At 52.6% G+C, this 115,343-nt stretch carries 96 protein-coding genes, 2 tRNA genes and 2 riboswitches (1 of these 100 running past the window's edge); of the genes, 18 read left to right on the top strand and 80 right to left on the bottom strand.

Going from position 1 to position 115,343, the window contains the following annotated elements; all coding sequences use genetic code 11:
- Positions 1 to 283, bottom strand: the start of a protein-coding gene (locus tag CHH75_RS16510; protein WP_176475596.1) for a cation diffusion facilitator family transporter. The gene continues 629 nt to the left of window position 1, outside the view; 283 of the gene's 912 nt are visible here — the first part of the coding sequence; it begins with the start codon at positions 281 to 283; the stop codon falls past the left edge of the window.
- A 218-nt stretch (positions 284 to 501) separates the two neighbouring features.
- Between CHH75_RS16510 and CHH75_RS16505 the strand changes: the two genes are divergently transcribed.
- Positions 502 to 687: a hypothetical protein gene (locus CHH75_RS16505; RefSeq protein WP_095266580.1), complete on the top strand. Its 186-nt coding sequence runs from the start codon at positions 502 to 504 to the stop codon at positions 685 to 687.
- Between the two features lie 252 nt (positions 688 to 939).
- Here the strand turns inward: CHH75_RS16505 and CHH75_RS16500 are convergent, their stop codons facing one another.
- The 4 genes from CHH75_RS16500 to CHH75_RS16485 all read right to left on the bottom strand — a co-directional run bounded on the left by CHH75_RS16500 (position 940) and on the right by CHH75_RS16485 (position 6,388).
- Positions 940 to 2,565 carry an ABC-F family ATP-binding cassette domain-containing protein gene (locus CHH75_RS16500; RefSeq protein WP_095266579.1) on the bottom strand — a complete coding sequence of 542 codons (1,626 nt, stop codon included), beginning with the start codon at positions 2,563 to 2,565 and terminating at the stop codon, positions 940 to 942.
- A 186-nt stretch (positions 2,566 to 2,751) separates the two neighbouring features.
- On the bottom strand, positions 2,752 to 3,795 hold the full coding sequence (locus tag CHH75_RS16495; RefSeq protein ID WP_095266578.1) for an MBL fold metallo-hydrolase: 1,044 nt from the start codon (positions 3,793 to 3,795) through the stop codon (positions 2,752 to 2,754).
- A 212-nt stretch (positions 3,796 to 4,007) separates the two neighbouring features.
- Entirely contained in the window at positions 4,008 to 5,039 is a 1,032-nt protein-coding gene (locus CHH75_RS16490) for a cytochrome d ubiquinol oxidase subunit II (RefSeq protein ID WP_095266577.1), read from the bottom strand.
- Positions 5,036 to 6,388 carry a cytochrome ubiquinol oxidase subunit I gene (locus CHH75_RS16485; RefSeq protein ID WP_095266576.1) on the bottom strand — a complete coding sequence of 451 codons (1,353 nt, stop codon included), beginning with the start codon at positions 6,386 to 6,388 and terminating at the stop codon, positions 5,036 to 5,038. The genes CHH75_RS16490 and CHH75_RS16485 overlap by 4 nt, the downstream gene beginning before the upstream one ends.
- 377 nt (positions 6,389 to 6,765) lie before the next feature.
- On the opposite strand from CHH75_RS16485, the gene CHH75_RS16480 reads away from it, so the two are divergent.
- Together CHH75_RS16480 and CHH75_RS16470 are read left to right on the top strand one after the other, a co-directional pair.
- A complete protein-coding gene (locus CHH75_RS16480) occupies positions 6,766 to 7,896 on the top strand; it encodes a virulence factor (RefSeq protein WP_095398696.1) in 1,131 nt (376 codons plus the stop codon).
- A gap of 250 nt (positions 7,897 to 8,146) precedes the next feature.
- Positions 8,147 to 8,365, top strand: a riboswitch (Lysine riboswitch).
- A 252-nt stretch (positions 8,366 to 8,617) separates the two neighbouring features.
- A complete protein-coding gene (locus tag CHH75_RS16470) occupies positions 8,618 to 10,012 on the top strand; it encodes an amino acid permease (RefSeq protein WP_176475598.1) in 1,395 nt (464 codons plus the stop codon).
- Positions 10,013 to 10,198: 186 nt separating this feature from the next.
- Here the strand turns inward: CHH75_RS16470 and CHH75_RS16465 are convergent, their stop codons facing one another.
- The 4 genes from CHH75_RS16465 to xylA all read right to left on the bottom strand — a co-directional run bounded on the left by CHH75_RS16465 (position 10,199) and on the right by xylA (position 17,078).
- On the bottom strand, positions 10,199 to 11,347 hold the full coding sequence (locus CHH75_RS16465; protein ID WP_095398693.1) for a transglutaminase domain-containing protein: 1,149 nt from the start codon (positions 11,345 to 11,347) through the stop codon (positions 10,199 to 10,201).
- 131 nt (positions 11,348 to 11,478) lie between these two features.
- On the bottom strand, positions 11,479 to 13,821 hold the full coding sequence (locus CHH75_RS16460; RefSeq protein ID WP_095398692.1) for a YcdB/YcdC domain-containing protein: 2,343 nt from the start codon (positions 13,819 to 13,821) through the stop codon (positions 11,479 to 11,481).
- A 266-nt stretch (positions 13,822 to 14,087) separates the two neighbouring features.
- The gene (xylB, locus tag CHH75_RS16455; protein ID WP_095398691.1) at positions 14,088 to 15,584 is read right to left on the bottom strand and encodes a xylulokinase; all 1,497 of its coding nucleotides are present in this window, start codon (positions 15,582 to 15,584) and stop codon (positions 14,088 to 14,090) included.
- Positions 15,585 to 15,764: 180 nt separating this feature from the next.
- The gene (gene xylA, locus CHH75_RS16450) at positions 15,765 to 17,078 is read right to left on the bottom strand and encodes a xylose isomerase (RefSeq protein ID WP_095266570.1); all 1,314 of its coding nucleotides are present in this window, start codon (positions 17,076 to 17,078) and stop codon (positions 15,765 to 15,767) included.
- Positions 17,079 to 17,318: 240 nt separating this feature from the next.
- Here xylA and CHH75_RS16445 point away from each other — a divergent pair, with 240 nt between their 5' ends.
- Positions 17,319 to 18,491 (top strand): ROK family protein, encoded by a 1,173-nt coding sequence (locus tag CHH75_RS16445; RefSeq protein WP_095398690.1) that lies wholly within the window; start codon positions 17,319 to 17,321, stop codon positions 18,489 to 18,491.
- A gap of 140 nt (positions 18,492 to 18,631) precedes the next feature.
- Positions 18,632 to 18,835 carry a hypothetical protein gene (locus CHH75_RS16440; RefSeq protein ID WP_095266568.1) on the top strand — a complete coding sequence of 68 codons (204 nt, stop codon included), beginning with the start codon at positions 18,632 to 18,634 and terminating at the stop codon, positions 18,833 to 18,835.
- 134 nt (positions 18,836 to 18,969) lie between these two features.
- Here the strand turns inward: CHH75_RS16440 and trxB are convergent, their stop codons facing one another.
- From trxB to CHH75_RS24680, 6 genes are all read right to left on the bottom strand, one after another.
- Complete coding sequence (gene trxB / locus CHH75_RS16435; RefSeq protein ID WP_095398689.1) at positions 18,970 to 19,911, bottom strand: thioredoxin-disulfide reductase; 942 nt, start codon at positions 19,909 to 19,911, stop codon at positions 18,970 to 18,972.
- 293 nt (positions 19,912 to 20,204) lie between these two features.
- Complete coding sequence (locus CHH75_RS16430; RefSeq protein ID WP_095398688.1) at positions 20,205 to 22,211, bottom strand: heavy metal translocating P-type ATPase; 2,007 nt, start codon at positions 22,209 to 22,211, stop codon at positions 20,205 to 20,207.
- A gap of 439 nt (positions 22,212 to 22,650) precedes the next feature.
- Entirely contained in the window at positions 22,651 to 23,763 is a 1,113-nt protein-coding gene (locus CHH75_RS16425; RefSeq protein WP_095398687.1) for a PEP-utilizing enzyme, TIM barrel domain protein, read from the bottom strand.
- 272 nt (positions 23,764 to 24,035) lie between these two features.
- Positions 24,036 to 25,328: a homocysteine synthase gene (locus tag CHH75_RS16420; protein WP_095266564.1), complete on the bottom strand. Its 1,293-nt coding sequence runs from the start codon at positions 25,326 to 25,328 to the stop codon at positions 24,036 to 24,038.
- Between the two features lie 139 nt (positions 25,329 to 25,467).
- On the bottom strand, positions 25,468 to 26,304 hold the full coding sequence (locus CHH75_RS16415) for an SDR family NAD(P)-dependent oxidoreductase (RefSeq protein WP_095266563.1): 837 nt from the start codon (positions 26,302 to 26,304) through the stop codon (positions 25,468 to 25,470).
- A 386-nt stretch (positions 26,305 to 26,690) separates the two neighbouring features.
- Positions 26,691 to 27,152 carry a hypothetical protein gene (locus CHH75_RS24680; protein ID WP_141235860.1) on the bottom strand — a complete coding sequence of 154 codons (462 nt, stop codon included), beginning with the start codon at positions 27,150 to 27,152 and terminating at the stop codon, positions 26,691 to 26,693.
- 153 nt (positions 27,153 to 27,305) lie between these two features.
- On the opposite strand from CHH75_RS24680, the gene CHH75_RS16410 reads away from it, so the two are divergent.
- The 4 genes from CHH75_RS16410 (at position 27,306) to CHH75_RS16395 (ending at position 30,328) form a co-directional block, all read left to right on the top strand.
- On the top strand, positions 27,306 to 28,112 hold the full coding sequence (locus CHH75_RS16410; RefSeq protein WP_095266562.1) for an ABC transporter permease: 807 nt from the start codon (positions 27,306 to 27,308) through the stop codon (positions 28,110 to 28,112).
- A gap of 242 nt (positions 28,113 to 28,354) precedes the next feature.
- Positions 28,355 to 28,885 carry a hypothetical protein gene (locus CHH75_RS16405; RefSeq protein ID WP_141235859.1) on the top strand — a complete coding sequence of 177 codons (531 nt, stop codon included), beginning with the start codon at positions 28,355 to 28,357 and terminating at the stop codon, positions 28,883 to 28,885.
- Between the two features lie 7 nt (positions 28,886 to 28,892).
- On the top strand, positions 28,893 to 29,624 hold the full coding sequence (locus CHH75_RS16400; RefSeq protein WP_095266560.1) for a hypothetical protein: 732 nt from the start codon (positions 28,893 to 28,895) through the stop codon (positions 29,622 to 29,624).
- Between the two features lie 50 nt (positions 29,625 to 29,674).
- Positions 29,675 to 30,328, top strand: coding sequence for an ATP-binding cassette domain-containing protein (locus CHH75_RS16395; RefSeq protein ID WP_095266559.1), 654 nt, complete (start codon positions 29,675 to 29,677; stop codon positions 30,326 to 30,328).
- Positions 30,329 to 30,492: 164 nt separating this feature from the next.
- On the opposite strand, the gene CHH75_RS16390 is transcribed toward CHH75_RS16395, so the two are convergent.
- From CHH75_RS16390 to CHH75_RS16355, 8 genes are all read right to left on the bottom strand, one after another.
- Positions 30,493 to 31,350 (bottom strand): ATP-binding cassette domain-containing protein, encoded by an 858-nt coding sequence (locus CHH75_RS16390; protein WP_095266558.1) that lies wholly within the window; start codon positions 31,348 to 31,350, stop codon positions 30,493 to 30,495.
- Complete coding sequence (locus CHH75_RS16385) at positions 31,343 to 32,185, bottom strand: hypothetical protein (protein ID WP_095266557.1); 843 nt, start codon at positions 32,183 to 32,185, stop codon at positions 31,343 to 31,345. The genes CHH75_RS16390 and CHH75_RS16385 overlap by 8 nt, the downstream gene beginning before the upstream one ends.
- A complete protein-coding gene (locus CHH75_RS16380; protein WP_095398686.1) occupies positions 32,166 to 32,855 on the bottom strand; it encodes an RNA polymerase sigma factor in 690 nt (229 codons plus the stop codon). The genes CHH75_RS16385 and CHH75_RS16380 overlap by 20 nt, the downstream gene beginning before the upstream one ends.
- 34 nt (positions 32,856 to 32,889) lie before the next feature.
- Positions 32,890 to 35,100, bottom strand: coding sequence for a hypothetical protein (locus CHH75_RS16375; RefSeq protein ID WP_095398685.1), 2,211 nt, complete (start codon positions 35,098 to 35,100; stop codon positions 32,890 to 32,892).
- Positions 35,093 to 35,965 (bottom strand): ABC transporter ATP-binding protein, encoded by an 873-nt coding sequence (locus tag CHH75_RS16370; RefSeq protein ID WP_095398711.1) that lies wholly within the window; start codon positions 35,963 to 35,965, stop codon positions 35,093 to 35,095. The genes CHH75_RS16375 and CHH75_RS16370 overlap by 8 nt, the downstream gene beginning before the upstream one ends.
- 344 nt (positions 35,966 to 36,309) lie before the next feature.
- A complete protein-coding gene (locus CHH75_RS16365) occupies positions 36,310 to 38,088 on the bottom strand; it encodes an ABC transporter ATP-binding protein (RefSeq protein WP_425320449.1) in 1,779 nt (592 codons plus the stop codon).
- A gap of 42 nt (positions 38,089 to 38,130) precedes the next feature.
- Entirely contained in the window at positions 38,131 to 39,039 is a 909-nt protein-coding gene (locus CHH75_RS16360; protein ID WP_095398684.1) for an aldo/keto reductase, read from the bottom strand.
- Between the two features lie 57 nt (positions 39,040 to 39,096).
- The gene (locus CHH75_RS16355) at positions 39,097 to 39,897 is read right to left on the bottom strand and encodes a sulfite exporter TauE/SafE family protein (protein WP_095266553.1); all 801 of its coding nucleotides are present in this window, start codon (positions 39,895 to 39,897) and stop codon (positions 39,097 to 39,099) included.
- A gap of 120 nt (positions 39,898 to 40,017) precedes the next feature.
- On the opposite strand from CHH75_RS16355, the gene CHH75_RS16350 reads away from it, so the two are divergent.
- Both CHH75_RS16350 and ymzB read left to right on the top strand, forming a co-directional pair.
- On the top strand, positions 40,018 to 40,200 hold the full coding sequence (locus tag CHH75_RS16350; protein ID WP_095266552.1) for a hypothetical protein: 183 nt from the start codon (positions 40,018 to 40,020) through the stop codon (positions 40,198 to 40,200).
- A 244-nt stretch (positions 40,201 to 40,444) separates the two neighbouring features.
- Positions 40,445 to 40,801 carry a protein YmzB gene (ymzB, locus tag CHH75_RS16345; protein ID WP_095266551.1) on the top strand — a complete coding sequence of 119 codons (357 nt, stop codon included), beginning with the start codon at positions 40,445 to 40,447 and terminating at the stop codon, positions 40,799 to 40,801.
- Between the two features lie 123 nt (positions 40,802 to 40,924).
- Here ymzB and CHH75_RS16340 read toward each other — a convergent pair whose 3' ends face one another.
- The 6 genes from CHH75_RS16340 to CHH75_RS16315 form a co-directional block, all read right to left on the bottom strand.
- Positions 40,925 to 43,120, bottom strand: a complete 2,196-nt coding sequence (locus tag CHH75_RS16340; protein ID WP_095398683.1) for an alpha-galactosidase — start codon at positions 43,118 to 43,120, stop codon at positions 40,925 to 40,927.
- Between the two features lie 91 nt (positions 43,121 to 43,211).
- Positions 43,212 to 45,239: a beta-galactosidase gene (locus tag CHH75_RS16335; protein ID WP_095266549.1), complete on the bottom strand. Its 2,028-nt coding sequence runs from the start codon at positions 45,237 to 45,239 to the stop codon at positions 43,212 to 43,214.
- Between the two features lie 75 nt (positions 45,240 to 45,314).
- The gene (locus tag CHH75_RS16330) at positions 45,315 to 46,667 is read right to left on the bottom strand and encodes a GH1 family beta-glucosidase (protein ID WP_095398682.1); all 1,353 of its coding nucleotides are present in this window, start codon (positions 46,665 to 46,667) and stop codon (positions 45,315 to 45,317) included.
- A gap of 245 nt (positions 46,668 to 46,912) precedes the next feature.
- Positions 46,913 to 48,196, bottom strand: coding sequence for an ABC transporter substrate-binding protein (locus CHH75_RS16325; protein ID WP_095398681.1), 1,284 nt, complete (start codon positions 48,194 to 48,196; stop codon positions 46,913 to 46,915).
- A 70-nt stretch (positions 48,197 to 48,266) separates the two neighbouring features.
- The gene (locus CHH75_RS16320) at positions 48,267 to 49,115 is read right to left on the bottom strand and encodes a carbohydrate ABC transporter permease (protein WP_095266546.1); all 849 of its coding nucleotides are present in this window, start codon (positions 49,113 to 49,115) and stop codon (positions 48,267 to 48,269) included.
- Complete coding sequence (locus CHH75_RS16315; RefSeq protein WP_095266545.1) at positions 49,115 to 49,996, bottom strand: carbohydrate ABC transporter permease; 882 nt, start codon at positions 49,994 to 49,996, stop codon at positions 49,115 to 49,117. Before CHH75_RS16315 ends, CHH75_RS16320 begins: the two co-directional genes overlap by 1 nt.
- A gap of 119 nt (positions 49,997 to 50,115) precedes the next feature.
- On the opposite strand from CHH75_RS16315, the gene CHH75_RS16310 reads away from it, so the two are divergent.
- Positions 50,116 to 51,969: a cache domain-containing sensor histidine kinase gene (locus CHH75_RS16310; protein WP_230875733.1), complete on the top strand. Its 1,854-nt coding sequence runs from the start codon at positions 50,116 to 50,118 to the stop codon at positions 51,967 to 51,969.
- Complete coding sequence (locus tag CHH75_RS16305; protein ID WP_095398680.1) at positions 51,947 to 53,575, top strand: response regulator transcription factor; 1,629 nt, start codon at positions 51,947 to 51,949, stop codon at positions 53,573 to 53,575. Before CHH75_RS16310 ends, CHH75_RS16305 begins: the two co-directional genes overlap by 23 nt.
- Before the next feature lie 405 nt (positions 53,576 to 53,980).
- On the opposite strand, the gene CHH75_RS16300 is transcribed toward CHH75_RS16305, so the two are convergent.
- The 7 genes from CHH75_RS16300 to yicI all read right to left on the bottom strand — a co-directional run bounded on the left by CHH75_RS16300 (position 53,981) and on the right by yicI (position 66,208).
- A complete protein-coding gene (locus CHH75_RS16300; protein WP_330163991.1) occupies positions 53,981 to 56,350 on the bottom strand; it encodes a glycoside hydrolase family 95 protein in 2,370 nt (789 codons plus the stop codon).
- Between the two features lie 57 nt (positions 56,351 to 56,407).
- Positions 56,408 to 58,102, bottom strand: a complete 1,695-nt coding sequence (locus CHH75_RS16295; protein WP_095266542.1) for an ABC transporter substrate-binding protein — start codon at positions 58,100 to 58,102, stop codon at positions 56,408 to 56,410.
- Between the two features lie 90 nt (positions 58,103 to 58,192).
- Positions 58,193 to 59,104, bottom strand: a complete 912-nt coding sequence (locus CHH75_RS16290) for a carbohydrate ABC transporter permease (protein WP_095398679.1) — start codon at positions 59,102 to 59,104, stop codon at positions 58,193 to 58,195.
- Positions 59,105 to 59,119: 15 nt separating this feature from the next.
- A complete protein-coding gene (locus tag CHH75_RS16285; RefSeq protein WP_095266540.1) occupies positions 59,120 to 60,085 on the bottom strand; it encodes an ABC transporter permease in 966 nt (321 codons plus the stop codon).
- Between the two features lie 254 nt (positions 60,086 to 60,339).
- Positions 60,340 to 61,890 carry a response regulator transcription factor gene (locus tag CHH75_RS16280; protein WP_095266539.1) on the bottom strand — a complete coding sequence of 517 codons (1,551 nt, stop codon included), beginning with the start codon at positions 61,888 to 61,890 and terminating at the stop codon, positions 60,340 to 60,342.
- Positions 61,883 to 63,667, bottom strand: coding sequence for a sensor histidine kinase (locus CHH75_RS16275; protein ID WP_095266538.1), 1,785 nt, complete (start codon positions 63,665 to 63,667; stop codon positions 61,883 to 61,885). The genes CHH75_RS16280 and CHH75_RS16275 overlap by 8 nt, the downstream gene beginning before the upstream one ends.
- Before the next feature lie 216 nt (positions 63,668 to 63,883).
- Positions 63,884 to 66,208, bottom strand: coding sequence for an alpha-xylosidase (gene yicI, locus CHH75_RS16270; RefSeq protein WP_095398678.1), 2,325 nt, complete (start codon positions 66,206 to 66,208; stop codon positions 63,884 to 63,886).
- Positions 66,209 to 66,373: 165 nt separating this feature from the next.
- Here yicI and CHH75_RS16265 point away from each other — a divergent pair, with 165 nt between their 5' ends.
- Both CHH75_RS16265 and rnjA read left to right on the top strand, forming a co-directional pair.
- Positions 66,374 to 67,255 carry an AraC family transcriptional regulator gene (locus CHH75_RS16265; RefSeq protein ID WP_095266536.1) on the top strand — a complete coding sequence of 294 codons (882 nt, stop codon included), beginning with the start codon at positions 66,374 to 66,376 and terminating at the stop codon, positions 67,253 to 67,255.
- 131 nt (positions 67,256 to 67,386) lie between these two features.
- Positions 67,387 to 69,105 (top strand): ribonuclease J1, encoded by a 1,719-nt coding sequence (gene rnjA, locus CHH75_RS16260; protein WP_095398677.1) that lies wholly within the window; start codon positions 67,387 to 67,389, stop codon positions 69,103 to 69,105.
- A 203-nt stretch (positions 69,106 to 69,308) separates the two neighbouring features.
- Here the strand turns inward: rnjA and CHH75_RS16255 are convergent, their stop codons facing one another.
- A complete protein-coding gene (locus CHH75_RS16255; protein WP_095266534.1) occupies positions 69,309 to 70,526 on the bottom strand; it encodes an MFS transporter in 1,218 nt (405 codons plus the stop codon).
- A 259-nt stretch (positions 70,527 to 70,785) separates the two neighbouring features.
- Here CHH75_RS16255 and CHH75_RS16250 point away from each other — a divergent pair, with 259 nt between their 5' ends.
- Positions 70,786 to 71,406: a hypothetical protein gene (locus CHH75_RS16250; RefSeq protein ID WP_095266533.1), complete on the top strand. Its 621-nt coding sequence runs from the start codon at positions 70,786 to 70,788 to the stop codon at positions 71,404 to 71,406.
- Positions 71,407 to 71,501: 95 nt separating this feature from the next.
- On the opposite strand, the gene CHH75_RS16245 is transcribed toward CHH75_RS16250, so the two are convergent.
- The 25 genes from CHH75_RS16245 to CHH75_RS16130 form a co-directional block, all read right to left on the bottom strand.
- Positions 71,502 to 72,182, bottom strand: a complete 681-nt coding sequence (locus CHH75_RS16245; RefSeq protein ID WP_095267952.1) for a YqaA family protein — start codon at positions 72,180 to 72,182, stop codon at positions 71,502 to 71,504.
- 240 nt (positions 72,183 to 72,422) lie between these two features.
- Positions 72,423 to 73,226, bottom strand: coding sequence for a bifunctional hydroxymethylpyrimidine kinase/phosphomethylpyrimidine kinase (locus CHH75_RS16240; RefSeq protein ID WP_095398676.1), 804 nt, complete (start codon positions 73,224 to 73,226; stop codon positions 72,423 to 72,425).
- A gap of 99 nt (positions 73,227 to 73,325) precedes the next feature.
- On the bottom strand, positions 73,326 to 74,072 hold the full coding sequence (gene map / locus CHH75_RS16235) for a type I methionyl aminopeptidase (protein WP_095398675.1): 747 nt from the start codon (positions 74,070 to 74,072) through the stop codon (positions 73,326 to 73,328).
- Between the two features lie 244 nt (positions 74,073 to 74,316).
- The gene (locus CHH75_RS16230) at positions 74,317 to 75,105 is read right to left on the bottom strand and encodes a TerC family protein (RefSeq protein ID WP_095398674.1); all 789 of its coding nucleotides are present in this window, start codon (positions 75,103 to 75,105) and stop codon (positions 74,317 to 74,319) included.
- Positions 75,106 to 75,590: 485 nt separating this feature from the next.
- The gene (locus CHH75_RS16225) at positions 75,591 to 76,247 is read right to left on the bottom strand and encodes a hypothetical protein (protein ID WP_095398673.1); all 657 of its coding nucleotides are present in this window, start codon (positions 76,245 to 76,247) and stop codon (positions 75,591 to 75,593) included.
- Positions 76,248 to 76,379: 132 nt separating this feature from the next.
- A complete protein-coding gene (locus tag CHH75_RS16220; RefSeq protein ID WP_095398708.1) occupies positions 76,380 to 77,243 on the bottom strand; it encodes an SDR family oxidoreductase in 864 nt (287 codons plus the stop codon).
- Between the two features lie 123 nt (positions 77,244 to 77,366).
- A complete protein-coding gene (locus CHH75_RS16215; protein WP_095267947.1) occupies positions 77,367 to 78,332 on the bottom strand; it encodes an MraY family glycosyltransferase in 966 nt (321 codons plus the stop codon).
- A 393-nt stretch (positions 78,333 to 78,725) separates the two neighbouring features.
- The gene (locus CHH75_RS16210; RefSeq protein ID WP_095398672.1) at positions 78,726 to 80,027 is read right to left on the bottom strand and encodes a pyrimidine-nucleoside phosphorylase; all 1,302 of its coding nucleotides are present in this window, start codon (positions 80,025 to 80,027) and stop codon (positions 78,726 to 78,728) included.
- A 58-nt stretch (positions 80,028 to 80,085) separates the two neighbouring features.
- Complete coding sequence (deoD, locus tag CHH75_RS16205; RefSeq protein ID WP_095398671.1) at positions 80,086 to 80,793, bottom strand: purine-nucleoside phosphorylase; 708 nt, start codon at positions 80,791 to 80,793, stop codon at positions 80,086 to 80,088.
- Between the two features lie 21 nt (positions 80,794 to 80,814).
- Positions 80,815 to 81,993: a phosphopentomutase gene (gene deoB, locus CHH75_RS16200; RefSeq protein WP_095398670.1), complete on the bottom strand. Its 1,179-nt coding sequence runs from the start codon at positions 81,991 to 81,993 to the stop codon at positions 80,815 to 80,817.
- Positions 81,994 to 82,040: 47 nt separating this feature from the next.
- On the bottom strand, positions 82,041 to 83,219 hold the full coding sequence (locus CHH75_RS16195) for a NupC/NupG family nucleoside CNT transporter (protein WP_095398669.1): 1,179 nt from the start codon (positions 83,217 to 83,219) through the stop codon (positions 82,041 to 82,043).
- A gap of 94 nt (positions 83,220 to 83,313) precedes the next feature.
- Positions 83,314 to 83,979, bottom strand: coding sequence for a deoxyribose-phosphate aldolase (deoC, locus tag CHH75_RS16190; RefSeq protein ID WP_095398668.1), 666 nt, complete (start codon positions 83,977 to 83,979; stop codon positions 83,314 to 83,316).
- Between the two features lie 291 nt (positions 83,980 to 84,270).
- Positions 84,271 to 85,215: a DNA-binding transcriptional repressor DeoR gene (locus CHH75_RS16185; RefSeq protein WP_095398667.1), complete on the bottom strand. Its 945-nt coding sequence runs from the start codon at positions 85,213 to 85,215 to the stop codon at positions 84,271 to 84,273.
- 120 nt (positions 85,216 to 85,335) lie between these two features.
- A complete protein-coding gene (gene rnhA, locus CHH75_RS16180; protein WP_095267940.1) occupies positions 85,336 to 86,028 on the bottom strand; it encodes a ribonuclease H in 693 nt (230 codons plus the stop codon).
- Between the two features lie 49 nt (positions 86,029 to 86,077).
- Positions 86,078 to 86,365, bottom strand: a complete 288-nt coding sequence (locus CHH75_RS24675; RefSeq protein WP_141235858.1) for a hypothetical protein — start codon at positions 86,363 to 86,365, stop codon at positions 86,078 to 86,080.
- A 59-nt stretch (positions 86,366 to 86,424) separates the two neighbouring features.
- Positions 86,425 to 86,955 (bottom strand): DUF2179 domain-containing protein, encoded by a 531-nt coding sequence (locus CHH75_RS16175; protein WP_095267939.1) that lies wholly within the window; start codon positions 86,953 to 86,955, stop codon positions 86,425 to 86,427.
- On the bottom strand, positions 86,952 to 87,863 hold the full coding sequence (gene thpD / locus CHH75_RS16170) for an ectoine hydroxylase (protein WP_095398666.1): 912 nt from the start codon (positions 87,861 to 87,863) through the stop codon (positions 86,952 to 86,954). Before thpD ends, CHH75_RS16175 begins: the two co-directional genes overlap by 4 nt.
- A gap of 136 nt (positions 87,864 to 87,999) precedes the next feature.
- The gene (locus CHH75_RS16165; protein WP_095267937.1) at positions 88,000 to 88,392 is read right to left on the bottom strand and encodes an ectoine synthase; all 393 of its coding nucleotides are present in this window, start codon (positions 88,390 to 88,392) and stop codon (positions 88,000 to 88,002) included.
- On the bottom strand, positions 88,389 to 89,681 hold the full coding sequence (gene ectB / locus CHH75_RS16160; RefSeq protein WP_095267936.1) for a diaminobutyrate--2-oxoglutarate transaminase: 1,293 nt from the start codon (positions 89,679 to 89,681) through the stop codon (positions 88,389 to 88,391). Before ectB ends, CHH75_RS16165 begins: the two co-directional genes overlap by 4 nt.
- A gap of 22 nt (positions 89,682 to 89,703) precedes the next feature.
- Entirely contained in the window at positions 89,704 to 90,216 is a 513-nt protein-coding gene (gene ectA, locus CHH75_RS16155) for a diaminobutyrate acetyltransferase (protein WP_095267935.1), read from the bottom strand.
- 25 nt (positions 90,217 to 90,241) lie between these two features.
- Positions 90,242 to 91,096, bottom strand: a complete 855-nt coding sequence (gene ehuA / locus CHH75_RS16150) for an ectoine/hydroxyectoine ABC transporter ATP-binding protein EhuA (protein ID WP_095267934.1) — start codon at positions 91,094 to 91,096, stop codon at positions 90,242 to 90,244.
- A 12-nt stretch (positions 91,097 to 91,108) separates the two neighbouring features.
- On the bottom strand, positions 91,109 to 91,771 hold the full coding sequence (gene ehuD / locus CHH75_RS16145) for an ectoine/hydroxyectoine ABC transporter permease subunit EhuD (RefSeq protein ID WP_095398665.1): 663 nt from the start codon (positions 91,769 to 91,771) through the stop codon (positions 91,109 to 91,111).
- Positions 91,772 to 91,773: 2 nt separating this feature from the next.
- Positions 91,774 to 92,427, bottom strand: a complete 654-nt coding sequence (gene ehuC / locus CHH75_RS16140) for an ectoine/hydroxyectoine ABC transporter permease subunit EhuC (RefSeq protein ID WP_095398664.1) — start codon at positions 92,425 to 92,427, stop codon at positions 91,774 to 91,776.
- A gap of 1 nt (position 92,428) precedes the next feature.
- Positions 92,429 to 93,283 (bottom strand): ectoine/hydroxyectoine ABC transporter substrate-binding protein EhuB, encoded by an 855-nt coding sequence (gene ehuB, locus CHH75_RS16135; protein WP_230875734.1) that lies wholly within the window; start codon positions 93,281 to 93,283, stop codon positions 92,429 to 92,431.
- A gap of 372 nt (positions 93,284 to 93,655) precedes the next feature.
- Positions 93,656 to 93,802, bottom strand: a riboswitch (cyclic di-AMP (ydaO/yuaA leader).
- 126 nt (positions 93,803 to 93,928) lie between these two features.
- Positions 93,929 to 95,008: an AI-2E family transporter gene (locus CHH75_RS16130; RefSeq protein WP_095398663.1), complete on the bottom strand. Its 1,080-nt coding sequence runs from the start codon at positions 95,006 to 95,008 to the stop codon at positions 93,929 to 93,931.
- 219 nt (positions 95,009 to 95,227) lie between these two features.
- Here CHH75_RS16130 and cls point away from each other — a divergent pair, with 219 nt between their 5' ends.
- A complete protein-coding gene (cls, locus tag CHH75_RS16125) occupies positions 95,228 to 96,676 on the top strand; it encodes a cardiolipin synthase (protein ID WP_095267929.1) in 1,449 nt (482 codons plus the stop codon).
- Between the two features lie 494 nt (positions 96,677 to 97,170).
- A complete protein-coding gene (locus CHH75_RS16120; RefSeq protein WP_483310954.1) occupies positions 97,171 to 98,025 on the top strand; it encodes a glycine betaine ABC transporter substrate-binding protein in 855 nt (284 codons plus the stop codon).
- Positions 98,026 to 98,169: 144 nt separating this feature from the next.
- Here the strand turns inward: CHH75_RS16120 and CHH75_RS16115 are convergent, their stop codons facing one another.
- The 18 genes from CHH75_RS16115 to CHH75_RS16025 all read right to left on the bottom strand — a co-directional run bounded on the left by CHH75_RS16115 (position 98,170) and on the right by CHH75_RS16025 (position 115,293).
- A complete protein-coding gene (locus CHH75_RS16115; protein ID WP_095267928.1) occupies positions 98,170 to 98,721 on the bottom strand; it encodes an NADPH-dependent FMN reductase in 552 nt (183 codons plus the stop codon).
- Positions 98,722 to 98,851: 130 nt separating this feature from the next.
- A complete protein-coding gene (locus tag CHH75_RS16110; protein WP_095267927.1) occupies positions 98,852 to 99,457 on the bottom strand; it encodes an ABC-2 transporter permease in 606 nt (201 codons plus the stop codon).
- On the bottom strand, positions 99,450 to 100,316 hold the full coding sequence (locus CHH75_RS16105) for an ABC transporter ATP-binding protein (RefSeq protein ID WP_095398662.1): 867 nt from the start codon (positions 100,314 to 100,316) through the stop codon (positions 99,450 to 99,452). The genes CHH75_RS16110 and CHH75_RS16105 overlap by 8 nt, the downstream gene beginning before the upstream one ends.
- A 6-nt stretch (positions 100,317 to 100,322) precedes the next feature.
- A complete protein-coding gene (locus CHH75_RS16100) occupies positions 100,323 to 100,694 on the bottom strand; it encodes a GntR family transcriptional regulator (RefSeq protein ID WP_095267925.1) in 372 nt (123 codons plus the stop codon).
- Between the two features lie 15 nt (positions 100,695 to 100,709).
- The gene (locus CHH75_RS16095; RefSeq protein WP_095267924.1) at positions 100,710 to 101,015 is read right to left on the bottom strand and encodes a YfzA family protein; all 306 of its coding nucleotides are present in this window, start codon (positions 101,013 to 101,015) and stop codon (positions 100,710 to 100,712) included.
- Between the two features lie 568 nt (positions 101,016 to 101,583).
- A complete protein-coding gene (locus tag CHH75_RS16085; protein WP_095398661.1) occupies positions 101,584 to 102,225 on the bottom strand; it encodes a hypothetical protein in 642 nt (213 codons plus the stop codon).
- 196 nt (positions 102,226 to 102,421) lie between these two features.
- On the bottom strand, positions 102,422 to 102,895 hold the full coding sequence (locus CHH75_RS16080) for a GbsR/MarR family transcriptional regulator (protein ID WP_095398660.1): 474 nt from the start codon (positions 102,893 to 102,895) through the stop codon (positions 102,422 to 102,424).
- A 30-nt stretch (positions 102,896 to 102,925) separates the two neighbouring features.
- The gene (locus CHH75_RS16075) at positions 102,926 to 103,729 is read right to left on the bottom strand and encodes an alpha/beta fold hydrolase (protein WP_095398659.1); all 804 of its coding nucleotides are present in this window, start codon (positions 103,727 to 103,729) and stop codon (positions 102,926 to 102,928) included.
- Positions 103,730 to 104,055: 326 nt separating this feature from the next.
- Positions 104,056 to 105,888 (bottom strand): glutamine--fructose-6-phosphate transaminase (isomerizing), encoded by a 1,833-nt coding sequence (gene glmS, locus CHH75_RS16070; protein WP_095398658.1) that lies wholly within the window; start codon positions 105,886 to 105,888, stop codon positions 104,056 to 104,058.
- A 211-nt stretch (positions 105,889 to 106,099) separates the two neighbouring features.
- On the bottom strand, positions 106,100 to 106,279 hold the full coding sequence (locus CHH75_RS24915; protein ID WP_095267919.1) for a hypothetical protein: 180 nt from the start codon (positions 106,277 to 106,279) through the stop codon (positions 106,100 to 106,102).
- A 363-nt stretch (positions 106,280 to 106,642) separates the two neighbouring features.
- Complete coding sequence (gene glmM, locus CHH75_RS16060; RefSeq protein ID WP_095398657.1) at positions 106,643 to 107,983, bottom strand: phosphoglucosamine mutase; 1,341 nt, start codon at positions 107,981 to 107,983, stop codon at positions 106,643 to 106,645.
- Between the two features lie 51 nt (positions 107,984 to 108,034).
- The gene (locus CHH75_RS16055) at positions 108,035 to 109,489 is read right to left on the bottom strand and encodes a CdaR family protein (protein ID WP_095398656.1); all 1,455 of its coding nucleotides are present in this window, start codon (positions 109,487 to 109,489) and stop codon (positions 108,035 to 108,037) included.
- Positions 109,482 to 110,315, bottom strand: coding sequence for a diadenylate cyclase CdaA (gene cdaA / locus CHH75_RS16050; protein WP_095267916.1), 834 nt, complete (start codon positions 110,313 to 110,315; stop codon positions 109,482 to 109,484). The genes CHH75_RS16055 and cdaA overlap by 8 nt, the downstream gene beginning before the upstream one ends.
- A gap of 202 nt (positions 110,316 to 110,517) precedes the next feature.
- Positions 110,518 to 111,132, bottom strand: a complete 615-nt coding sequence (locus CHH75_RS16045; RefSeq protein WP_095267915.1) for a zf-HC2 domain-containing protein — start codon at positions 111,130 to 111,132, stop codon at positions 110,518 to 110,520.
- A gap of 131 nt (positions 111,133 to 111,263) precedes the next feature.
- Positions 111,264 to 111,833: an RNA polymerase sigma factor SigW gene (sigW, locus tag CHH75_RS16040; RefSeq protein ID WP_095267914.1), complete on the bottom strand. Its 570-nt coding sequence runs from the start codon at positions 111,831 to 111,833 to the stop codon at positions 111,264 to 111,266.
- A 250-nt stretch (positions 111,834 to 112,083) separates the two neighbouring features.
- Positions 112,084 to 114,867 carry a phosphoenolpyruvate carboxylase gene (ppc, locus tag CHH75_RS16035; RefSeq protein WP_095267913.1) on the bottom strand — a complete coding sequence of 928 codons (2,784 nt, stop codon included), beginning with the start codon at positions 114,865 to 114,867 and terminating at the stop codon, positions 112,084 to 112,086.
- A 267-nt stretch (positions 114,868 to 115,134) separates the two neighbouring features.
- Positions 115,135 to 115,208 (bottom strand) — tRNA-Gly (locus CHH75_RS16030).
- A gap of 11 nt (positions 115,209 to 115,219) precedes the next feature.
- Positions 115,220 to 115,293, bottom strand: a tRNA-Pro gene (locus CHH75_RS16025).
- Positions 115,294 to 115,343 lie beyond the last annotated feature (50 nt).

The raw sequence follows: 115,343 nt of genomic DNA, 5'->3' as shown, positions 1-115,343 counted from the left end.
CCACCACCGCCATGATGAACGAAGCGATTAATGCCGCAACCGTCTCTGCTCTCATATGGCCATAAGCATGATCGGAGTCCGGCGGCTTCTGGGAGATGCGCAGTCCAATCAGCACGGCGGCTGACGCCACGATGTCAGTCAAGTTATTAAACCCGTCAGCCAGAAGTGCGCTTGAGGCGAACATGTACCCGCTGACGAGCTTGGAAACGGACAGAACCAGGTAGGCAGCAATGCTGACCCAAGCCCCTCGCTCCCCTTTTTTTATGTTGTCATATGCGTTCACCCTATGATCTCCTTTGCCCATTCGATGTGCGAGAACAAGAAACTGCAGCCTCACGATTATTCCAGCCGAAGCTCTTCATACGGCTGACAAACACACGCACGCTTGCTTGCGACAAAGATTCGTCGCGGCGTAATATTTAATATAAATTATTGTTACCCTTGTATGCATTTTTAAAAAGGAATAAAATGAGGACAATCCTACATAAGGAGGATGCTGTCATGACTGAAAATGAGCATTCCCGTAAAATTAACCTGGCTGATGCGATCCGCCAAAAGCTTGAGCAGAAAAAGCAGCAGAGCGCATCCCAAAAGCCCGGGCATTTCCAGCCCGGATCATCCTCGAAAATGAAAAGCCAAAACAACAAAAAACCGAACAACCAGCGGCGGCGCACTGGCGGATCGTAAGCCACATGTGATGCTCTTGCAGCTTCGTCCTCACGAGGCAGCAAGACAAGCCGCACCCCCGGTATCCCCTGCTGTCAAGGCAGATGAGCCGGACGAGAAGGTCGAAGACAGGCGTATGCTGATTCTTCGGCCTTTTTAATACCGTATACCGCGTCCCTTCCTCTTCCACAATACTTAGAAAGACACACAAAAGGCCTGCAAGATTCATACTCTTGCAGGCCTTTCATATCTCGGAGAACCAGGTTCGGCAGGTTAAGCCTCCACCGGATACATGCTTGCGCGCAGCGCCTTGATCTCTTCGCTTTCGAGATACTCGTCATAGCTCATCACGCGGTCGATCACACCGTTAGGCGTAATCTCGATGATGCGGTTGGCAATCGTTTGAATGAACTGATGGTCATGGGACGTGAACAGAATCGTGCCGTCAAAGTCGATCAGGCCGTTATTCAGCGCCGTAATGGATTCGAGATCCAAGTGGTTGGTCGGCTCGTCAAAGATAAGCACGTTGGCACCGTTCAGCATCATCTTGGCCAGCATGCAGCGCACCTTCTCGCCCCCGGACAGAACGCTTGCCTTCTTCAGGGCTTCCTCACCGGAGAAGAGCATCCGACCGAGGAACCCGCGCAGGAATGTCTCATCCTGATCATGGGAGTACTGGCGAAGCCATTCCACCAGGTTCAGGTCAACCCCGTCAAAGTATGCGGAGTTATCCTTCGGGAAATATGCCTGCGTTGTTGTGACACCCCAGCTGTATTCACCAGCGTCCGCTTCACTCTCGCCCATCACAATCTGGAACAGCGTCGTCTTCGGAATGCCGTTCGGACCGACAAATGCGATCTTATCGCCTTTGTTTACAACGAAGCTGACATTATTAAGAACCTTCTCGCCTTCGATCGTTTTGGTGATGCTGTCCACGGTCAGCAGCTGCTTGCCTGCCTCACGCTCCGGCTTAAAGTTAAGGAACGGGTATTTACGGTTTGAAGGGCGAATGTCCTCCAGCGTAATTTTGTCCAGCTGCTTCTTCCGGGAAGTCGCTTGCTTCGATTTCGAAGCATTCGCCGAGAAGCGTTGGATAAACGCCTGCAGTTCCTTGATCTTCTCTTCCTTCTTCTTGTTCGATTCCCGCTGCAGCTGAAGCGCCAGCTGGCTGGACTCGTACCAGAAGTCGTAGTTGCCGACGTACAGCTGGATTTTGCCGAAATCGATATCTGCGATATGGGTACATACCTTGTTCAGGAAGTGCCGATCATGAGATACCACAATAACGGTGCCTTCATAATCCATGAGGAAGTTCTCCAGCCACTGAATCGATTCCAGATCCAGGTGGTTGGTCGGCTCGTCAAGGAGCAGGTTATGCGGACGCCCGAAGAGCGCCTGGGCCAGGAGCACCCGCACCTTCTCGTTGCCGCTCAGCTCTGCCATCTTCTTGTCGTGCAGCTCGCGCGGAATGCCGAGACCAATCAGGAGTGCGGATGCGTCCGACTCGGCTTCCCATCCGTTCAGCTCCGCGAACTCGCCCTCCAGCTCACCGGCACGCATGCCGTCTTCCTCGGAGAAGTCCGGCTTCGCGTACAGCGCATCCTTCTCTTTCATGATCTCATAGAGACGCGCATGACCCATAATTACCGTCTCCAGAACCGGATAATCGTCATATTCATAATGGTTCTGCTTCAGAACAGCCATTCGCTCACCCGGCGTCATGTGCACCTCGCCCTGGTTCGGTTCAATCTCGCCGGACAGAATCTTCAGAAAAGTCGATTTCCCCGCACCGTTGGCTCCGATAAGTCCGTAGCAGTTGCCGGGAGTGAACTTTATATTTACGTCTTCAAACAGTGCTCGTTTTCCATAGCGGAGCGTTACGCCGCTTGTACTGATCATTAAGCATTACCATCCTTTTTAAACTATTGGTTTATTTGCACATTATAGCATAAGTGACACCGCGAACGAAGTATGTAAGATTCGACACCGAGGATGGAAGCACAATAAAACCTCCTGTACCAGGCGGCATATCACCAAAAAGGTACAGAAGGTTATCCATTTTTTTATATTGAAGGAAGCCGTTGTCTAGGATTGCACACTGCGTCTCTCCGGCTGAACCTTGAACGTCTCGCCGTATTTCAGCACCCGTACCCGTTCCTCTGCAATGCCGAGCCGCTTCCGCTCCGCCTCCAGCCGCTCCAGCGCCTCTTGCGCCGTATCGTCCGCCAGCTTGAACGTGCCGTAATGCATCGGGATCATCGTCTCGGCCCCTACGTCAAGAAAAGCCTGCAGCGCTTCCTCCGGATTCACATGCTGCGAGGTCATAAACCATTCCGGCTCATAAGCGCCGATCGGCATCAAGGCAAGGTGGATATTGAATCGTTCCCCAATCAGCTTAAAGCCCTGGAAATACCCGCTGTCACCGGCAAAATATATGTTCGGAGGCAGAATCCGGGTCTGCTGCTCCGCAGCTGGCTTCTCCCCGCCTTCGGCAGCCTCTGAAGCACTCTCGGGGCTTGAAGCGCCTGAATTGGCATCCTGCGCAATCGGCTCCAGCACGAATCCGCCCCAATGCGACGTATTCGTATCAAACGGTGTACGGCGGGTCCAGTGCTGTGTAGGAACAAACGAGATTTTGACACTGCCAATTTCCGCTGTTTCCCACCACTGCAGCTCCATTACGCGCCGAAAGCCTTTGCTCAGCATTTTGCGTTTCAATCCTACCGGCACGATAATTGTGGTACCTTCCCGGTACAGCTTGCGGATCGAAGCGATATGCATATGGTCGTAATGGGAGTGGGAGATCAGAATGATGTCCAGCGGCGGAATATCCTGAATCGGAATTCCCGGCTCGCCAAGACGCTTCGTAAACGCCATTCTTCGCGCCCATACAGGATCTGTAACGATATTCATCCCTTCATACTGAATGAAGAATGTAGCATGTCCGACCCAGGTAACGGAAGCTTCGTGCCGGTTGCTGTGCAAATACTGAAGATCAGGCGTCATGTTCGGTATGACATAGGAGTAATCCTTTTTCTTCTGGCGACGTTCTTCCCGCCACTGTCTGAATTGCTTCAGGGTTTTATCCGTACTAACATTGTCGATGTTGTTATAGCGGATTCTTGGCATGCTGCCCCTCCTTCCATTACCTGTATTTTACCCTTTTTACCCCTGGCGGCTCAACTTACATTATTTATGATTCTTCGTTATGACAGGCGGCAAGTCAGCTTGTTCCTAATCTGAAGGGTCCTTGTATTTCAGGGCGTATATAGCCATGAATATAACAGCTGCACACACGGTTACCAGCGGCAAAATAAAGATGTGAAAGTCTTCCACGCGCCTCATCCCTTCTTGGCGGATTTACCGCGAATGTAGTTGGCATCAAACAGAAACAGTCTCATCAGCAGCAAAAGCGACGGAATCAGCACGCATAACCCGAGCACAAATGCAGCGATCAGCGCAATGGCCATCGCATCGTTTGTAATGCTCTCATGAATGCTGATGTAATCGTAGAGCACATACGGCAGATGCGAGCGCCCGTAACCGTACCAGGCAAAGGCGAACTGCAGCATAACCATAATGAAGGCCAGGCCCAGCCTTATTTTCCTCCATACAAGATAAACCGCAATGGCGAAGCAAATAAAGGAAGCAATAAACATCCAAGCGATATCGACCATGTTCTGAAAATGCACCGGGTTCTGATGGTTAAGTTGAAAAAAGGCAAACACCGATGCCAAAATCGTCGGTCCGCTCCATGCCAGCGCATAAGCCCTCACGACGCCGAAGGCCGCTTCGTCCCCTGCCCGGTTCGCGTAATAGGTCAGAAACATCGCTGAAATATACAGCACGCTGACCAGCGCCAACAAAATGACGGACCAGGTATACGGGTTCGCAAAAAAACGGAGCCAATTCAGGGTGACGATGCCGTCATGCTCATGAATGATGCCGCCCTCGGAAATGGCGAGAATGGTAGACAGTGCCGCCGGAGTTAGCAGCCCGGTAGCTCCGTAGAGCGCCATGTGAACAATGTTGTTCTCGATCTGGGTGCCGTAGGTGTGGTAGGCGTAATAGGCCCCTCGAATGGCAAGGAGAACAAGCGCCAGACTGCCCGGAACGAGCAGCGCCGTGCCATAATAGTAGGCCGAGTCGGGAAAGAAGCCGACCAGTCCCACCACAAAAAAGATCAGAAACACGTTGGTCACTTCCCACACCGGGGACAGATAGCGCTGGATGATGTTGTGGATTTTATTCTGATGGCCTGTCAGAACGCTGTAAAAGCTGAAGAAGCCGGCGCCGAAATCAATGGAGCCAATCAGCAAATAACCGAACAGAAATGTCCACAGGACGGTAATCGCAACGATTTCGTAGCTCACTGGCCGTCGCCTCCTTCAATTTCAAGCCCCTGGGCCTCGATCTCTTCCTCTGCCTTCCGGTTGCGGAACAGCTGGCTCAGCACCCGCACGGCCGAGACGCAAAGCACCAGATAGAGCAATATGAACAGCACCAGCATCCAGCCGACGCTTGGCGACGTTGTAGCCGCTTCCTCCACCTTCATATATCCCCGCAATATCCAAGGCTGTCTGCCGATTTCGGCGAGGAACCATCCCAGCCAGATGGCGCTCATCGTAAGCGGCCCCAAAGCCAATATACTGAGCAGGAGCCATTTTGGATAAGGCTTTTTGCCAGGAAGTTTCTTGCGGAACATGTAAAGCAGCGGAATCAGCACAATCAGCATCCCGATGGTCACCTTCAGATCAAAGTAATAATGGATGGACAGCGGCGGTCGCTCATCTTCCGGAAAATCATTCAGCCCGATGACCTCGGTGGCCGGGTTGTTGCCGGCTAGAATGCTTAAAGCATATGGAATCTCCAGCCCGAATCGAACATTGTGATCCTCATCGAGCACCCCGCCATATATAAGCGGCGCGTACCGCATCGTCTCGAAGTGCCATTCCATGGCCGCCAGCTTCTCCGGCTGATATTTAGCCAGAAACTTGCCCGAGAAATCTCCAATCGTGACGGTGGCGATCGCAAATACGAAAGTGGCGATCACCGACAGCTTGAGCGCTTTTCTAAAATAGACATGGGTTCGTCCCCGAAGGAGGCTGAAAGCAGCGATGCTGGCCAGCGCCCCCGCGCTTGTGGTATAGGCGGAAGCCAGCACATGGCTGACCTTGGTCGGCGTGGCCGGATTGAACATCGCGACAAACGGGTTCACATTCGTAAATACCCCGTCCACCAATTCGAAACCCTGCGGCTGGTTCATAAACGCGTTCATGCTCGTAATGAAGAAGGCCGATGCCGAGGAGCCGATCGCCACCGGAATGAGGAGCAGCAGATGCATGGCTTTATTTTTGAAACGGTCCCATGTGTACAGGTAGATCCCAAGGAATATGGCCTCCACAAAAAAGGCAAAGGTCTCCATAAACAGCGGCAGCGCGATCGCTTTACCCGCAACCCGCATAAATGTCGGCCACAGCAGACTCAGCTGCAAACCGATGGCCGTGCCTGTCACTACACCGACGGCTACCGTAATGACATAACCCCGCGCCCACCTTCGGGCAAGCAGCGTATAATGGAAATCCCCCGTCCGTATCCCTCTCCACTCCGCCAGCGCCAGCATGATCGGAATCCCAACCCCGATGGTTGCAAACACGATATGTACAAACAAGGTCAAACCGAACAAAATCCGGCTCATTAATACTGGGTCCAGAAACGACATTCAGGTTCACTCCTCGATGATGGCTTTAATAGCTTCAGTAGCCTTTCTAGCTTTGATACGAATGTCATGCGAAAAACGGGTGGCGTCAGCCAAAATAATGCAGCATGCGCAAGCAGGCCTTTACGGTTGCGTACAGCATGATCGCCGCGGCTATAAAGCAAACGATCGCCAGCTTCTTCTCCTGTCCTTTGTGCATGAGTCACACAACCTCCCGATGGAAAATGAATGTACAACTGCAAAAGGTTAGCCAGTATCAGTTTTACAAGTGTTTCCTCTTTTTATCCAAAGTCGAGGGAAATTGTGTGCGAAAGCAGGCGGGATGTTTTTTCTGTCAATGAAAAAAGGTACAATAGAGCCAAAGGAGGCTGAAAAATGCAATGAAAATCACTTTTATCGAACCTACCCCGAGCCCGAACTCCATGAAGCTTCATCTTGATGAGACGCTGGAGCCCGGGATCCGAAAAACATATACACTAGACAATGAACGCTCCGCCCCGGCCTGGATTCGGCAGCTGCTGCATATCCCTGGCGTCAAGAGCATTTTCCATACCGCCGATTTTATCGCCCTCGACCGGAAAGGCAATGCGGAATGGCCATCCATCCTTGGTGCTGTGCAGGAGATGTTCGGCCAGGAGGGCTTGACCGAAGGGCTGAACAATGACGAAGAGGGCTTTGCCTTCGGTGAGGCGCAGGTGTTCGTTCAGTTCTTCCGCGGCATCCCGATGCAAATCCGGGTCAAGAGCGGCAACCGCGAGGAGCGGATCGCCCTCTCCTCCCGCTTTACGGAGGCGGTAACCGAGGTAGCGACCGCCACGCTCATCAAGGAACGGAAGCTGAAAGATTATGGCGTTCGCTATGGTGAGCTTTCGGAAATAGCCCGCGAGGTGGAGCAAGAGCTTGAGGCAGCGTTCCCGCAGGAGCGTCTGGACAAGGTTGTTGCCCAGGCTATCGCACACGGGGCCAGCGATGAGGAATTTGTGGAGCAGCGGCGGAAGCTGACCGATGCGGAAATGGAAGCCGCGCTGCAGGATGAAGACTGGCGGGTGCGTTATGCCGCGCTGGAGGTGCTGGAGCCGACCGAGCAGCATATCCCGCTGCTGCGCAAGGCGCTTCATGATCCGAAGATGCAGATCCGCAGGCTGGTAGTCGTCTATCTCGGGGATCTGCGCACGCCGGAAGCGATGGAGCTTCTGTATGAAGCGATGCGGGATGACTCGCCGGCCGTTCGGCGTACTGCTGGAGATACCCTCTCCGACATCGGCGATCCGGCAGCAACGCCGGTCATGACCGAGGCGCTGAAGGACAGCAGCAAAATTGTACGCTGGCGCGCAGCCCGCTTCCTGTACGAGGTTGGCACTGAAGAGGCCAGACCTGCCCTGGAGGAAGCGGCCGATGATCCGGAATTCGAGGTTAGCCTGCAGGCGAGAATGGCGCTGGAGCGCATTCAGTCCGGCGAAGAAGCCGCCGGCACCGTGTGGCAGCAGATGGCCAAGCGCTCCAAATCCTAAATGTCACAGAAACGCCTCACCTGATGGGGCGCAAGTAAATTTAACCATTGCATCTAACACTTCATGTGATATATACTAGGAATCTCTTGTGTACGGATGTGTCAATAACTCTAAGCATCCGCAGTCATCCAACACCATATATAGTACGGAATGATCCGATACATCTATATGTGGCGTCTACATCGGATACGAAGCGATTGTTGTTGGCAATCCTGGGAAAATCAAATATGAGATAGCCTCATCATTCCTACGATGAGGTAGAGGTTGCGGACGTGATCAGTAAGCGTGTGAAGGCGAAGAGGAGCCGATGAAGCACGGGTGAAAGGCGCGTCTGCCGAAGTGTGGGGGGAATCACTCTTGGCCCCCATGCTGGGGCCGTTGTCGAAAGAAACGGAACTGTCACGGAGCGCCTGCATGTTCATCTATAATGTGAACGGCCGGCGGGCAACCGTGTTGCGCTATCTTCTGGAAGGTTTGGTGCGGCGTCTATGGAACAGACCGCAGGTAACAACCTGCGGTCCTTTATGTTTTTCTACGCAAGAGATCATCCCGTATATGGGAAGCAGCGGGTCAGCATGGTCCATGCAGTTGAAGGATTGTGCCTTTGTCCGTCTCGCATGGCATCATGTGCCCTTAATTTCGTATAGAGGAGTGTTAGGTTTTGAATCGTAAGACATCTACACCGGCGACATCGCTGAAGCCGAGCTTCAAGACGCGGCATATGACGATGATCGCCCTTGGCGGCTCCATCGGCACCGGGCTGTTCCTGGCCAGCGGCGGAGCCATATCGTCGGCAGGACCGGGAGGCGCGCTCATCGCTTATGCGGCCGTCGGCCTTATGGTATATTTCCTGATGACCAGTCTCGGAGAACTGGCTACGTATTTGCCGGATTCAGGCTCGTTCAGTACGTATGCATCCCGCTATGTCAGCCCCGCCTTCGGCTTTGCCGTCGGCTGGAACTTCTGGTACAACTGGGCGGTTACCATCGCCGCAGAGCTGGCGGCAGCGACGGTCATCATCAAATTCTGGTTCCCGGACAGCCCCTCCTTCCTGTGGAGCCTGCTGTTCCTGGGCATTATGTTTGGACTGAATGTGTTGTCAGCCAAAGGCTACGGAGAGTCCGAATACTGGTTTGCCATGATTAAAGTCGTGACGGTGATCGTCTTTCTGATCGTGGGTGTGCTCATGATCTTCGGCATTCTGGGCGGCGAAGCGGTCGGCTTCTCCAACTTCGATCTTGGCGGCGGGCCTGTGCACGGCGGATTCTTTGCGCTCATTGGCGTGTTCATGGCGGCAGGGTTCTCCTTCCAGGGCACGGAGCTGATCGGCGTGGCCGCCGGGGAAAGCGAGAATCCGCGCAAGCATGTGCCGCAAGCGATCCGCCAGGTGTTCTGGCGCATCCTCATTTTCTACATTCTTGCGATCTTTGTCATTGGCTTGCTGATCCCTTACACGCATCCAAGTCTGCTTCAATCGAGCATTGACAGCATTAGTGTCAGCCCGTTCACACTGGTGTTTGAACGAGCCGGTCTTGCCTTCGCCGCATCCGTCATGAACGCGGTTATCCTTACTTCGGTTCTGTCTGCCGGAAACTCGGGCATGTATGCTTCAACCCGGGTGCTGTACGCGATGGCCAAGCAGGGGCTTGCTCCTAAATGGCTCAGTCGTCTGAACCGGAGAGGTGTTCCTGTTGCCGCACTGATCGTAACAGCATCTGTCGGCATGCTCGCTTTCCTGGCTTCCTTCTTCGGCGACGGTGTTGTCTACATCTGGCTGCTGAATGCATCGGGCATGTGCGGCTTCATTAACTGGCTTGCGATTGCGGTAAGTCATTACCGTTTCCGCAAAGCCTTCCAGGCACAGGGGCGGGACCTTCGTGAGCTGCCGTTCCGGGCACGCTGGTTCCCGTTCGGTCCGATCTTTGCCTTTATCCTCTGCCTTGTGGCCATTATCGGTCAAGGTGATTTAAGCGGGGATATCGACTGGTACACCATGTTTGCCACTTATGTGAGCATTCCGCTGTTCCTGGCCATCTGGTTCGGATATGCCATCGTGAAGAAAAGCCGCATCATTCCGCTCAAGGAATGTGATCTGGGAACAGAACGCGTCTCTTAACGCGAAGACGGAATCACGAATCTTCATGCTATATGTGCAGGAACCTTGCAAAAAGAAGGCCGGGGAATCAAGCAGAAGCTATGCTTGTCCCCGGCCCTTCTCAATATTCATCAGCTTCTAAAAAAGAGTTGCCCCGAAGAGCTATATGCTCTTCATGGGCAACTCTTATATTTAGCGCAGGGATTTTTACCAGGTCATCTGAACCCTTAAATCTCCCGTATCCTCAAATGGACCATAGTAGTAGCGTATCGAACCTACATTTCCCTTGCTCTGCACCTCTTGCAGAACCCGGACAAGCTCCTTCTCATTTCCGTTAAAACGGAAGACGAGCTGCTTATCCTTTTGGGTGCTGCTGGCAGCAAGCAAGGCGCTGAGATCCTTATGCGTCTTAACAATGGATTTGGCATCATAGAGATGGTATTCCAGCGTATTCATGAGCTGGGTGTACACGACGCTCTTCGCCCGATCTTTCGTCACTAGCCCCTTCAGCGTGTCCCGGTACAACGTGCTGGCCTCAGGGTATTGTTTCACCCAGGTATGATCCTTGCTCATCTGTTTATCCGTGCGCAAGTAATAGGTATAGGATACCTCTCCCTTGCGGTCAGGCAACGGATCATTCCAGGTCGTATCCAGGTGGTACCACTTGCCGCCGAGTTGAACGAGATTCCACGCATGCAGCTGTCCTCTAGGATTGTCGGAAGAGTAAGCTGTTCCTTCCACGATCTTGTTCGTAATCCCTGCTTCCTTGAGCAGCTTGTGCGTCAACAGGGCGTACCCCTGACAGACGGCACTGCCGGTCGAAAGCGCATCATAGGCTGTGTATTTGGTCAGGGTTGTATCATATTCAAGGTTCAATACGACCCAATCATGAATGGCTTTAACTTTCTCATGATCGTTCATGGTCGGCTTGATTAAGGATTTCAAAATGCTCTCCGTCTGCTCATTGACATATTCCGTCTGCTTCGCGGTTTCCCGGTAAGTCAGCCGGACCGTCACATCCGCGGAGGAGGAGGTGCCACGGTAGTCGTAGCTATAGCTGGAGATCGTGTAGTGAATGTACGGGTCGCTGGCCATCGCCTGATCCAGAGCATTCTTCAGCTGTGTCTTCAGCGATTTGGTCTCCCCTTGATATGCAAAACGAACGGTTTCCTCCCTGCTGCTCATCGCGTTCAGCAGTTTCTCTTGAATAGCATCAACCGATTGAACAACCGCCTTGTTCGAGGTGGCGTAAACATCGCTTAATTCGGCAGGCTCAGGCACCGCCGCTACGACGAATGCGATGATGACTGCCAGCAGCAATTTGGCACTTGTCGTGCTCTTCCGTTTCCGTTTCATCTATCCACTCTACCTCCATCCAGCTCTCCTATCACATGCACCTCTATTCTACCACACGCCCAGGGCTCCAGGTCCCTAATTTTGTCGATTTTACACAAAATTAGGCCTCCAGAACCAGAAATGAACACGCATTAATAATAATATCTGCCGCTCAGGAAGCTGTCGCTCTGGCCACCTAGCTTGGATAGACGCACGAGCACTTCCGCCGCCTCTGCCCTTGTCACCTGCCGCTCCGGCATAAACTTCCCGTCCACAGCCGGAAGCAGGCCTAAACGAATAGTGATCGCTGCTGCTCCCTTGTTCTTGATCGATGCGGCATCGGACACGCCAGGCACATCGCTCGGCAGTGTAAATGTCCGGGACAGCTTCTCGTATTTCAAAATGCGCGTTAAGGAGACAGCCAGCTCTTCCCGCGTCAGCGTATGATCCAGTTCTAATACAGTATCCGGGTCGAACGTCAGCCAGTTTTCCCCGAGCAGTACCTGAACCGCCCCATAGTACGGATGGTCCGGCTCAAGTCCGCCATACGGATCCGCAGAGGAACGGGCATAGCTCTGCAGCTCATAAGCCGGATTCAGCGCCCCTGCCAGAAGCTGATACCATTCGCCGAGCGTAATGTCACGGTCAGGGTGCAGTTTGCCGTCCTTATCTGGTTGAAGCACCTGATGCTTCACCAGTTCATTGAGCGCCGCTTCCGAAGGATGGCCGGTTATGTCCGTCACAGACGCAACGCCTCTGCTCGTCAATTGGGGAGTGATTTCTTTCCATTCACCCGCCTTGGCATCAAGAGGAGTGAGCAACGTCCCTCCGCTCGTCAATGCTTGATTATGCGGGTAATACACCAACCGTATCTGATTCTCCACTTCTTTTCCCTGATTGTTGACATATCCGCCGTACAAGGCATACTTCAGCTTCAGCTCAATAGACTGAAGATACTTCTCCTTCGCCTGCTGTGCCGAAATAACCGGTGTTTCATCAGCCGGCAGCTTCGAGAGATCGGCACTCGCATTGAAATTAAAGCCTTGAATCTGTCCTTCACGATCTATAGTTATGCTGAGCGCGTCACCAAATATGAAAATATCTCCGGCATACCGCTGGAAACTGAACTCGTACGTTTCCCCGTTGTTCCCGGGTCCGGTGACACTGGTCAGTTTCCATTCTTCAGCAGCGTTAGGAACGAGCCTCGATACCGTCTCCAGCGCCACCTTCTGGGCCTCTTCACGGGATACCGGATTCGTTATTTGCTCAGGCTCCTGATCCGAATATCGGAACACGACATACGAGTAAGAATAAATTTGTCCGGTGCTGGCATCCACCTCTGCGGAGATCCGCGGGCCCATCGGCATGTTGTTATTTCTCCAATACAAATTCCATACGCTTGTATTTCCATCATTCCAGCGTTGGCCGATTGATTTGGAATCCAGTTCATAGCCGTCCGGAATGCTGAACCAGCGTTCAACCAACGCGGCTGCCGCCTCCCCGCTTGTGAGCGGGCTGGTCAAAGGGATGAAGGCATCCTTCACTTCCGGAATCGTTTCATCACCCGAGACGAGGTTCTGGTACTCTTCGCCAAAGTAATTCAACGCTTTGCCTGTATCCGCATCCCTCTCGTAACCGGCACTGTCTTCTGGAACATAACCCAAGAAATAGTTACCGCTTCTGTTGTTGTACAGACTTTCCGGAAAATAAGCCAGCCTTACATTAAACTGATCCTCGTATAGCTTGCGAATGGCAGCTGTATCCTTCTTAGGTGTCGGAGACGGATAATCGCCCTCGTAAGCATTACGATAATATGTAATGACATTTCCCCAACCATCCAGCGACATCGTAATGGTATTGGAGTCAGTCTCAATCCCGTTCACGGATGATCTGAAATAAAAGTCATGCTTAGCCGGACTAAACAAAGCCTGATTCATCGAAACATAAGCCTCGTTCAACATCAGATCGTCCGCGTTGATGCTTGGAATGTTCTCTCTGATCCAGGAAAGTGCCTTCATTCTGGCTTCTTCCCTTGTCAGATAAGCCCCTTCCCCCTCATTGCTCAGCAGATTGAGCGGGAAATAGACCTGGAGCGGCTCGCCCGTTACGGCGCTGACCCGAACGCTGAACGAATGCACCGAATTGCCTCGGGCCACGCTAAGCTGGAGATCCCAGGACTTCTCTTTGTTTCTGTCTGAATCGATAAACTGGGCACCGGTGACTTTTACCCCCTTAAATGCAGGAAACAGCTTTTTGATCACCTTTTCTGCTTGCTCAGATGATATTTTGGCCCCTTCCGGAATATCGCTGTTCGTAGCATTTACGGTAATGGCAGTACCAGCAGTATTACTGGAACTTACGCTAGTTTCGGTTACTTCCCTGGTCACGGTGGTGCTTATTGTGTCAGCCCAGGCGGGCTGAGCCATCAGAAGCATGGCAGTCACGGCACATACCGTCTTCTTCCCCGGAACCTTCCTCGCGGTAAACAACTTCATTCATTTCCTCTCCCTTCAGGACATTAAAGCTGATTGCACTTAACTAGCCTGATGACGGAACTTACCTATGTAGAGTCGAAACACAATCACTTTAAATAATACCATAACTCGTCTGTTATTTCTTATGTGCATCAAACCTAATTCATCACTAATTTGGGTAACATTGGATGCATAGTGCCAATAAAAAGCCGAAGACAGGCACTCGGCTTGTCTTCGGCTGAATGGTGCAATATGAGGCTGTCCATGCCCCGTCCAATGCGTCCGCTCTATCCGCGAAACGGAGACAGCTGTTCGCTCAGTTCACGCGTGGCGCCATAGACGCTGCGGTACAACTTATACAGCTGTTCATACTGCTGCGCCGTCTCCGGATTCGGCGAATAGGAACGCGAGGCGCGCAGGAAGGCCTGGGCGCATTCTTGCAGACTCGGGAACCAGCCGCAGCCGTAGGCTGCCAGCATGGCCGCGCCCATCGCCGGCCCCTGCTCGCTCTCCAGCTTCACAATCTCGGCGTTGAATACATCCGCCTGCATCTGGAGCCAGGTCTCATTCTTGGCACCGCCGCCAATGGAGATGACCTTGTCGATCTTTTTCCCGGAATCACGCAGAATGTCGATTGATTCTCTCAGCGAGAACGTAATCCCTTCCAGGACGGAGCGGGCGAAGTGGGTCAGGCTATGTCCTGCATCCATGCCGATAAAGCTGCCGCGAATGCTGGAATCCGGATGAGGCGTACGTTCTCCGACGATATAAGGCGTGAACAGCAGGCCGCCGCTTCCCGCCGGGATGTCCGCAATGCCGGACAGCAGCTCATCAAAGGAGACATCCGGTGCAAACGTATCCTTGAACCAGGTCAGGCTGTAGCCTGCCGCCAGCGTAACGCCCATAATATAGTAAGCATCCTTCTCACCATGATTGAAGAAATGCACTTTCCCTTCAAAATCGAGCGACTTCCGCTCCTCATAGGACAGCACCACCCCCGACGTGCCGATGCTGCACATCGTCTGTCCTTCTTCAAGAATGCCTGCTCCGATCGCGCCGCAGGCATTGTCCGCCCCGCCGGCAAACACCTTCGTCTCCGCAAGAAGTCCAGCTTGCTCGGCAACGGCTGGCAGCAGCGTACCGCACTGATCGAAGGATTCCACGAGCGGCGGACAGAGCGATGCCGGCAGATCAAAGGCCGCCAGAATGTCCTGGCTCCACGCCTTCCCGGCCACATCCAGCAGCAGCGTTCCTGCCGCATCGGAGTAGTCCATCGCATACTCCCCGGTCAGGCGGTAGCGCACATAGTCCTTAGGCAGAAGGAATAAAGCCGCTTGCTCCAGCACTTCCGGTTCATGCTCCTGCACCCACAATATTTTCGGAAGAGTGAAGCCTTCAAGCGCCCGGTTGCGGGCAATGCCCAGCAGCTTCTCCTGCAGCGTCTCCTCAATGCGGCGACACTGCGGTGTCGTGCGGGTATCATTCCACAGGATGGCCGGACGAAGCGCGTTGCCGTTCTGATCGACCAGCACCAACCCGTGCATCTGTCCCGAGAAACTAAGACCTTCCACATCTCCCTTGTTGATGCGGTTGTCTTCCATTAGACGGCGCAAGGATACGATCGTTTTCTCCACCCAATCCTCCGGCCGCTGTTCACTGTATCCCGGCTTCGGCTGGCTAAGCGGATAGGATTCCGAATGCTCGGCCACCACCTTCCCGCTCCGGTCGACGAGGACGGTCTTTACCGCGCTGGTGCCAAGATCCACTCCGATTACATAACTCATGTTCATCCCCCTTAACTTGAATGGTCACGCCTGGAATAGGGCGACAGGTTTCCTGAGTCTTTCCATTGTGAAATAACTTCACCGGCTTCCTTGATGGGAGCCGGTGAAGGATGATCTGCGTATAACGGCAGCTCTGTTCGGTTCGTTGATTGCAGTATGCCTGCTATGAGGCGTCTTCGATTAGTCAGCCAGAATATACTGGTTCAGGATCGCTTTCAGCATTTCCTGACGACCGGATTCGTTTTTGCGAGGGGACTCGTTATTAAGTGCGTATTCAGCCAAGGAAGCCAGCGTCGCTTTACCGGCTACAACATCTGCACCGATGCCTTCCTTGAAGCTGCTGTAGCGCTTCTCGATGAAGTCCTCGAACACGCGGTCCTCAATCAGCTTGGCTGCAACTTTCAGTCCCTTAGCATACGTATCCATACCTGCGATGTGCGCAAGCACCAGATCCTCAGGCTCGAAGGACGGACGGCGAACCTTCGCGTCGAAGTTGACCCCGCCGCGGCCAAGGCCACCGTTCATCAGCACTTCGTACAGCGTCAGTGTCGCATCGTAAATGTTAACCGGGAATTCGTCGGTATCCCAGCCGATCAGCATGTCGCCTTGGTTCGCATCCAGGGAGCCCAGCATGCCGTTGATGCGGGCAACGCGAAGCTCATGCTCGAACGTATGACCAGCCAGAGTGGCATGGTTCGCTTCCAGGTTCAGCTTGAAGTGTTTGTCCAGGCCGTATTTTTGCAGGAAAGCGATCGTGGTTGCTGCATCGAAGTCGTATTGGTGCTTGGTAGGCTCCTTCGGCTTCGGCTCGATCAGGAACTGTGCGTCAAATCCGATTTCCTTAGCGTAGTCAACAGCCATATGGAACAGACGCGCCAGGTTGTCCAGCTCCAGTCCCATGTCGGTGTTCAGCAGCGTTTCATAGCCTTCACGGCCTCCCCAGAACACGTAGTTCTCTGCGCCGAGGCGTTTGCCGACTTCAAGGCCCTTCTTGATCTGCGCAGCAGCATGCGCGTAGACGTCTGCATTGCAGGTGGTGCCTGCACCATGCATGTAGCGTGGGTTCGTGAACATGTTGGCTGTGTTCCACAGCAGTTTTTTGCCGGTCGATTTCATGTTCTGCTCAATCTGATCCACAATCGTGTCGATGTTCTGGTAGAACTCACGCAGGCTGTTGCCTTCCGGTGCAATGTCCACATCGTGGAAGCAGAAGTACGGCAGGTTCAGCTTCTCCATGAATTCAAAGCCGGCTTCAACGCGGGCTTTCGCCAGATCCATGCCGGAGTAGCTGTCCCAAGGACGAACAGCGGTATCAGCGCCAAACGGATCGGATCCGCCAGCAGTCAGTGTATGCCAATAAGCCATAGCGAAGCGAAGATGCTCCTCCATCGTTTTGCCTGCTACAACCTCTGTCGGGTTATAAAATTTAAATGCGTACGGGTTGGTTGATTTGCTTCCTTCGAATTCGACCTTGCCAACGTTAAAATAAGCCATGTATAAAGCCCTCCTATAACCTTGTTAGGGTGTGTCGTTAACGCTTACAAGGCTATCCTAACACACTCTCCCAACTTTGTCTATTGGTTAAACAAAGTTGTTTTTGGAATCTGTATTTTCAGAAAAACCGTCTGCGTCGGCGCGGCCCATCGCTGTGTTTCGATGTTGCAATTTCCTTCTTTTCCGCCTAGACTATGAGCATATCAAGAAGCACTTGAAGCGGGCCAAAGGATGAAGAACATGACAACTATTACAGGCGACCAGGCTCTGGTCAAAAGAATAAATACTTCCCTGATTCTCGATACGATCCGCCGCCATGCCCCGATCTCACGCGCCAGCGTGTCCGAGCTTACCGGCTTGAACAAAGCGACGGTATCCAATCTGGTGCAGGAGCTGCTGAACAATCATCTCGTTCAGGAAAGCGGTCCCGGAGCGTCCAGCGGCGGCCGCAAGCCGAGGCTCCTCCTCTTTAACGGACAAGCCGGTTACGCCATCGGATTGGAGCTGCGCGTCCAGCAGATGACCGCGGTGCTCACCGATCTTGCAGGGCGCATCGTGGCCGAGGATGAATGCCCCCTGGAGCAGCATGACACGGATTCGGTGACGGCGGGCATGGTCGCGATTGTTCGCAGACTGATGCAGAAAGCGCCGCAGTCCCCGTACGGCATCGTCGGCATCGGCGCAGGCGTTCCCGGCATGGTTGACGGCAGCGGCACCGTGCTGTTTGCCCCCAATCTGGGCTGGGAGATGGTGCCGCTGAGCCAGCTTCTGGAGGAGGAGCTCGGCCTCCCGGTCACGATTGACAATGAAGCCAATGCCGGCGCGCAGGGCGAGCTTCGCTTCGGCGCCGGAAGAGATGCCAGGCATCTGCTCTACATCAGTGCCGGCAGCGGGATTGGCTCGGGCATCATTATCAATGGCGAGCTGTACAAGGGCGCCCGGGGATATGCCGGGGAAAGCGGCCATATGACGATTGAGTCCGAAGGGCGCAGCTGCTCCTGCGGGAACCGCGGCTGCTGGGAGTTGTACGCCTCCGAGAAGTCTTATGACAACGAGGAATTTGCCCTGCCATCCAAGCGAACCTCCGAACTGATCAGCTATGCACGGCAGGGGCATGAAGATACGATTCGTCATTTTTACAAGCTGGGGCACTATCTCGGGGTTGGCATTACCAATCTCGTGAACGGCTTTAACCCGCAATCGGTCATTATCGGCGGCCCGCTCTCGGATGCCAGGGCATGGCTGGAGGATACGATGCAGCAGGTTGTCGCCCAGCGGACACTGCCCTATCACCGCGAACGGATGGAGATTCGCTTTGCCGAGCTTGGCAGCCGCTCTACTGTCATCGGTGCGGCGTATTCCGCCATCTCCCAGTTCCTTGGCCCCGTGCGTGTGTCCATGCCGATGAATTGACGCATAATTGACGCATTTTACACCGAATCATATGAAGAAAATTACAGCGTTTTCAGATATAATAAAAAACATCTGGTTCATTATTGTCACTGTTCAGATCTGAATGGTGCAATCGCTTGAGGAGAGAGAGGGAGCACTTCATGACCTATGTCAATACCTCGGATATTTCACCGCAGATGTTCGTAACCGTGCTGCTGTTTCTTCTGGTGATCGCCCCGATGTTCAGCCTCGGCATTCTGCGGCTGTTCCAGGGCAAGAAGAAAGCAGGTTTGCTGCTGATGGCCTCCGGTGTAGGCGTATATGTAGTTTTTCAGCTGATCATGAGCCTCTTCTTTGAACATTGACCCTGGCGTCAATGCAATGTGGCAGCGTGATGGCGCTGAAAGCTGCTTTGTTCCGCATGGATGCGCGATAATGCGAACATCCTGACAAAAAAACGGCCGTTCGTGTTCAACACGAATGACCGTTTTTTTGTCGTTTATGCCATCGAGACGCTGTGCTCGATGCTCTCGATATATTTCTCGCAGTCCATCGCTGCCATGCAGCCGCTGCCCGCTGCTGTAATCGCTTGTCTGTAACGGCTGTCCTGCACATCTCCGCAGGCAAACACGCCAGGGATGTTCGTCTCGGAAGTGCCGGGGGTTGTAACAATATACCCGTTCGCATCCGTTGTGATCTGGCCGTTCAGGAAAGCGGTATTCGGCTGGTGACCGATGGCCACGAAGACGCCGCTGGCTTCAATCGTCTCGATCTCGCCGGTCGCGTTGTTCAGCACTTGGATCCCCTTCACGCCGGTCTCATCCGCCACAACTTCCTGCGGTGTCCGGTTCAGCGCCCATTCGATCTTCTCATTGGCACGTGCGCGATCCTGCATAATCTTGGACGCTCTAAGCTCTTCGCGACGATGCACAATCGTTACCTTGGACGCAAAGCGAGTGAGGAAATTTGCTTCCTCCAGCGCCGAATCGCCTCCGCCCACCACGACGATCTCTTTCCCCCGGAAAAAGAAGCCGTCGCAAGTTGCACAGGTGCTGACCCCGCGGCCTACGTTGACCTCCTCGCCAGGAATGCCAAGGTACTTGGCCGTGGCTCCGGTGGACAGAATCAGCGTTTCCGTCACCACCTCACCGATGCCCTCCACGTTCAGCTTGAACGGCCGGTTCCCCAGCTCCACACTGTTCACCCAGCCTGTGCGGAACTCAGCTCCGAAGCGCTCCGCCTGCTTGCGCATATTGTCCATCAGCTCCGGGCCTTGGATGCCTTCAGGAAATCCCGGAAAGTTCTCGACCTCTGTTGTCGTTGTCAGCTGTCCTCCGGGCTGCGGCCCTTCGATCACAAGCGGGCTCAGATTGGCCCGGGCCAAATAGATCGCTGCAGTCAGGCCGGCGGGCCCAGTGCCTATAATAACGGATTTATACATGTGGCTCCCTCCTATGAAACAACATCGTATTTATGGATATGATGATTGAAATTATGATCTCTTAAATCCATTATACTCTATTATTGGCATATCCGGACTTCAGCCACCGTGTGATTTTGATGAAGATTGCAAGCGGTTCGTGTTCAAGTCCTATTCAGATTTAAAAGCTCCTCCCTGCTCTGAAAGAGCCAGGAAGGAGCTTGTCGTGCAATTCATCACTATGTGCGCCCTAGGCCAATCTGATCCGTCCAGACTACCTGGGCAAGTACCGATTCCTCACCCCTGGCTCGCGGTTATGCGTTCGACCGGAGCAGTCGCAGCCCGTTTAGAATCACAAGAATCGTGCTGCCTTCATGACCGATCACCCCTAACGGCAAAGCGACGCCCTCCAGGAAATTGGCCACAATCAGCGTCAAAATGACCGCAATCGCAAACACCATATTCTGCTTTACAATCCGCTGTGCTTTACGTGCCAATCTGACCGTACCCGCGATTTCATCAATGTTGTCATTCATGAGCACGGCATCAGCCACCTCAAGCGCCGTCTCACTGCCGGTGCCTCCCATGCCGATTCCGACCGTAGCTGTTGCCAGGGCAGGAGCATCATTCACCCCATCGCCCACCATCACGACATGCCCGTACTGCTCCCGCAGCGCCTTCACATGCTTCACCTTGTCTTCGGGCAGCAGATCGGAGAACACCATGTCCACCCCGGTCTGTCTTGCAATCACCTCTGCGGTCGCCTTCCGGTCGCCTGTCAGCATCGCTACCTGGATGCCAAGCTGCTGCAGCCGCCGAACCGCCTTGGCCGCCTGAGGCCGCACCGCATCCTGCAGTGCCAGCATGCCGACCACCCGCTCATTGTGCAGCACGACCGAGACCGTTTTGCCTTCTGCCTCCAGCCTGGAGCGCAGAGCCAGCCAGTCCGCAGCCGCCGGACTGTTCACGGAATCGTCGCCCACCGGCGCTTGCTGGCATGCCGGATCGTCCAGCACGTCGCTTTTTCCGATTTTCCAGCTGTCGCCGTCCAGTTCAGCCTGCATCCCCCATCCGGTCAAGGCTTGGGCGTTCTCTGCCTCACGCAGCTGAAGCTTCTCCTCCTCCGCCTTGCGGACAACCGCAAGCGCAAGCGGGTGCTTTGACACCTTCTCGATGGAAGCGCAGATGCGGAGCAGCTCGCTCCGGTCCCATCCTTCGGCTGCAATGAAATCCGTAACGACCGGGGTGCCGAGCGTTAGCGTGCCTGTTTTGTCAAAAGCGACGACCGCTGCCTTCGCCATATTCTCCACATGTGCCCCACCCTTGAACAGCACGCCCTTGCGGGCCCGGTTCGATATCGCCGACAGCATCGCCGGCATGATCGAGGATACGAGCGCACACGGCGAAGCGACCACGAGAAACACCATCGCTTTATAAAAGGTGGTATCCCAGTCCCAGCCCAGCATCGGCGGCGCCAAACCGATAATAATCACCGTTACAGCAACGACGACGCGGGCATATATCGATTCAAACCGCTTGATAAACCGCTGCGACTCCGGAACCTCGTTCTCCGCTTCCTCCACCAGCTTGACGATTTTGGCGAACAGGGTGGACTCGGCCGATTTGGTCACCTCGATGTAGATCACGCCCTCCCCGTTCAGCGTTCCGGCAAAAACATCATCCCCAACCGCCTTGTCAACAGGGACAGACTCCCCTGTGATGGAAGACTGGTTGACTGCCGAAGCGCCCCGGTAAACTGTACCGTCGGCGGGAATCAGCTCCCCCGGCTTCACCAGAATCAGATCTCCGATCTCCAGCTTGCTGATGGATACCGCAACCATCTCACCGCCTTCAATCCGCAGCGCCGTCTCAGGCTGAAGCTCCATCAGCGACGAGATGTCCTTGCGGCTTCGTTCCATCGTATAGCTTTCCAGCGCCCCGCTGAGAGCAAAAATAAAGATCAGCATCGCGCCTTCATTCCAGTACCCAATCGAGGCCGCCCCTAATGCCGCTGCGATCATCAGCAGATTCACGTCCAGATCGCGTTCCTTCAGAAGGGTCTCGATCCCCTCTTTGGCTTTGACCCAGCCGCCGATGCCGTACGAGATGATGTACAGCACCACCGACAACGGTTCAGACCAGATGCTGGTCAGCCAAGCGGCCAGTATAAGAACACCGCTGCCGAGCGCGGCAAGCACCTCGGAATGACTGAGCAGGCTGCGCACATCCCATTTCCCCGGCTGCCGTGGTCCGCCTGAATTTGCTCCTTGATCTACGGACGATATCGTCCCTGTCGTTCTCTGATTTTGTATCCACTCCATATCAATCACCTTCCTACTGAGAATGAAATCCATTATTAACACCCTTAAAATGGCACATGCTGCCCCGGCTAGGCCGGAGCAGCATGTTTAATGAGAATGATAATCATTTTTGCTATAAACCAAATTATTTTCCTTCGAGCAACTTTATAGTTATATCATACTCCGTAGCCGCCGATTTGTAAACGAGGATTTAGGGAAATTTTGCATCAAAAAAAGCGGCCCTTTCCGGTCGCTTGTCATAAGCCTACTCCCTTGTCCCATTCATCCCATGTGCAGCAATGCCGGTGCCTACATCAAAGGGCCGCCGAAACCGGCAGCCCTTTTCTCACTCAAACAGTCACTCTTATGGAAGGAAACCCCTTTCATCTTTCAGATCCTCCGAGCCCTGTTCTCCCAGCATAAATGCAGAATCCGTTCCTAGCTACTCCTACCATCCACGCTACTCGGTCCAAGGCAGACTTCGTCTTCGAAGCTCCAGCCTCGCTCCCGTCAATCTGACAGCGGCCAGATGGCGCGAGGCACAGCTTACCTCCTGGGCCCCCAGCTTATAAGCATACCGAAGATCGGAAGCATCGACGCCGTTCACCCGAATCGGCAGCTCCGGCTTTATGGTGCGAATACGGGATATCGCCGCAGCGAAAGAAGCCTGAAGCTCTTTTCGCTCCTCCTCGGACCAATAGGAGAATCGCTGCGCCTCCAGATCCAGCACGATCATATCAGCAATGCGGGCGACATCGGCGGCCGCTTCCGGATCAGAGCCCTCCCCGAACAGCACACCCATTCGAAATCGGACGGACCTCCCCGCCTCTCCAAGCGTTTGTCTGGCTACCTCCTCAACAAAATCTTGGACGGACCGGAACACCTCCGCATCGTCAGGCTCCATGATCAGCAGTTCCGGCTGGCAGTCGATGCCGGCCTGCCAGCACTGCTCCACTGCCCGAAAGATCGACTCCAGCTGCGCATCAAGCACATCCCTGCCTTTCCCCCGGAAACCGGTCATATAACATTCCTGAACCAGACTTATTGCACAAGGAGCATCGCCCGCAGCCTGCAGCACGGATACCCAATAGGCCGTCCACAGCCAAATAAATCTGCGCCGGTAAAACTCCGCCCTTGATTCTTCACGGGCGGTCAGCCACGCACTGAATACCTCGCGCAGCACCCCGGCCGTTTCCAGTGCCGCTTCGCCCCGGACAAGTCCTACCCCTTGAGCTCCAAGCCGCAAGTCCTCCCTGATCTGTTCCGCACAGGCAGCACAGCTTAATACTTTAAGATGTCGGTTAAGATCACTCCAGCCGAGAAGACGGGTTAGAGAAGGACTGACTTCACCTGCATGAACGGCTCCCGTCACTCGGAGCGCCTCCTCTATATCCTCAGGCGCAGCCAGCATCAGGAGCACCTCCTCATGGGTGATGCCTCCTGCCGCCCTGAACGAGTTCAACACATCCGTTTCCGGTGACGCTCCAGCCCGCGCGCGATTCCCGGCCCTTTCCCCCACCTCATATAAGCGCTCTCCCAATTCACGGCTACTGTCCCATTGCCTTTCCGTCATCGTAATTGTTCTACCCCTCTTCCCTTGAATTGGATGTTATCGCCTCCTTTACAGACTATTATGAAACAATTGGAAATATACAGCAGAGTGACCGGGAGGATGCACATAAACGCAGCGGTGCCAGTACGCTTTCCTGCGCATGAAAAAAGGCCGAGGACCTCGCTCTCTCCGAGCGCGTCTTCGACCTGCTTGTATGATGAATTGTGAGATAATGACCGCTTACGAGCTGACTATCCGGACCGATGCGCCACCGTTGCCATTAAATCGGCTCTTCACGCCTGACTGGCAGCAATCGCCTGCTCCAGATCGTAAAGAATGTCATCAATGGATTCTGTTCCGATGGACAGACGAATCAGTTCCGGGTTGACGCCGGCAGACTGCTGCTCTTCCTCGGTCAGCTGCTGGTGTGTTGTGCTGGCCGGATGGATGATCAGCGATTTGGAATCACCGACGTTAGCCAGATGGGAGAACAGCTTCACGTTCTCAATCACCTTACGGCCGGCCGCTGCCCCGCCCCGAATGCCGAAGGTCAGAATCGCCCCCTGCCCTTTCGGCAAGTATTTCTGAGCCAGCGCATAGGAAGGATGACTTGGCAGTCCTGCATAGCTGACCCACTCCACCGCTTCATGCCCTTCCAGATATTGCGCCACCTTCAGCGCATTCTCGCTATGGCGCTCCACCCGCAGATGGAGTGTCTCCAGACCTTGCAGGAGAAGCCAGGCATTGAATGGGGAAAGAGATGCCCCTATATCCCGAAGCAGCTGTACCCTAGCCTTGATAATATAAGCAATCGGCCCCAGCGCTTCCGTGTACACCAGTCCGTGATAGCTCGGATCAGGCTCAGTCAGACCCGGGAACCGGCCGCTGGCCTTCCAGTCAAATTTGCCGCTGTCCACAATGACCCCGCCGATCGACGTTCCATGACCGCCAATAAATTTGGTCGCTGAATGCACAACGATATCCGCGCCATATTCGATCGGACGCAGCAGATAAGGGCTAGGGAATGTATTGTCCACAATAAGCGGAACGCCGGCCTCGTGCGCAATGCTCGCAACAGCTTCGACATCAAGCACATTGCCTTGCGGGTTGCCAATCGTCTCGGCGAACACCGCTTTCGTGTTGGCGTTGATCGCTTGCTTGAAATTGTCCGGATTCGTAGAATCTACAAAATGAACCTTGATCCCCAGCTTTGCCAGTGTCGTCGAAAACAGATTGTACGTGCCGCCATACAAACTGGAGGAAGAGACAATCTCATCACCCGCACCTGCGATGTTCAGAATGGCAAACGTGATGGCTGCCTGCCCGGAAGAGGTCGCCAGCGCTGCGGCGCCGCCTTCAAGCGCGGCAATTCGCTTCTCGAATACATCCGTCGTCGGATTCATGATCCGGGTGTAGATGTTGCCGAACTCCTTCAGTGCAAACAAGTTCGCCGCATGATCGCTGTCCTTGAAACCGTACGATGTTGTCTGGTACAGAGGCACTGCCCGGGACAATGTAGTGGGGTCGAGCTCCTGACCCGCGTGAACCGCTAATGTTTCAATCGAAAATTGACGCTCTTCTGACATTCTTGCTTCCTCCCTTTTCTTTGTATGGAAAATGGTACGCCCATGATTTCCATCATTCTCTCATACTTTCCACCATTTGAAAAGAGGTATTACCAACTAAATTTATCGGAATACATAATCCCGATTGATATTCCCTTCATCAAGCCCGGTCCCCGTCGCTTGTCGGCGTCATTTCGCCCCAGCCGTATCCGGCTTCCGGCGACGTGTCTTCAGGCATACCCGGGAGAATGAGTCCCCCGTCAATTCGCAGGTTGATGCCTGTAATATAGGATGCTGCATCCGAGGAAAGCCACGCGATCGCTTCGCCGATATCGGACGGCGTTCCGAGTCGGCCGAGCGGAATTTTGCTCCCGAGCGGCTCCTCCTCAGCAGATTGCTCCAGCTTATGGACCGTCGCCCCCGGCGCCACACAGTTCACCCGAATGCCGTGCGGTGCCCATTCCAGCGCCAGCGACTGGGCCGCGCGGATCAGCGCTGCTTTCATGCCCCCATAGATGCTGTCCTTCGGATACGCCCGCTCGCCGCGGGACGACGTTATGAAGATGATGTTCCCCGGAATGTCGCGAGCAATCATCTCGGCCGCGGCATATTTGCTCAGCAGCATCGGCGCCCGGAAATCGAGGTTAACCTGCATATCGACATCCTCTTCATCCATCTCGGTAAGCGGCTTATGAATCCCGACGCCCGCGTTATTGACAACGAGGTCGATGCGGTCAAACGCCTCCACCGTCTTGCGGATGGTATTCTCGGCCTCGCTCCGGACGGTAAGGTCGCTCTGAATGATGAGCGGCTCCTTGCCGTAAATATGTCGAATGTCCTCGGCCACGTCCACAATCCCGTCTTTACTGGAATTATAAGTCATCGCCAGCCGATATCCTTTTTCCGCCAATATCTTGACAATGCCCCTGCCGATCCCTGCACCTGCTCCCGTGACCAGCGCCACCTTCTCAGTGCCTTGCGCTCCTGCGGTTCCCATAACGAATCCGCTCCTTTCCCGATAGTTTACAGCCTATCGCCATGCGCCGCACCCGCCCGGATGCGCACACCGCGCTACCATTCCTTACCCGGTTCGCCGTGGGATGACTTCGCTTCTTACGAAAAGGATTGGAAACTGAGTGCGATCGCACGCAAATGCATAGAAGCCAATGTTGTATGAAAATGAGGGGCTTATGGCGATGATTTTAACGATAGGCGTTGCTTGCATCCAGTTCACCGTATTCCTGATAGAAGATTACAAGAACGGTTGAACACCTGCCATTTGCAACCTTGCGCTTCTAAAATACTCAGCAGATACAAACAAATATAAAAAGGCTGTCGAGACCTTCTCGACAGCCTTGGGAGCCCAAAGACTTCTTTATACGTTTAGTTACTTCTCCAGTCTCCAGTAATCGGAACTGGCCCCTGAAATAAACCTGTGCTAAATTGCAACCATACGGTGGATCCAGCTTGATGAGGGCTATTCAAAGCATATGTATTGCTAGATGTTACACCGTATCTCCAACTTCCATTTGTCGAGCTAGACTCAGTTCGCACATCCAACGATGCTCCACCGGTAGAATGTATACGCAAACCAGCATCTGCAAATGCGTTTGTTTTGGTCTGTGAGGGTGTTTCTCCTCTGGAATCATTAACATTATTTCCTGGTACAGTTAAAGCGAAGGACTGCCAAGTAGTTCCAAACGGTTCAACATTGAAGTCATCCAAGTTAGTATCAGCAAGAGCTACTGAAATACCACTTGTTAACAGTAGTGTGGCTGTGATAGACCCAACCAAAATCTTTTTCCTAAACATATCATTCCCTCCTCTTTTTTTGTTTTCATCCATAATTATACATAACATTATAAGGAAAAAAGATCTTTTTTTTATACTTTCCCTATGATATTCTAATAAAGATGTCTGGCCAAAATAACAACATTCTACAATTTCAAAAATGTCGTTGATCGTTTATTTTTTGTGTTTGGGAAGGTGATTGAACACATGCTGAAGGAAATACTTCAAGAAATAAGGAGTAAATTATCTCCAAAATTCTTCTTGTCCTGGCTTTCTCTAACTGCTGTCCTCATCTCTTTTGCAGTCTATCGAAGCCGAAGTTATGAGTTAAGAGATTCTTTAGATTTCTTCACATTTACAATAGGCAGTATACTCCCCATCCTATTTCCAATTGTATCGGTACTCGTACTTACCATTTCATTCGCTGCCGATATTCATCACCGCTTCTTAACCTACACGCGGATGCGGAGGCCGATTATTGAAACGTTGAATATTAATTTCTGGGCTAATCTGGTACTAACATTCATATTCTTTTTTTGTTTGATTATCTCGCTCTTTATTTTTGCCTATTACATTGAGCCTCTGCTGGGTATTGCAAATTTCAATCCCGCAGGCTATGGATTAACAACTGATAATATTGCGGAGGATACCTACATGCGTCATACGTTTACGCAGTTCCTCAGATACGGGACGTTGACGTATGGAATTGTATATGCGTTGTGGGTCGGTTTGAATGCTGGGCTGTTTGCTGCAATCGGCTTTGTTCTGGTATTGCTCCTCCGGAATCGATATTTGGCCTTGAGTCTGCCCTTTGTCATCTACGTGGTTGGGATTTTCACACTAAGTGCGCTGGGGGCGGAGATCTACCGGCCTAGTTATACCATTTTTCCATTTGATCGGATTCAAAGTCCGATCTGGACAGCGCTTATACCATTTACTATTCTTTCGGTTATTGTTGCTGGATCGCTCATCTATATAAAACGAAATATAACTAAGCTAGGAAATCTGACATGAAGATTGTAATAAAATTCCTTGATCAGCTCTTCAATTGGAAATGGGCAATTCTATTTGTTCTCATCTTCATATTCAGCTTACGCACCCGGAATCTACTTATAGAGTATGCTGCTTTCATCAACTCGAACTTAAATCTGTGGGATATATGGATCGGCGTTTCCGGCGACCCGATACTACTTCTTTATTTGATGGTTCCTGTATGGTTCCTATCCTCCTGCTTGTCTATCAAGGAGGCGTGGAACATGAATCTATTAGCGCGTGTTGGCAGCTGGCAGAGATGGGTGTGGTATTCCGTGAAGATGTTTAGCCCGATAGTTGCCGTTGCACTCTTTCTATTAGGAGTAGTTTCACTGTTGTTGTCCATAACGCTGCCTTATGAGCCCGGTTGGAGTACGTTTGCTGAGGCTCCAATTACAACGTTCAATCAAATGAGCGCCCTTTCATATGAGTCCGGGATAACTCCCAACGCAGCCGTGCTATTACAGTTTATTTTACTTTATCTTTTTGCTATAACTGCGCATGCTTTCTTATCCGCGCTGTATCTCTTGTATAACCATATGGGTTTTATAAGTACGGTCTATTTTTCAATTTATTTGTACATGCTGGTTACTTTTCGTTTTTTCCAAAGTGATCCGAGGTGGATTTTATATAATTATATGACTTTTCCCTCAAGTTACGGAACGTACGGTGCGATATTCCCAGCATTCATCGTTCTTTTGGGATTCTTGGCTCTAAGTGTCTATATTCTGCCTTTGTGGAAAAAACGGCGGTGAACGAAGGATGACAAAAACACATTATTTTTATATCGGATATGGACTGCTGTGTCTGCTCGGGATTACATCCCCGCTTCTTAACCCGTGGGAAGGAGCCACTACCGTCTGGGATCGGCTGTATTTGAAGTTCTACGGCGTATCTCCTTACGGAGGATTCTCGTTATTGTCTTTCCTGTTCTATAGCATCATATATACGGGATTCCTATATCAGTTTCAGCTGTTTTTAACAGATTACTTATCTGGACGATTTTACTATACAGCTATTCGGTATCAGTCACTCGCCCGGTGGTTCATTCATTTAGGATGGCAGATGAGCTATAAAGCCGCATGTTTCCTTGTCGTATTAGCAACAGTAACCGTGTTGATAGGCCTGGCGCTCGGTGACTCGCCTGAGCTAACAGTGAGCGTACTGTCCAACCTAACAGTAATCCAGTTGTTGATTCAATTTTTGCTTAACGGCTGGCTGCAGTTGATGAATGGTCTAATGATTGTCTTCATAACTGCGTGGGTATTTAAGGAACCGTCTTACAATCTGATTGCGATGGGGTTGCTTACCATTGCTGCTTTGCCAGTGCTGAATGCAGGTGGATGGCTTCCTGCGGGTCTGAATAGTACAGCATACCTTAGCGGACAGTGGGAGGATCTCATCCTCATTACGATGAAACTGGTCGTGTATCTGTTGATCCAGCTGGTGGTTATTGCTGTGTTATTCAAAAGGAAGAACATCGCCTTTTACTAAATTCCGAACGGAATGCAATGACCTAATGTTAGAGATGGGAGGATGACAAGATGAAACTCATTGAAGTCGTCAATGTAAGCAAGTCATTCAAGGGAATACAAATATTTAACCAGGCTAATGCCGTATTTGAGCAAGGGAACATCTATGGGATTCTCGGACCCAATGGTTCCGGTAAGTCGGTATTATTCAAATTAATATGCGGATTTATAAAACCGGATCAAGGCGACATCATTATACACCCAAGCTATCGTAGCAGAAGAGCCGATTTCCCACAAAACTTCGGCATTATTATTGATCGCCCCGGCTACGCCGCAGGTCTGACTGGCTTTGAAAATTTGAAACGATGGGCCGAGATTCGTAACCAGATTAAGGACGAGGATATCAAGCGCACTATGCGTGTCGTTGGATTGGATCCTGATGCCCGCCAGAAGATGAAAAGCTATTCTCTCGGAATGAAACAGAAAATTGCCTTTGCTCAAGCTATTATGGAAAATCAACAAGTACTTATCTTGGATGAGCCCTTTAATGCAATGGATGTGGATAGTGTAAAGGTGCTTCGGGAACTGCTTATAAAGTACAAACAGGAAGGCAGAACCATTATTTTAACCAGCCACAATGAAGAAGATATCGAGTTATTATGTGATCAGGTTTATCAGATTCGCAGCCACAAGCTAGTGCCGGTTAATACAATGGCGAAAGTGTAATTGTAAAAAGAGTAGATATCGTACTCTCAGGATTTAACTGCCCCTCCTAAGTGGACAGTAATAAAAAAGATAAAATTAAGCAACCTAAGTCGGTATACAACGGGGACTTAGGTTGTTTAATTTTTCTTGCTATAAATCTTCAATTTTGACCAGGGGCCCCTAGCTTACCCCCGACGAGCCAACGCATCCATATGAAGAAAAAAGGTATCTTCCAGCGTCGGTTCCATCTCCTTGAACCCCGGCAGGGGCGGCTGCATCCCCATCATCCGGACCCGCATCGTATGTTCCTTCATTCGAAAATGAATGAGCTTCTCCTGCGGAATGTTCTCAAACTGATCCAGCAGAACCTCCCCTTCCCATACACGGGAAGACACGCCCAGCTTCCAGTTCTCCGGCGATCCGTTATACCGGATGCGCCCGCGGTGAATCCAGATGATATGATCCGCCGCATCCTCCCACTCATTCAGCTCGTGGGCGGCCACAACGACCATTCGCGTTCTCGCATACTGCGTGAGATACGTGATCAGAAATTTGCGTTCCTCCGCATCCATCCCGTTGAGCGGTTCATCCAGGAACAGGAACAGCGGCGAGGCCAGCAGCGCCTGCACCACAGCGATCCGGCGCTGCACACCCTGGGACAGATGCTTGATTTTACTGCGCTTAAACGGCTCCAGCCGAAACTCATGCATCAGACGGTCAATCGCATCCGAGTGATATACCCCCTTCAGCTCCGCCATATATTTCAGCAGCCGGACCACCTTCATCTCCCCGTACAGCTCAATCTCTGCCGGTACATACCCGATCTGACTGCATATCAAGGGCAGATGATCCGACGCCTCCCGGCCGCTGTACAGAATCTGCCCCCGATCCGGCGCCTGCAGCGTGGTCAATAATTCAATCAATGTCGTTTTGCCTGCCCCGTTCGCCCCCACGATCAGGTTCAAGCCCCTCGTCAGCCTTGCCTGCTCGATTTCCAGCCGGTACGTGCCGGCCTGGCGCTCTATCCCGCTAAGTTCAATCATGCTGCGCTCTCCAGGTGCTCTTTAGCTTGCGGCTGCGGCCATAAGAGGATATGACCAATCCCAAGCCGATTAGCAGCATCGAGAAATCCGCCGCCATCTTTTTATTCGTCGTAATACCGTAATCGAGCAGTGAAGTCTGAAGCACAATCCACAATGCATACACAAGCAGGGCGGAAATGAGCGAAGCGATCATGCCTTTGCGGAACAGCATATACATGGCTACCCCGCCGGTCACCAGCAGCACGCCCATCCATTCCATCGTGAACGGCCCGAAATTAAAATACGAGGACTCCACCCGGAGCGCACGGATCTCCAATATGAGCGAGCTGACAAAAGCCATCCCTACCACGATGCCCGTCACCAGAAGCAGGCGGGTGTAAAGTACAAGCGCCGGCGGATACGGCGTGATCGTCTCAATCGCTCTCATTCCTTTATCCCATGTGCGGCTGCTAAACAGCATCGACACAATGAGCAGCAATGGCGTGATCAGCGGGAAGATCCCCCCGGGCAACCCGCCTAAATCATCGAGAGGGTACTCCGGATTGATCAACAGCACCAACATGAAAAATACCGCTCCGCCTGCCAGCAATATCGAACGTTGATTCAGACGAAGCTGGCTGCGCAAAATCTGCTTCAGCGACGGCGGCTCCACCTGCGGATTAAAGTCCAGCTTGGGCGACTGCGGCTCGATCTTCAGCAGATCGAACTCGCCTTGCAGCGCAGCAATCAACTGCTGCGTCTCCCCCTCAGAAGGCGGCGGAAGAAGCGCCCTTCTCAGCGGGCCGCGCATCTCGGCTTCCAGACTTCTCAATTCGTTATCGGTTGGACGATCCATGGACGAACACCTCTCTTTCTGTAGCTTTCTGTTTCTGGTCGGTTTCTTGGCCAGGCCCTGTACCACGATCACTGCTTCGTTCAAGAGCAGGCGGACTTCCGCCCGTCCTGTGATCACCTGACACCAGGTCAGACGCGGATGACATAGTTTTTTTCAGCTTCCTCAATCCGTTGTACAGATGGGTCTTTACCGTGCTCAGCGGCAGCTGGACCATATCCGCAATCTCCTGCAGCTTCAGCTCGTGAAAGAATCGCAGGGAGATGATCTCCTGCTGCACTTCCGGCAGTGTCTCCAAGTATTGAGCAATCTCTCTCGACGTCTCCCGCCTCTCCATCAGTTCTTCTGCTCCGGGCGAGGGATCGGTTGTCTCGGGCAACTCTTCTCCTGCAAGCCCCTCCGTCCGGTAAGCCGCACTCTTCCAATAATCCTTGCACATATTCAGCGCAACGCGGTACAACCAAGGGCGGACATGCTCCAAGGCGCCATGCTGCCTCAGATGGCGGATCAGGCGGATAAAGGTTTCCTGAACAATATCCTGCGCCTTCTGCCGATCCGCAAGCTGTCTGGACGTATAGCTGAGCAGCGGTCCATGGTATCTTGTTACCAGCATCTCGAAAGCCTCCTGGTCACCGGCTGCCATTCGTTCTGACAACTGCTGATCGGAAATCATGTGCTCCCCACCCTTCTATTTGTGCAGATGCCGTTCATGCTCCATCCTCTACAACGAGCTCCCATTGACGCAGCCACTCACTGTACGGAATGATCGGCTGCTCCGGCCCCGAATAACCATTCAGATAACCGTTCAGGTCCGATAATAGCTCTTCCTGCTCGTAGAAATATACCAATAAACGTTTTACTTGATCGCCGCGGCCTTCATCAACCGCCTTCGATACCATCTTGAGTATCTCCAACCCGACCTGGTTGGGGTGGTATTCCTCATCACTATAGAACAGCTCATCCAACAGCACCGTCGTCCCGAAATAGCCCCTCTTCAAATCCTCATCGGTTAAGCCTTCCACTTCCCGGTAGTACATGTACCAGAACAAGCTTCTTATTTTGAGGATGACATCCCCCTCAGGCCAATCAGGGTAATACAGAAGCCGATCACCGAACAGCCAGTTGCTCATCCAGTCTGCCGGGAGGTGGCTTTTTGCATAAGACATGTAATCTCTGGGGGATAGAATCATTTGATTGACAACGGAATAATTAGTATAGGCTACCGGGTTATGATCCACTAACACAATCGTGTCGATATCGTATCTCAACTCTGGAATCCAGCTGGAAAAATAATCATACTTCTGCTTGAACATCTTCAGATAAGGCCGGGCATCATTGTATCTATACGGTGTTGTAACTAAAGTAACCGGCAAATCGTCGATCTTCATCTCCATCCAGTCGGCGCCAGCTAACAAGTAAACACCATTTCTCGTATTCCCCGAATACGTCTGGATCCCCGGCTGTCTGCTCATTTCCTTCAGCCCCGTATACACCGGGACAGAATAGCCTTGCAGTGTCAATTCCACTTGGCTGTCCGGATATAACAATCCAGACGTTGTGTATACAGCACCGAAGTTAACGTCATTCGGGCCATAGGCAATATAGATTGGCTGGTGTCCGGGCAACGGATACCAGGCGGCATAGTTTGGCAGATTCACTTCCGTTCCCTGACTGAACATCGACCGTGATGGCGAAAGGACCGGATTATATAGAAACTTACCGCTGTACCTGATCTCAATCGATAGATCTCCTTGAACACCGGCAGGCAGAGCTAACGAAATATGCTCCCCCGTTCTTCTGAAGAAAGCCTCCTTGCCCTGAACCCGGACTTCCTGGATTTCAAGATTTCGGTTTAACGTCAGCGGAACATAACGGCTTCCCTCCCAAGCCTCCGCAGGCACGGTCAACGTCACCTTCGCATTCAGCGTATCATCGGACAGCCGCCTGAGCTCGATATCATACGAAGGGATGGAGAAGAACCCGACCGCCTCAGGGTTTCTGTTATCCCAGATCACCTCATCCGTGGTTGGGACATCCACACCAAGCGTATATCGCTCCCGCTCCGCATAGCGATCCTGCCACATAGCCCCATAGGGAACGAAGGCTACCACAGCCAGTACCCCGCAGACGATGACGACCAGCCAGCTTCGCCGAACGTTCATCGTCGGACGCAGACGGTTCAGGATCAGGATGACAACCGACAGCAACAGTAGGGTGAATGCCAGAACAAACATTCTCGACAGCAGCATCTCCGGCCGCAGCAGATCATATCCCCAGTTTTCGAATTCCAGGAGCCTTCCCTCTATGAAAAATTGACTGAGGTGGAAGGTCTGTAAAAACCATAGCCCCGAACTGCTAATCAGAAAAATATCCATAAACAGTGTGCCAAACATCCACGCACAAAAACCGATCAAATACACGACGCGATTCGGTATCGATACACCAAGCAGCATCGCCAGTGCCAGCGTTACCAGATAGGACACCTCATATTGAACGGCAAAGTCCATCGTTCTATCATAAGCGATATGCCCCGGAATACCGGAACCGACCGAGATGACATAAAAGATGACAGCCGTACTCAACGTGAAGAATGATAAATACAGCATGCCGACAGCATATTTGGCAGACAGCTGCAGCTCATAAGAGAGCGGGAGGCTCCGGTACCATTCGAAGGCTGGCCGCCTTACATCCCTCCGGATTAATAAAATTCCGACAAGCATCGCCACACCAAGAGACAGCATATGACCAATGCTATGATAAAGAATGGTCAACCTGTATATCGTGTTGATTTCGTCGGTCATGCCGGCTTTCAACGTAATCAAATAGATGACGCCATATACGATCGGCAGCGCGGCAAACAGCGGATTTCCTAGGAGCAGCCTGAACTCCAGCAGGCAATGTCTCAGCCATCTATGCATAGGCAGCCCCCCGCAGCAAAGCCAGATATCCTTCCTCCAGGGACGGATCATGAACCGGAACCGCATCCGGAAGCGGCCGCTCCGGGGCAATCATGCGGCAGAGCATGCCTTCGGCTGTCGCTTTGGAGGAGATGATCAACCTCGGATCGGCCTGCGCGAACATCCGCTGGTCCAGCACCGCTTCCCAGATTAGCCCTGCACCCCGCTGCTGCAGCTCTTCCAGACTGCCCGTCATCACAAGCCTTCCCTTGTCCATAACCGCGATTCGCCGGCAGTTGCTCTCGATATCAGCCACGATATGAGTCGACAGCAGCACCGTCCGGTTTATGCTGAACCGGGTCAGCATGTTGCGAAAGCGCACCCGTTCCTGCGGATCGAGCCCCGCCGTCGGCTCATCCACGATCAGAATTTCCGGACCACCGAGCAGTGCCTGGGCGATGCCGATCCGCTGCTTCATGCCGCTGGAATAAGTCCGCACCTTCTTGTCCGCCTTATCCTGCATATTCACCAGGTCCAGCAGCTCCGATATTTCCTTCCGGCGACGGCTGGCATCCTTCATCCCTTTCATCGTCGCCACGTAATCGAGGAAGTCCCTGCCGGTCACCTGGGGATAAATCCGGAACTGCTGCGGCAAATAGCCGATCATACTCCGTATTTCCTCGGAACGACTCAGCGGAATGCCGTTGACGGACACCTGTCCCGAGGTCGGCTCCTGAAGCGTGGCCAGAATTCGCATTAGCGTGGTCTTGCCAGCTCCGTTCGGGCCTAGCAGCCCGGTCATCCCTTTATTCAGTTGTAATGAAATATCCAGCAATGCCCATACACCTTTGCGGTACGTTTTGGACAAATGTTCAATCGTGATCATGCTACTCCCTTTCAGCCTTCCATATAAACGATGCCTCTCATCGGCTCTCTTCATGGTAACGATCCACCCTAATAAAAAGTTTTTCCTGTGAAAAAGACTCCTAACAGAAATCCGTGCTGACTCCCGCAATGTATGCCGCTCTCGGGGAATGAGGGGGACCCATCGCAAAGGCCAGGTTATGAACAGCGCCCGTCATCCGGCAACGGGATGCGGGCGCAGCGGTATATTTAACCAAGGATGATGCCATCCTGGAGTGAGATGGAGCAAACCTTCTATGACATGACTTTTCATGCCATGAAGCATTCAGTGAATCAATCTTTCATGTTCTCACCTAATTCATCCCATTACCGAACCGCCTCAGACCCGAACTGGGCGCGGTGCAGTCTTGCGTAAGCGCCGTTCTTCTGAAGCAGCTCCTCATGCTTGCCTTCCTCTGCGATGCCTTCGTCCGTAACGACCAGAATTCGGTCCGCCCCGCGGATGGTTGCCAGCCGATGGGCAATGACCAGTGTCGTCCGATTGACAGCCAGCTCCTCCAGCGACTGCTGGATGATCGCTTCCGTCTCCGTATCAAGGGCAGACGTAGCTTCATCGAGAATAAGTATCGGTGGATTTTTGAGGAACATGCGGGCAATCGCCAGCCGCTGCCGCTGCCCTCCGGACAGCTTCAACCCTCGTTCACCGATCACGGTATCCAGCCCTTCGGGCAGGGACTCAATCAGCTGTTCCAGATGTGCGCGCCTAACGGCATCCATGATGTCCGCCTCCGACGCGCCGAGCCGGCCGTATTCAATATTTTCCCTGATCGTCCCGCCAAAGAGGAACACGTCCTGCTGCACGACCCCGATATGCGACCGCAGCGATTGCTGGGTCATATCCCGAATATCCAGCCCGTCAATCGTAATCGCCCCGCCCTGGATATCGTAGAAACGAGGAATTAGGCTGCAAATCGTCGATTTCCCGGCTCCCGAAGGGCCGACAAGCGCAATCGTCTCCCCGGCCTTCACCCGGAGATTCAAATTTCTCAAGACCGGACGCTCGGGTTCATAGCCGAAGGTGACATGATGAAACTCAATATTCCCTTGCAGGCCCGAAACTGCTCGGGCCCCTTCGCGATCCCGGATTTCAGGCTCACGGTCCAGCAGATCGCAGAAGCGTTTAAAGCCTGCCATCCCTTTCGGATAGCTTTCCATCAGCGCATTGATTTTATCAATGGGTTTCAGAAAAATATTCACATACAGCAGAAAAGCAACCAGCTCCCCGTACGAGAGCGTGCCTTGAAACGCAAACCAGGCCCCGCTGATCAGGACGATCAGCGAAATGAGCCGGGTCAGCATGTACATGCCCGACACACTAAAGGACATGGCCAGGTACGATTTCAGCTTCGCATAACGGAAGGCTGCGTTATTCTTACGGAAACGCTCGATTTCGAACTCCTCGTTAGCAAACGACTTCACCACGCGAATTCCGGAAATCGTGTCCTCCACTCTGGCATTCAGATCGGCGATGTTGGAGAACATCTCGCTGTTGGCCTTATGCAGCTTTTTGTTGAAAATGACGATCAGCCATACGATAAACGGCACCACCGTAAAGGTGATAAGCGCCAGCTCCCAGTTGACGGTCCACATAATGCCGAAGGCGCCCACAAATGTCATCATTGCAATAAAGAAATCCTCCGGCCCGTGGTGAGCCAGCTCCCCGATATCAAACAGATCGTTGGTCATCCGTGACATGACATGCCCGGTCTTCGTGTTGTCAAAATAGCGAAAGGATTGGCGCTGCACATGGTTGAACGCCTTCTGGCGCATATCTGTTTCAATGTTAATGCCGAGCTTGTGGCCGAAGTAGCTGACCACAAAGTTCAGCCCCATGCAGACGAGGTATAGGGCCAGCAGCCCGGCGCCAGCTGCGGCAATCGTGCCCCACTCCCGCGACGGCAGCAGTGAATCAACGACCCACTGCACGGCCAGCGGGAAAGCCAGCTCCAGCACGCCGGCAACGACCGCACAGGTAAAGTCGAGCGTGAACAGCTTTTTATGCGGCCTGTAAAATTCGACAAACCGGCGGAGCAATCCGCTCCGTTGTTTGTTCTTCGCAGCAGAATTCAACGTTGTTTCCCCCATAACTCCTGCCCTGCTTTCTTGTTAATGTTGTGCGTGATTTATTTAGCGGTGCAGCTCGTACTTGTTCGCCCGAGTGATCGCCTGAATGCGCTGAATGACCTGCGGGGACAACGGCTCACGCTTGCCTGCCTCCAGATTATGTGCCAGCTGCCCCGCCGAGCTTGCGCCTGGAATCGTGCAGGCTACCGCTGCCGGAGCCAGCGCGTAGCGAATGCCCAGGTGAGTCAGATCCACGTCAGCATCCAGCTGTTTAAGCTGGTCCAGGATCCGAAGCAGTTCGTCCCGATCATAGCCGAGATAACCCTTCTCCGCCTTGCTCTCTCCTTTTCCAGACAAAATGCCTTGAGCTACCGGCCCTCGGGCGATAGCGGAGATACCACTCTGCTCCAGCAGATCCAGTACCTCTTCCTCCGGCCGGCGGTCCAGCGGACTATACTGTGTCATAACACTGACGATGTTCGAACGTTTCACGAATTCCCGGATCACATTCGGCCGAATGGAAGAAATGCCATACTCGCGAATCCATCCCTCGCGCTTCAGATCCTCGAACGCGCCAATCGTTTCATCGATCGGGTCATCGATCGTTCCGCCGTGAAGCTGATACAGGTCGATATAGTCCGTACGCAGGCGGCGCAGGCTCTCTTTAACCGCCGATTTGATGTAGTCCGGCGACGGGTCCCACACCCAGCCCTCCTGCCCCGGAATCCGGCGATTGCCCACCTTGGTCGCCAGAATGATGTCCTCGCGGCGGCGCCCTTCCAGCGCCTTGCCTACGATCTCCTCATTGCGTCCGGCATCATACAGATCCGCGGTGTCCAGCAGGTTCACGCCCTGATCCAGCGCTTCATGTATCAAGCGAATTGCGGGAGCCTCCTCTGTGCCAAGCGATATGCAGCCAAGTCCAATCTCCGATACGATCAGTCCCGAAGTACCCAGTCGATTTTTCTTCATCTCATATCCCTCCTGATAATGATTAGACGATAAAATGAATAGCTTTGCCTTCTTACCCTATATTTCCCCCAGAATGTCCACCCATATTTTGAAGGCGGTAGCTGCAATCAGAACTGCCAGTGCAAACCGCAATACGCGCACATTCAGCCTCCGGCTCACCAGGATGCCAACCGGCGCCCCGAGCAGGCTCCCGACAACCGCGAATACGGTCGGCCAGAGGGGAATATCGCCGCCTGCAAGCTTGCCGATGACGCCGCCGACCGCTGACAGAAATACGATCGCCAGCGAGGAGGCAATCGTGATCCGGGTCGGAATCCGCAGCATGGATAGCATGACCGGGATGAGAATGAACGCCCCGCCGGCACCGACGATACCGGCTATGCCTCCGATGACAAAGGCGATCCCCGCTGCGAGATACGCATTGTATTCCACCTCGTTCACCCGCCGCGACTCCAGAGAAGCCCGCATCGGAACAATCATTAGCGCTGCCGCAACGACAGCAAGGAAGCCATATATGATATTGATGAGGCTGCTGCTCATCATCATCGATGCATAGCTGCCGATCAGGCTGCCGGCCAAAGTGGCAGATCCCATATGGAACACCAGTTTAGTGTGGACCAGCGATTCCCGCTGTCTGGCACGGATCCGGTTCGTCAACATCCCTGTGAGCGAGGCGAAGAACACCTGCACCATGCTGATGGAAGCTACCTCCTTCGGGGTGAAGGGCAGGTAACCGAACCATTCCGGGACATATAATAATAAGGGAAAGTTGATAATGGCCCCGCCGATCCCGAGAAGGCCGGAGAAAAAAGAGCCCACAAAGCCGATTAGGATCATTACTACCTGCTGCAGTATCAAGATGATCGATCTCCGTTCATACAATATCATTCACGCGTGCTTATCCATATTGATTGTAGCTCGTACATTGTTTATAATAAACTCCAAGTATTTAGATCGGAAAAGAAAGAGGTGTAGCGAATGTTATTTGGCAAACTGAAACAGTGGATGTCCGACCGGTGTCCGGAATGTGAACAGAAGCTGATATCCCGTCATGATGACATGGCGCTGATCAAGCATTGCCCGGATCATCACTACACCGAAGAAACCTATACTCAGCTTGGCGTCACCATTGTATATCGCCCCGACCAGGAACAAGACTAATCCTGCCTATAGATCGTGCAATAACCGGACGAAACAGAACAATCCTTTCCATCATACCATACATTTCCTTCGCCAAATCCCCGGGGCCCTCATGTACATTCATCTGTTTCACTGTGCTCTCTGTCTGCAGCGCTCACGGATAAGCTACCGGATCACCCGACATGAAATAAGGACAAGAACAGCGGGGTAAGCTAGGGAAGAGCCACAGAGCCACATATGAACATGAAGGAAGGGATCAGAGAGGATGAATCCATCACTGGAAGCCGTAACGGAATGGCTGAACGCGAACAGCAATCAAATCCTTCATATATCCAAGGTGGAGGAACAGGACCGGGACCAGGTGAATCTGCATCTCAAGCGGGCCGAGCTACAGCGCCGGCAAGTCCCCTCCATCGACGGTTATGCCGACATGGACACCCTTCTGCTGGAGGGAGATGGCATTGTCATTACTGACGGACAGGAAGCCCCGCTCCCGGACAAGCGCTTTACGATTGCACTGGACGGATTGTCCGAAACGAAGGTAAACGACGGACAGGTCACCTTGGTCACAGAGCGGGGAACCTACGCCATTACCGTTCCTTCACCACAGCATCTTCACTGAGGGACGGCGGACATCAAGCGATCGGCATTACCCCGAACCCCACACGGCACAGCAAAGACGGCGCCCGGATCACTCCGCTGCGCCGTCTTTAATGTTGCTATATACCCAGCATTCCAAGGCCGATCAGGACGATACCCGTTTGAACCGCCATACAAAGCTCTGGAAATCACCCCGCATCGGCGGGATGACCATTCCTGCATGCATCAGCCGATCTCCGCCATACACAGCACCGTCTTCGAGGCATTCATAGTCGGCTTCCGGGTCAAGACCTCTCGTCCGCAAGCGCACAATCGGCTCATTCGCTTCCCCTAAGATGCGGAAATAATACAGCACCGCTTCGGACCGATCCTCGGATACGACCGTCCACGCCGCTTCGTTCCCCTCAAACGGGCTGCGGAGACGATAATAATCCCCGAATTGAACCAGATGACGGATGTCCTTGTACAGCTTCACCTGTGCCCGAACCTCTTCCTTCTCTTCCTCGGTAAATGCCGTCAAGTCCAGCTCGTAGCCAAAATTGCCCGACATCGCCGCATGTCCCCTGACACGAAGTGAAGTGTTCCGGTGCACCTGGTGATTCGGCACCGCCGACACATGCGCCCCCATCGTGCTGAGCGGGTACACCAGACTGGTTCCGTATTGGATCTTCAGACGGCTGATCGCGTCCGAATTGTCGCTTGTCCATGTCTGAGGCATGTAATACAGCATCCCAGGGTCATAACGACCGCCTCCGCCGGAGCAGCTCTCGAACAGGATGTGCGGGAACTCGGTCGTTAATTGCTCCAGCACCCGATACAGCCCCAGCATGTAACGATGCGCAGTCTCCCGCTGCCGTTCCGGCGGCAGCGCAGCCGAGCCAATCTCCGTCATGTTCCGGTTCATGTCCCATTTCACATAAGTGATCGGTGCGCTCTGCAATATGCTGCGAATCATGCCGGCCACCGCCTCGCACACTTCCTCGCGCGAGAAATCCAGAATAAGCTGCTGCCGGCCCTCCGTTCTTCGCCGGTCAGGCACATGCAGACACCAGTCCGGATGCTGCCGGTACAGCTCGCTCTCTGGCGATATCATCTCCGGCTCAAACCAGAGGCCGAATTGCATATCAAGCGCCCGCACCCGTTCTGCCAAATCTTCAAGTCCTTCCGGAAGCTTGTTCCGGTCCACCACCCAGTCACCCAGCGAGGTAGTATCATCATTTCGCTTGCCGAACCAGCCGTCGTCGAGCACGAACAGCTCGATGCCAAGCTCGCGGCCTTCCCTAGCGATGTGCTCGATTTTGTCCGCTGTGAAATCGAAGTAGGTCGCTTCCCAGTTGTTCACCAGCACCGGACGAACGGCATCCCGGAACTGACCGCGGCACAGGCGGGTGCGGTACAGCTTGTGATAGCGTCTGGACATTCCGCCGAGCCCCTCTGCCGAGAACACCATAACCGCTTCCGGTGTCTGAAACGACTCGCCCGGCTCCAGCAGCCAGGAGAAGTCAAATGGATTAATGCCGAGATTCAGGCGTGCTGTCGCGTACTGATCGACCTCAACCTGTGCCGAGAAGCTGCCGCTATATACCAGGCTGAACCCGTATACTTCACCATGCTCTTCACCAGCATCCTCGGACAGCAGTGCCAGAAACGGGTTATGGATATGACTGCTCGAACCGCGGCGGCTTTCAATTCCCTGCATGCCGGGAGAGAGCTTCCTCCGTTCCACATGACGCTCGCGGGCCCAAGCCCCATGCAGATGCAGCAGGTCATACCGGCTATGGCTAAAGTCGACGCTTGCGCTCATCGCCCGTAAAATGGTCATGCTCTCCTTGCCCTCATTCCGGAAGGAAACGGAACGCGCAATCGCATCATAATCAGGCAGCACGGTATAAGTCAGTACGATCGTCAAGCCGCTGATCCGGTCACGAAGCTCCAGCTCAAGCGTATCGGCCTCCGCGTCCTGCTCCACATACACCGCAGGCAGCCCTTCCAGCTTCGGCTTGCCGCTGTAGATTCGATGACCGGTATATTCCACCTCAACGACGGTAGTGCCATTCGTAAGCTGCACCTCGTATGCCGGCTGGCGAAAATCGCCTGTCCCGTAACCCGGATACTCCTGCGGCAAGCTATCAAACGAGAATGACAAGTCATCCCGAAACGGGGTCGGAGAGAACGATGCTCTCCCCCTGCGCTCCAGCATGCCCGCAATATGCCGGTCGCGAATCTTCTTTCCCCAATAGACATGAGCCGGGTATGCGCCGCGCACCAGCTCGATGCAATAGCTCGATTCGCGGCTCTGAAGATGAAAGATGCCCTGCTCCTTATGATAGTGTATGCTCACTTGTCGTCCCCCTACGGTTGACCGTCCGGCGCTATGACAGAGGCCGGACGGATGTGTGCCTGATCCGCCATATGTACAAATCGCTAGCGATCTAAGCCCGCTCCAGAATCATCACGCCTCGCGCCGGAATCGTTGCTTGACCGGAAATCGTCTTGCCCGTCAGCAGATCACGCTGACGGGAAGCTCCCGCATCAAACGTCATCTCCTCGGCATTGTGGTTCATCACAAACAGATACGAGGTTCCGTTCTTCACCCGCTCGGCGACCTCAACGCCATCCGGCGTGTTCAGCAGCGGCTTCACGCCCTGCTCCTCGCACAGATTGGCGATCAAGCCTTGCAGGAAATCGGCATCCGGACTGCTGGCTACATAATACGACTGCCCGTTCCCGAACTTGTTTCGGGTCAGTACCGGCGTGCCCTTATAATAATCCGCGCCATACTCGGCGAGCACCTCGGCGGTCTCCGCATGGATCACATCACACAGAATGCCGCAGGAGTAGCTGCCGTGCAGTCCTCCCCAGTCCTGCCTTAATACGATCTCATTCTGATGTCCCGGCAGAAGCGCATCAATCTCTTCCGCCCAAATTCCCATCACGTTGCGAAGCTCACCCGGGTAGCCGCCCAAGGTAACCAGATCGTTCTCGTTCACGATGCCGCTGAAGAAGGTCGTAACAAAGGTTCCGCCCTGTGCCACAAACTGCTCGACCCGCTCGGCAAAGCCGGGCTTCACCATGTACATGACCGGCGCGATGACAACCTTGTATTTGCTGAGGTCCTCCTCCACGCTGATCATGTCCGTCTGGATGTTCTGCTTGTACAGCGCATCATAGTATTTATGCACTTCATTCACGTAATTCAGGGCGATGGATGGCCCGCTCGACAGCTCGAGAGCCCAGCGATTCTCCCAATCGTACATGACGGCCACCTTGGCTTCGGAACGGGCATCCAGAATGGTATCGCCAAGCTGCTGCAGCTCCTTGCCAAGCTCTGCGCACTCCCGGAACACTCGCGTATGCTCATGACCGACATGCTCAATGACCGCGCCGTGATATTTCTCGCAGGCTCCGACAGAACGTCTCAGCTGGAAGAACATCACCGTATCGGCTCCGTGCGCAACCGCCTGATAGCTCCACAATCTCATCACGCCCGGACGTTTCGCCGAGTTGTACGGCTGCCAGTTCTGAACCCCCGGCGTCTGCTCCATCAGCATGAACGGCTGGCCGCTCTTGAGGCCCCGCATCAGGTTATGAGCCATCGCTGTGAAGCTGAACGGGGTGTCCATCGACGGGTAGTTGTCCCAGGATACAACATCCATTTCTTTCGCCCACTTGAAGTAATCCAGCTCTGGATAAAAGCCCATCAAATTCGTAGTCACCGGAATGTCCGGCGTCCACCGTTTCAATTCATCGCGCTCCATCTTGAAGCATTCCAGCAGGCTGTCCGATTGGAACCGGCGATAGTCCAGCGAGATGCCCTGGAAGTTCGTGCGGTTGCCGCTCCACTCTTCGCTGAGTGCGTTCGGCGCCACAATTTCGTCCCAATCGTAGAACGTATGGCTCCAGAAGGAAGTGTTCCACGCCTTGTTCAGCGCCTCCAGGGTGCCGTAGCGCTCCTTGAGCCATACGCGGAACTGCTTCTCACAGTTATCGCAGTAACAATAGCCGCCGTATTCATTCGACACATGCCACATCACAATTTGCGGATGATCCTTGTAACGTTCGGCCAGCTTTCCGGCTAGGATCTTGGCATACTTGCGGTAGGTCGGGCTGTTCGGGCAAGAATTGTGACGTCCGCCGAATTTGCGTTTGCGCCCTTCATAGTCCACACGCAGAACATCCGGATATTTCTTGGCCATCCATGCCGGATGTGCTCCAGTGCTTGTTGCAAGACAGAGATAGATATTTTCCTTGGTCAACCGCTCGATAATGTCGTCAAGCCAGGTGAAATCATAGCTCACTTCGTCCCGCTGGATTTTCGCCCATGAGAACACGTTGACGGTCGCCACGTCGATCCCGGCCAGATTGAACATCCGCATATCTTCTTCCATCGTCGCCTTGTCCCACTGCTCCGGGTTGTAGTCGCCGCCGTACCAAATTTTCGGGAATTTCTCGTTGATCATGAATGCGCCTCCTTATCTCTTAGAAAAACTGCTCCGAAGATAACCACGGAGCAGATGAATCACAATGTTCAGCTGTTACAGATCAAGCCAGCCTCTTGAGATGACGCCTTTGTACCAGTAGAAGCTGTCTTTCGGGGTGCGGACCAGCGTGTCATAATCGACATGCACCAGACCGAAGCGCATGCCGTACCCTTCCGCCCACTCAAAGTTGTCCATCAAGGACCATTCCATATATCCCTTCAGATTGATTCCATCCTCAATCGCGCGGCTCGCCTGAATCAGGTGCATCGCCAAGTAATCAATCCGGCGCTGATCATGAATGCGCCCGTCCAGGGAAAGACCGTCATTATAGCAAGCCCCGTTCTCCGTAATATACAGCGTCGGATTGCCGTATTTGTCCGCCGTATAGCGGAGCAAATCGTACAGCCCCTCGGCATAGATTTCCCAGCCGATATCCGTCTTCGGAGCGCCCATGGAGATCGCTTCGCTGGAAAGCATGCCGCCCGCTTCTCCAGGATTGTAACGATTCATGGAAGAGGTATAGTAGTTGATGCCGATGAAATCAATCGGCTGGTGAATCAGCTCCATATCGCCGTCCACAACCGGCGGCTTGTAACCCAGATTCTCGTACCAATCCAGCATGAATTTCGGATATTCCCCGAAATAGATAGGGTCCAGATACCAGTCGCCAGACCAGCCGTTCACGCGCAGGCAAGCCTCCATATCCTCCTTGGTGCGTCGGTAAGGAACGGCCCAAGAAGTGTTCGGTGCGATCCCGATCTCGCCTGAGATGCCCAGCTCGCGGAAGAGCGTTACAGCACGTCCATGCGCAACCAGCAGATGATGGCTTACGTCGATAGCCAGCTGCAAATCTTTATTTCCCGGAGCATGCACGCCCAGATAGTTGGACAGGAACGCCATGCACCAAGGCTCATTAAAGGTTATCCAGTGCTTGATTTTTCCACCGAGTTCCTTGAACATCAATTCGGCGTACTCAGCAAATGCATCGATGGTGATGCGGCTGCCCCATCCGCCCTGATCTTGAAGCTCTTGCGGAAGATCCCAGTGGTACAGGGTGCAGAAGGGCTCAATTCCGTTAGCCAACAGCTCGTCCACGAGCCGATGATAATAATCCAGTCCGGCACGATTCACCTCTCCGGTCCCCTGCGGAAGAACGCGCGGCCACGAGATCGAGAAGCGGTACACCTTCACGCCCAGATCCTTCAATAGCTGCACATCTTCCTCTACCCGGTGATAACTGTCGCATGCGACGTTTCCGTTATCGCCATTCTTCACTTTGCCCGGCGTGTGAGCGAATGTGTCCCAGATGGACATCCCCCGTCCATCTTCATTATAAGCGCCTTCAATCTGATACGCGGCCGTGGCCACTCCCCACTTAAAATCAGAAGGAAACATATGAATACTCATAAATTTATCCGACTCCTTTCAAGCTTACTAGCCCAGTATATATCATTATGGTAACGCTCGGAAGAGGCCTTTCGCAAAGTATTAAATCACAGCCAGGACAATGGATGAAACGCTTTCCCTCACGTTGGATCTCATACCGAATTTATACTAAATGATAGGAAAAGCACGCCGCCCCGAACGTTGATAGACGGGACTGGCGTGCCTTCATCACATAGCTCTTCGCGTTGCCAGCAATCGGCGACGGGTTAATTCTTCAGATTGTCCCAAGAAGCCTGCATGTCCTCAAGCAATTTGTTCACATCGGACTTGCCTGCAAAGAATGCCTGCATCGAGCCCGCGAATTCCTGGGCTACACCGTCAGGGAACTTGGCGGAGTGCTTCTCCAGCACTTTGCCGGCCTGTACAAAATCATAAATCGAGGAACCCAGATCTCCCATATCTTCCGGTGTCGCTTCAATAGAAGTCAGGGACGGGATGAATTTAAAGTGTTTCACAATATACTCTTGACCGATATCGGACGTTACAAGCCAGTTCAGGAAGATCTTCGCTTCCTCTTTGGAGTCGGAATCCTTGTTGACTACCAGGTTCGCAGGCACCCCTACGTTAATGGCGTCGTTCTCCTCGGCATTCTCGCCAAGCGGCATCGGCAGGAACCCAAGATTCAGGTCCGGATTGATCGCATCAATTTCAGTCTGAGCCCAGTTTCCGTTTTGCATCATGGCCGCTTGCTCTGTAGCCAGCAAGGAGATCGCTGTGTTGTAGTCGGTCGTCAGCGGGTTTTTGTTACCGTATTCAAGTGTAAGCTGCATCAGCTTGGCCCACTCTTCGAAGTACTTGTTGCCCACAAACGTTTCCGTTCCATCGTTCAAGCCCTGGATGAATGCATCCGGGTCTTCTTGGAGATCAAATGCCGGGTTGATGCCCTGGTTGCCCAGCAGCCACCATTCTTGGTAAGCGTTCGCAAATGGAATTACACCAATAGCTTCAAGCTTCTTCGATGCTTCTTCCAGCTGAGAGTACGTTTTTGGCATTTCGGTAATGCCGGCTTGCTCAAACAGGTCTTTATTGTAAATATAGCCCCAACCTTCGAGGTTCATTGGCATACCGTATACCTTGCCGTCCTTAGTCATCGGTTTCGCGGCCATTTCCACCAAATCCGATACCCATGGCTGATCGGAGAGATCCTCCAGACGGTCAAACCACATGTCCATCTCGGCATATCCGCCGTTGGAGAAAATATCAGGCGCATCGTTGGATGCGAATTTCGTTTTCAGCGCTGCACCGTAATCAGCACCGCCGCCTACAGTTTGAATATCAAGCTTGATGTTTGGATATTCTTTCTCAAACTCCACCTTCAGTTCATTCAGACCATCTACAATTTCCGTTTTGAATTGGAAAATCGTAACCGTCTTCACTTCCTGATCATTGGAGCCGCCACTTGCGCTGCCTCCCCCAGAATTACCTCCGCATGCCGCAAGCACGAGTGAGAACGCCAGCAGCATAACCAGTGAAAATTTCCATTTCTTCATGGTGTTACCCCCTAGAAAAATGAATTTATGAGTTGTTTCATTGAAACCAAGTTATGGGGCTCCGTCAAGGTTAACCCTTGACGGAACCGGCTGCAACGCCTTCAACAATATAGCGCTGCAGGGACAGGAAGAAGATGATGATCGGCAATATGCCCAGTACGAGCGCCGGCAGCGCCAGGTCCCATTGCTTGGAGTATTGCCCGAAGAAGGCAAACGTAGCAAGCGGGATCGTACGCAGATGCGGGCTCTGCAGAATCAGGGACGGCAGCAAGTAGTCGTTCCAGATCCACAGGCAGTTCAGAATAATGACTGTAACCATCATCGGCTTCAGCATCGGCAGTACGATGCGGGTGAACACGCTGTAGGAATTGGCGCCATCCACCGTGGCTGCTTCCTCAATCTCCATCGGAATCGACTTGACAAAACCGTGGAACAGGAAGATCGAAAGCGGGATGCCGAGTCCCATATAAGCAAGGATCAGACCGACCATGCTGTTGTTCACACCCAGCCAGCTAACAACTTTCAGCAGCGGGATCATGATCGACTGAAACGGAATAACCATCGCAGATACAAACATCATAAATACGAAGCGGTTGAACATCGTGTTGGAACGCACCAGCCGGTACGCGGCCATGGCGCTCAGAAGCGCAATAAGCAGATTGCTGATGACCGTAATGATAATCGAGTTCGTAAATGCCTCCGGGAAGCGAGTCATCTCCCACGCTCTCGCATAGTTGCTCCAGTTGAACTGGTTTGGCCAGTCCGCCGCATTGACCATAATGTCTCCGAGCGACTTCACCGAGTTGACCAGCAGGAAGTAGAACGGCGACAGAAACATGATCGCAATAATAACGAGAATCACCTGTGTAATGATGTCCGATATGGACATGGAGGACTTCTTCTTCAATTTGGTGTTCATTAGGCTTCGACCTCCTTCTTCTTCGTCGCCCGTACTTGAAGCAGTGTAATGAGGGCTACGATGACAAAGAATATTAAGGCTTTGGCCGTTCCGAGCCCATAGCGGTTGTTCAGGAACGCTTCATTGTACACGTTCATCGCCAGCGATTCTGTGGAACGGTATGGTCCGCCCTTCGTCAGCGACAGGTTCAGGTCAAACATTTTGAACGACCAGGAAATGGCCAGGAACAAGCAGATCGTTACGGCCGGCATAATCAGCGGCACGATAACGCTTTTCAGCACCTGAAACCGGCTTGCGCCGTCAATCTCTGCCGCCTCAAGCACATCCTTCGACACATTGTTGATCGAGGCGATATAGATGACCATCAGATAACCGGCAGACTGCCATACAAACACCATGATGATCGCCCAGAAGCCGGTTACTTCGTCGCCCAGCCAAGGCAGCTGGAAGAAGGCAAGTCCTGTCACCTCTCCAACCGTTGCAAAACCTTTGATGAAGATAAACTGCCAGATAAATCCAAGCAGCAGGCCGCCGATCACGTTCGGCATAAAGAAGATCGTACGGAGCCAGTTGCGCGCCTTAATATTTTTCGTCAAAAAGTAGGCAAGGAAAAATCCGGCCAAGTTCGTCAGGATGACACCGACCACTGTAAATCTGACCGTAAACCAGAAGGAGGTGGCAAAAGCGCTGTCATTTGTGAAAATCTGTTTGAAGTTGTCAAGGCCAACCCAGGTTACTGTACCCGAAACACCGTTCCAATCCGTAAAGGAGTAATACATCCCCATCACAAAAGGGACAATGATCGTAATGGCAAAAAACAGCAGGGCGGGGCCAACGTATACCAATTGCTGCGCGAGGGCAGCGGATGTCTTTCTCTTCATCGAATCCCCCTCCAATCTCCTTTGTTTCTCTATAACTCAATTATGCTAATATTAGGGACTAGGGACTACCATCGGATGTGAACTAAATGGTATAGAAAATTGATCGGAGGGCGAAATCTTTGAAGTGGACCAGCCTCTTGAAATGGAACAGCATACGCACCAAGCTTATTGCCTTGATGATCCTGGCTGCAATACTGCCGACGACCATCTCGATGATTATCAGCTATGTCATCACCACCAACTCGCTCAAGGAGCGAGCCGTTGTTGAAAATATGAATCTGTTGTACCAGGGTCGCATGAACCTGGAGAACGATCTGGAGGAAATGAACCGCACCTCCCTCTCCGTATACTCCGACCCGGAGTTCTATATAAGCTTGTACTACAGCCATGAAAATATCAATGCCAGCGGACGCCAGTCTGCAACGCTGCAATCCATCAACCATGCAATCAGCGGCTCCAAGCAGGTGTACCTCTACGTGGACGGAAAGCGGGAAGCGACGCTCTTCGCCCAGGACATCGCCCGCCGCATGAGCGATGCTGCCCTATACGACCAAATTCCTGATCTGAGCGGGAAGGACTACTACATCGAGCCGCCCCGTCCTGTCCATACCTATGGTTTCCAATTATCCAATCCCTACCCGGACAGCTTGCAGGTGATGACGATGTACCGGGTCATCCAGCGCATCCCCTCCAGCGAACAGCTCGGCATTCTGGCGATCGATCTGGACATGTCCTTTATTAGCCGGATCAGCAGCCAGCTGTTTCAGCCGGACCATGAGCAGCTTTATATCCTCAATGAGGACGGCTATGTCATGTATTCGGGTAACAGCAGCCTGATCAGCCAGAAACCTCGGGAAGCCTGGTACAACCTCATCCAGGAAAGCGGCACAGAATCCGGATATTTTGAACATGACGACAACATTTATATTTATGACAGCATCCGCACAGGCCTAACCGACTGGACAATGATCAAGGAAATCCCGTCTTCCTATATTCTGAGCAGTGCCGACAAGGCAGCGTTTATCAATATTTTGCTGCTCGCGGTGTCCTTGCTGGTCATCATTGCGGCCACAATCTGGATATCGATACACATTACCGAGCCGATCCGCAAGCTTGTCGGCGTGATGAGCCAGGTCAAGAGCGGCCGGATGACGGTCGATGTTTCTTCGCCGCGCAAGGATGAAATCGGGATCCTTCACCGCCGGTTTGGCAGCATGATGGATACGATCAACAATCTCATTCTTCAGGAATACAAGCTGAAGCTGGCCAATCGGACAAACCAGCTCCGCGTGCTGCAGGCACAGGTCAATCCGCATTTCTTGAACAACGCCCTGCAAACGATCGGGACGCTCGCGCTTGAGCACAACATGAAGCGGATCTATTCCCTGATCTCGGCGCTTGCCCGGATGATGCGATACAGCATGTACAATACGGACAAACCTGTAAAGCTTGGCACCGAGCTGGATCATATCAAAGATTATGTCGAGCTGCAAAAAGAGAGATTTGAGAATCTCTTCGACTTCCGTTACGATGTGGATGAGTCTACTGTCGATATATTGATCCCCAAAATGCTCGTTCAACCGCTTGTCGAAAATTATTTTAAGCATGGAATGAACCGCATGGCTGACGATAACTACATTAGCGTCAGCACCCGCCGGCTGTCCGAAGACGTCGTGCAGATTGTTGTAGAGGATAACGGCAACGGAATTTCCGAGGACAAGCTTGCCACGCTGAAAGAGCAGGTACAGCAGCTGGAGATGCTTGATTTGGAGCAGCTCGAGGTCTCCGACAGCGACGAGGCCGATGCGGCCGAACACGGGATCGGGCTTATCAACATCGTGACCCGAATGAGACTCTATTATCGGGACAAATCCAGCTTCAACATGGAGAATGTCCAGCCTCGCGGCTTCCGGGTCGTGCTGACAATTAATGTGGAAGGTGAAGCAGAAGATGAAGGCGTTGATCGTAGATGACGAGAGCCGTGTCCGGAAAGCGATCCGACTGCTCGTCCATTGGGAGGAACACGGAATTACCGACATTCAGGAAGCCGATAACGGCCTGAAAGCCATTGAGCTTATCCAGCAGCATCGTCCGAACCTCGTGCTGCTCGACATGCTGATGCCGCTCACGAACGGTCTGGAGCTGATGGAGTGGATTCATAACCATTATCCGGATACCAAATTCATTGTGATCAGCGGTCATGATGATTTTGAATTTGTACGAAACACCATACTGTACAGCGGGACGGATTATATTCTGAAGCCGGTGGACGAGACCGCCATCAATGCGGCTGTAGGCAAAGCAATATCCGCCTGGAAGGCAGAGGATGAAGAGCGGCGGGCGATGCACCAGCAGCATGTTCAGGTCAATGAATATCGGCCTGTCTATTCGGAGAAGCTGCTGACCAGCCTGATCGATGAGCCGTTCTCCCAAACCCAGGCCGCAAGACGCCTGCAGGATGAGCGCATCATCCCGGATACGGTATCCGACATCCGGCTGGCCGTGCTGCAGGTTGACCCTTCTGATGAAGCGCTGTATAACCGTTTTGGCAATCATCAGGATCTGCTGATGTTTGCACTGCTTAACATATGTAACGAATTCATGCAGAAGGACCGGATCGGCGTCGCCTTCCGTCATTTCAGCTCTCAGCGCAACATCGTCATTATGGTGTGGGATCAGCTCGCAACGTTTCCAACCCGGCTGAAGGAGATCAACAGCGGCATCCACCGGACATTGTCCCGCTACATGCATTTCGGGATCAGCCCGACAGGGCTGTATCCGGAAGACATGCCCAAGCTGTTTAACCACGGTCTCTCCTGCCTTCGCTCACGCGATCTGACGGTCCTTAACCAGTTCCTGCATGAGGAGGTCTCCGGCGTCAGGGGCGGAGATCACGGGCTTCAATTCAGCGCCTATGAGGACCGGTGGAAGCTGGCCATCATGAGCGGTCAGCCCAATCTGATCGCCGAAGCTGTAGAGGAATGGCTCGCTGCCATGCGCAAGAACGGCGTCATTACACCAGAGCTGCTGGAGCGTTATGATCGTGATATTGAACGCTTTCTGCTGCGGGTTATCCATGAGGCTGCCTCCCCTTTGGCTGAAACGCTTCTGCAGGAGTACAAGGAGGAAAGCGCAGCCAGCGCCAAACCGAGCCCGGACAAGCATCTGTTCTCCTATGCCGAATGGCAGCAGTACTGGGAAACGACGATCGGCTGGCTGGCAGCCGCCCTGCAATCCCGTAAGCATGAAGGACAGGATCTGATCCATGACATCACACAGTTTATTGAACAGAACTATCAGAACGAGGTGTCGCTCTACGACATCGCCAATCGCTTTCATGTCAGCCGGGAATACATATCGCGCAAATTCAAGCAGCGCCACCAAATCAACATTCCGGAATATATCAATCGCATTCGTATATCCAAAGCCAAAATCCTGCTGCAGAACCCCGGACTGAAAATGGCCGCCATTTCGGAAATGGTCGGCTTCAAGAACGAGAAGTATTTCAGCCTCGTGTTCAAAAAACAGGAAGGCATATCTCCGACCGAATTCCGGAAGCTGCATGAGAAGGATTCCTGATCGCAAACGGCAGGCTTGATCTGCTAATAGCCGACTTGATCTGTAGCTTGTAACGGATATCACTCGGAAAAAGCCAAGGAGCTAAGCGGCTCATTCCCGCTTAGCTCCTTGATGTTATCGTCTTCAAGCACAGCTTGCTTCATGCTTATAATTCATGCTGCGCTTGAACGTGTTTATTCCGGGCCGAGACTGTGTAACGTACGCTCATCAATATGAACGTCACCGGGTAAGCTACTGATTTCTCCAAACTCCCCTTAGCACCATGAGCCCTTCGTTCAGGAGGATACCTGATCAAACGGGATCATCATCCAAAGCAGCCAGACAGCGGATAAGCAGACCCGCGGGACAGCGAATCACACCGGATGCTCTCATACTGGCCTGCTGGCCTGCTCGCCTGACCCCCTGTTAATTGAGCAAACGTATAACATACACCTTCCCTCGCTGTGTCTCGAACGTGCAGCTCTCCCCTTCAGCTACGATGGAGCCATGGTCGTCAGCCACTTCGAGCGGCTTGTGATAGACGAGTGTGCAGCGCTGTCCATGCGTGGAGATGACGCTTGCCGAGTCAAGAGCTCCCTTGCTCCACGCCATCGCTACAACGAAGCCGCCACGCGCCTTCAAGCCCTGGACTGCGCCCGCTTCCCAGGCTGCCGGGAGAGCCGGCAACAGTCGGATGACACCACCATGGCTCTGGAGCAGCATTTCGGCCACGCCGGCTGCTCCGCCGAAATTGGCATCAATCTGGAACGGCGGATGGTCGCCGAGCAGATTCTTATGAACGGAGCGGCTCAGCAGCGTGCGGACGTACGTATACGCCGCTTCTGGCTGCCCTAACCGGGCATACAAATTGATCAGCCAGGCGCAGCTCCAGCCGGTATGCCCGCCGCCGCTGCGGATCCGGGACGCCAGCGAGCGCTCGGCTGCGGCGGCCAGTTCGGGCGTCGCCTCCGGGGTGATCTCCTCACCCGGGTACAGGCCGTACAGATGGGACACATGGCGATGTCCCGGCTCGGCTTCTGCAAATGGCTCGCTCCATTCCATCAATCTTCCCTCCGCATCAATCTGATACGGCAGCAGCCGTTTAGCGGCCTGCCGAAGCTCCTCCCGCAGCTCCCGGTCATCGTCAAGCATTTCCGACGCTTCGATGAAGCTATGGAACAGCTCCCGCATGAGCGCCATATCCATCGTCGAGCCTGCCGACACGCTGCAGGCCACTCCTTCCTCCGTCAGGAAGCGGTTCTCGGGGGAGGTGGATGGACTGGTCATAAGGCGCCCCTTCTCATCCTCCACAAGCCAATCCAGGCAGAACAGGGCCGCTCCCTTCATGAGCGGATAAGCCGTCTGCCGCAAATATTCAAGGTCAGGATTATAGCGATAATGCTCCCACAGATGACGGGACAGCCATACGCCGCCCATCGGCCAGAATGCCCAGCTGGCGCTGCCGTCACTCGGGGTCGACATGCGCCACAGATCCACATTGTGATGCGCAGTCCAGCCCCGGCAGCCGTAATGGATATGGGCGGTACGGCTGCCGTGAACAGACAGCTCCCCGATCATCCGGATCAACGGCTCGTGGCATTCGCTCAAATTGGCCACCTCAGCTGGCCAGTAATTCATCTCCGTATTGATATTCGTGGTGTAATCACTGTTCCATGGCGGCTGCACATGCGGGTTCCATATGCCCTGCAGATGCGCCGGCTGCGTACCCGGACGCGAGCTACCCATGAGCAAATAGCGCCCATACTGGAACAGCAGCGCCTCCAGCGCGGGATCAGCTCCGCCCTCGCGGTACGCCTTCAAGCGCTCATCGGTCGGCTTGCATGCTGTCAGCCGCCCGTCAGCCTCCGGTCCCAAGCGGAGTTCCACACGGCGGAACAATGCGCGGTGATCTGCCAGATGTCGATCACGCAGCTGCTCATAGCCCAGCTGAGCAGCGGCTAGAAGCGCCTGCTCACACCGCTTGGACGGCATGCTTCCCTCCGCCCCTGGCATCTGATCAAACCCTTCGAAATCGGTAGCAGCGGCGACCAGAAGTGTCACCGATGACGCATTGCTAATGCGAATCATACCGCTATCAGCACGTGCGTGGCCTCCTTCCACCTGAGCAAGCAGCTGCATCTCATACCGCAGTCCCCGTCCCTCTTCGTACAGCACGGATTGCGGATGGTCTCCCCTGTAATTGTCGGCAATATGGGACGGCGCATGCCCGAACAGCCTAAGGATCCCCTCTGCCGTCTCACGGATATGATGCTTAAGCAGAGACTCCTGTCGGATGGTCAGATCAAGCGATGCATCTGCATCGGCTTCATACCGGATCACCGCAACTTGATCGACCGCACTGATAAACATCTCCCGGCTATAGCGCCTTCCTTCGGAAACCCAACGTACCGCTGCCATCCCGGCATCCAGATCCAGCTCCCGCCTGTAGCCTGTAACCGCCCCGCTGATTCCTTCCTGCTCAATAATGAGATCCCCAAGCGGCAAAAAGGACTCCGTACGCCTGCCCACCATATGCTCTTCAATGAGCTTCTCCGCTTCTTCGTAGCGTCCCGACGCAATCCGTTCCCGCACAGGGGCAAGATACCTGAGCGCATCATAGTTATGCGTATCGCGGGGAAAACCGGACCACAGTGTATCTTCATTCCACTGAATCCGCTCGGAGGTTATCCTGCCGAACACCATTGCCCCCAGCCTGCCATTGCCAAGCGGGAGCGCCTCTTCCCACTTATCAGCCGGCTGGCCATACCACAGCTTCCATTCCTGCTCCTCTGCCAATTCGATCTCTCCTTCTATGCAAAGAGGGGCAGCCATAAGCATGCCCCTCACCTTGTATTAGTCGTTCCACAGCTCCACGCGAGCGCGTACGAGCTCGGTATATTCTTGTTCCATCTGCTCCGCACCGGCAGCGTTCAGTTCCTGAATGAACTGATCATACAGCTCGTCGAACTTGGACGGGTCTGCCAGAATGATTTCCGGAATACGTTTGCGGGTAATTTCCTCCACTTTTTTATACGTGATGTTGATGTTGGAATCGCTTGGTACCGGAATGTTGTAAGCAACACCCCATGGCTTCACAGGGAATTCTTCCTTCTTCGGCCACAGATCCTTCCACATCTCTACGCCGTATGCCTGAAGCGTCTCTTTCTCGGACGGCGTATAGTTCTTCATGATCGTCTCAGGGAAGTTGGTTGTGAAGTAGTTGCCTGTCGAGTCCAGCACACCGTCTCCGTAGCGCGGATACAGTGCATTGTACAAGCCAATTCCTGTCTCTTTCGTGAAGTTGGCATTGTCATACGTTTTGCGCTCCTGAATCTCTTCCGGAATGACGCGCTTGCCGTCTACAACTTCATAATGCTCGCCTTCAATGCCCCAGTTCATCAGAATTTGACCTTCCTCGGATGCCAGATAATCCAGGAATTTAATGATGCGCACCGGATCCTTGGCAGACGTTGTAATCCCTACACCCCATCCTGCCACATAACCGGTATCCTGGAATGTAGCATCCTTGGTCGTTTCATCCAGCTGGATCGGGAATCTTGCATAGGTGCGATTCTCTTTGCCGGAGGAACGAAGAGCACTCGTTGCATTGCCGAAGCCCCAATCCTGGTCGATTACGCCCAGGACGCGGCCCGAGGAAATTTTAGCTTCATATTGGTCTGTTTTCTGTACGAATGTTTCTTTATCCAGCAGCCCGGTAGCGTTCATATGGTTCAGCCAGCGGAAATACTCCTTCTCTTCCGGACGCTTGTAGTGCAGCTGCGCCTCGGCCGTCTCCAGGTCGATATAATATTCACCATCATCGGATACGCCGGTTGCGATAAAGGCCGGATTTGTAACCGATATCATAATTCTCCAGCCGTCCGCGTTCAGCGACAGCGGAATCGTCGGCTGCCCGTCAATCGTAGGGTACTTCTCATAATAAGCCTTCAGAGCATTCTCGTAGTCCTTCACTGTCTTCAGCTCCGGATAGCCGAGCTCCTTCAATACTTCGTGTTGAATCTGGAACGTACCGCCCGCGTCGAGCATCTCATTATCTACCGCCGCCAAGGTAGGCAGCACATAGATCGCTTCATCCTCATTACTCCACTTCAAGCGGCTCATATAGTCGCCGTAGACCTTTTTGATGTTCGGTGCATGCTCCTCAATAAGGTCTGTCAGATCAATGTAAGCGCCTGCATCAACAAACAGATTGGCATCCCCTTTAGCAAATACCAGATCCGGGTACTCACCGCTGGCCACCATGAGCGGCAGCTTCTGGTTCGAGCCATCCACCGCGAATTCGGCTTGAATCGTAACGCCCGTAAGCTCGGTCAGCTTCTTGCCAACCGCATCCTGCATGTTGACCCAGTTCGCGTTAGAGTCCGCGCTGAAATATGTGATTGTGATCGGCTCCAGACTGTCTCCCTCATTGCCAGTGTCTCCGCCGCTTGCGGAATTGCCGTTATTACCCCCGCTGCACGCAGACAGAATAAATGTAGCCAGCATCATGATGGCAAGGAGCAGCGATAATCTTTTCTTGTGATTCATTTGCTTTACCCCCTATTCTAAAGTGAAAAAATTCTATTGTATAACAGGCCGCACGCGGCCGCACGGCCTGCTGATACCATGGATCGGTGTTTAGCTTTTTACCGCTCCGAGCGTCATGCCCTTCACGAAGTAACGCTGCAGGAACGGATACACCAGCAGGATCGGAACGGTAACCACGATCGTGATCGCCATCTTGATCGATTCCGGAGATACCTGCTTGACGATTTCGGCCATGTTCTGACCGGCCCCCATCCCGGTGTTTTGTCCCTGTGTACTCTGCAGCACCTTCATCAGCTCGAATTGAAGGGTTGTTAGATGCGGTGCAGAGCCGTTGTACAGATACGTATCAAACCAGGAGTTCCACTGTCCGACCGCCAGAAACAGGGCGATGGTGGCAAGCACCGGCTTGCAGAGCGGAAGGATAATGCGATAGTAAATCGTGAAGTCGTTCGCTCCGTCCAGCTTGGCCGACTCCTGCAAGGAATAGGGCAGGCCGTCGATGAACGACCGGATGACAAAGACGTTAAATGCGCTGACCATTCCGGGAATGATGTAGACCAGGAAAGAGTTCATCATGTTCAGGTCCCGGATCAGGATGAATACTGGAATCATGCCGCCGGAGAAGTACATCGTCAGAGCCAGGAAGGTAGACATAAACTTGCGGCCCTGAAACTCTATCCGGTTCAGCACATAGCCGAGCATCGAGCCTGAGATCAGGCCGAGCAGCGTTCCAGCCAGCGTCCGGAGCACCGATATTTTGGCACCGGTAATCAGCCCTTCATACTGGAATATCTGCATGTAGTTTTCTAACGTGAATTGCCTTGGCCATATCGTGATTCCTCCGCGAACCGTGTCCACAGAGTCGTTAAGCGAGATCGCCAGCACATTCAAGAATGGATATAGTGTCACGATCATAACTAGGGTCATGAACGTGTAGTTCACGATATCAAACACCCGATCGGAGAACGAGGGCTTGATGGATGCTGCTTTCGTACGAGCCATGCTGCTCCCTCCTCCTTACATAATCGATTGCTTCATGAATTTTTTGAACAAACCGTTAGCTGTGAGCAACAGAATGATACTAACAATCGAGTTGAACATCCCGATCGCCGTACCGAAGGAGAAGCGACCCATGCTCAGTCCGTAATTCAATGCATACAAATCGAGAACTTCGGAGTAGTCCACAACGAGCGGGTTCCCAAGCAGGAACTGTTTCTCAAACCCGATGCTGACGAGGTGCCCGATCGACATAATGAGTAGAATGGCAATGGTCGGTGCAATGCTCGGCAGTGTAATGTGCCAGATTTGGCGGATGCGGCTTGCTCCGTCCACCTTGGCTGCTTCGAACTGCTCCTGATCAATGCCGGCAATCGCGGCCAGATAGATGATCGCATTCCAGCCCATTTCCTTCCACAGATCGGAGGCGGTAACGATATACCAGAACCAGCTTCCCTGTGCCATGAACTGAATCGGCTGATCGATGAAGCCCAGGGCCATCAACAGCTGATTGACAGCGCCTCCATCAACGGACAGCATCTTGGTTACAATCCCGGCAACAACGACCCAGGATACAAAGTGAGGCAAGTAGGAGATCGTTTGTACGGTTCTTTTAAAAACGCTTCCACGAATCTCATTGAGCAGCACCGCAAACAAAATCGGGATGGTGAATCCCACGATCAGCCCCATGAAACTCATGGCCAGCGTGTTTCGCAACACGAGGTAAAACTTATCATCCGTGAACAGGGTCACGAAGTGATCAAAGCCGACCCACTTCTGTTCGAATATCCCTCTGCCCGGCCTATAATTCTGGAATGCCATAATCCAGCCCCACACCGGCAAATAGCTGAATATGAACACAACGATGATAAAGGGAAGCGACATTCCATACAGTATTTTCTGCTCCTTGAAAGTGGTCCAAAAGCCTTTTTTCTTTTTATTTACGGTAGGCTCCGTGCTGCCTGATGTTTCTGTTACCGCTTTCAAACCAACCCCTCCTCTCTTGTATACCACGATGATAAACCAAGGAGCCGCCAGGCGGTACCCGAAGGATTTCGCCAAAAATCATATAAAAATTAGACATTGTTCGCGATGGCTAATGGACCGTCAGACGCCGCGTCCGTCGCCTAAAAGAATAGCCCCAACACGTGGGGCTTCGCTTCAAGATATGTCCATCTCGTACGGATTCATCCGGCATGGAGGGGATGCCGGTCCCAGCGGCTATATGCCGCATCAGGCGACTACAGTTTCAGTTCTTTGCGATAGCTGGAGGGGGAGGTTCCGACATATTTTTTAAATTTGCTGTGAAAATAATCGACATTCGTATAGCCCACCTTCTCGGCGACCTGGTACACCTTCATCCCCTGCTTCAGATATTCCTTCGCCTTGCTGATTCTCACCTTGTCCAGATACGTGTTGAAGTATTCTCCGGTCGTATTTTTAAACACCTTGCCCAGATAAGCGCTGTTGTAATTGAAGACGGTGGCCAGTGTCTCCAGCTTGAGATTCTCGCTGTAGCTCCGCTCGATTAGATCCAGGATACGCTTGATCTCCTGATCACAACTGCCTCTGCCGACCTGCTGTGTTAGTTCGCCCAGCACATCGACGGCATGCTGGCACAGTTCAAACACCGTGCGCTGCCGGTACACGGCCGCAATGTTGTCGGTATATTCTTTGGTGCGGGACTGAAGATCCGGATGATGCAGGGTCAGCTTATGGAATATGCCTGTCAGAAGCTCCATAAAGGCGCCCTTCATCATTCCCTCCGTATACCCGTCACGAACCATTGCGTATGCGGCGGATGGAATCAGACTATGCTGCACTTCGGCATGGCCGACATCCACGGCGAAGTACAGCTGGTCCATCGCTTGGCTTGGGTCATATCCGCCCTCCTGGCTATCATCTTCGGCCGTGAACGGCTTGGAATAGGACGACAGCAGCTCGCCCGGCGGATAGAAAAAGCGGCTTCGGATGAGCGACTTGGCCATCTTGTACGACTGGACCACATCTTCCAGCTTGCGCACCTCTTTCCCCGCCGCTGCCGTTATATGCAGACCTGCCTGGGCCGCTGCGCGGTCCAGCAGACCATACATCTCCTGCCTGGCCGCCTCGGTATGAAGCGAGGCAGACAACAGGACTCCGGTATACGCCTGATAGGCAAAGACAGCACCATGGCCCCGCTGCTCGACCCATTCATTCAGCAGCTCCTTCAGCGTGCGTTCCGGGTCCTGATTCGCGGTTTCCTCGCCTTCAGCATGCACGAGCAGAATTTGATAATAATTCCACATCAGATCCAGCCTCGCAGCATGCTGCGCAAGCTCAGTCCCGCTATGAGACTCCTCGGAAAGCAGTGTCTGGATCAAGGCCTCCCGGCTCTCCTCCACGACCACCTTATGCGTGTCTTCCCAGCTGCGCTCCTTCTGGATCTCCTCCTTGATTTCCAGCAAGTAACTGGATAGCTCATCCTCATCCACCGGCTTCAGCAAGTAACCGGCGACCCGGTGTGAGATTGCCTTCTTCGCATAGTCAAAATCAGCGTACCCGCTCAATATAAGCATGTGCACACGAGGGTCCTTCTCCCGTATCGCCTCAATAAGCTGCAGGCCGTCCATGCCCGGCATCCGAATGTCCACCAGCATCAGGTCCGGTGCATGCGCCTTGAATTTGTCAAGCGCCTCCGATCCGTTCGCTGCTGTATCCACAACCTGAAAGCCAAGCTCATTCCACGGGACGATGCTTTTCAGTCCTTCACGAAGTTTCGGCTCATCGTCCACGATTAGCACTTTAATCATTGAACTCTCCCCCCATCGGAATGCTGAATTGAATTATCGTGCCTTGCCCAGGCTCGCTCTCGATGTGCAAACCGGATGCCGGACCATAGGTCAACTGGAGACGGACATGCACATTTCGGAGGCCGATCCGTTCCTGTTCCTCCGACTCTTCCAGAAACCCCCGGATCATTTCGAGTCTGTTCGGGTCGATGCCGGCACCGTCATCCGCGACCGATATAAGGATCGCCTCATTCTCCGCAGTTACCATCACCCGGACCGTGGTCGCCTCCTGCTTGTTGTCCATGCCGTGGATGACCGCATTCTCCACAAGCGGCTGAATAATCAGCGGCGGAATCCGGAACAGCAGTGCTTCGGGGTCGACCTGAACCTCGAACCGAAGCCGATCCTCGTAACGAAACTTCTGGATGTCCAAATAACATTCCACCATCTCGATTTCATCCTTGATGGTTGTTTTGCCGCTGCCAACCTCAATATTGCTGCGCATCAGCTTGCCCAGCATCCGCACCACGCGGGCAATCTCGGTCTCCCCCTTGATATGGGCTTCCATGCGGATCGATTCGAGCGCATTAAACAGAAAATGCGGATTGATCTGGCTGGCCATCATTTTGAACTTGATTTCATTCTGCTTCTGCTCAAGCAACCGCTTCTGTTGATTGGATTCCTGCACTTCATTCATCAGTTCGCCAATGCTGGATACCATCGAATTGAACTGGCGCGAGAGCTGCCCAATCTCGTCCCGGCCGTCAATTTCCATAGCCACGCCGAGGTTTCCCGTACCTACCTTCGAAATATGCTTGCTCAAGCGAAGCAGCCGGCTGGATATCAGATGCGAGAAGCTGTATATGAGCAATAAGGCCAGCAGCAAACTGATCAGAATCACCGTCATCGCAAGCCGGTTGATCCGGTTGGCTTCCTTGACAATGCTATCGATGGAGAAGATCGAAATAATCCTCAGGCCGTCCACGCCCGACTCGGTATTCAGCGGTTCAATCAGCACTTTGGACTCCTTATTGTCAATCACGGACTCATAGATGCCCTCCAGATTGTATACGACGCCGGATTCATCATGGATATTTTCCAGCGGACTCCCGTACAGCTCCGGACGGTTCGAGGCGACGATATTGTTCTTGCTGTCCACGATAATGGTGTCAAACGTCTCCTGGCTCAGTATCGTATTGAGAATCTCGGAGTTTACGTTGATGACCAGCACGCCGCGATTGTCCCTGCTTCCTAAATCGACGCCTTTCACCAGGCTGAGATAGGTTCGATTGTCTCTCTCGTCCGTAATATAATCCCACTGGACCAGTCCGACGTTCTCCTTGGCGTTCTTGTACCAGTCCGTGGCCTCGATCTCGGGTGTCGGATTGATGAACTGCCAGTTGTTCAGCAGCGTTTCGTTGTTGCTATAGAAACGAATGTTGGAGATCTCCTTGTACATTTGGATCGCCTGATGAAGATCCGGGTAGGCCCTATAAGCAACGAACACATCGTATACGCTTTCATAGCGATTGTTGACAACGCTCTTCAATCTTTCGTCATACAGCAGCCTGTAGGACAGATCATCGGCCACATTGATAATCTCGGTGGCCCGTTTCTTGACACGGTCTACATTTTGATAAGCCTGCTCCATGGCATTGTCAAAAGCGAACTTTCGCAGCTCACTGGTCAGAATTACGCCAACGATCGCCACCGGCACAAATACGACCACAACAAAGGATAATATCAACTTATTTCGAAGCTTCATGTCATTCATGAGCTGAATGAAAGAGGATCGCATGCTTATGCTCCTGTCCTTGTATCGTCGCCAGCCCATCCCGCCGATATAAGTAAACGGTTTCAACAAGACCTGGCACTGGTTTCATCGCCATTATAACAAGGTTTGCACCCGCCGATCGCATGAAAAAGATGGAAATAAGCCCGACACCAGCGTTAAATCAATCGCTGCTGCGGGCTTATAACCTGCAATGCTTCACCCGGAAGTGTTAGGTTGCCTTTATGCTTTAAGCGTTGCGGTAAAGGAGAACGTCTGCTGTCCGCCGGCCACTTGAATTGCACCTTCGGCCAAGGCTGCGGAGCCATCAACAGACTCAATCTCGCCCATGCTGTGCAGTTGGATCGAGAATGGCTTGCCTGCACCGGTGCCTGTAAAGGCGACGCGGTTGCCGCTGCGCACCGCGCGAACTTCCAGCTCGCTTGCCCCTTCCATGCTGCGCACAGTAACTTCAGCTTCTTTGCCCTCTTCCAGCGCATATAGTCCCAGCTTCACGCCGTCCGCATAGTCATAATCCGGACGGGTATTGTCCGCGCCAATCGCCACAAATGCATTCTCGCGTACAAAGAGCGGCAGTCCCAGGAAATCATACGTTTCCTTCCGCCATGTTCCGCCTTCGACCGTCTCCCCGGTCAAGAGATGCGTCCAGCGTCCATGAGGCAAGTAATAAGTAACCTCTCCCTGCTCGCTGAATACAGGTGCAACCAGCAAGGAATCGCCCAGCATATATTGACGGTCCAGCATTTCGACAGCCGGGTCGCCAGGGAATTCCAGGAACATGGCGCGCATGCTCGGGATGCCTTTCTCCGAAGCCTGAACGGCCGTATGGAACAGATAAGGCATCAGGCTGCATTTCAGCTGAGTGAAGAAGCGGGTTACGTCCACTGCTTCCTCATCATAGGCCCAAGGCACCCGGTAAGAGCTGCTGCCATGCAGACGACTGTGGCTCGACAGAAGACCGAAGGCCAGCCAGCGTTTGAAGACATGCGCAGGCGCTGTAGCTTCGAAGCCGCCGATATCATGGCTCCAGAAGCCAAAGCCGCCCAGTCCGAGCGATAGTCCGCCGCGAAGGCTCTCCGCCATGGACTCGTAGTCGGCATAGCAATCTCCGCCCCAGTGAACCGGGAATTGCTGTCCGCCTACGGTTGCCGAGCGGGCAAATACGGCAGCCTGATTCTTGCCGAATTTCTCAACCAGTACGTTGAAGACTACTTTGTTGTACAGTTGTGTGTAGTAGTTGTGCATTTTGTGCGGATCGGAGCCGTCATAATAAACGACATCTGTTGGAATCCGCTCGCCGAAGTCGGTCTTGAAGCTGTCGACACCCATGTCCGCCAGCTCGCGCAGGTATCCTGCATACCATTCGCAGGCTTCCGGATTGGTGAAGTCCACCAGTGCCATCCCTGGCTGCCACATGTTCCATTGCCATACATCGCCGTTCGGCTTCTTCACAAGGTAGCCTTTCTCGCGGCCTTCCTCAAACAGGCGGGAGCGCTGGGCAATGTACGGGTTGATCCATACGCAAATTTTCAGCCCCTTCTCTTTCAGGCGTTGCAGCATGCCTTGCGGATCCGGGAATACCTCTTCATCCCATTGGAAGTCTGTCCAATTGAGCCCCTTCATCCAGAAGCAGTCAAAGTGGAATACATGCAGCGGGATATCGCGCTCCAGCATGCCATCTACAAAGGAGTTAACCGTTTCCTCGTCATACTTGGTCGTAAAGGATGTAGAGAGCCACAGACCGAAGGTCCAGGCTGGCGGCAGTGCCGGCTTCCCGGTCAGATTCGTATATTTATCAAGCACGCCCTTCGGATCCGGACCATCAATAATGAAGTATTCCAGCGACTCGCCCTGAACGCTGAACTGCACCTTCTTCACCTTCTCCGAGGCGACCTCGAAGGAGACCAGATCCGGCTGGTTGACAAACACGCCGTACCCCTTGTTCGTGAGGTAGAACGGAATGTTTTTGTATGCCTGCTCAGAGCTCGTTCCGCCGTCCTTGTTCCAGATATCGACCACTTGACCGTTCTTGACGAAGGACGTAAAGCGCTCGCCGAGGCCGTATACCCACTCGCCTACGCCAAGGTCAAGTTCCTCGCGCATGTAGGCTTGACCGCCCTCTTCCACGATGTGAGCGATCGATTTAAAGCCGCTGCCGGTAATGCGCTCGCTGCCTCTGTAGAAGTCCACGGACCACTGCGAGCCTTTTCTGATGACAACGCTCAGGTTGCCGCTGCGCATCGTCGCTTCGTTCTCATTCTCTTCAATGACGACATGATCCCCGTCGCTCTTGTTCAATTCAAATGCCGGACCGAGATCACGCACGCCTGCGTAATGAATCAGTTTAACGCCGATCACGTCCGGAGCCGGGGAATGGAACTGAACCGTAATCAGCTGCGCGTTAATGGTGGCTCCCCGGCCGGGAATGGGCGCGGTGGAGGCGTAAGCTGTCAGCGTCTTCCCTTTTACCGCAAAATCATAAGCCTGAACGGCTCCAGCTACGGAGAAACCTTCACGAATCATCCAGTTGCCGTCGGTGAATTTCATAAGTTGGACCGCCTTTCTATATTTCAATTTGGTGTTGTAAGCGTTATAATATCATTATACTGATCTAATTTTGTTGATTCTATCAATATCCGGTCGTTTTATTGCACGATTTTGATGTATATATCCACCTAGGGATTACCAATTCCGCATGAAGGAGAGTTCGCCATGGATCAGACGCTTCGCCAGTCCCTGAAGGAGAGCCAGGTGCATGGGAATGCGCGCTTTCCGTTCGCGTCGTACCGGTTTCATTTTGCCCCCGGAGCCCATGTCGTAGACTCCCACTGGCATAAGGAAGCGGAGATCTTCTACGTGCTTCAGGGCGAAGTGCTGTTTCAGATTGATACCGAGTATGTTCCGGTCAAGGCGGGGGAAGCGCTGTTCATAGACGGCGGCGATATTCATACCGGTCACGCCCGGGGAGATCAGGGCTGCAGCTTCTGCGCGATGGTGTTCGATCCGGCGATGCTTGCCAGCTCGCAATACGATGTGGTGCAAGAGCAGATCATTCTGCCATTCCAGGAAAGAAAGGCTACGCTGCCGAGACTGATTCGTCCGGAGACCGATGCTTCGCTTATGGCCCACATTACCGAGATGGTCCATCTGACCGCAGCTAAGCCAGCGGGATACGAGGCTGCCCTGAAGGGGCATATCTATCTGATGCTATATGAAGCGAAGGCTGCCGGCCGCATGGCCAACCGGAGCCGGAGCGGTGCCGGGGATACGACCCAGACCGAGCGGTTGAAGAAAGTCATCGCCTACATTCAGGGCAACTATCATCGCCCGATCCGCCTGAGCGAGCTTGCCGGGCTGATTCCGATGAGCGAAGGGCAGTTCTGCCGGTTCTTCAAATCGATGACCGGGCAGACGCCGATCGATTATATTAATTCCTATCGCGTCCGCCAGGCCGCGGAATTGCTGCGGCAGCCGGAGCACAAAATATCCGATATCGCACTGGATGTCGGATTTGGGCATATCAGCTATTTTGTCCGTGTCTTTCGCAAAATTATGCTGTGCACACCGTCGGAGTATCGCAAACAGCTTATATAATGAAGGCAATTTAAGAACGAATTCACGAAAACCGTTTCACGAAGCCTCCGCTTTCTGATATCTTTAGTAGAGGACAAAAATAAAAACCCAGGCATTTGCCTTAATTACCATAGAGAGGATTTTTTTACACTATGTCTAAACCACTGCTATCAGACACCATTCAAGCTGCCAAGCCTAAGAAGAGGCCCAAGCCCTCCGCGCCGCCTGTTCGGATATTCGCACTCGGCGGACTTGGGGAAATCGGCAAAAACATGTATGGCGTTGAATTTAAAAACGAAATTATTCTCATTGATGCCGGCCTGAAGTTCCCCGATTCAGATATGGGCGGTGTGGATTACATCATCCCGGATATCCGCTATTTAATTCAGAACAAAAGCAAAGTGAAGGGCTTGTTTCTGACGCATGGTCATGAGGACCATATCGGAGCGATCCCTTACGTGCTGCGCCAGATCCAGATGCCGATCTACGGCGGTCCGCTGACGATCGGACTCGTTCGTGCCAAGCTGGAGGAGCATCGGCTGCTGGATCAGACCGAACTTCATGTCTTTCATGAGGAGGAAACGATCTCCTTCCGGCATCTGTCGGTTCATTTCTTCCGTACGACGCACAGCATTCCGGACGCTTTCGGGATCGTTGTCGAGACACCGTATGGGCCAGTTGTCCATACAGGCGATTTCAAGTTCGACTTTACACCGGAGGATAAACCCGCCAATCTGCACAAAATTCTTCAGGTTGGACAGCGCGGCGTCCTTGCCCTGATGGCAGACAGCACCAACAGCGAGCGCGATGGCTTCACGCCTTCCGAGCGTACGGTAGGCCAATCCATCCTGCGCCTGTTCCAGGAATGCCCTGGCCGCATTCTGTTTGCCACCTTTGCCTCGAATGTGCACAGGCTGCAGCAGGTCGTGGATGCGGCCATACAGACCGGCCGCAAAATTGCCATCGTCGGCCGAAGCATGGAAAAAGTATTTGTGATCGGACAAGAGCTCGGTTATATCCGGATGCCTGAAGGCATGCTGATCGATGTCAAAGCCGTGAATCGCTACCGCGATGAACAGGTGTTGATCGTATGCACAGGCAGTCAGGGAGAGCCGAATGCAGCGCTGACCCGGATCGCTTCCGGGGCGCACCGCTCCATTCAGATTCATCCAGACGATACCGTTATTTTCTCTTCGTCTCCGATTCCGGGGAACACCCAAAATGTGAACCGAAGCATCGATTTGCTGATGCGGGCCGGGGCTGAAGTGAAATACGGCTCCATTCTGGACATTCACACATCCGGTCACGGTTGCCGTGAGGATTTGAAGCTGATGATCAGCAGTATTCGCCCGAAATATTTTGTACCGATACATGGGGAGTACCGGATGCTGTTGAATCATCGTGAGCTCGCCCTTCAGGTTGGCATGCCCGAGAGCAGCGTGCATCTGCTGAACATTGGCAATACGTTGTCCTTGTTCAGAAACGGGGCTCGAAGAGGACGCAATATTCCTTCCGGCGAAGTCTACATTAATAATGGTGAGCTGCGCGTACATGAGAAGGAGCTGCTTGAAGAGCGCGTTCAGCTCGCCCATGATGGGGTCGTCATTGTGGCCATTACGATCGATCCCAGCACCCGCAAGCTGTTATCCGGCCCGGAGCTGATTACTCGCGGCTTCGTATACATGCAGGACTCCAAGCCGCTTCTGCGGCGCGCGGAGGCGATGCTGCGCAAGCAGCTGAACAAGGCGGGCGAACAGCGGGAATACGACCGCGCGGCATGGGAGCAAATCACGAGCACCAAACTGAATCGCTATTTCCGAAGAGAGCTTGGAAGAAGCCCCTATATCATGCCTTCGATTATGGAGGTATAAAGGTAAAGAGCCTGGGATGAAACATCCCCGGCTCTTTTTTCGGTGATAGAGGGTTCGTTGCCACTCCCTTAGCATGATGATCCCTTTCGCTCAGGAAGCTCCCCCTGCCTCTGCCTTAACTCTAAACCACCTCTACCTGATCAAACGGGATGACCGTGCTAGGCCTCCGCACAGCAAGAACGTGCTCCCGCCACAAGCCAACGCTAATCTGCAAGCTCCACACCCTTCGTCTCTTTGCCCAGCAGCAGCACGCTGAAGGCCCCGATCAGAATCGTGACAAAAAACAGCAGGAAAATAACCTCGATACGAACCCCGTTGCCTTTCATCACGCCTACGAGAAACGGGGCGATCACCCCTCCGATCCGGCCGAAAGAAGTCGCCAGACCCACACCGGTGGAGCGAACCCTTGTCGGATACAGCTCCGGACTGTAGGCGTAGAGACCTCCCCATGCGCCCAGATTGAAAAACGAGAGGCAAATCCCTGCGGCCAGCAGTGATCCAACGGAATCGGCGATGCCAAACCAAGCCGCGCTTATCGCCGTCAATACCAAATAGGTGACCAGCACAAACTTTCTGCCCAGCTTCTCAATGAAATAAGCTGCTGTAAAATATCCGGGAAGCTGGGCGAGCGTCATGATCAGCACATATTGAAAGCTCTGCACCAGACTAAACCCCTTGTCTACCATGACCGTCGGCAGCCATAAAAACATACCATAATAAGAAAACACAACGGTAAACCAGAGCACCCAGAGCATGATGCTCGTACGGCGAAACTCCGGTGACCAGACCGAAGCGATCCGTTTGCCAAGGCCCAATCTGACCACCTTCTTCTGCTCCAGGTATCTGGGCGAGTCATCAATGGCACGCCGCAAATACAAAGCATAGAATGCTGGAAGGGCTCCGATTAGAAATGCCGCCTGCCATCCGTAATTCGGGATGACAAAGTAAGCGATCAAGGCGGCTAGAATCCAGCCCGCTGCCCAGAAGCTTTCCAGCAGCACGACCGCCCGCCCTCGTTCCTTGACCGGCATGCTCTCAGATACAAGCGTAGATGCTACAGGCAGTTCTCCGCCAAGACCAAGCCCGGCGATGAAACGAAAGATGCACAGCATGATAAACCCCGTCGCCAGGGCCGACAGCCCGCTGGCAATGGAGAATATAAGCAGTGTCCACAGCAGGATGCTTTTGCGGCCATATTTGTCTGCCAGAAATCCGGCCATCGCAGCGCCAAATGCCATGCCGATCGACGTCGTGCTTGTCAAAATGCCCACCTGCTGCGAACTGAGCGCCCATTCGGATGCCAGCGCGGCAACGACAAATGAGATCATGCCGACATCCATCGCATCGAACATCCAGCTGAGTCCCGCGCTGAAAAGCAGCTTGCGCTGCTTGGGTTCTTTTAAAAGTGCCAGATTGCTCATCCTCTAACCTCCTCTCCCTTATCTTTCTATAAGATAGGTCGAAGGATACATTCGGTCAATAGAAGATTACCAGAAGTTGCAACATTCCTCGTATGAGCGTATAGCCGTACATGTTCCCAGCAATCTCCTCTTTCGGGGAATTGAAAAAAATTGGATATTTTTGACTTGAATCTGCTGCCCTTTTCGTATATTGTGGAGAAAAGCAAGTCATTTACAATTGTGTATAGCGTTAGGATTGTTAATAAAGGAGTTTGTGAGTATGTACACGGAACAAGATATTTGGATTGTGCTCACAGGCACGGGTACCTGGTTCAGCCGGATGATCCAATACTTCACGAAAGCCCCATTGAATCATGCATCCATCGCATTCGATTCCGAGTTGCGCGAAGTGTACAGCTTCGGTCGAAAAAAAGCCAACAACCCGTTTGACGGCGGACTGGTACGGGAAAACTTGCGTTCCCCTTTCTTCTACAATTCGGAATGCGCGGTTTACCGCTGCCGTGTCCGTACCGAAGATTATGAACGAATGTACAATCTGGTGAAGGAAATGATGCGCAACCAGGATCGCTACAAATATAATCTGCTCGGGCTGCTCGGCATCCTGTTCCGAATCCACATCGACCGGGACTACGCCTTCTTCTGTTCCCACTTTGTCGCGACCGTATTGGATCGTGCAGGGCTGCGGCTTGTGAATAAGCCTTGTCATCTGGTCACGCCCGAAGACTTCTCCAATTGCCCGCAATTGCACGAGGTATACCGGGGACCGCTTCACGGTTATCTCCCACCGGACTCCCCCGCTTCGCTCCCTTCTTCTCCAGCATTCGCACCGGTAACTACGGAAGGCAGGGGCAAGTTTTTTCGGATTGGCAAGACGGGTTAATGATGATGCACTCATAATGAATATAACAAATGGAAAGCAGCCGAGTCCTTGTCTCGGCTGCTTTCTCTATAATTACACCTAGCGCAAATATTAATTTATACGGACGGGGTCTGATCTGAGGTTTGTTCCAAGCCTTTCTGCTTCACTGGCGGTTGTCCCGCTGATGGAGCAGCTGATGGCTCGACAGCATCTTCCTGCTGCTCAAGCGCAAGACTGCGCTTCCGCTTGCGTCTGCGGTTGAAATAAATAACGGCGGAAATAATCGGAACAGCGATAAGGGCGATATACATGGATACATCCTTCACCATGCCCTCCGCAGATCTTCCATATAAATAGAATAAAATACCGACAACATAAAACTTGGTGGCTCTGCCCAAAGCAGCATACACCATAAGACGCCATAAAGGAAAATTCAGACAACCGGAGAGAATGGTAAACACCTTAAACGGAATGGGTGTGAATGAACCAATCATAATGGCGGCTTCCCCGTTCTTGTTAAACATATTGGTTGCCGCATCAATCCACTTTGTCTTTAGAAGCTTATACAACACGGACTTCCCCAGCACCTTGCCGATCAGATATCCGAGCGGCGTGCCCAGCAAACATCCGATAAAACCGGCCGTTGCCAGCCATAGTGCGTTTGAGGGGTTCAACATACTTAAAGATACTTGCAGAAAAAAGGCCGGAATCGGAAAAATAACGGCATCTGCAAACGCATGAATAAACAATCCCCATGGACCAAACTTCATTAAAAAATCCAGTATGTCCTGAAACATGTCTCAACCCCTATTTAATTTCTGTCTCACTATCCTATTTATAAGACCCTCTTATAAATTATAGCACATTCTATACCCGAAATCGCCCCAGCCGGACGATTCCCTCTAAAATCCGCTAAGGCACACCCATAGGACCGGTTGCAGCACCTCTCGCTCCAAATGCGAAAGGCCGAAGCACCTTCCCGGAGCCTCAGCTCCCGGGGGTCTTCGACCTCTGAAATAGCCGGTCTGGCCAGCTGATTAACTGCTGCGATGAGCAGAATGACGAGTTGGACCTACAAATTGATTCAGCGGGAAGCCGCCGGCAATAGCCTGCGTAATGAACGCCTTCGCCTGCTGGATCGCCTCGCGAACCGTCAGCCCCTTGGCGAGTCCTGCCGTAATCGACGCAGACGATGTGCAGCCCGCACCGTGCGTATACTGGGTCACAATGGCGTCAGCCTCAAACCATTCAAACGTGGTTCCGTCATAGAGCAGATCCATCGCTTTGCCTTCCTGCAGCTTGCCTCGGTCTTTAATGAGAACGTTCTTCGCGCCGCGCCCATGAATGATCTTGGCCGCTTCCTGCATTTGCTCCAGGCTGGTAATCGGGCCTGTCTTGGCAAGCTGGGAAGCTTCGAACAGGTTCGGTGTTACCAGGTCTGCGCGAGGCAACAGGAATTGCAGCATCGCCTCGGTATTCTCCGGCTGCAGCACCTCATCCGTGCCTTTGCATACCATCACCGGATCAATAACGACACGCTGCAGCTTGTAGCGGTCGATATACCGTGCCACCAGCTCAATGATATCAACTGAACCGAGCATTCCTGTCTTCATGGCATCGATGCCGATCCCTTCGAGCACGGTCTTCAGCTGGGTTTCCACAATATCTGTCGCAACCGGAAACACCTGATGATCCCAGGTAGACGGCTCCATGCAAACGATGGTCGTGAGAGCAGTCATCCCGTAAACGTCAAATTCCTGAAATGTTTTCAAATCGGCTTGAATACCAGCGCCTCCGCTCGTATCCGAACCGGCTACCGTTAGTGCTTTTTTGATTGTCATGACCCTATTCCCTTCACATGTAAAATGATTCTTCTATTATAAAAAAGTTGTGTGACAGAATCCATACCCAAATAATGAGCAGCCCCGCGGTTTCTCGGCTTATTGTTCAGTCAAGATCCGAGGGCCGTCCTTCGTAATGGCAATCGTATGCTCGTACTGGGCAGACCATTTGCCGTCTGCGGTTCGAGCCGTCCAGCCGTCCGCGTCAACCTTGCACTGGAATGTTCCGAGGTTCAGCATCGGTTCGATGGTGATCACCATGCCCTCCTTCAGCCTCGGCCCGCGATTCGGCGGACCATAATGAGGAATCTGCGGCTCTTCATGAATGCTCTGGCCGATCGCATGGCCTACAAATTGGCGCACCACCGACAGGTTCTGCGCCTCCGCATAAGACTGAATCGCATGCGAAATATCGCCGACCCGATTGCCAATGACCGCCTGCTCAATGCCGAGATACAGCGATTTTTTGGTCACATCCAGCAAATGCTGCGCCTCCTCAGAGAGGTTCCCTACCGGGTAAGACCAGGCCGAGTCGGCGAGCCATCCGTCCAGATTAACGACCATATCGATCGTGACAATATCCCCATCCTTCAGCGGCTCGCTGCCCGGAAATCCGTGACAGATGACATCGTTGACAGAAGCGCATGTCGCATACGGATATCCTCGGTATCCCTTCTGTTCCGGATAGGCACCGTGTTTGCTCAGAAACCGTTCTACGAACTGGTCGATTTCCCGGGTCGTAACACCCGGCTTGATCATTTCAGCGATATGGCGGTGACACTCGGCAAGGAGCTCTCCGGCCTTGCTCATTTTCTCGATTTGTTCTTTCGTCTTCAGTATGATCATCTCTGGCACTCCTCTTGTTCGATATCCTGCTGCTAGCTAGCCCGAGATCGCTAACGCGCTCCGGCTTACACATGCTCCTATTCTACTCTTCTCCATCTGCAACCTCAATAAGCCCAGGCCAATGCGGATGGCCGACCAAATGCAAAGCAGCACAGCCGAATTTCATTCAGCCATGCTGCTCAGGGGATGGTCGCCCGGAACTTCAGGTCCCGCGCGCCTTGTATTCCTTATTGCAGGTACTCCCTTATCCCACTTCCAGCTGTTTCTTCTCCTTATCCGTCAGCTCGCCCTTATCCTTGGACAGGAACCAGCCCAGCACAGCGATCAGGATCAGTACGCCCCAGAAGATCACTTTCCAGCCGGTGCTCTTCGGGAAGCCCTCCGCGATAACACCAATCTCAGGGTGAGCCAGCGTATAGATGGCCAGCTTAATGCCGACCCAGCCGACAATGAGAAATGCTGCCGTTTCAAGCCCTGGTCTTCTCGCCAGCAGCTTGACAAAATAGGAGGCCGCAAACCGCATAATGACAAGACCGATAATTCCGCCCGTCAGAATAACGAGGAATTGTCCTCCGTCCATGCCGCCGATCTTCGGCAATCCGCTAGCCGGCAATGTCAGCGCAAGCGCAACGGCTGCCAGAATCGCATCCACCGCAAACGCGATGTCTGCGAGCTCCACCTTGAGCACGGTAATCCAGAAGTTCTCTTCTTTTTTGGCCGCCTTCTCCATGTGAACCTTCTTCTTCACAAAGTACTGCTTCACGATATGGTTTATGCTAATGTAGAGCAAGTAAGCCGCACCAAGCGCCTGCACGTACCAGACATCGGCCAGGTATGAAATGATAAACAGTGAGCCGAACCGGAATACGAATGCACCGGCCAATCCGTAGAACAACGCTTTCTTCCGCTTATCTTCTGGCAAATGCTTTACCATGATTGACATGACCAGCGCATTGTCGGCGGCAAGGATGCCCTCCAGGCCAATCAATACAATCAAGACCCAACCATACTCGAGTAATAGTGCTGTGTCCAAAACAATGATCTCCCTTCCATCGGTTAAGTATGATTGTCCAGGGCCGGGAATAACAAAAAACCTTTACCCCAGAACAACCGGTGATAAAGGTAACATTCACAATATTACAGGAATAGATACCTTTACCGATTAGGCAAAGGTCTCGCTAACAACGTAACGTTGCCAACAAAGCCGGAGACACGGGCGTGTCACGAATTGACGACTTTGTTGTGGAGCTACTCCCCTTTACTTGACTATCGGCATTATAGCATGACTTTACTCACTCGCCAATAGGAAATTAGAACTTTAGACGTTCCTTTAGGCTTATTTCAGAAATCATTTCCTAAAACTCCAGCAAGTATCCCGCTGCGGGGAATAAAGGGTCTTGCGATCGATCCTGCCCCACTTCACTTCATTCACCGCTGCAGCGGTTGAACTCGGAGGAAAGGCAAACGCTTGGCTTCTCCAGTCTCCCACTTCCCCTTCACGATTTAGCCCGTATGATGTCAAGCACTTCTTTTCTTATTTAATATAAACAACAGCAGACCTGCCAAAACAACAAGGGTTATGCCTGCGGGAATCCAGTATGAAGAGACACTCTTGCCTTCATTCAAGCCTTCTGCACCTTCGCTCGTCGGTCCCTGTGGCTGCTCCGCCACGGACGGCTTAGCCAGCGGCTCATATCCGGCACCCAGTTCGCTCAGCTCCGGTTCAGCTGCTGCCAGAGGCTGAGTGCCATCGCACAAGCCTGTCTGCAGCGGCTGCTCTTCGCCATGAGCCAGCACCAGAAATTCACCGCCCACATGGAACCCGTCATATCCACAGCTTGCCGAAGACATCGCAGTCGTAAGCTGAACTTCAGGCGGCACCTGCCCTTTCCAAACTCTCGACACCTCCAGAGTCACCAGAACCGGTTCGGCAGAAGACATCACCGGCTTGGACTCCGGAGGAACGATATCTGTTACTTTGCCCGCAAATACAGCAGTTTTATGCGTCATTGCTTCGGACAAGGGCAGCGGTCCTATACAGCTGCAGGCCAGCGCCTCATCCGGTTTCTCCGAGTACAGCCCCACAAGCATCCATACTACGGCCAACAACGGTATCAGCAGCTTGCGCCCCCAACCTCGCGCGCCGCGTACCTGAAACGATCTCTCCATCATCATCACCTCTACATCTCCAGACGCTGCGGACTTCTAAAAGGTTCCATTCTCTGTTAAAAACAACCAGAGGCCGCCTTCAGCCTTCTTGATCATCAGATGCTGACACGCCAGCGCGGAGAAGCGGCCGATGGTGGATCATGGCTGCAATCCATACGTCCGTCCGACCTGCTCTTCGCTCCATGACCAAAGCCGAGCCGCAAGCTCGGGATCCTGCGCTTTCCGAGCGGTTCTTGCCGGTTTGCATTTGACATAATATTCGCCGGTAATCCCTTCCACTTCCGGACTGGAAGCCAAATAAATGGCTGTTCCTGCCCCCTCGAGCGGTGTCAGAAAGAACGGTGTCAGCAGCTTGTACACACCTCTTCCGAATCCGGTGTCCCGATTGACCCCAAGGCTGGTGCTCACGGCCCCCGGATGCAGGGCATTGACCGTCATGCCTGTATGCTTCAGCCTGTGGGCCAGCTCCTTGGTGAACAGAATGTTGGCCAGCTTCGATTGTGCATACCCCTTCATGACATGGAAGCCGCGGCTCAGGTGGGGATCATCCCAATGGATCGAGCCTATTTTATGCGCGCCTGAGGATACGTTCACGATCCGGGCACGCTGTCCGGCCTGAAGCAGTTCCAGCAGCTCATTGGTCAGCATGAAGTGGCCCAGATGATTCACGCCGAGCATCGCCTCGAAGCCATCCGCCGTTGTCTCGCGTTTGAGTGTAATAATCCCAGCATTGTTAATCAGCACATCCAGCCGGTCTAGCTTTGCTTTGCAATCGGATACAAAACGCTGAATACTCTCCAGCGAGCCGAGATCACAGGTCATCAGCTCCAGCTCCGGCTCCGGGATTCCGCTCTCCTCCCTGGCAATCTTTAGCGCCGCTTCTCCCCGCGTCTGGCTCCGGCAGACCAAGATGACCCGGGCTCCTCTGCGGGCCAGTTCCGTTGCGGTGGCGAGCCCCATACCGGCACTCGCGCCTGTTACCATTACGATTTTCCCTGTCATATCCGTCACTTGCGAGAGCCTCCTTTCGAAATTAGCACTAGACAGAAAAATCCCGCCAACCGGATGCCAGAAGACGAGATTTCATGCTGTTCACATCTATGATTCGAGACTGCAAGTCGGCGCCTACGCGCCGCTTGCATTAAGGGCAAGAATGATCGCGGTCAAGCCGAAGCACAGGTTCAGCAAGCACAGGAAGATCAGCGTCTGCTTCTGGTTCAGCCCTGTCGCCAGCAGACGGTAATGCGCCTGGGAGGCATCTGCCTGGTAAATCGGCTTGGATTGCAGAATTCTCCGGATAACGACGATAATGTTATCGAAGATCGGAACACCCAGCGCGAAGATCGGTACGAACAGCGATGCCAGGGTCGCTCCCTTGAAGGCCCCGTCCAGGGCGATGATGCCGAGAATGAAGCCGAGGAACGTCGCACCTGCATCCCCCATAAAGACCCGGGCTGGCGGTTTGTTGTACTGCAAATAAGCAAGCGCTGCACCGACGAGGATTACAGCCAGCAGCGCCGATTCCCCTCGGCCCATCGTTAACGCGACGACAAACAGCGTGCCGCCGGAAATAGCGGAGAGTCCGCCTGCCAGACCGTCGATGCCATCCGAGAAATTGATCACGGTGGTGACGCCGAATATCCACAGGATGGTCAGAATAAGCTGCAGCCATTCCGGCAGATTGATGTATTGCCCCGTCAGCGGGTTGTTGAAGCCTTCAAATTGGATGCCATAGCTGTATACAACGACAGCCGCACTGACCTGCACAATCAGCTTCGGCAGAGAGGCAAGCTCCTTGCCTTGGGACTTGTACCAGTCATCTACCAAGCCGATGCCCAGAATCAGCACGCTCCCGATGAATATGCCAACCGCTTCTCTCGTCAATGCACCTGAGAATAGAAAATAGGTTATAAAAAATCCGATGAAAATCGCGACGCCCGCCGTAAGCGGGATAGGCTCCCGATGAATCTTTCTTTCACTGTCAGGCCGTGGCTTGTCTACAAAATCAAGCTTGATTGCAAGCCTCCGAAAAGGCGGAATGAGCACAAGCACGAGCGCTAACGATACGACAAATGCTGCGAGATAAAGCATAATTTCCTCCTGTGGAATGATGAAGTATGGAGAACATTGCAACCTCAGTATATGACTTTCAGGCGACTCTATCAACCTATCAATGCCAATCCACTATAAAAAAGACTGCCGCACGGTACGATAATGTACCGTGCGGCAGCCTCTCGGCCTGCTCCTCAGGACTGCTTCCTGTTCACCGCAAGTCCGATAATCATGACGATAAGTGCCAGCAAAGCGATCAGCTGATCGATGGTCATATCGGATAGCCTCCCTTGCCTGTAAGGTTGGCTCTTCTCCGGACGTCCATCCTCTCCCGTCTGTTCTGATCGGCCTTACTTTCCCCATTACCAGACTATGCTAGGGCCTTTCCGATTATGACTAGATCACTTGACTTACACCGGCCAGGCAGGCCGGTTATTCGGTTACGATTCCGTGTACGAGCACCGGCGGCTCGGCCTGATCGGAAATTCGGATGCTGGCGTACAGCTTCTCCTTCACATCGTCGATATCCTCCCGGTTCGCATGAATCGTAATCAGGGATTCACCTTCACGGACCGGGTCGCCGATTTTCTTGTTCAGCACAAGCCCCACGGCCAGATCGATCTCGGACTCCTTCGTCGCCCGGCCCGCACCGAGCAGCATCGCCGCGGTTCCAATCTCATCGGCGACCAGCTCGGCCACCACGCCATCTTCCCGCGCAGGCAGCTCGATCTTGAAGCGTGCCTCCGGCAAACGCTCCGGATGATCGACAACCGAAGCATCTCCTCCCTGATTCGCAATGAACGCCTTAAATTTCTCCAGCGCCTGTCCATTGCGCATCACTTCGCGCAGCTTCTCTTCCGCTTCCTCCAGGGAGCCTGCCTTGCCCGCCAGATATACCATCTGGCTTCCCAGCGCGAGGCACAGCTCCTCGAGATCCTTCGGCCCCTGGCCGCGAAGCGTATCGATCGCCTCGCGTACTTCCAGCGCATTGCCGATCGCTGCGCCGAGCGGCTGACTCATATCGGAGATGACGGCCATCGTCTTGCGCCCGACATTGTTGCCGATGCGCACCATCGCATGCGCGAGCTCCTTGGCGTCATCCACCGTTTTCATGAACGCGCCTGCCCCGGTCTTCACATCAAGAACGATGGCATCGGAGCCTGCCGCAATCTTCTTGCTCATAATGGAGCTTGCAATCAGAGGAATGGAGTTGACCGTGGCGGTAACATCCCGCAGCGCATAGAGCTTCTTGTCCGCTGGCGTGAGGTTTCCTGACTGACCGATCACGGCGATTTTATGTGTGTTGACCAGATGGACGAATTCATCCTTGTCGATTTCGACATGGAAGCCTGCTATCGACTCGAGCTTGTCAATCGTGCCTCCGGTATGACCAAGGCCGCGGCCGGACATTTTGGCCACCGGAATATCGAGCGCTGCTACGAGCGGGGCAAGCACCAGCGTGGTCGTATCGCCCACGCCGCCAGTGGAGTGCTTATCCACCTTGATCCCTTCAATGGCGGACAGGTCGATCGTATCTCCCGAGTTCACCATCGCCATCGTCAGATCCGCCCGTTCCCGATCTGTCATGTCCTGGAAATAGATAGCCATCGCCAGTGCACTGACCTGATAATCCGGAATGTCGCCTGCGGTATATCCTTCGATAAAGAAGCGGATTTCGTCGGTGGTAAGCTCCTTGCCATCACGTTTCTTAGCAATCAAATCAACCATTCTCATCGTCTATTCTCCTCACTGTGTGCGGATGGATGTTCATGCTAGCATTGAGTCTTCAGATTTATAGCGATATCGCCGTGTCCAGCGCTACTTCCATCATGTCGTTAAACGTAGTCTGCCGCTCTTCCGCGCTCGTCTCTTCCCCTGTCAGCAAGTGATCGCTCACTGTCAGTATCGTCATCGCATGGACACCGTAACGGGCTGCGATTGTATACAGCGCCGTCGTCTCCATCTCTACCCCAAGCACCCCGTGCTGCATCAGCTTCTCGACCACCGATTTGTCTTCACGATAGAATACATCGGAGGTGAACACGTTGCCCACATGCATGTTCAGCCCCTTCTCCTTGCCGCGCTCATACGCGCCCAGCAGCAGCGGGAAGCTGGCAATCGGCGAGAAATCATAACCGCCGAAGTGATGGCGGTTCATGCCGGAATCCGAGCAAGCCGCCTGGGCCAGAATGACGTCCCGAACGCGGACATGCTCCTGCATCGCGCCGCAGGTGCCGACGCGGAACAGATTTTTCACGCCATATTCCCGAATCAGCTCATTGACATAGATGGCAATCGAAGGCACGCCCATGCCTGTGCCCTGAACGGATACGCGCTTGCCCTTGTAAGTGCCTGTATATCCGAGCATTCCCCGCACCTCGTTATAACAGCTCACGTCTTCAAGATACGTCTCCGCAATGAATTTCGCCCGCAGCGGATCTCCTGGAAGCAGAATCGTCTCCGCGATATCGCCTGGCTTAGCCCCAATATGTGTACTCATGTCCCATTCCTCCACTAATGATTATTTCAAGTCCTGCAAAAAGCTGGTGCCGTGCTCCGGCAGCTTCACGCCAAAATTGTCGGCCACGGTAGCCCCGATGTCGGCAAACGTTCTGCGCAGCGGGAGCTCCTTGCCTTCGTCAAACCGCGGGGAATAGACGAGCAGCGGCACATATTCGCGCGTATGATCGGTTCCCTTGTAGGTCGGGTCATTCCCGTGGTCCGCTGTAATGATGAGCAGATCATCATCGCTCAGTTTATCCAGCACCTCCGGCAGGCGCTGATCGAACTCCTCCAATGCCTGGCCGTAGCCTTGCGGATCGCGGCGATGCCCGTACACCGCATCAAAATCCACCAGATTCAAGAAGCTGAGACCGGTAAAAGGCTCATCCAGCGTCTTCACAATTTGGTCCATGCCGTCCATGTTGGACACCGTTCTGACCGCTTTCGTAATGCCCTCGCCGTCATAGATATCGGAAATTTTCCCAAGCGCGATCACATCCAGACCCGCGTCCTTCAGCTCGTTCATCGTCGTTCTGCCAAACGGCTTGAGCGCATAATCATGGCGGTTGGCCGTGCGCTTGAAGCTACCCGGCTCCCCGACAAACGGGCGGGCGATAATGCGGCCCAGCATATACGGGTCATCCAGTGTAATCTCGCGGCAGAACTCGCAAATTTCGTACAGCTCCTTCAGCGGAACAACGTCCTCATGAGCGGCAATCTGGAGCACTGAATCTGCCGAAGTATAGACGATAAGCGCCCCGGTGTTCACATGCTCTTCGCCAAGCTCCTCGATAATTTCCGTGCCGCTCGCAGGCTTGTTCCCGATCACCTTGCGACCGGTCTTCTGCTCGATCCGCTCAATCAGCTCCTGCGGAAAGCCATCCGGAAATACCCGGAACGGCGTGTCAATGTACAGGCCCATAATCTCCCAATGGCCGGTCATCGTATCTTTGCCATTGGAGGCCTCCTGCATCTTCGTATGATACGCCTGTGGCTTCTCGGCAGCCGGCACGCCCTGAATCTCCCGGATGTTGGAGAGGCCGAGCTTGGCCATGTTCGGCATGTGAAGCCCGCCGCGTTCCCGAGCGATATGGCCCAGCGTATCCGAGCCAACGTCGTCAAATTTGTCCGCATCCGGCGCCTCTCCGATTCCTACGGAGTCCAGCACTATCAGATGGATTCGTTTAAACCGTTCCATATTCGTACTCCCCTTCATGATACATTGATACGTGCTTTGATGCTATTTTACAAGAACAGGCCGGCAATCGTCGCCGACAGGACACTGACCAGCGTAGCCCCGTACAGCAGCTTCAGCCCAAATCGCGCCACCGTATTCCCCTGCTTCTCATCCAGCCCTTTCACCGCCCCCGCAATAATGCCGATGGATGAAAAGTTGGCGAAGGACACAAGGAAGACCGAGACGATGCCCACCGTCCGCTCGGACAGCGCCGGGAAGTTGGCAAGCTCCAGCATGGCGACAAATTCGTTGGATACGATCTTCGTTGCCATGATGCTCCCCGCATCCACAGCCTCCGCCCAGGGAATCCCCATCACAAAAGCGAACGGCGCAAACAAGTAGCCGAGCAGTTCCTGGAAGCTGATGCCGATGATGGTATTGAATATCCCGTTAATCATTGCGATCAGAGCGACAAAGCCCAGCAGCATCGCCGCGACCGTTATCGCGACCTTGAAGCCGTCCATAATGTACTCGCCAAGCATCTCAAAAAACGACTGTTTCTCCTCTTCCTGCACTTCCAGAATATCTTCTTCCGGCTTGACCGTGTATGGATTGACAATCGATGCGATCATGAATCCGCCGAACAGATTGAGCACAATCGCGGCCACCACATAACGCGGCTCGATCATGGTCATATACGCGCCGACGATCGACATCGAGACGGTGGACATGGCCGATGCGCACAGCGTGTACATCCGATGCTTCGGAATGAGCTTGATCTGCCTTTTAATAGAGATAAACACTTCGGACTGGCCCAAAATCGCGGAAGCCACCGCATTGTAGGACTCCAGCTTTCCCATGCCGTTCACCTTGCTCAGCACGAGCCCGATATAGTGAACGAGAATCGGCAGCACCTTGATATACTGAAGTATGCCAATCAGGGCGGAAATAAACACGATTGGCAGCAGCACGTTCAGGAAGAACGGCCCTGCGCCTTCATTCGCCATCCCGCCAAACACAAATTCAATGCCGGCTCCGGCATACCCGAGCAGCGCATCAAAGACGCCGGCCACGCCCCGCACCAAATATTCTCCAAATCCCGTATTGAGCAGGATATAACCCAGGACAAGCTGCAGCAGTACCATGACCGCCAGCGGCCGATAGCGTACATGCTTTCTGTCATTGCTGATGATAAGCGCAAGCCCCAGTACAACCAGCAGACCCAGGATCGCAATGATCATCTTCATTGTAGTTGGTTCCCCCCATTAGATGTAAGTTAAAATGCCAAGATGACTGTGGGAAGACTATGCTGTTTCTATCCGTTTACCGTCACGCGTCTGCTTAGTATGAAGCTGTAGATTGACCGCCCTGCATAATTTTCACGCCAGAGCTGGCTCCGATCCGGTTCGCTCCAGCCTGAACCATGCGCTCCAGATCCTCCAGGCTGCGAACGCCGCCGGATGCCTTCACGCCCACGTTGTCACCAACCGTGGTCCGCATCAACGCAACATCCTCCGGAGTCGCTCCGCCAGTGGAAAATCCGGTGGAGGTTTTAACAAAGTCAGCGCCTGCCTGGACTGCCAGCTTACAAGCCCGCACCTTCTCCTCGTCGGTCAGCAGGCAGGTCTCAATGATGACTTTCACCAGCGCCTTCCCTTCAGCTGCGTCCACCACCGCTTGAATGTCCTTCAGCACCAGCTCATCATTGCCATCCTTAAGCGCACCGACGTTAATGACCATATCCACTTCCGTTGCGCCATTGCCAATCGCATCCTTCGTTTCAAATGCCTTCACGGAAGAGGTTGTAGCGCCAAGAGGGAAGCCGATGACCGTGCACACCTTCACATCGGTTCCTGCCAGCAGCTCGGCACATCGCTTGACCCATGCCGGATTCACACAGACGGAAGCAAAGTGATACGTTTTCGCCTCCTCCGCCAGCTTGGTAATATCGGCCTCGACGGCGTCCGGCTTCAATAAAGTGTGGTCGATCATTCCTGCTATATTCATCTGTTTAAGCACTCCTTGAATTTTATTGGGTATACCTCATCATAACGTGAAATCCCTGTAGCTGGAATTCATCATATCACACGCCTGAACATATGTAAAAATGATTAGAAATTATGTTCATTCCGGTTTATGGTAACAAAATCTTCTATCATTGTTTGCTGTCTTGCGGCCTGTCATTCAGGAATAATATTCCGCGACAAGACTGCGGAAAGCCCGTTATCGAAGGTCGATAACAGGCTTGTTCATTCCCTGGCTGGCACAGCCTGCGGCTCGCCGGCTTGCTTGCCTAGGCTAGGCATCTTCCTGCAGCAGCGCCTCGGCTGTATACTGATCGGTCACGAGGGTGTTGGCATATCCGCCGACAAGCGCGGCCTTGATGGCAATAAGCTTGCGCTGGCCCCCCGCCACCAGCATTGACGTCTCCTTCTGCCTGAGCTCTTCCAGCTCCATGCCGACGGTGCGGTTGTTAATATCTTCGCTGCAAATCCGGCCCTGTGCATCAAAGAAACGGGAGCAGATATCCCCGGCCCCTATTTCATGGAGCAGGTGCTGCTCCTCCTTCGTTAAGTACCCGAGCCGGAACAGCAGTGCATCTTCCTTGACGGTGCCCACCGTAAATACGGCGATGTTCGCTTGCCTGCCCAGTTCAAGAATCCGCTGAATATGGCGATCTTCATCCACCATCCGCTTCAATTCCACCCGGTCGAATATGACCGGCAGCGGCAAATAGCGGGCTGCGGTGTGAAACGCTTCGGCGAACCGGTTCACGATGTCGGCCGCGTATGTATTCACATGCGAATGGCTGACCCCGCCTTTCAACTGAACGACCTCGACGCCGCGAACGGCTTTGTGCTGAAGCTGCGTAGCTACCGCATGCATGGTCGTCCCCCACGTCACCCCGATAATGTCGTTGTCCTTCACAATATCATGAATATAATCGGCGGCCTTCTTGCCGATATGCTTCTGAATTTCCCGGTACTCGTTCACGGGGGAGTAGCTGATCAGCACCTGATCCAGCGCATACTTCTTGCGAACGCGCTCGCCCAAGGCGTCCAGGTCATCCTGGGGGTCTACGATCTGTATACGAACATAACCCTGTTCTTTGGCATGCTGAAGCAGCCTGGAAACGGTCGGCCTGGACACCCCCAGTCTGTCGGCGATGTCCTGCTGGCTGAAATCCGACAGATAGTACAGCCTGGCCGCTTCGATGCACAAGCGTTGTTTATCATAATCCATGATGGCTCAACCCGCTTTTAGATAAATTATCTGGACCCGGTTATCTTCATGGTTCGATGTTCAAGGGCCCGAAATGGCTTCGCTGCTGCTATGGCCTCACTGGTCCCAAAGTCAGTAGCCTTACTTGCGGCCATAGTCGGCTTTGATCTCACCCCAGCTCTTCGTCTGCCATTTCAGCACCTTGTTCGGGTAGCTGTTGGTGCGCAGCCATTCCTCGGCCCGATCCACCAGCCTCCATATTTCTTCGGTCGAGGCGTCGCGCGGCAGAGTCGTTGATACCTTCTTCTGCTTCACCCATTTGATGGCATTCATCGAATCGCTGTACACCGTTTTGCGGCTCCCGATTTTTTTCAAATAGGCCAGGGCGTGAACGATCGCAAGGAACTCCCCGAGGTTGTTGGTCCCCTTCTGAATCGGCCCGACCGAGAACAGAACGTCGCCGGTCTGGGTGTCAACGCCCTTGTATTCCACCGGTCCGGGATTGCCGCGTGTACCGACATCCACCGAGATGCTGTCATAATCGATGGCATCGTCTCCGGCTTCCCAGGCGCTGCCCTGGCTCGCCCGTGCTCCTGCGCCTCCGGCAGCCTGGCTAGCCGCCTTGCTCCCAGACGACCGGCCGCTGCTGCCCGATTGCGAGCCCCAGTATGCTTTATAGCCTGCGGCATAAGCCTTCTCCGCCTCAGCCTTCGACTCGAAAGCCTTGAATTTGGCGCCTGTATACTGATTCACCTGCTGCTGGCATTCATCCCAGCTTGTATAGATGCCGGGTACTTTCCCGACCCATACGACGTAATACTTTTGCTTTGCCACGCTTGTACCTCCATCCGGCATATCCTCTCTAGCGTACTATATCATATCCTTAACCGAAAACGAAAAAGCGGTCCGGGCGGGTACGCATGCTGAATACCGCAATACTCAATACCTCGATCCTGATTTTCGAAATACCGAATACTGAAATACTGCTTCCGATATTCCGTAATAAGAAATTCCGCAATACTACAATAGAAATTCCGCAAATCCTCAATCCTGCAACTCCGAAATTCAGAATTGCTGCAGTGCTGCTACCATGCCCAACCCTACCTGCGGCGACTCTTCGCTTCAGCCAGCGGATCAAAGCGGCGCCCACACGCAGCAACAAGCCTGCCATCGCGAATGTAGCCCATTCGCAGGCAGGCTTGATAGATTCTTATCCTGTGCTCGCTCCGGTTACGGCCTTTGCCTTTCGGTCAACCTCACCCAGAAGCCGCCTTTGAAGTATTTCGGCTCATGGGAGATGATGAAGGCATGCGGGGACAGCTTGCCTAGCGTATCCAGCAGGCGTCCTTCATTCTTGCGCTTCACAAGCACTTGAAGCACAAGCCGCTTGCCATCCTTCCCGTCGGCAGGCCAGGAGGTGACACCATACCCTTTCTCCCTCAGCTTCACGGCCAGATCCATCTCCAGTGAATTGACGATGACCTGCACGACGATATAGCCCAGTGCCAGATACTCCTCAATCCGGCTCCCTATATAGACGCCCAGCCCGAATCCGAGACAGTAAGCCGCCATATTAAACGGATTGTCGAGATTCTGAAGCACAAGATTCAGCCCCAGCAAATAGACAAACACCTCCAACATGGCCAGCAGGGAGGCAACTCCTCTTCTGCCCTTGATCATCAGAATCAGCCTCAGGGTGAAAATCGAAACATAGACAACGTTGATTCCGATAATCGAACCGACGAGCGACCAGCTAATCATGGGAGCTGCTTGCGCGTCGCAATATATTCAGGCCTCGGCTCTTGTCCCGAATAGGGGCTGCCTACCCGGTTCTCGATGCTGTTGTACACCATAAAAATATTGCTGCGCGGCATTGGCGTAATATTGCTGTTCGAGCCGTGCATAATGTTGCAATCGAAAAGGACCACCGAGCCGGCCTTTCCTACAGGCATGTCGATCCCGCCCTTCTCCACCAGCCGCGTCAGGCTGTCCGGGTCAGGGACCCCGTACTCCTGCTTGCGCAGCGAGTCCTTGAAGTGGTTCTCCGGCGTCTGGCCGATGCAGGAGACAAACTCCTTATGGGAACCTGGGACAAGCATCAGCGGACCGTTGAAAGCATAGTTGTCTTCCAGCGCGATAGAGCAGCTCAGCGCCCGCATTCTCGGCATCCCGTCCTCCACATGCCAGGTCTCGAAATCCGAATGCCAGTAGAACTCTTTGCCGGAAAAGCCCGGCTTGTAATTGATGCGTGACTGATGAATGTAGGTTTCGCTCCCGAGCAAATATTCAACGATCGCCAGCAGCCTCGGGTGACGGGACAGTTCCTGGAACTCCGGGTGGCTGCGATGAACGGCGAATACCGAGCGAACCTCGTTACCTCCCGGCTCCCGGATAATTTCATCCCCCTCGCTGGTCGCAGCCTCTCTTTGCAATTTCCGCGCTTCGGTCTGGTATCGGGACAACTCATCGAAATCAAAGAAATTATCAAGAAACAGATAGCCGTTCCGGTCATAGAACTCGGATTGCGCCTTGCTCAGCGGCGACTCCGCCGTCCACGGCGAATAGACGACAGGATCTTTCCTCTCCAGTATGCGCGCCTCGGCGTATACTCTCGACGGATATACATCTGCTCCCTGTTCTCTCCCGATCATTGCGATATTCCTGCTCATTGATCACCATCTCCTTATCGTGAGTTTGGGTTCCACTGACACTGTGACCTTCAACTTTAGACCTTTGGCATTCAAACTGTAACTGTGGGCAATGGCGCACTTTCACACTCGCATATTCAATTTCAGTTTAAGAGGCTTATGACTTGGATTTGGCCAGCAGCGGATAGGTTCCATGCTCGTCATGGACCTCCGCCCCGGTCAGCGGCGGATTGAACACGCACACCATTCGCATTTGCGAGCGGGCGCGCAGGTAGTGCTTCTCATGGCCGTCCAGGGCGTACATCATTCCCGGGCGAATATGATACGTCTCACCACCGACGATCTCAATCTCTCCCTCGCCTTCGATACAGTACACGGCCTCCACATGGTTCTGATACCAGATCAGCGTCTCCGTTCCCGCCTTAATCAGCGTATCATGCAGGGAGAAGCCCATCCCGTCCTTCTCCAGCAGCAATCTGCGCGAGTTCCAAGTCTCGGTATCGATGTCGTCCTTCGTATGAACGATGTCTTCCAGATGTTTTACAATCATGATTTGACCTCCTCTGCCGCCAGTTTATCAACACTGTTCTCGAATATCACCAATCCCTGCTCTAATGTGTTCATCTCGATGGTAAGCGGCGGCATCAATTTGGCAACCTCGCCGCGGGGGCCAGACGTTTCCAGAATGAGGCCCGACTCAAAAGCCAGTTCGGACAGCCGGCCCGCAAGCTCCGGCTTCCTGAAGGCGATTCCTTGGATCATGCCGCGGCCGCGGACCTCGCCGCACATGGAGCCGTACTTCTCGCTGACCCGCTCCAGCGTGAGCCGCATCCGCCGCTCACGGCTGTGAATATCCCGGCGGAACTGATCGTTCTCCCAATAAGCGAGCGCTTCGGTGGCCGCGATGAATCCGAGGTTGTTGCCGCGGAAAGTGCCGTTATGCTCACCGGGCTCCCAGATGTCGATCCCCGGCTTCAGCAGCGTCAGCGCCATCGGCAGCCCGTAGCCTCCGATCGATTTAGACAAACAGATAATGTCCGGTTCAATCCCCGCATCATCGAAGCTGAAGAACGATCCGGTGCGGCCGCAGCCCATCTGGATATCATCCAGGATCAGCAGCATGCCCTTGCTTCGGCACAGCCGCTCCAGCCGGCGCAGCCATTTGCGGCTGGCCGCGTTCAACCCGCCTTCGCCTTGAACGGCTTCGACGATGACAGCAGCCGGCAGCGGCACCCCGCTGCCCGGGTCATCCAGCAGCTTCTCTATATATGCCATCGTATCCACGTTATCGCCAAAGTAACCATCATACGGCATAAATACAGAGTGGCTGAGCTCCACGCCCGCGCCCTTGCGTTTAAAGGCATTGCCCGTCACAGACAAGGATCCGAGCGACATGCCATGAAAGGCATTCGTGAAGCAGAGGATCGAGGTGCGCCCCGTCGCCTTGCGCGCAATTTTCAGCGCCGCTTCCACCGCGTTGGTCCCGGTCGGACCGGGGAACATGACCTTGTGATCCCAGCCGCGCGGCTTCAGGATCACCTCCCGAAAGCGGGTCAGGAATGTCTCCTTCGCTTCGGTGGCCATGTCGAGACTGTGGGTCACGCCGTCCTCCAGCAAATAATCGACCAGCTTCTTGCGGATTTTCGCATTGTTATGGCCATAATTGAGCGCGCCCGCCCCGGCAAAAAAGTCGATGTACTCATTGCCGCGCGTATCCCACAGCTTGGCATTTCGGGCTTTATGAAAAACCGTCTTAAAGCTCCTGCAGTAACTTCTGACTTCTGATTCCAGTTGGTCAAATACGTCCAGCTTCGGCTTTTCCATTACTTGGTTGTTCATAATTCCCTCCATATATTCGTTTTTAAATGTCATTAAAAAACGGGCCGATCACAAACAAAGGCTCATCATCATGGGGAGTCTCCTCAGGAAACATATCCGCCCCATATCCCACCGTTACGGTGCTCGGGATGGATTTCTCCTCGGCGAAGCCGAGAAACAGCCGCCGGGAGGCGATGTTGCTTGGCGATACCGTCGTTTCGATAAACCGGACGCCGCGGCAGCCATCCTGAGCCAGCAGCTCGGTCAGCATCGCCTTCGCAATGCCTCGACGCCGGTGCGACCGGGCGACTGCGATCTGCCACACAAACAGCGTCTCCGGATTCCGGGGCGGCCGAAAGCCGGAGATGAAGCCGATCATGCGGCCCCTGTCCTCCGCTACCAGGCAGGTGTCGTTAAAATAATGTCCCAGCAGCATATAGCAATAAGGTGAATTCAGGTCCAGCGACCCGGTGTCCTGCACAAGCTTCCATATACGCGAGCCGTCTTCCGCCGACGGCTTGCGGTATTTGATCGCTTGCTTTGTCTCGATACTCATCCTCGTGTTCGCTCCTCTCGGCAGATCAAATTCCTTGTGCGCGGAAACGCTGCAAGAAGCTCTGCAGCCGCTCGCTCTGCGGGTTCTCGAAGATCTCCTCCGGCGTCCCCTGTTCCACGATTCTTCCATCCGCGCCGAAAATCACCCGGTCAGCGATCTCCTTCGCAAAGTCCATCTCATGCGTAATCAGCATCATGGCCATCTCGCCTTCCTCGGCAATCTCGCGAATCACCTCCAGCACCTCGCCCACCAGCTCGGGGTCGAGCGCCGAGGTCACCTCGTCAAACACCATCACCTTCGGCTTCATGACAAGGGCGCGGGCGATGGCCACCCGCTGCTTCTGTCCGCCGGACAGATGGGACGGGTACATCTTCAGCTTGTCGGCCAGCCCCACCTTCCCGAGCATGGACACGGCTCTCTCCTCGGCCTCCTCCTTGGACAGGCCCAGCACTTTGCGCGGCGCTTCGGTTACGTTGCGCAGCACATTCATGTGCGGAAACAGATTGAAATGCTGAAACACCATGCCAACATGGCCTCGCATCCGGTGCAGATGCTTCTCGTCGGCGCGCACGAGCCGGTCCTTGACCCGCATATGCCACAGCAGCTCGCCGTCCAGCTCAATTGTGCCCTCCGTCGGCTCCTCCAGCGTCATGAGCATGCGCCCCATCGTCGTTTTGCCGGAGCCGCTTGGGCCGATGACCGCCACCTTCTCCCCTGGCATCATCTCCAGATCAATGCCTTTGAGCACCTGCACATCCCCGAACGATTTGGTCACGCCCTGATATCTGACAATCGGCGTATTGCCTGTGCCCGGCTTATCCCGCAGGGATGCATTTTCCCTGGATGCTTCCTCTCCACTCTCAATAACGGTTGTCGACATCCGTATCCCCTCCTACTTTCCTCTTAACAGATTCATGCGTTTCTCCAGCCGCTGCACCAGCAGGGAAGCGATGTAGCTGATCGCCAGGAACAGAATCCCGACCAGCGTATACGGCTCGAATGCCCGGAACGACTGGGACACCACATTTTTGGCCGTCAGCATCATCTCCACCAGCGTAATCGCAGACAGAATCGGCGTCTCCTTGAACATCACAATCAGATAATTGCCGAGCACCGGGATGATCGGCGGGATCGCCTGTGGCAGAACCACGATCCGCCAGGTCTGCCCCTTCGTATAGTTCAGTGCCGTTGCCGCTTCCCATTGCCCTTTCGGCACAGCCTCAATGCCTGAGCGGTACACCTCGGACAGATACGTGCTGTAATGAAGACCCAGACCGATGACCCCGGCATAGAAGGCCGGGATGGAAACGCCCATCAATAGCGGCAGGCTGTAATACAAGAAGAACACCTGAACGAGCAGCGGCGTATTTCGAATAAATTCAATAATGCCTTTGGTGACATAAGCCAGCGGCTTGAATCGGCTTCTTGCCGCAAGCGCCAGCAGCAAACCGACGATCAGCGATACGACAAATGAGCACAGTGTGATCCACACGGTCATTTTCAGCGCGCTTAACAGCTGCGGCAGCACATCAAGCACATAATTCCAATCCCACATCTCTATAGCCTCCCCGCTGTCAATTTCCGCTCAAGCAGCTTCACACCCACGGAGACCAGTGTTGCCATGACAAAATACATCAGCAGCAGCAAAATCAATATTTCCGTCGTCCAGGAGATGTAGTTGTTGCGGAGCACCATCGCCTGGTACGTAAGATCTGCCATCGTGATGAAATACACCAGCGACGTCGACTTGATCAGCTCCACCAGCTGATTGCCAAATGGCGGCAGCATGCGCAGGGAGGCCTGGGGAAGTATGATGTTCCACATTCGCTGCCACGGCTTCATATTGAGCGCCACCGCCGCTTCCCACTGTCCCTTCGGCACCGCAAGAATCGCACTGCGGACAATCTCGGAGCCGTATGCGCCGAAGTTGAGTCCGATCGCCAGCACGGCCGCTGCCATCTTCGGCAGCTCGATCCCGATAAACGGCAATGCAAAGTACAGCCAGAACAGCTGCACCAGCAGCGACGTTCCCCGGAATACTTCCACGTACACCGCCATCACCGTCCGCACGATCCACAGTTTGGACAGGCGCCCCAAACCGGCAATAAAGGCTGCGACAATGGCTAGCACCGCGGATAGCAGCGCCACGATGACGGTGATCTCCGCGCCCTTCAGCAGGGTAGGCAAAAATTCAATCCAAGACGATGGCATTTTATTCCCCGCACGCTGCGACTGCCGTCATATCGCCAGGAAGCTCATCCTCGGTAAATCCGAATTCCTGCAAAATCTCCAGCAGCTCGCCAGACTCCTTCATCTTCTGCAGCTCCGCATTGTAAGCCTGTTGGAATTCCGTGTCGGCCTGACGGAAAGCCGTGGCACCGTATCCGCGTACGCTCTCCCCGTCGATGACCGGCTGCTCGAAATCGGCGACCCGCTCAATCTGATCATCACTAGCCGAATCCAGCATCGCCTGCAGCGATGGACCCGTCATCGTAATCGCTTGAACCCGGTCGGCCTGCAGTGCGCTGATCGCGGACGCCTGGTCCGGAACCTGGATGATGCGCTCGGATGGAATCCCCGATTTCTCCATGTAGCCGATCTCCACAGCACCGGTCATGACGGCAACCCTCGCTTCCTCGTTCGCAGCGATATCCTCGTAGCTGCCAAGGTTCAGCGGGTTCCCCTGCTTCACGGCCAGCGCTTCGCCGATGCTGTACTCCGGATCAGCGAACAGGACAGCCGAGCAGCGGTCGGGCGTGATGAACATCCCGGCCGTGATCATGTCAAAGCGGTTCGCCTGCAGCCCGGCGATCAGCGAGCCGAATTCGGTAAGCTCCCCCCGCATTTCCCCAACGCCAAGCCGCTCGAGAATGACGCGGGCGATCTCGACCGCCTCCCCTGTCAGCTCGCCATCGGCCGTCTGATAGGCGTAAGGCTTCTCGTTCGCGAAGCCGACCGTAACATACCCTCTCTCGATCGCCTTCTCCAGCGTGCTGCCTTGATCCCCGCATGCTGCAAGCACGCTAACCAGCACCAAACTAAGCAACAACAGAGCCACTTTTTGCAATTTCAAACCTTCCCACAACCTTTCTTGAAATCTGTGAATGCCTGTTTTAGGCATGAATAAATAAACCTAGTAAACTCATATTTCAACTAGGTTTTCATAGGGTCAAAATCCGTTTCAACGCTCCCATTATCCAGCGTTAATAATCGACTTTTCCTTATACTCCACGTCACTTGTACCGCCTGTGGATATGCATATGGACTTGCTTGGCGCTTACTCTACGCCCGGTTGATTGCCACCTCCTCTTCTTAACCAACGAAAAAAGACCTCTTGCAGGGGGATCCGAACATAGCTCCGCCAGCATGGGGTCAATGAAAAGAGAAAAGGCCCCTGTTCCATAGAATTAAGGGCCTTGGTATCAATCTCAATTATGTAATAAGACCCATCCACTGCTGACGAGGTTAGCTGACGGACTCGGGTAAGATGGTACCCTACACTTGACAATCAAGTGACTCGCCCCTAAAAAAACTGGTTCCCCCGCTTTCCGGACTTAAGCAACCGGAAACTAAGCGTGTGTTCATAATACAGGGAATGCTAGGAAATGTCAAACCGATCCAGCCCTTTAAGCGGTGAAGGATCGGCTGAAAACCGCATCACACAAGGCATTCCGCAAACTTAAAGAATTCATTGACGGGGTGTTCATCCCCCCTATAACTGCTCCCATCTCTCCTTGAAGAACAGCTCGTAAATCCGGCTGATCAGAATTTTGAGAATCATGTAAACCGGAACGACCAGCAAGACTCCGATAATGCCAGCCAGGTCCTGTCCGACCAGGACAAGCACAATGATGGTGATCGGATGAATGTCCAGCTGCTTGCCAAAAATATACGGACCGATCAGATTATCCTGTATCTGCTGGGCCACCAGAATGATGACAAGCGACCATATCGCGGTGGATGGCGACTGGATCAAACCAATAATAATGATCGGGATCGAGGACACGATAGCCCCGATAAACGGGATGAAGTTCGCAATGACCGCAACGACCGTCAGCAGCAGCGCATACGGAAGCCCAATAATGAGGAAGCCCACATACATCAAGACCCCCAGTGCAAAATTGACAATCACCCTACCTACGATGAAGCCTTTGAGCGCACTGTCGATTTCACCAAGCACCGACGCGCCGACTTCCTTGAAACGGTTCGGCAGAAAGCGGACGATCAGCTCGCCGAATTTGCCGCCCTCCTTCAGCATGTAGTACAGCAGGATCGGGAAGATGAACATAATGATCGCAAATTCCGATATAATTCCCACCAAATTCACGACATATTCCGTCAGGAACGTAAAGCCTCGGTTCAAATATTCTGTCAGCGTCGTTAACGGATTGAAGCCTTCCGGAAACACACCTTCCAGGAAGCCGCTTTGCTCCAGCTCCAGCATCTTCTTGTTCAAGGCAGCGAAAATCGCCGGCGCATTGTCCACCAGGGCAATGATCTGCGCTTTAAGAGAGGGCCAGACCCCGATGAGAAAGCCGACCAGGATCCCCCCAAACACAACATAGAGCAGCAAAATCGCCAGCGTCCGGTTCATCTTCTTCCTCTCCATTAGAGCCACCAGCGGCCTCAGCAGATAATAGAAAAAACCGCTCAGCATCAGCGGAACGATGATCACCGAAATAAAGGATAATAGAGGGTTGAATATGAAGCTGACTAACGAGCAAAGGTAAATGATAATCAGAACGAGAATAACGGCAAAACAGAACTTAAAAAACTTGTTCATCTTCAGCAATAGCGACTCCCCATCTCCTTATGTTTCAATTATCGTATCATGCAGAAGACCGGCTTTTCAAACGGCAGCGAAGAAGCGGGATACACATCCTTCTTGCCGCCTCAATTGACGCTCAATCTCACGGCCCATTTGGGTGCCGGATATATACTTCTTGTAACAGCTCCAGTATAATATGAAGCGTTATCCGGACAAGGCTGAAAGGTAGGGGGAACTTTTTTCATGGATGTTACGTCCATCATCATTAGCTTCATCTTCGTCCTTAATATCGCATTGGCCGTGATCGTTGTGTTTCAGGAGAGGCGGGATGTCGGCTCGACATGGGCCTGGCTGCTCGTTCTATTCTTCATTCCGGTACTCGGATTCGTGCTGTACCTGCTGTTTGCTCAGAATTTGCGGCATATCCGCCTGTTCCACTGGGATGATCTCCAGAAGACCGGTATTGAGAAGGTGCTGCTTGCCCAGATGAGCGACATTAACAGCGGGCAGTTTTCGTTCCGCAACCGGGTTGCGGCCTGCAACAGCGATTTGATCCATATGCACATCAACGAGAATCAGGCGATCCTGACCGATGATAACCATGTGGAGATTTTCACCGACGGTAAAGAGAAATTCGATCGGTTGTTCCAGGACATTGAGGAAGCCAAAGAGTATATTCATCTCCAATATTACATCATTCGTAGAGACCAGCTGGGCAAGCAACTAATCGCCGCCCTGACCCGCAAGGCCAAGGAAGGCGTGAAAGTCCGCGTGCTGTACGACGAGCTGGGCTCCAGAAAGCTGACCAAAGGCTTTTTCAAAAAGTTTCGGGAAGCTGGCGGAGAGGCCGAGGCGTTCTTTCCGTCCAAACTGCGCTTTGTCAATCTGCGTCTGAACTATCGGAATCACCGCAAGCTGGTCATCATCGACGGCGACATCGGGTATGTCGGAGGCTTCAACGTCGGAGACGAGTATCTCGGACTCAACTCCAAATTCGGCTACTGGCGGGATACTCACCTGAGAATCCAGGGACAAGCGGTATATGCGATGCAGGTCCGGTTCATTCTGGACTGGAATCAGGCGTCCCATCATCATGACATCTCCTATGAGCCGAACTTGTTTCCCAAGATCAATTCGCCCGGCAATGTGGGCATCCAGATCGTGACGAGCGGTCCCGACTCGGAGTATGAGCATATCAAAAACGGGTATATCAAAATGATCTCGGCGGCCAAAAAATCCATTTACATTCAGACACCTTACTTTATCCCGGACGCCAGCCTGCTCGATGCGCTTCGGATCGCTTCGCTCTCCGGCGTGAAGGTACACATCATGATTCCGGACAAGCCGGATCATCTCTTTGTGTACTGGGCCACCCTCTCCTATATCGGGGAGATGCTGAAGACGGGAGCGAGCGTGTACCTGTACAACAATGGCTTCATCCATGCCAAAACGATCATTGTCGATGAAGAGATCGCCTCTGTCGGAACGGCCAACATCGATGTTCGCAGCTTCAAGCTGAACTTCGAGGTCAACGCCTTCCTGTACGACGATTTCATCTCAAGGTCTCTGACCGAGACATTCCATCAGGATATGCGGGTATCGCGGCTGCTCACGCTGGAGGATTATGAGAAGCGGTCGCGCTGGATTCGGACCAAGGAGTCGATTTCTCGATTGCTGTCGCCGATTCTGTAGGGTCGAAGTGACAGAAAGCCGGCAGTTTCGACCGCCGAGGAAGCAAAGCCAATGAATCACCTCATTCAGACATTGTCTTGAGTGGGGTGATTTTTATTGGCTTACGAATGAAACGAGCATAAATATTCCTGTTGCTAACTCGGTGTGTTTCCCCTGAAATCCTACTCATCCACAAAAAAAATAATATTTTTTTATACGAAATATATACGGCGATGATTTTTGAGAAATAGCGAGCATCCAAGCGTAATCGGCATTATACTCACGTTCGGTTTATACAGTTTTTTCTGTATATTCTTAATAAACAGCCGTTTTCATTTGTGAAAAATTTCATTGTTTGTTATCATGACGGTGTTGTTACGACAAGCGACTGTCGCAATTCGTCAAACGTTGTCTACTTCTGCAGAATGTAACGCCGGCATAGAAACGACGATTACAGATGGGGGAAACGCATGATGAAGAATACACGGAAATGGATGATGTTTCTTAGTTTAGCTATGGTACTCATATTAGGAGCCTGTTCTTCCAATTCTGCCTCGGGTGCGGAACAAGTGACCGCCGGAGAGCAGGTTAAATATACGATTACGGGTACGGATCCAGGCTCAGGCCTTATGAGGCTGACAGCCCAAGCCATGGAAGATTATGATTTGTCGAATTGGACCTTGACGGAAAGTTCGGCAGCGGGCATGACCGCCCAGCTCGATGCAGCTTATAACAATAAACAGCCGATTGTTTTTGTAGCCTGGTCCCCGCACTGGATGTTTAACACCTATGATCTGAAATATCTCGATGATCCCAAACTGACTTACGGAGAGCCTGAAGAGATTCACACGATTGCCCGTCTTGGGCTGAAGGATGATCATCCGGTGGCCTATGAATTTCTGGACCGCTTTCACTGGACGGCCGACGATATGGGTGAAGTGATGATTGATATCCAGAACGGAATGGATGCGGAATCCGCTGCTTCCAAATGGGTGGAGGAGAACGAGGCTAAAGTTCAGGAATGGATCGAAGGCTTGGAGCCCGTAAACGGCGATCCGTTCACCCTCAGTTTTGTCATGTGGGATTCCGAGCTTGCGAGCACCAGCGTTGTCCGCTATGTGCTTGAAGAGAAGCTCGGTTACAAGGCGGAGGCCTTGCAGGTGGAGATCGGACCGATGTGGATTGGTGTTGCCAACGGTGACGTAGACGCCATGGTAGCTGCCTGGCTGCCGGTGACTCATGCGGATTATTGGGAGCGATATGCCGACCAGCTCGACGATCTTGGAGCTAACATGGTAAATGTGAAATCCGGATTGGCTGTTCCGGCCTATATGGAAGACGTAAATTCCATCGAAGATTTGAAGTCCTAAACTGAATTGTACACGATTGTGGGAAGGCACCTTTAGGATTTATCGTGGGGGCCTTCCTTTTCTATCTATTTAAAAAAAAATCAGACACGGCCTGTAAGCCGTATCTGATATTCGCGTTATCTATGCCTTTATTTGAACGATACTTTAAACTCGCAGCGTCTTTAGCGCCCCGCTCCAAGCAACCACTTGGTCGAGCATGGCATTGACATTGTCCAGATGCAATTCAGCCGGTTTAAAGGTTGCGAAATTCTCAAAGTCCGTGAACAATGACAATGTCGGATGAACCCGTACATCTGCAATCATCAATTCGCCGAGAATACCGCGCAAATGCTCAGCGGCGCGTGCGCCTCCGGTCGAACCATAGCTGACAATGCCTGCTGCCTTGTTATTCCAAGGTTCACGAGCTAAGTCAAGCGCATTTTTCAAGGCTCCGGTAATGCTGTGGTTGTACTCTTGCACGATGAACACAAAACCGTCCAGGCTGTTCAGCTTTTCATTCCAAGCTGCGATACCCGGCTCGGATCCGTCTGTCGTGCCAAGCAGCGGCAAATTGTAGTCTGCAATATCCACAATCTCATAATTGGCGTCGCCACGCTGATCTGCAATCCCCTTAACCCACTCGCCTACTTGCGGACTTACCCGTCCTTGTCTTGTGCTCCCTAGAATAATGCCTACGTTCAATTTCTCATTTGCCATTGTACTTTCCTCCCTTTTCTATATTACTTACCAACTCGTCCAAAATATAGTCCATTCCAACTGCTACTTCTATCATACCTTAAAGTCTTAAAAATCTCAATATTAAGATTAAGGAAAAACAGCATCGTTCTTAGAATGCTTTTCGCTGGTAAATCGTCGTCGTAATGGCCCAAGATACGGCATAAATGCCGATGATCACGATCGTCGCTCCCGTATATAAAGCCGGCATAGACAAGCTAAGGAGAAAATCAGTGACCGCCGTTACATGCTCGGCGATAAGGTTGGCAACATAAGGGCCCACCCCTACCAGAACGATAAAACCAATAAGAACCGCCGATGTAATATGCCCCGGTTTAAAGATATAGAACAGCGGGAAGGTAAAGGCCGCAAACACGATAAACAGCCCTGCGCCAATCGCGATATCCGTCAGTGTAAACGGTTTGTTGAATATGAATAATGCCAAGCTGGTCAGAACGATGGAAAGCAGCATATACACAATCGCACCCAGATAACGCGCTGCGATAATTTCCGTGCGGGTGTAAGGCAAGGAATTCAGCAGGATATTCGTCTCTGCCCTTTCATCATAGGCATACGTATTAAAGGGAATGAAGACGCTGGCAACGAGAAAAATGAAGAAGGGGTCCTTGCTCATAAGGATAAAAAAGATAATAAAAGGTAAGAAGATTAAAAGATGCCTCTTCTGCAAAATCACATCGCGCCGAATCAAATTAAACATAGCTTTCTCTTCCTTTCATATAGTACATAATGTCCTCCAAAGACGCCCGTTCCGTCACAACCGCTCCCCCGAAAATATGCTCCACTTCCTTAACGTTATCTGTTAATGCCACAAAGCCTGTCGGCGCACGATGTATGTGAACAAACGCCCGCTCCGTATCCTTGTCCAGCAGATCCGTTGTTCCTTTCACGAGCGCATAGTTCTCAGCAACGTCGTGAATCGTTTGATTGAAGACAAGCTTCCCCTTCTGGATCAAAGCGATGTAATCCGCAATCCGATCCAGATCTGTTGTAATATGCGTCGAAAAGAAGATCGTTCGGTTGCCATCCAGCATTAATTCTTGCAACAAGTCGAGCAGTTCCCGGCGAAAAATGGGGTCAAGCCCTGCTGTCGGCTCATCCATAATGATCAGCTCCGCATGATGGGACAACGCGATCGCAAGCGACGCCTTCATTTGCATCCCTTTGGAGAAGGTCTTGATCGCTTTGCCCAGCGGCAATTCGAATTGCTCCACATAGCGTTTGAAGAGCGTATCGTCCCAGCGCTTGTACGCGGGGCCCACGATCCGCTTGATATCTTTCAAGTTCAGCCCTTCAAAAAATACATTGCCATCATATACAAACCCGATGCGCTCCTTGATCGCCTTCTCATGCGTCTTGTAGTCCAGACCGAATATCCGGATCTCTCCAGCATCAGGCCTGAGCAGGTTCATGATCATTTTGATCGTGGTCGATTTGCCGGCGCCATTGGCTCCGATAAATCCCGTCACATACCCTTGCTTCACTTCGAGATTCATATTATGAACGGAAAATCCTTTAAACGTTTTGCTTACATTGATCAATTCAATAACATGCTCCATCCCGTCTCACTCCTCATATAAAAGCTTCAATAATTGCTGCAGCTCATCCAGAGACAAGCCGATCTCTCTGCTGTTCGTGATCACCGCGCTCAGCTGCTCCTCAATAACCTTCAGCTTCTTCTCCCGGATCACCTCCAGGTTCTGTTCAGCGACAAAGGAACCCTTTCCGACAATGGAGTAGATGAAGCCTGCCTTCTCCAATTCCTCATAGGCCCGTTTGGTTGTGATCACACTGATCTGCAAGTCTTTCGCGAGCTGGCGTATGGAGGGCAAGGCTGTCCCTTCCTGCAATTCGCCTCCCAGAATGAGCGCCTTCATCTGATTCGTAATCTGCTCATAGATCGGCTCCTTGGAACTGTTCGATATAACAATTTGCATGCCCATCCCTCTTCTTTAAGTTTTGGAAATCCAAGCGGATTTTATGTCCTGCACAGCCACAACCAGTATCGATATCACTTGCACGGTCATGAACATATTGAAAAACGGATAGCTATAAGGCGTAATCCATTCTGTGAACAGTTTCGAGTCCAGAATCCACCGCCCCAACTGGGCAAACCAATTGTTGCTATCATTGATCCTTGGCTCCAGGAATGTACCATCCACGGCAAAAAAGATCAGTTGAAAAACGATAAATACAGCGATGATGCTCAGCCATTTCTTCACTTGACTGGCTTGAACGGATTGTTCTGTTCCTGACATTGGCTCGCTCTCCCCTCACCTTTCACTTTCATGATGTTAGAATATCCTTCTTTTCGATCTTATATAATGTATATATACTATATACACATTATATACACGGTGAAAGGCGATGTGCAACCATTTTTGTTGATGATAACGAAAATAAAACTCCTCATAAAGCACCAGGCTTAATTATTTCACTGTCAATTGTAAGGGAGCATATCCGTTCAGTCGGCCGAACAGTATGCATATATCGTCTGATAAGTGCAAGTTCGTATCGAAGGGCCCCTGTCCTCCTTGCATGATTATCCCTTTCGTTCAGGAGGCAAAGCCAGCGGAGAGTGCGACATGAGCAAGCGATTTCGCGGGCCATTCGCGGGCGGTTCACGAGCGATTAGCGAGCGATTAGAGGAAGAGGAACAAGGGACGGGTCAAAGCATGTTTCTGAGTTCCCTGATTAAAAGGGATCATGGCGCTAAGCACCCGGAAAGGGATTGTGGATCAGCACAACCTGAAAACAAAATAGGCGATTTATTCCCGATAGACTCCGGAAACAAATCGCCGTATAAACTCTTATTCTTCTACATCGTTAAAGGCTGATGCTTTTGTCAATAAATTTAACGGTACCGTTGGAAATTGAAGATTGTAACAGTTGGTCTTTAAATTCTTGAAGAACTGTAGCGGGATCGGCTGGTTCCTTTTGAGCAGAAGCATGTTCATTCCATATCTTTTCAGCTAAATTTTGACTCGATAAGATCTTCTGATACTGGCCTGGGGCAATTTTCTCCCAATGCTCTTCCTCGGTGACTCCCGATGCTTCAATTAACATTTTGTGTGTATCCTGTACTTCTTTGGGCTGTTCACTTAATAAGTCCCTCATTTTGTTTGCTTCTTGTCTGCCTTCCTCTAACGTTGCGGATACACCTTCTTGTTCGGCTAATTGTAAGAATAACTCTTCTTTAATCATATGTTTAAGAATGTCAGAGTCGGTAACGTTTGATACTGATTGGGAAATACTATTGAGCTCCTTGTAGTTTAATACATCCGTATTGGTAATTTCTTTGGGGCCGACTTGGACCAGTACCTTCTTCTCCACCTTTTCATTACGGTCTGTATTACTTTTGATACGGCTCAGATCCGATGCAAGTGGGTCTATTGCAGAGGATGATATTACACCAAATGTAAGAGCTCCTATGAGTAACAGTCCTAAAGCTACCATCGTTTTTTTCATTGGTTTATGCCTCCATTACCAGGGTGTAAGCCCAGACTGGACTATCGGGACATTAACGCCACGTAACTCCTGGGCACCAGCTCTCCATGTTACCTATATAACTAAACGCACAGAAATGATAAAGGGTTACGGACTAAAGCATAAAAAAGCAAAAATCCCGAAGGTATTGGGGTTAATTGTAAACCTATTACCTACTTCAATCCTTGATTTCCTGCCTCCACACAAACAGCAACTTTTCATGACTAGAGATCATACCATCGACCCAAAGGAGCATTTCAGCAAAATTCTTATTCGCATTAGATTGCCCTTCGACTGCCTTTAAACCTTGTTCTACAATCTTTCGCAAGTTTTTAAAACCGTCAATCCTCGTTTTTATGGCATTATCCCATATGGATTCACTGACGGAATAATAGTCTGTTCGATCACCTACAACGGATACTTTCTCTAACAGCCCCATAGAGACGAGGAGTCTCACGTTAGTCGATACGCTCCCTCTGCTTACCTTTAAAAGATTAGCCATTTGCTCCGCAGATACAGGCTGATTCGAAACTAATAATAACCCTAAAATTCTTCCACCAATTCGTGGAATCCCATGGTCCTCATAATAAACACCCAGCTTTTCGACAAAGGCTCGTTTTTCTTCATCATACTCCAGTTCTTTAACGTCCATGACTGAATCTGCCTCCCTGTCTACACTTATCTATTGATCATTCAAAAATTCCCATAAGCTCGTATTAAATTGTGAAGGATTATCCTGATTCGCACAATGACTTGCATTGGCTATTTCAACCAGCCTACAATTGGGTTCGCTAGATGCCCAGGAAGGGGCAATTTTTTTAATATTCCCTGTTTGATCATGTTCGCCATAAACAAGCAAAATAGGCTTATTTATTGTATATCCCTCTTCGTAATGAAGACAGGCTGCAGTGGCTAAAAATATTTTAACAAAATCCTTTTTTCCTATAAGATTAAATGTCTGCTGTAAATAATCCTGTACATGCGGTTGTAACGCACTGGCCTTCACACTTGCATGAACCAAGTTGCTCCATGGATACATCCGAGTTATAAGCGGTGTTAAATATAAATAAAACCTCTCCATCGCGGTCAATTTCATTGTATTGCAGGTACAATCAATCAGTACAAGTTTCTCTACTTTGTGGGGATGATAAAATGCCATCTCTTGTGCTGTATTGCCACCCATCGATTGACCTACAAACGTCGCCTTCTCTATTCCTTCTATCTTCATGATCTCTATTAGATCTTCCATCAATAATTTTATGCTAAATTTATCACCCATGGGTCTGGATAAACCGTGCCCCCTCGCATCCCAAAGCAAAAGATTGAACGCCTTATCAACCACGGGTATTTGTTCATTAAACATCTTGTGATCAGCACCGGCACCATGTAACCATATTAGCCATGAATCTTTCCCCTGATTTGAAATCCAATAATGGATATTACAGCCGTCCTTACTCATTACTTTTTCTAACAAGTCATTATTCATAGAGATTCCCTCCCTTTATGAAACTCCGATCGCTTACAAGTCCATGTTACCCTTTTTAATTATTTTAGTAAATACTGAAACTTCTGAAACGAATGAAGCATTATAACATTCCTTTAGTACCTCTCATCGTATGGATATTTCTCATTGAATTTGTGAGTGCACTGGTACGGATCGCGAGGATTGTTTCCGTTTTTGACAATAAAAAAACCGAAGGCCTCCCGGAAAAGTACCGGAAAAACCTTCGGATTTTTTATTTAAGAACCTTAACTTTATCTATGCAGGAGTCGTTAATGAAGACAAACCCCTTCGTACCCCGTAACCCCTACTTACTCCACCGTCACGCTCTTCGCCAGATTCCGTGGTTTATCCACGTCGTGGCCGAGCGCCAAGGAAGCGTAGTAAGCCAGCAGCTGCAGTACAACAACCGACAAGGCCGGGCTGAGCAGCGGCAATGTTTTCGGAATCGCAAACGCTTGGTCGACAGACTTCAGCAGGCTTGCAACATGCTCTTCATACGTGATGGCCAGTACGTCAGCACCGCGTGCCTTCACTTCCTTGATGTTGCTAACGGTCTTCTCCAGCACACTTTCCTGTGTCGCCAGGGCAATGACCGGAATGCCGTCCTCAATCAGCGCCAAGGTACCATGCTTCAGCTCACCCGCAGCATATGCTTCGGAATGAATATAGGAAATCTCCTTCAGCTTCAGAGAGCCCTCCTGAGCCACAGCATAATCCAGGCCACGGCCGATGAAGAACAGATGCTCATGCTTGGAGATCTGCTCGGCATAATTCTTGATGGCGTCCGCCTGCTGCAGCATCGATTCGACCTGCTCCGGCAGCGCCTGCATCGCTGCGATCGTGTGTGCGATCTGCTCCGGTGTCTGGGTGCCGCGCACCTGAGCCAGATACAAGCCCAGCAGGTTGAAAGCAATGAGCTGGGAAGTATACGCTTTGGTCGAGGCTACCGCGATTTCAGGACCCGCCAGCGTCGCGATCACGTCGTCTGCATCACGGGCAATGGAGCTTCCCACCACGTTGGTGATGGCCAGCACGTGTGCGCCGTTGGCCTGAGCTTCACGGAGAGCGGCCAGCGTATCTGCTGTCTCACCGGATTGGCTGACTACGATGACAAGCGTATCCTTGTTCACGATCGGCGAACGATAGCGATACTCGGAAGCTACATCCGTCTCCACCGGAATGCGAACCAGCTGCTCGATGATCGTGCGGCCTACAAGCCCTGCATGGTACGCTGTACCACAGGCGACAATCTGGATGTTGCGAATGTTCTTGATCTGGTCCTCCGTCAGCTTCAGCTCCGGCAGTACTACTTTTTTGCCGCTGGCATCAATGCGTCCGAGCATCGTATCCCGATAAGCCTTCGGCTGTTCGTGGATTTCCTTAAGCATGAAGTGATCGAAACCGCCTTTTTCCGCTGTGACGGCATCCCAATCGACACGGATCATTTCCCGAGAAATAAAATTCCCCTCGATCGTCATCAGTTCGACAGCATCGGCTGTCAGCAAGGCCATCTCGCCATCGTTCAGAATGTAGACATTGCGCGTATATTTCAGAATGGCCGGGATATCGGAACCGATAAAGTTCTCCCCTTCGCCAATACCGATAATAAGCGGGCTCGCTTGTCGAACAGCCACCAGTCTGTCCGGCTCGTACTCTGTCAGCACACCAAGCGCAAAAGCCCCTCTCATATGGGTAATCGCCTTCTGAACCGCTTTTACAATGTCTCCATCGTATTCTCTAGCGATCAGGTGAGAGATCACTTCAGTATCCGTCTCGGACACAAACTCATGCCCCTGGCTAATCAACTCTTCCTTGAGCTCCAGATAATTTTCAATAATGCCGTTATGAACGACCGAAAACTTCTGACTTTCATCCGTATGCGGGTGAGAGTTAACGTCCGATGGCTTGCCATGCGTAGCCCAGCGCGTATGACCAATTCCAGCTGTTCCGACCAGCGGCGCCTCTTCCAGTCTTTGCTCCAGGTTCGCCAGACGTCCCTTCGCCTTGGCAATACGAAGCCCTTCACTCGTAAAGACTGCAATTCCGGCAGAGTCATAACCACGATACTCCAGCTTCTTCAGACCTTCAAGCAACACCGATTGCGTTTTCTGCGTTCCAATATATCCAACAATACCACACATTGTATAATTCCTCCGTTCGGGTTTCCGTATATGATGAGGTGTGGATCCCCTGAACATGACGCCAAGTGCGGTATGTCGAAAGAAGAATGATGAATTATTCAATTGTCAACGTACAATCCAAACCCATCGGGCTCAGTCAGTTATTGAATATACATGAATGCACTCTTCTTTCACCGTCTTTACGCATGCTCTGGTTCGTACACCCATGGTTTTATGATTGATTGGCACCCTGCCGGAACATTGTGTGAACGGTCGCCCATTCATTTTCCGTATCCGACTTACGGCTATGGTGCAATACCGGGAGGTCCCCGCCGAACATTCCGAACACCTCCACCTCGTCAGCTTGCTGATCCGCCCCCTGGCCGTCTTCGCATCCTGAACCGATGATCAAGAAACGATATGCCAAGCACCTGCGGTCGTCAAGCTCTGGCGCTTGTATAACTCGTGGTCTACCTCACTACCCTCGCTTTCCATTCCTGAATGACATTCTATATTATATTCACATGGATCTCGTTTGGCAACTCGCGTTCGACTTATCCCGACACGAGTCCACTCGCCGTACGATTTCAAACAGAGATTAACTAGTTCTGTCGGGCAATCCTCTGCCACACGCCTACGGCGCTAGCAGCTATGCGGTTTGCCTCCTCAGATCCTTCCTATCTATACCCGAACGCAGAGCCGATGAAGCAAGCAGCTGTAGCTCCACCGACCCTGTGTTCCAACACCCGCCCCCTGAAAAAACACGACTCAGGAATCAGGCAAGCTCCCGCTTCACAACATCAGCGATCTGGGTCACATAACGGTCCAGTTCGTCCTTATCCGGTCCTTCTGCCATCACCCGAATCAAAGACTCGGTCCCAGACGGCCGCACGAGTACCCGGCCATTATCGCCAAGCTTCTGCTCGACTTCCGAAATGGCCGCTTCGATCACGGCATTGCCTTGATACTTGCTCTTGTCCCCGACACGCACGTTAACGAGAACCTGCGGATATTTGCGCATGCTTCCTTTCAGCTCATGAAGCTTCTTCCCGGATGCCACGATGGTATCCACCAGCTGAATGCCTGTCAGAATGCCGTCCCCTGTCGTATTGTAATCTAGGAAAATGACATGGCCAGACTGCTCGCCACCCAGATTATACCCGCCGCGACGCATCTCTTCCATGACATAACGATCACCTACAGCGGTCTTGGCGGTTTTCAGTTTCAGACTGTCACACGCCTTGTAAAAGCCGATATTGCTCATGACCGTTGAGACAATTGTGCCTTCTTTCAGCTTGCCGGCCCGGTTCATCGCCTCTCCGCAAATGCACAGAATATAGTCGCCATCGACTTCTTCACCCTTATGGTCGATCGCAATCAGCCGGTCTGCATCACCGTCAAAGGCAAGCCCAACATCTGCACCATGTGCCAGCACCGCTTCAACGAGCTTCTCGGGATGAGTCGACCCGCAGTTGTCGTTAATGTTCAGCCCGTTAGGCTCTGCACCAATCGCAATGACCTCGGCGCCCAGCTCACGGAACAATTTAGGTGCTAGTTCATAGGCTGCGCCATTGGCGCAATCCAGCACGATTTTCAACCCGTCGAAACGGTTCGCAATCGTCGTTTTTAAATAATCAAGGTATTTAAATTTCGATTCATTATCGACCCGAAGCTCGCCCAGCTCGCCGCCAATTGGGCGAGGAAGCGTATCGGTCTCGGCATCCATCAGTTCCTCGATCTTCAGCTCGGTTTCATCGGACAGCTTGAAGCCATCCCCGCCAAAAAACTTAATGCCGTTATCCTCCACCGGATTATGCGAGGCTGAGATCATCACTCCGGCGTCCGCCTTCAGCAATCTTGTAATATAAGCAACCGCCGGTGTCGTTACAACACCGAGGCGGATCACATGCGCACCGATCGACAGCAGGCCTGCGATCAGTGCGGATTCCAGCATGGCACCCGATACCCGGGTGTCCATACCGATCACAACCGTCGGTTTCTCCTTATTTCCAGTCAGCACATATCCGCCGCAGCGGCCGATGCTGTATGCAAGCTCCGCGGTAAGCTCCTTGTTGGCAATGCCTCTAACTCCGTCTGTACCAAAATATTTCCCCATTTGTATACTCCTTTGTCCCTTAACGGTTATATATCTTTGTTATCTGTTCAGTTATTGTCCTTCACCCGTGCCGTCGCCAGGCTTCGTCTCTGGCTCCTCAGTGCCTTCTGCCGGTGGCCGGACGGTTCCCTCATCTGAACCGCTGCCTTCACCGCTGTCAGCCGGAGGTGCCTGCGGCGGCCCTTCCGGCACGGCCGGCGGGTCCTGCTTCTCTGCCTCGGTTTGATCCGCTTCGGCCCCCTGTTGATCGGGCTTGGTTGACGCGGGTGTCGATTTCTCCTTGAGCTCGACCTGAACCGTGACCCGCTCCTGATCGGTTCGCATAACAAAATCTGGAAGTGAAATTTGCAGGGGCACCTCATGAACCCCTGCGCTCATGCCGGATAAATCGGCTTCAGCCTGAATGTCCGCAGGCCCGAGTCCCCTTAAAATATCCGGAGCTCCGGCAACCTCCAGCGATATCGATTGACTCCTGGGCTCCCGAATGGCAGCCTCCAGGCCAGCCGGTACGCCGTTTAATACGATCGAAATGCCGTCTATGACTTTTTCTTCATGAGCGACAACGGTCACTTCGACATCGACAGAGCTCGGCTCGATTTTCTCAAAACCTACAGGCGGCGTCAAGTCAGTCGTAAGCACTGTTGTTCCCGAATTGGTGATTTTCCCCAAATCGATCGTGACCCGGAAGTAGTCCTCCGCTCCTGCCAGCGCCTCCTGATTGCCGAAGAGACGAACCTCTTTCACCTTGCTCTCCACTTTCGACAATACGAGATGGTCCGGCAGCCGGCCAGTGTAATCCACATCCAGCGGAACCGATACAAATGCTGGTTCAACGGGCACTTCCGCCGCAACGGTGGATGGCTCAATGACCGCGTCCTCCATTGGGTTGCCTAGTTTATCATATGCCGTTAGTCGGATTCGTTTCTCCGTCACCGTCTCGTCGGCCCCGTCCAGGTTGATGAATCCTTTCACTTCACCAAGCTGCTCCATCTCCGATTCAGGCAAGGTGACCGTGACCTGGCGTGGTTCTATGAGCATAGGCGTTCCGGCCCGATAGTCCTTCGCAGGCTCCCCTGTCGTGCCAATACTTACCGTTACCGAGCGCGTGACCCGCTTCTCGACAGTCACCGTCACCTGTGACGGCTCCATCGAGACCAGCTCTACCCCGCTCGGGACGGAGTACGTGAGAGGCAACGTATGCGTTCCCGGCTCTTTGACCCCGCTGAGGTCAAGTCTGACTTTGTATTCGTCCTTCACCAGCCGGATTTGCGACAGCTTTCCTCTCACCTCAAGATCCACACGATCCTTGTCGATGCCTGTGAGCGCATAGTGGCTGTCATCAAAACCGAACGTCTGAATCTGGACGCCCTCTATGAGGCGCGTATCAATGAAAGTTGTCGGCGGCGCGGGGGTCCCGTTATCCATATGAACCATGGCCCATAACAATACACTGACTGCCAGCGCGATCAGTTTGCTGACGTTGTTGTTATTGATCCATTTATCCATTGCGGTCTTCCCCCTTCCGTTTCCAGAAGAAAAACGAACGCTTTTCTTTAATCGAGGCTGCCGGCTTCAGTTCCTCATACAGTTTGGAAATAAGCGATTCCTCCTTGATATCGCGCACCACCTGCCCGTTAAGCGCAAGGGAGATTTGTCCGGTTTCCTCGGATACTACGACCGATATCGCATCGCCGGTCTCACTAATCCCGATAGCCGCCCGGTGGCGGGTTCCCAGCTCCTTGCTGATGAACGGGTTCTCTGACAGCGGCAGATAGCAGCCTGCTGCTGCAATCTGTCCGCCCTGAATAATCACCGCGCCATCATGAAGGGGCGTATTCGGAATGAAAATATTGATCAGCAGCTCTGAGCTGATGATCGAACGCATCTGGATTCCAGACTCCACATATTCATTCAAACCCGTCTTTCGCTCGAACACAATTAATGCGCCAATTTTTCGACGGGATAAATAGTTTACAGCCTTAATCGTTTCGCTGATTACTTTATTCGTTTCCTCATCCATGTCCGCCGTCCGGCCGAACATCTTTCCTCTTCCCAGCTGCTCCAGACCTCGTCTGAGCTCCGGCTGGAATATAATGAAGATCGCAAGCACACCAAAGGTAAAGATTTGATTCATCAGCCATTTCAGCGTGTACAAATCAAACCATGTACTTAAAGCCCAGATTACAACCAGTACAAGGATACCTTTCAACAGCTGAACTGCCCTGGTACCCCGAACGAGTAAAATCAACTGATATATAATATAGGTAACGATAAGTATATCGATGATATCTTTAATGGATTCTTTCCACGTCATATCCGCAAAATACCCCATACAGCAACCCCCGTCATTCCTTTAGTCGTGCTGGCAAACATATATATAGTATGTACTCTATACTATCTAGGTTATAACGTTAGACCTCACGATGCAAGCGAATGCCCCTGTCAACGGCCGATTCCTACCATTAAACAACAAAACAAGCGCCGTCTTTTCATTGAAAAGAGGCGCCGTTCATCATTAGGAATCTTACGATTCGTTAGCGGTAAGCGACATCCGTGAACAGACTGGTGATTTTGTACCATATCCAATCCATTGCCTTATCAATATCTTTAACTTGACCTGATATATGAGCCGTCGATGCCTGGAAAAGCTCACCATCGATAACCGTCAGATTGCCGTCCACCTGACCGTATACTTTGGTTTTTCCGTTCTCGATCGTAATGTCGCCGGTAATCGTCTGACCCTCGGGTATAATCACTGTTTTACCTTCGATCACCAGCTTCTCCAGCTCATCGGTCTTCACAACCAGCTGATTGCCTTGATTCCACAGGCTAAGCGTGCTGCAGAACATGACAAGCAGGAACAAAGCGGCCGCTGTAATTGCAGGATGATTCCTCACCCAGTTGACCCATCGCTTCTGCGTCTTCGGCTTTGGAATCATAGCCATAATCCGATCGGTTAAATCATCGGACGGCCTCGTATCATGATGTGTTAAAGAAAACAGCAGCATATCCGTCTGCTGGAGCTTCTCAAAATAATTCCGACAGTCAGCACATTCCAACAAATGTTTCTTCAATTCCAGCTGCTGCGGCTCGGACAAGTCATTATCCAGATAATCATGCATCAAAGAGACGGCTAATTTGCATTCCATTATGAGCCAATCCTTTCATTAAATCTCTTTGCTGGGTCTACTCCCTCGTAAGGGCATAAGACTTGCTTAATGTTCATACGCGCCGGAATCGAGGATGTTTCATCTTTTTTCTATCCAATAATTCTAATTACTTACAATTTGTATTCCAGTTTCTTACGTAAAAATTCCCGACCACGATGCACTCTTGTTTTGATCGTTGTCACCGGCAAGTCCATAACCTCACTGATCTCCTGCAACGACATGTCCTGTATGTATCTCAGAATCATGATCGTCTTGTACTTGGCAGGCAGTCCATCAATCGCCTGGTGAATAATCCGCTGGGTCTCCGACAGAAGCGTCTCGCTCTCCGGCGTGCGGTTATCGCTAGGTATAAAGGCGTATCCGTCGGTCCCTTCGTTGTCGCTCACCTCGGCGTCCAAAGAAAAGGAAGGCTTGCGCTTGCGCAGCCTATCAATGCTAAGGTTGGTGCCAATCCGGTAAATCCACGTCGAGAACTTCTGATTATCGTCGTAGCGGTCGAGATTTTTGTAGACTCGCAGGAAAGTCTCCTGTACCACGTCCTCGGCCTCATGCCGATTGCTCAGCATTCGATAAGCCAAATGAAATATTTTATCCTTATATAACTCCACGATCTCGGCAAACGCTCTTTGATCCCCTTTCCGGGCGAGCTTTGCCAATCTAACATCTAAATTGTCCACCATAACTCCCCCAGAATGGTCTGATGGGTAACGTATAACAAGCATCATTCAAAATGGTAATTCAACTGTTTCTAAAATGCAACAAATTTTCAAAATCCATCATCCTGTGTGATCGAGATACATCCTACATCAACCTTCATCGCAACGATATGATAAATAAAAAGCGAGACCCCTACATATGAGGAGTCCCGCCTGTAATTAACCGGAAGTGGTTCACTTCATCTTGCATGATCCTAATCAAGCAGGAAAGCGATTAGCCCGTATTCCGAAGACCTGCAGCGATTCCGTTAATGGTCAGCAATACTTCTCGCAGCAGTTCAGGATCGTCCTGACTCTGTTCCCTGAGCGTGCGAAGCTCATTCAGCAGCTGCACCTGCAAGTAACTGAGCGGGTCCACGTACGGATTGCGCAGACGAATGGATTCCTGCAGAACAGGCTGATTATCTAGAATCTCCTGTTGGCCCGTAATTTTGAGGACAAGATCTTTGGTCAGGTTAAACTCTTCCTGAATTTGTCCAAAGATGCGCTCACGCGCGTCCGTGTTTTTCACCATGTTCGAATATTCTTTGGCAATGATCAGATCCGCCTTGGCCATCGCCATCTGCAGCGTGTCGATCAGCGATGTGAAGAACGGAAAGTTCTTATACATCTGCTGAAGCACCTTCAGATTCTCTTCCTTGCCCTGATAGAAGCTCTGCAGGCCTGTACCGGCCGCATACCATGCAGGAAGGAGGTAACGGCTCTGCGTCCATGCAAACACCCAAGGAATGGCACGCAGGTCCTCAAAACGGTCACTGTTCTTGCGCTTGGAAGGACGTGAACCGATATTGAGTTCGCCGACCTCAGGCAGTGGCGTTGATTCTTTGAAGAAACTCAGGAAATCCGGATCACGGAAGATGAGGTCCTGATATTTCTTCTGAGCCACTTCCGAGATGCTAGCAGAGATTCGCAACCACTCCTCATTCGTTTCAGCCTGCGGATAGCGGGCCTGCACCGAAGCCGTAATCAAGGCCGATGTTGCCTGCTCCAGACTGCGGTAAGCAATCCCTTTCAGGGAATAACGAGAAGAGATGACTTCGCCTTGCTCCGTAATCTTGATGCCACCGGCAATCGTTGAAGGCGGCTGCGCCATAATGCTGCGGTTAAGCGGCATTCCTCCGCGACCGAGCGATCCGCCGCGGCCGTGGAAATATTTCACCTTGATGCCAAAATCATTGGCAACCGCGGTAATTTCCTTGAGCGCCACCTGCAGCTCCCAGTTCGCTGTGACGGCTCCGCCATCCTTGTTGCTGTCGGAGTAGCCAAGCATAATCTCCTGCAGATCCCCCATGGCCAGAACAGCTTCCCGGTAAATCGGAAGGTTGAACAGCCTGCGCATAATGTCAGGCGCAGCATGCAAATCCTCAATCGTCTCAAACAGAGGAGCTGCCTGCAGGGTAGCGGTGACATGACCGTCCGGATCTTTACGGAAGAGGCCAACCTCCTTGGCAAATACCATAACCTCCAGAATATCGCTTGCTCCTTCGGACATACTGATGAGATAGCTCGAGATACAGTTGCGGCCAAACTCCTGCTGTGCACGGAACACCGTCCGATATACCTCAAGGCATTCCTCTGTACTGTCGCTGTACTCCTGATAAGGCGTTGTCAAAGGACGCGGATCATTCAGCAGGTTATTCAGCAGTTCCACCTTCTCATCCTCCGTAAGGGAGGCGTAGTCCTGCACCACGTTCATTTTCTGCAAAATTTCAGCCATGGCATTCTCATGCTCCTGGCTATGCTGCCTGATGTCCAGGGTGGCGGTATGGAAGCCAAACAACTCTACCTGGCGAATCAGCTTTTGAATATAAGTATCTGCGACATAGTCAGCAAAGTGGAAGCGCAAGCTTCGGTCGATGACTTTCAGGTCCTCGATAAACTCTTCCGGACTCTGATAACATTCGGTGCCGGTCATATTCTCGTCGAGAATATGCATCATTTTGGCCAGCATATAAGTAAGTTTAATCCGATACGGCTCTTTCTCGTTGTGCCAGATTTCCATCTTCTTCAGGGTCACCTGACTGCGATCCTTCTCGATCGATTGAAGCAGTTCGTCAGATACGGAGACCATCGATGAGCTGAAGCTGAGATACTTCATCAGCTCTACCAGAATGCGCTGATACTCCCGGATGGCCAGCTTACGCTGCATTTCAAGCGTCTTCCACGTAACGTCAGCCGTAACCGAAGGGTTGCCGTCGCGGTCCCCTCCGATCCAGGAGCCAAAACGTAGGTACGTAGGAACATGCCAACGGTGCCCTGGGTAGTATTTGTTCAAACAGCGCTCCAGTTCTTGATAAACCTCTGGCAAAACGTGAAACAGTGTTTCGTGAAAATAATACATTCCGTTTCGTACTTCATCCAAAACCGTCGGCTTGCGGTCGCGCAGCTCGTCGGTTTGCCATAGCGTGATCACTTCATTCAGCAGTTTTTCCCGAAGCTGTTCTCTTTCACGGAATGTGAGTGTCGGATTGTCGAGCAGCATCACATCTTCTGCAATCCGTTTGTGGATATCCAGAATCGCTCGACGCATCGCTTCGGTCGGGTGAGCTGTCATTACCAACTCCAGAGACAGCCCTTCGAGAATTTCTTGAACCTCTTCATAAGGAATGTTGCGTTCCTTCAGGTCCTGCACAGCACTTTCAATTGAGCCTGGTTGCACGCTTTCGCCCGCTGAACGTTCATAATCCCGTTTCCGGCGAATACGGTGGTTCTGCTCCGCAATGTTGACAAGCTGAAAGTATATAGCGAAGGCCCGAATCACCTGGTGGCGGATATCCGGCTCCAGCGTGCTGATCATGTTCTTGAAATCAGCAAACAATTCAGGCAAGAAGACCGATCGTAACGATTTACTCGTCTCACGTATTTTCTCCACGATATCTAACAGCTCATTGCCCCCTTGATGGACAAGAACCTCCCCGAGAATGTTCCCCAGAAACCGTACATCTCGCCGCAGTAGGTTGTTGGAATTGCTCTTTGCGGTTACTGTGAGTTCAGTCATACTTCTCCTCCCATCTAAACCCGAATCAGTTTATCTGTAGAATCCAGACTTAACGCCTTCCTAACATCATACAATAAAAACGGACGAAAATCTCCATTTTTCCCGCGATTTCCCCGCGAAAAATTAACCAAAACACCACAAAAGCCTCATCAAGTTGCGCCTTCAGCCCTTATACGACGGGCCTTCCTTTATTACATTAATACTTTGCAGAACAATGGCATCAAGATGTAAAAAAAACACCACGGTAAAGTGATGTCTGTCTATGTATGGAGCGGGTGATGGGAATCGAACCCACGCTACCAGCTTGGAAGGCTGGAGTTCTACCATTGAACTACACCCGCAGATGTAAAGATCGGGATGACACGATTTGAACATGCGACCCCCTGGTCCCAAACCAGGTGCTCTACCAAGCTGAGCTACATCCCGATAAATATAAACTTGAAAACCTTGATCCATTCAGCTCATGTTCGAAGCAT

Source organism: Paenibacillus sp. 7541 (assembly GCF_002276395.1).
Lineage (GTDB): Bacteria > Bacillota > Bacilli > Paenibacillales > Paenibacillaceae > Paenibacillus_AQ > Paenibacillus_AQ campinasensis.
Note: the sequence above shows the minus strand (reverse complement) of the source record. Positions and strands in the feature narration are given on the sequence as shown.

Bases quoted from the DNA above. Each gene is read 5' to 3' on its own strand.
- CHH75_RS16410 (WP_095266562.1), top strand. From the start codon at position 27,306: ATGCTGAAGGAAATACTTCAAGAAATAAGGAGTAAATTATCTCCAAAA.
- CHH75_RS16420 (WP_095266564.1), bottom strand. From the start codon at position 25,328: ATGTCAGAAGAGCGTCAATTTTCGATTGAAACATTAGCGGTTCACGCG.
- trxB (WP_095398689.1), bottom strand. From the start codon at position 19,911: ATGTATAAATCCGTTATTATAGGCACTGGGCCCGCCGGCCTGACTGCA.
- CHH75_RS16240 (WP_095398676.1), bottom strand. From the start codon at position 73,226: ATGACAATCAAAAAAGCACTAACGGTAGCCGGTTCGGATACGAGCGGA.
- CHH75_RS16325 (WP_095398681.1), bottom strand. From the start codon at position 48,196: ATGAAGAAATGGAAATTTTCACTGGTTATGCTGCTGGCGTTCTCACTC.
- CHH75_RS16315 (WP_095266545.1), bottom strand. From the start codon at position 49,996: ATGAAGAGAAAGACATCCGCTGCCCTCGCGCAGCAATTGGTATACGTT.
- yicI (WP_095398678.1), bottom strand. From the start codon at position 66,208: ATGAAATTCACCGACGGCAACTGGATGATTCGTGAAGGTTTCTCCGTA.
- CHH75_RS16385 (WP_095266557.1), bottom strand. From the start codon at position 32,185: ATGGATCGTCCAACCGATAACGAATTGAGAAGTCTGGAAGCCGAGATG.
- CHH75_RS16460 (WP_095398692.1), bottom strand. From the start codon at position 13,821: ATGAAGTTGTTTACCGCGAGGAAGGTTCCGGGGAAGAAGACGGTATGT.
- CHH75_RS16250 (WP_095266533.1), top strand. From the start codon at position 70,786: ATGTACACGGAACAAGATATTTGGATTGTGCTCACAGGCACGGGTACC.
- CHH75_RS16305 (WP_095398680.1), top strand. From the start codon at position 51,947: ATGAAGGCGTTGATCGTAGATGACGAGAGCCGTGTCCGGAAAGCGATC.
- deoB (WP_095398670.1), bottom strand. From the start codon at position 81,993: ATGGAACGGTTTAAACGAATCCATCTGATAGTGCTGGACTCCGTAGGA.
- ehuC (WP_095398664.1), bottom strand. From the start codon at position 92,427: ATGCCATCGTCTTGGATTGAATTTTTGCCTACCCTGCTGAAGGGCGCG.
- CHH75_RS16225 (WP_095398673.1), bottom strand. From the start codon at position 76,247: ATGATGATGGAGAGATCGTTTCAGGTACGCGGCGCGCGAGGTTGGGGG.
- CHH75_RS16290 (WP_095398679.1), bottom strand. From the start codon at position 59,104: ATGGCTCGTACGAAAGCAGCATCCATCAAGCCCTCGTTCTCCGATCGG.
- CHH75_RS16085 (WP_095398661.1), bottom strand. From the start codon at position 102,225: ATGAAAAAAACGATGGTAGCTTTAGGACTGTTACTCATAGGAGCTCTT.
- thpD (WP_095398666.1), bottom strand. From the start codon at position 87,863: ATGAGCAGGAATATCGCAATGATCGGGAGAGAACAGGGAGCAGATGTA.
- map (WP_095398675.1), bottom strand. From the start codon at position 74,072: ATGATCATACTGAAGACGAAAGAACAAATCGAGAAAATGAGCAAGGCC.
- cdaA (WP_095267916.1), bottom strand. From the start codon at position 110,315: ATGGGGTATTTTGCGGATATGACGTGGAAAGAATCCATTAAAGATATC.
- CHH75_RS16360 (WP_095398684.1), bottom strand. From the start codon at position 39,039: ATGAAGAAAAATCGACTGGGTACTTCGGGACTGATCGTATCGGAGATT.
- CHH75_RS16120 (WP_483310954.1), top strand. From the start codon at position 97,171: ATGGTACTCATATTAGGAGCCTGTTCTTCCAATTCTGCCTCGGGTGCG.
- CHH75_RS16175 (WP_095267939.1), bottom strand. From the start codon at position 86,955: ATGATTAGCTGGTCGCTCGTCGGTTCGATTATCGGAATCAACGTTGTC.
- CHH75_RS16380 (WP_095398686.1), bottom strand. From the start codon at position 32,855: ATGATTTCCGATCAGCAGTTGTCAGAACGAATGGCAGCCGGTGACCAG.
- rnjA (WP_095398677.1), top strand. From the start codon at position 67,387: ATGTCTAAACCACTGCTATCAGACACCATTCAAGCTGCCAAGCCTAAG.
- CHH75_RS16280 (WP_095266539.1), bottom strand. From the start codon at position 61,890: ATGATTAAAGTGCTAATCGTGGACGATGAGCCGAAACTTCGTGAAGGA.
- CHH75_RS24680 (WP_141235860.1), bottom strand. From the start codon at position 27,152: ATGGATGAAAACAAAAAAAGAGGAGGGAATGATATGTTTAGGAAAAAG.
- CHH75_RS16195 (WP_095398669.1), bottom strand. From the start codon at position 83,219: ATGAAGATGATCATTGCGATCCTGGGTCTGCTGGTTGTACTGGGGCTT.
- CHH75_RS16110 (WP_095267927.1), bottom strand. From the start codon at position 99,457: ATGTTTAATTTGATTCGGCGCGATGTGATTTTGCAGAAGAGGCATCTT.
- CHH75_RS16265 (WP_095266536.1), top strand. From the start codon at position 66,374: ATGGATCAGACGCTTCGCCAGTCCCTGAAGGAGAGCCAGGTGCATGGG.
- ehuA (WP_095267934.1), bottom strand. From the start codon at position 91,096: ATGTCGACAACCGTTATTGAGAGTGGAGAGGAAGCATCCAGGGAAAAT.
- CHH75_RS16425 (WP_095398687.1), bottom strand. From the start codon at position 23,763: ATGACGGAAAGGCAATGGGACAGTAGCCGTGAATTGGGAGAGCGCTTA.
- CHH75_RS24675 (WP_141235858.1), bottom strand. From the start codon at position 86,365: ATGGCAGGCTTGTTGCTGCGTGTGGGCGCCGCTTTGATCCGCTGGCTG.
- CHH75_RS16080 (WP_095398660.1), bottom strand. From the start codon at position 102,895: ATGGACGTTAAAGAACTGGAGTATGATGAAGAAAAACGAGCCTTTGTC.
- CHH75_RS16365 (WP_425320449.1), bottom strand. From the start codon at position 38,088: ATGGGGGAAACAACGTTGAATTCTGCTGCGAAGAACAAACAACGGAGC.
- CHH75_RS16295 (WP_095266542.1), bottom strand. From the start codon at position 58,102: ATGAATCACAAGAAAAGATTATCGCTGCTCCTTGCCATCATGATGCTG.
- xylA (WP_095266570.1), bottom strand. From the start codon at position 17,078: ATGGCTTATTTTAACGTTGGCAAGGTCGAATTCGAAGGAAGCAAATCA.
- CHH75_RS16275 (WP_095266538.1), bottom strand. From the start codon at position 63,667: ATGCGATCCTCTTTCATTCAGCTCATGAATGACATGAAGCTTCGAAAT.
- CHH75_RS16245 (WP_095267952.1), bottom strand. From the start codon at position 72,182: ATGTTTCAGGACATACTGGATTTTTTAATGAAGTTTGGTCCATGGGGA.
- CHH75_RS16445 (WP_095398690.1), top strand. From the start codon at position 17,319: ATGACAACTATTACAGGCGACCAGGCTCTGGTCAAAAGAATAAATACT.
- CHH75_RS16220 (WP_095398708.1), bottom strand. From the start codon at position 77,243: ATGACAGGGAAAATCGTAATGGTAACAGGCGCGAGTGCCGGTATGGGG.
- ectA (WP_095267935.1), bottom strand. From the start codon at position 90,216: ATGAGTATCGAGACAAAGCAAGCGATCAAATACCGCAAGCCGTCGGCG.
- CHH75_RS16480 (WP_095398696.1), top strand. From the start codon at position 6,766: ATGAAAATCACTTTTATCGAACCTACCCCGAGCCCGAACTCCATGAAG.
- CHH75_RS16405 (WP_141235859.1), top strand. From the start codon at position 28,355: ATGAATCTATTAGCGCGTGTTGGCAGCTGGCAGAGATGGGTGTGGTAT.
- ppc (WP_095267913.1), bottom strand. From the start codon at position 114,867: ATGACTGAACTCACAGTAACCGCAAAGAGCAATTCCAACAACCTACTG.
- CHH75_RS16320 (WP_095266546.1), bottom strand. From the start codon at position 49,115: ATGAACACCAAATTGAAGAAGAAGTCCTCCATGTCCATATCGGACATC.
- CHH75_RS16045 (WP_095267915.1), bottom strand. From the start codon at position 111,132: ATGGAATGCAAATTAGCCGTCTCTTTGATGCATGATTATCTGGATAAT.
- ehuD (WP_095398665.1), bottom strand. From the start codon at position 91,771: ATGTGGGATTGGAATTATGTGCTTGATGTGCTGCCGCAGCTGTTAAGC.
- CHH75_RS16335 (WP_095266549.1), bottom strand. From the start codon at position 45,239: ATGATCAACGAGAAATTCCCGAAAATTTGGTACGGCGGCGACTACAAC.
- CHH75_RS16495 (WP_095266578.1), bottom strand. From the start codon at position 3,795: ATGCCAAGAATCCGCTATAACAACATCGACAATGTTAGTACGGATAAA.
- CHH75_RS16440 (WP_095266568.1), top strand. From the start codon at position 18,632: ATGACCTATGTCAATACCTCGGATATTTCACCGCAGATGTTCGTAACC.
- glmM (WP_095398657.1), bottom strand. From the start codon at position 107,983: ATGGGGAAATATTTTGGTACAGACGGAGTTAGAGGCATTGCCAACAAG.
- CHH75_RS16375 (WP_095398685.1), bottom strand. From the start codon at position 35,100: ATGCATAGATGGCTGAGACATTGCCTGCTGGAGTTCAGGCTGCTCCTA.
- CHH75_RS16370 (WP_095398711.1), bottom strand. From the start codon at position 35,965: ATGATCACGATTGAACATTTGTCCAAAACGTACCGCAAAGGTGTATGG.
- cls (WP_095267929.1), top strand. From the start codon at position 95,228: ATGGATGTTACGTCCATCATCATTAGCTTCATCTTCGTCCTTAATATC.
- CHH75_RS16500 (WP_095266579.1), bottom strand. From the start codon at position 2,565: ATGATCAGTACAAGCGGCGTAACGCTCCGCTATGGAAAACGAGCACTG.
- ymzB (WP_095266551.1), top strand. From the start codon at position 40,445: ATGAATCCATCACTGGAAGCCGTAACGGAATGGCTGAACGCGAACAGC.
- CHH75_RS16210 (WP_095398672.1), bottom strand. From the start codon at position 80,027: ATGAGAATGGTTGATTTGATTGCTAAGAAACGTGATGGCAAGGAGCTT.
- CHH75_RS16185 (WP_095398667.1), bottom strand. From the start codon at position 85,215: ATGGATTATGATAAACAACGCTTGTGCATCGAAGCGGCCAGGCTGTAC.
- CHH75_RS16430 (WP_095398688.1), bottom strand. From the start codon at position 22,211: ATGGAGTGGATACAAAATCAGAGAACGACAGGGACGATATCGTCCGTA.
- CHH75_RS16075 (WP_095398659.1), bottom strand. From the start codon at position 103,729: ATGAATAATGACTTGTTAGAAAAAGTAATGAGTAAGGACGGCTGTAAT.
- sigW (WP_095267914.1), bottom strand. From the start codon at position 111,833: ATGGTGGACAATTTAGATGTTAGATTGGCAAAGCTCGCCCGGAAAGGG.
- CHH75_RS16395 (WP_095266559.1), top strand. From the start codon at position 29,675: ATGAAACTCATTGAAGTCGTCAATGTAAGCAAGTCATTCAAGGGAATA.
- CHH75_RS16400 (WP_095266560.1), top strand. From the start codon at position 28,893: ATGACAAAAACACATTATTTTTATATCGGATATGGACTGCTGTGTCTG.
- CHH75_RS16390 (WP_095266558.1), bottom strand. From the start codon at position 31,350: ATGATTGAACTTAGCGGGATAGAGCGCCAGGCCGGCACGTACCGGCTG.
- CHH75_RS16055 (WP_095398656.1), bottom strand. From the start codon at position 109,489: ATGGATAAATGGATCAATAACAACAACGTCAGCAAACTGATCGCGCTG.
- CHH75_RS16165 (WP_095267937.1), bottom strand. From the start codon at position 88,392: ATGATTGTAAAACATCTGGAAGACATCGTTCATACGAAGGACGACATC.
- CHH75_RS16255 (WP_095266534.1), bottom strand. From the start codon at position 70,526: ATGAGCAATCTGGCACTTTTAAAAGAACCCAAGCAGCGCAAGCTGCTT.
- deoC (WP_095398668.1), bottom strand. From the start codon at position 83,979: ATGAATATAGCAGGAATGATCGACCACACTTTATTGAAGCCGGACGCC.
- CHH75_RS16505 (WP_095266580.1), top strand. From the start codon at position 502: ATGACTGAAAATGAGCATTCCCGTAAAATTAACCTGGCTGATGCGATC.
- CHH75_RS16330 (WP_095398682.1), bottom strand. From the start codon at position 46,667: ATGAGTATTCATATGTTTCCTTCTGATTTTAAGTGGGGAGTGGCCACG.
- deoD (WP_095398671.1), bottom strand. From the start codon at position 80,793: ATGAGTACACATATTGGGGCTAAGCCAGGCGATATCGCGGAGACGATT.
- CHH75_RS16115 (WP_095267928.1), bottom strand. From the start codon at position 98,721: ATGGCAAATGAGAAATTGAACGTAGGCATTATTCTAGGGAGCACAAGA.
- CHH75_RS16215 (WP_095267947.1), bottom strand. From the start codon at position 78,332: ATGCTTTATCTCGCAGCATTTGTCGTATCGTTAGCGCTCGTGCTTGTG.
- CHH75_RS16465 (WP_095398693.1), bottom strand. From the start codon at position 11,347: ATGAAACGGAAACGGAAGAGCACGACAAGTGCCAAATTGCTGCTGGCA.
- CHH75_RS16100 (WP_095267925.1), bottom strand. From the start codon at position 100,694: ATGCAAATTGTTATATCGAACAGTTCCAAGGAGCCGATCTATGAGCAG.
- CHH75_RS16415 (WP_095266563.1), bottom strand. From the start codon at position 26,304: ATGGGAACCGCAGGAGCGCAAGGCACTGAGAAGGTGGCGCTGGTCACG.
- xylB (WP_095398691.1), bottom strand. From the start codon at position 15,584: ATGAGTTATGTAATCGGAGTGGATCTTGGCACCAGCGCGGTAAAGACC.
- glmS (WP_095398658.1), bottom strand. From the start codon at position 105,888: ATGTGTGGTATTGTTGGATATATTGGAACGCAGAAAACGCAATCGGTG.
- CHH75_RS16350 (WP_095266552.1), top strand. From the start codon at position 40,018: ATGTTATTTGGCAAACTGAAACAGTGGATGTCCGACCGGTGTCCGGAA.
- ectB (WP_095267936.1), bottom strand. From the start codon at position 89,681: ATGAACAACCAAGTAATGGAAAAGCCGAAGCTGGACGTATTTGACCAA.
- CHH75_RS16095 (WP_095267924.1), bottom strand. From the start codon at position 101,015: ATGTCAGGAACAGAACAATCCGTTCAAGCCAGTCAAGTGAAGAAATGG.
- CHH75_RS16470 (WP_176475598.1), top strand. From the start codon at position 8,618: ATGACGATGATCGCCCTTGGCGGCTCCATCGGCACCGGGCTGTTCCTG.
- CHH75_RS16485 (WP_095266576.1), bottom strand. From the start codon at position 6,388: ATGTCGTTTCTGGACCCAGTATTAATGAGCCGGATTTTGTTCGGTTTG.
- CHH75_RS16105 (WP_095398662.1), bottom strand. From the start codon at position 100,316: ATGGAGCATGTTATTGAATTGATCAATGTAAGCAAAACGTTTAAAGGA.